The organism is Escherichia sp. MOD1-EC6819 (genome assembly GCF_002965765.1).
In the GTDB taxonomy this organism is placed as follows: Bacteria; Pseudomonadota; Gammaproteobacteria; order Enterobacterales; family Enterobacteriaceae; genus Escherichia; species Escherichia ruysiae.
Genome location: NZ_PTRG01000005.1, coordinates 1 through 113,723 on the forward strand (window position 1 = coordinate 1; position 113,723 = coordinate 113,723).

The following is a 113,723-nucleotide window of genomic DNA, read 5'->3' on the forward strand; positions in this document are numbered from 1 at the left end:
CTATAATTTTGTGTATAAAAATATAAATGCACATCATCCTGATTATGATTGTGTATTTAATTGGTTGTTATTTGACTACTATCAACTTGTTTTAATTTTATGATAGGTGCAAGATGGATTATGTTTGCTCCGTAGTTTTCATCTGTCAATCATTTGATTTAATTATAAACAGGAGAGTTATCTCGTTCAAAAAAAATTCATTGTTTATTGTAAGCGACAAAATTAGAAGAGAGTTACCAGTATGCCCCTCTAAACTAAGAATTGTTGATATAGATAAGAAAACATGTTTATCCTTTTTTATCGACGTGAATAATGAGTTGCCTGGCAAATTTACTCTTGATAAGAATGGCTATATTGCTGAAGAGGAACCTCCATTATCGCTTGTTTTTTCTCTGTTTGAAGGGATTAAAATAGCAGACTCACACTCCCTTTGGTTAAAAGAAAGACTATGTATATCCTTACTTGCCATGTTCAAAAAACGCGAAAGTGTAAATTCATTTATACTAACAAATATAAATACATTTACCTGTAAAATTACTGGAATAATCAGTTTTAATATTGAGCGGCAATGGCATTTAAAAGATATTGCGGAATTGATTTATACGAGTGAAAGTTTAATAAAAAAAAGATTAAGGGATGAAGGAACGTCATTTACTGAAATATTGAGAGATACTAGGATGAGGTATGCAAAAAAACTCATAACTTCAAACTCTTATTCTATCAATGTCGTAGCCCAGAAATGTGGCTATAACAGTACTTCATATTTCATATGTGCATTTAAAGATTATTATGGTGTCACGCCATCTCATTATTTTGAGAAAATAATCGGCGTCACAGATGGAATAAACAAAACAATTGACTGATAATATTTATTACAAGTTGTCTACATGTTAATTATAATATTATACAGCGTGTTTTTTGATGTGATATTCTGGAACCATTAATTTGTAATTGGGTTGCTGTCGCCTATTTTATACACACTATAATTGATGGTTTTCTATGTGATTTAGTTAATAACCTTCTGGGTTTATTTTAAGGGTTAATTGTTACATTGAAATGGCTAGTTATTCCCCGGGGCGATTTTCACCTCGGGGAAATTTTAGTTGGCGTTCTTAAAATGTGTACTTAAGACCAGCAGTAGTGATGAAGTTATAGTTTTCTATGCCTGCTCCATTTTTGCTGTAGTCTGAAGTGTTATTATTGTGATCATAAAGTGAAGTATTACCTTTTTTATTCGTAACCCGATTCCATGCGCCTTCAACATAAACTTTTGCGTTAGGTGTGACGTAATAACCTGCATTGACTGCAACAGAATAGTAATTTTGGTCTTTGACCTTACTGCGATAAGTGATTCTTTTTCCCGGGTCATAGTGTTCATCGTTATCAGATGATTCCACCCAGCCGCTGTATTTAAATGTGCCACCTAGCTCAAAATCTTCATAACGATAACTTCCAGTCAAGCCAATGTAGGGCATTTTAAAACGTTGTTTGTAGCCGATTGCTCTTTCTCCATTCGGGAAGGAGCCGATATCATCTCTGAATCCCTCCTCAGAACTGTAGATATAGGAACCACCTCTGGCTGTAAAGCTATAACGGCTTTCCTGATATCCGGCCATGAGTCCCAGGCGGTAATTGGGTTCGTTGAGGAGCCAGCCTTTGATATTCAGATCAAATTCGTTGGCATAATTGAGTTGTGTATCAGGATGTCTACTTTCATCCGTCCAGGTTCCGGGGTTACTGGAATCCATCCAGTCCTGATCGACCATATTGCCACCTCGGCTGCCGAGTGTTGTCCAACCAGCAGCCCCGATAGATATCTGAGGCATCAAATCCCAATTAATTGCACCTTTAATAATTGCAGCGTTATTGAATTTCCAGTCAAGTTGACTGACTTTTCGGCTTCCTTCTTCGGCTAGATAAACACGCTCTTTTGTTTTTCCGCTCAGAGTTCCAAGACTAATGTCCGCATTTATGTTGTCAGGAGTAAACGATAAAGTCTCGGTAGAAGCAAAAGAGTTGATCGCAATAGGGGTTGTCAGGACTATTCCCAGAAGTTTCGCCCGCATAAAAGTTCTCCATTCAATCGTTTTAATGATTGAATATGTATTTTTTATATCTAACTTAATGAGTCAATTACATATTGCTCCACTGTTTATATTTTGTTTAGTATTGAATGATTATCACAATGCGCTATCTGTTTTTGGTTTAATTATCTGTTATTGTTTCATATTGCGGTTTTACTGTGTGGTTTTTTTATGATTTTGTGGTGCTTTTATCTATTTAAGTGCCATGCCTTTAGAGGCATATAAGCGAAAATAGCATGAGGTTTATCCTCAATTACTATGTTTTTTAGTACAAAAAAGAGGGACAAAACTGAGACACATAAGGCCTCACAAAGGTCTGCAAGGCCTCACATGTATTGAGATGTTAATAAAATGTAGGCTTGTAATTTTGATATAAATGGTAGATAAAACCTTTCCCCAAAATAAAAACGAACGTCAATGAAATCAAACGGTTGAATAAAGTTGATTTTGGCTAATAAAAAGACAATAAAATAATTTTTATCATTAAATATCAATGAATTGAACTTAATGTTTTTATATACTGCTGCGTCACATGGGTTGGACCGAAGCGGCTGACCTGATTGTTAAAGGTATGGAAGGCGCGATTAACGCGAAAACCGTAACCTATGACTTCGAACGTCTGATGGACGGAGCTAAGCTGCTGAAATGTTCAGAGTTTGGTGACGCGATCATCGAAAACATGTAATTTCTGCATGTGTTAAAAACTGTAACGGGCGTATAACACGCCCGTTGTTTTTTGTTAGCTTGCTAAGGGTTATCAAAACCCCCTGATAGTTTGGTGGGGCAGATAGCAGTTCTACTCATTGTAGCGATGCTTTTTTCTCCGGCTGAACCGTGGCTGATGCCATGTAGCTCAAGTACCTGACTGCGTAATACAGCACATCTGCCGTCTGGTTTTCCTCCAGTATTTGTAGCTACTGCGATGAACCCCGAACACGTGGCAGAGAGCGCCCTGAGTTTCCCGATTATCGAGAACTGTTCAAGGGAGCCGCATCAAGAGCACTGTAGCCTTTTTAAATATTTCGTTTTCCATTTCAATTCGTTGTCGCTTTTTCTTTAGCTCACTTTTTCCCGTATCTGTGATAAGTTAAGCGCAATGATAGACTTTTTATGTCTGTGTTAGGATTTTAATACAAACCCGCAGATATACAGTTTTTTGCATCGTTAATTCACAGATAAACCCGAAAAAGATCTTTGCCAGCGGACTGTCGGAGATGAAATGTTCAGCCTTGATTTATGTTCAACAATTTCGGAAAACTGATTTGTTGATAAATATATATGTGGTCTGTAAATACATTGATTGTGAACGTCAATATCTTGTCAGGGTCTCACTACATAGTCGCAATGCATCATTCAGAACCTTATAACTCTCCTGTGTTGCATCTTTTATACCAGCCTCCCTTATTGGTCTTCCTTCTGTTGAATATTCGATCCAGAATGAACCGGAGAAGTTTGACATTTTGTATGTTGCGAATTCTTTTGCATTAATAGGCAGCCTGGTGCCGTTTAGATCCATTATATAACCACTTTCCTGGATGGAGCGGGAAAGACAATTGATTATTTCGTTTGTTGGTATCCTACTGTCTAAGTGAGGATGATCCACAACGGCTCCTGTACAGAGAATACTTAAAAATATTATAAAAACATTTTTTTTCATAGTTAAGATATTTTGTAATGTTTTTGATATGTGGTCTATCGTGGTGATAGATATATCTGTTGAATCCTTTTGTTTCAAAATATGATGAAATTTTTGTTTTGATAATGGTTAAAGCCTTACTTGTTTTTATAAGGTGATATAAATCATCAAAATATACAATGAGATTAATAACTGTAATAGATAAGAAAATATCAATTTTTTGTTTTTTATTAATAATGCGATAATGTAGACTGTATATATGTACTTTTAACGAAGCAAATTTGTTTTTCTGACTCTTTAGCTCAGTGGTGAGTGTGAGCGACCCATAATCGCCAGGTCGCTGGTTCAAATCCAGCAAGCGCCACCAACCATACAGCCATTAGCTCATTGGGGGAGAGAGCGCCAACCTTCGAACTTGGCTGCGCGGGGATATCAACAGGTCACTATTACTCCTTTTGCTTTATTTGAGCAAATTTTGATATTGTGCCGAAATAGTATAAACCTGCCGTTGAGTGGATTTTGTTGTTTCGGATGCAGGAAAATCCGTAATTAACATATTCCGATAACAAATTAATTGTATTTGATAAAATTATGTGTTTTCGAGATTATGGTATTGATGCCATTTTTCTTATTTGTTAAAAAATCACCTGCATGGTGAATCCCCCTGTGCGGAGGGGCATATCAGCAAGGTTGCAAATATCCTTCGGCTTTAGCGGCAATATTGCGGGTTCGGATGCTGATGCCGGACTCACCGGGAGGCACCCGGCACCATGCAAATGATGGAACATTGCGCATACAAAAACCTGCCCTTCATCTCCGGAAGGGCTTTTTTATGGGCAAGTATCATGATTTATATATCGGATATTTTTATTGCCTTTCGATATTAATTACATGGTACAGGACTGTGCAATACCTGAACCCATATGTAATGTGTTGAATTCATAAGATTGCCAGTAGGCGCCCTTTTTATTTTCTGACGTTAGCCTGATTGCTCACTACAATCTGATTTATTCAACAGTCCCTCTTCGGGGGTGATATCGATAATCAGACGGTACAAGAAGCTGAGGACGTTTCCTTTACTAATATGCAGTTGCGCCAGTGCGATGTTGCTGCACTCGATGCAAAATACTCAAAGGAGTTAGCCGATGCGAAAGCAGAATGCTGTGTGGATATATCCACATACTTGTGGAGATCCCGTCGAAAATGAGCGTATCGAGGTTTATGGCTATCTGAAGGGTAAACGCAGTCAGATGCTCTATGAGCAATTTAGAGATCTCAAGTTCAAATACAGGAACAGGGAATTTTGATGTGGAAGTTATTATTTAGATACGGTGGGTAAGAACACAGCAAGAATACAAGAATATATAAAGCACCAGCTCGAAGAAGATAAAATTGGCGAACAATTATTGAACCCATATCCAGGCAGCTTATTTGCGGGTCGTAAGTAACGAAGTTGAATGCAAATGTTAGATCATATGCACCAGTTAGGGCGCGGCTGGAAACAGAGCCTTATAGGTGCATCTGAAAAACCTCCGGCATAGCCGGAGGATATTTATAATTAGAGATTAGCAACGTTATGATATACTTTTTGGACATCATCGTCATCTTCAAGGGCATCAACAAGCCCTTCAAAGATTTCTAAATCTTCTGGTGAAAGTTCTACTTCTGATTGAGCAATCAATTCTAATTCTGTTGTTGAAAACTCAGTAATTCCAGCGGCTTTTAGAGCTGCAATTCCTTTGTGAAGATCTGTAGGTTCAGTATAAATAACGATGCTTCCTTCTTCTTCAGTCACATCACGAACATCTACTTCAGCATCAAGCAAAATTTCAAAAATATGGTCAGGATTTGTTCCTTTAAATACAATCACACCAGTATTGTCAAACATATAGCTGACAGAACCTGCTGCTCCAATATTCCCGCCTTTTTTATTGAAAATTGTGCGAATATTAGCAATTGTACGATTAACATTTGAAGTCAACGTTTCAGCGATAATCATTGAACCATTTGGTCCAAAGCCTTCATAACGCCCTTGTACGAACGTTTCATCTCCGCCACCTTTGGCTTTATCAATGGCTTTATCAATAACGTGTTTTGGAACTTGTGCCTGCTTCGCACGTTCAATAACGAATTTTAAAGATGTGTTTAATTCTGGGTCTGGTTCACCTTGTTTAGCGGCAGCATAGATTTCCACACCGAATTTTGCATATACTTTAGACGTTGCACCGTCTTTAGCCGTTTTTTTAGCAACAATATTGGCCCATTTACGTCCCACTGGAATGATCTCCTCGAAATTTATTTACATTACTGACAAGTTGATAACCTGTGTTTATTCGCCATATTATAACATAACACGAAAAAACTCGTCTATGAAAAATAAAATATGATAATGCTACAGACGTGCTTTAATTTTATCAATGGTCTTAATTATTGATGGGGTGTTATATGATTTATTTTGGTTTTTTCTGTATTTATTATTAATGGATTAACCGCGACAGTAATGTCGCGGCATAGTTAGTTTCGCTACCTGGATATATTGTTGAGGATGGCGATCGTATGGAGCTAATTAAACTTGAAAAAGTTTTTAAATTGGAGGTAGTCCATATTTAGCTCGAGCGCGATTACATGCCTCATTAATTTCTCCATGCTCGCCTGACATGGCGAATTCTCTACATGTGGAAGAGCGGTTTTTATATATTGTGCAGCAGGCGTTTTTTCCAGGCGTTCCTGCCAGGGCAATACAGCGTGGGTTCTTCTGGTTAGTTCCGCGCATACATCGGTGGTAAGGGGATATCTGCTCAGTAAGATGAGCCGGTATGGTTCCGCCTGCATCATCAGCTTCGGCCCAGTAAAAAGAGACGCGGAAAAATGCACAACAGGCACCACACGCCATGCATGGATTCAGATTGCTCATAATTCACCAGTACTTCTATATAAATATCACAACAAAACCGCAGACACGTCGTATAAAGGCGCGTGCCTGCGGCAGGCTGGCGAACTTTCTATAGTGCGAGTATTGAATGATTACCAGCCGTTATCAATTTTACATATCTATTTAGATATGACCAGACAAGTTGAATACAAACAGGAAGAGTTAATCTTTACAATTTGTAACATTGAGTTAGTGAAAAGAAAATGCCTTACGTAACCAGAATTCGCATTATATGTTTTCTATAGCCTGACTTGCTAAATAAGAATATATCGCTCTCTTTCTTATTCTAACTGGTTATAGATGTTATCAGAAAAAGTTATTTCTCTGGTTTTTAAGAGTATAAAAAATCCACGTTTGACTTGTACAACTTATATTACTGCTATCGATTCTTCACATTCATTCCAGTGATATTGCTGTATGTAATGGATCTGATTTTGGATGCCGCTATTGATGGATACCGTTTGTTATGAGCAGGTGTCGTGTGCTGTTGAAGAAAAAGCTGGGTCGCGTAGAGTAACAATTTACACGGCCTTACCTCGGTATAACCTTTACTGTCCCCATCGACGTTGTACCAGTTCAGCATATCCTTACTCATTGATACAGTTAAGTATTAAAGGATGAGTACACAGAGAACGTTGCCTACCCAATATTCTTGTTCTGGTTTGTTGCTCAATACGTCTTCTCTGCCTTAGGGTCAGTCAATTAACACTCACTTGAGATCTTTATCCAACATTGAAGGTATTACGGCATAGTGGGGTAAAATTTCATCAAGAACGTGGATATTTCTGATTCTCTCTACCATGCTCTCTGTAGACGCCAGATTGAGCGAATGAACAGAGAATAATGGTCCTGGGACACGCGAATGCGCAATACACTTATCCCCATCCTCGTTGCGGTGTGCCTGTTTATTACTGGCGTCTCTATTTTGAATATTCAGCTCTGGTATTCCGCAAAAGCAGAGAGCCTGGCGGGGGCGAAGTACGCCGCCAACAACATTAATCATATTCTTGAGGAAGCGTCACAGGCGACTCAAACGGCGATGGAAATTGCAGGGAAAAGGTGCGATCTGGATGAACAATATCAGCTAGGTACAGAGGCCGCGCTGAAACCCCATCTGCGGACGATCATCATTCTCAAACAAGGTGCTGTCTGGTGTACATCGCTGCCGGGTAATCGGGTACTGCTATCCCGTATTCCTGAGATACCAGACAGTAATTTGCTGTTGGCTCCGGCGCTCGACACTGTAAATAGATTACCCATTCTGCTCTATCAGATTCAGTTCGCTGATACGCGTATCCTGGTGACTATTAGCGACCAGCATATCCGTGGGGCGCTCCATGTGCCGTTGAAGGGGGTGAAATATAGTTTGCGCGTGGGGGATAATATTATTGGGCCGTCGGGAGATGTGACAACTCTCAATGGCAGACATCAACTTTCTGGACGGGTTAACTCCACTGAATATCATTTCAGTATTATCTATAACCAGCCGCCGCTATTTAGCTTTACCAGAATGATCGACAAAGGCTTGGGTATTTTGATATTCAGCCTTTTAATATCCTGTTCCGCTGCCTTTTTACTTGATAAATATTTCAATAAGACAGACACACCTGAACAGATTCTGCGTAGGGCGATAAGCAATGGTGAGATTGTGCCTTTTTACCAACCGGTAGTTAATGGTCGGGAAGGGACGTTACGCGGCGTAGAAGTTCTTGCCCGATGGAAACATCCTCGTGGAGGATATATTTCACCTGTAGCATTTATTCCACTTGCTGAAAAATCAGGGTTGATAGTTCCGCTCACCCAAAGTTTGATGAGTCAGGTCGCCACACAAATGAACGCGATCGCCAGTAAACTGCCGGAAGGATTTCATGTTGGGATCAATTTTAGCGCCTCGCATATTATTTCGCCGACATTTGTTGAAGAATGTCTGAAATACCGCGACAGCTTCACTCGCCATGATTTGAATCTCGTTCTTGAAGTTACTGAGCGTGAAGCGTTACATGTTGATGAAAATTTGGTTCAGCGATTGAACATTCTGCATGAAAATGGTTTTGTTATCGCGCTGGATGATTTTGGTACGGGCTACTCAGGGCTTTCTTATCTCCATGATCTGCACATCGATTATATTAAGATTGATCACAGTTTCGTCGGTCGGGTCAATGCAGATCCTGATTCCACCAGAATTCTGGACTGTGTGCTGGATCTGGCGCGCAAACTTTCTATCAGTATTGTCGCCGAAGGCGTCGAGACGAAGGAGCAGCTCGACTATTTGAACCAGAATAATATTACGTTCCAGCAAGGGTACTATTTCTATAAACCGGTGACGTATATTGAACTCGTCAAAATTATTCTCTCAAAACCGAAGGTGAAAGTGGTTGTTGAGTGAATATTGCACTAATTGATATAGCATGATGATATTTGGCTGAAAATTGATCAGCAAGGCGATGAAATGGTGCAATTGTAGACAGGTAATTAGCTCGTTGCTTCTTGTTACTATTGTTCATTATTTTGTTTGCTATAATTGTCTGAAGATTTTGTCAGGATCACCGTAAGTAGCATGAACAAAAGTAATAGCCTGGATTATTTCACTTTGTATATCATCTTTTCCATTGCGTTTATGCTGATCTCCATCCTGATTATCCTGATCGCCAAACCCAGCATCTGGCTAGGAGAAGTGCTTGTTACCATAAATTTAATCAATGCACTGGTTTGGCTGGTAATCAATTTGCTTAACCGGTTAAGAGGGAAGCTGGTAAGCCAAAGGGATCAGCATTAACCCTTCTTTTAAATACGTTTTGACAATTTGGGCTGACAGGATATTTGATCAGAAATGCTTATAAATCCAATCAGTAGATGATTAATCTTTGAAACTGGAAAAACTGGTCAGGTTTAGTTTTGGGAAAATTACTCTGCGGTGAGGCGGGGGTATACGGATATGATTGCAGTAAAATAGTTTTTGATACAGTGAAAACTGACGGAATAAACTAAAGCCAAATACTAACACTTCATTTTTGTTTATAAGCACATCCATCCGCTAAAAATATACCGCGTCGAATAAATCGACGCGGTACTACATTAACTATTATTTTTTGCCGATGGCACGCATGGTGTCATCAATTGCGGTAATTAACAGCATTTGCGGATCTTTAGCACAAACCTGATTCAGTTTTTCTACCACTTTGGCACTCAGTTCTGGAGATTGCTCAATTTTTAAATCACGGCTAGTAACGCTGGCATTACCCATTACAGCGACGATATCTGCAACCTGTGCGCTGTCAGTTTTTGCCATTTCGTTGGCTTCTGCGCAAGTAATGTAGGTTTCTGCCGGCAGGCCGTTCTTAATATTATAATCCTGCGCCCAGGTCATTGGTGCGAAAACAAACAGTCCAGCCAGTAAAGCAAATTTTTTCATCATCATACCTTATTTCATTTTACCCAGAATGGCACCACCTGTACCACCAATCACAGCACCTTTAATCGCGCCTTCCAGACCATTGCCGGTCAGGACGCCAGTGACTGCGCCAACGGCCGCACCTACTTTTGCGCCTTTACGGGCATTTTTACCATCGCGACCTTTTTCAGTGACTGCGCCAACACCTGCACCTACAGCAGCGCCTTTCAGTACGCCATTTACACCATTGCCAGTCAGTAAGCCTACGCCTGCGCCTAACAATGCGCCTTTAGTGGTGCGATTCATATCCGCCATGGCTGGCGTGGAGCAGAGTAATATTGAGATGAGCCCGAAGGCGAGTGTTTTTTTCTTCAACTTAGATGTCCGGTATTAAGTAAGTTGCACACACAATAATTTCGTCTTCAATTAAGAGCAGCTTAACTAAAGAACGCTCGATATTATTCAGATCATTCAAAATGAGCGCGGTTTGTATAATAAGAGTTATGTTTTTCGCTTGAATGGGAATAATCTTAAATAATAATTAACTCATTGATTTTGAATATTTTATTCAAGAAATGTCATCAAGTGTTAACATTGCATTGCAAAGGTAAGGCAATCTGAAATATCAATGTTATTGTGTAATTTATATGTGAACAATATTTATCAGAAAACGTAATGTCAGTGATTTTATTCTGGTGGCGATAATGTGAATTAGTTGCGACTTAATTTGACGCTGGAGCTTGAATGGGGAGTGTTACCGTTTATACAAAACAGGAGGTAATTCCCATTTCCTGTACTAACAACGCAGCAACCAAATGAGCGAACTCAACGGAGGGAAGGGGGCTGTGCCTGGACGCCGATGACAACATTACTTAATAGCGAACCGGGGAAGAGAAAAATTTAACCAGGGTGTAATCTGACAGATACCTGTATAAATAACCGGTAACTGTCAGATCGGACCTGAGCTAATACAGCTTATTTCAGCTCTTCTGCTTCCGGCAGGGTCACGTTCAACTCAAGAATGGAAATATCACCATCTTTTTGCTCAAGCTGTACGGTCACCATCTCGGGATCGATTTGTACGTATTTACAAATGACCTCAAGAATATCTTTACGCAACTGGGGCAGATAGTGTGGTTCTGCATCGCTGCGACGGCGTTCAGCAACAATAATTTGCAACCGCTCTTTTGCAATGTTGGCCGTGTTTTTCTTCCGTGAGAGAAAGAAATCGAGTAATGCCATAACTTATCCTCCGAACAAGCGTTTGAGGAAGCCTTTCTTCTCTTCTTCAATGAAGCGGAAAGGACGTTCTTCTCCCAACAGACGTTCTACGGTATCAGCGTAGGCTTTACCCGCATCGGCGTTGATATCGAGAATAACCGGTTCTCCCTGGTTAGAGGCGCGCAATACTGATTGATCCTCTGGGATCACGCCGACGAGCTTGATGCGCAGGATCTCCAGCACGTCTTCCATGCTCAACATGTCTCCTTTGTGCACGCGACCAGGGTTATAGCGCGTTAACAGCAGGTGCTCTTTTATGGGTTCTTCGCCGTTTTCTGCGCGACGTGATTTCGACGCCAGAATACCTAAAATACGGTCAGAGTCACGAACTGAGGAAACTTCCGGGTTGGTGGTAATAATGGCCTCATCAGCGAAATAAAGAGCCATTAATGCACCGGTTTCAATACCCGCCGGTGAGTCACAAACGATAAACTCAAAGTCCATCGCTTTCAGGTCATCAAGAACTTTGGCCACCCCTTCGCGGGTGAGGGCATCTTTATCGCGAGTTTGCGAAGCTGGGAGAATATAGAGGTTATCAGTACGCTTATCCTTAATTAACGCCTGATTTAGCGTTGCATCGCCCTGAATGACGTTGACGAAATCGTAAACGACCCGGCGCTCGCAACCCATAATCAGGTCGAGATTACGCAAGCCGATATCAAAATCGATCACGACAGTTTTCTTTCCCTTCTGGGCCAAACCAGTGGCGATGGCCGCGCTGGAGGTTGTCTTTCCAACGCCCCCTTTCCCCGAAGTAACAACAATAATGCGTGCCATAAAAATTCCTTGTTAAAAAGGGATCAATTTAACGATTGAACGGTCAAAGCGTTTTCGACTAATTGCAGTCGTGCCGCTTTGCCATAAAATTCTGCTGGGATTTTATCACTCAGCCAGTATTCACCGGCGATAGAGACCAGTTCTGCCATCAGACTCGTACAAAATATTTGTGCTTCCCGGTCACCACTTGCCCCGGCTAGCGCACGACCGCGCATCATGCCATAGACATGAATGTTACCATCTGCGATCAATTCTGCCCCTGCACTAACATGGCTTGTAACAATCAGATCACATTGTGGCGCATAAATGCGCTGACCGGAACGTACAGGGGTATCTATTAAGCGCGTTTTTGTGTCCGGTGTTGTATTTTTCGCAGGAACCTGGGGAGCCGGTGCTGGACGTGGCGCTTTTTCCTTTCCTTCAGTCAGGATTGGCAACCCCATCTTTTCGATTTCAGCTTTCAGCTTCGCATTTTTGCAGCCACTGACACCAATGATCCGCAAGCCTGTTGCTGAGATAGCTTTGTGCATTGCTGGCCAGTTGACCTGTTCTTCGAGGCCACTGACATTGAGTACGATGGGAGCATGATTTAAAAATGCCGGAGCCTGAGCGATTTTGTCTTCCAGCGCCTGATGAATAACCTTAGGTTCTGCCTCATGCAGATGAACCACAGATAAGGTGAAGCTGCTACCTTTAAGCTCGATTGGCGTGTTTGACATCCTGGCCTTACTCAATTAGCTAATTACCATCATCATCAGCGTGCGATGATATTACGAAGACTATAAGGCATGTTATAGTCTGGATTATATTGAGGCAAGTCACCCCCCCATTTATTCAGAGTAAAATTATGTTTTGTGTGATCTATCGAAGTAGTAAACGTGACCAGACCTATTTATATGTTGAAAAAAAAGACGACTTTTCACGTGTTCCAGAGGAGCTGATGAAAGGTTTTGGTCAACCGCAACTTGCGATGATTCTTCCATTGGACGGGAGAAAAAAACTGGTAAATGCCGATATTGAGAAAGTTAAACAGGCCTTAGCTGAGCATGGCTATTATCTTCAATTGCCACCTCCTCCTGAGGATTTGCTGAAGCAACATCTTTCTGTGATGGCGAAAAATACAGACAGCACTAAAAAATAACCAATATCCGGCGGTGGCATCATATTTGTCGGAGCGGGTTTTAAGATCCACGATGAAGTGAGAGGAACGTTATGTATCAACATCACAACTGGCAAGGTGCACTGCTGGATTATCCGGTGAGTAAAGTAGTTTGTGTTGGCAGTAATTATGCCAGACATATTAAAGAGATGGGGAGTGAAGTACCTGAAGAGCCCGTGTTGTTCATTAAACCTGAAACGGCACTGTGCGATCTGCGCCAGCCATTGGCTATTCCCTCAGATTTCGGCGCGGTTCATCATGAAGTAGAACTGGCTGTGTTGATTGGCGCGACGCTACGTCAGGCTACGGAAGAGCATGTGCGCAAAGCCATTGCAGGTTACGGCGTGGCGCTCGATCTGACATTACGTGATATTCAGGCAAAAATGAAGAAAGCCGGGCAGCCGTGGGAAAAGGCCAAAGCGTTTGATAACTCTTGTCCTCTTTCCGGGTTTATTCCTGCCGCAGAGTTCACTGGCGATCCGCAAAATACATTGCTGGGTCTGAGCGTTAACGGCGAACAACGCCAACAAGGTACGACTGCGGACATGATCCATAAAATCGTTCCGCTGATTGCTTATATGAGCAAGTTTTTTACCCTCAAGGCCGGTGACGTTGTGTTAACAGGCACGCCTGATGGTGTCGGCCCGCTATACAGTGGCGATGAACTGACTGTTACTTTTGATGGTCATTCTTTGACAACTCGCGTTTTGTAATACTTTTTTGCCGCCTGAATGAGGCGGCAAAACTTGCATCGCTGTGCCAGACTGGTTATAAGGTGCGTTTTAACGTAATGGCGGAACACCTGATGAGCGATATACCTTTCTGGCAAAGTAAAACCCTTGATGAAATGAGCGATGCAGAATGGGAGTCGTTGTGTGATGGTTGTGGTCAGTGCTGCCTGCATAAACTGATGGATGAAGACACCGACGAAATCTACTTCACTAACGTCGCTTGCCGTCAGCTTAATATTAAAACCTGTCAATGTCGGAACTACGAACGCCGCTTCGAGTTTGAACCTGACTGCATCAAATTAACCCGCGAAAACCTGCCAACATTCGAATGGCTACCGATGACCTGTGCATATCGATTGCTGGCGGAAGGGAAGGCATTGCCAGAGTGGCATCCGCTGATGACTGGTTCGAAAGCGGCAATGCACGGTGAGCGAATCTCTGTACGTCATATTGCGGTGAAAGAATCAGAAGTGATCGACTGGCAGGATCATATACTCAATAAACCGGACTGGGCGCAGTGAGCATTTGAAACAGAAGGGATTACTTTCTCGTTTTGAACGGGGCACTGTTGGTGCATCAGAACTGAAATTTACATTCAGAATTGCCAGGGGATTGTCATTATTATCTGCCCCCAACGCGAACAGAAAAATGCCCCTCTGTGCAGTAATGAAGATTGGATTTACTCCTGCACTTAATGCCCTGCGAGCAAATGTGCTGCAATTCATACGCTGTACGAACTTATACTGATACTCCTATTTCTCGGTGCTACATTCCTGTATTTATTGCCAGTTTCCAGAGACTGCTTATCTGCTCACTCACGTTTTTTCGAGAGAACGATAATATTTTTCGTGGGGAAATAACTGCAAAGGAGAATTCTTAATATCGTCGTTTAATTTGTCGAATGCGGACATGGATTTTATGCAGACCATATAAACATTCTCTGGTCGCTTGTTCTTAACAGAATGTTTTTTGCTGATACTCGCAATGTGGTGACCTGGTCGATGAAACTGGCACTGTATAGTGCCAGTCGCAACTTAGTTGGCTTGCTTTTTCATCATACTGATAATAAACAACAGCGCCGCACACAGCACCACCGACGGGCCTGCTGGCGTATCGTAAAACGCGGAAAAGGTTAAACCACCAGTTACGGCAATCATCCCCACCAAAACAGCGACACCAGCCATCTGCTCCGGCGTGCGGGCAAAACGACGTGCAGTAGCCGCAGGAATAATCAGCAGCGAGGTAATAATCAACGCGCCGACAAATTTCATTGCCACGCCAATCGTCAATGCCGTCACCAGCATCAACAATAATTTTACGCGCTGTAATTTCACGCCATCGACAAACGCCAGATCCGGGCTAATCGTCATCGACAGTAAATTGCGCCATTGCCAGAACAGAATTGCCACCACGATGACCACGCCAATCGCAATGGAGATAAGATCTTCCGGCGTCACTGCCAGCAAATCACCAAACAGGTATGCCATCAAGTCAACGCGAATGTTAGACATCAGGCTGACGACGACCAGACCCAGCGACAAAGCACTGTGCGCCATAATTCCCAATAATGTATCGATCGCCAGTTGTGGGCGCTTTTCCAGCCATACCAGACCGCCCGCCAGCAGCAGCGTAACCGCAATCACTGCATAGAAAGGATTCACATCCAGTAGCAGGCCAAACGCGACGCCAAGTAAAGATGCATGTGCCAGCGTGTCGCCGAAATAAGACATACGGCGCCAGACAACAAACGAACCCAGCGGACCTGCGGCACAGGCCAGCATGATCCCAGCTAACCAACCAGGAAATAATAATTCAATCATGAGCGATCATTTCCCCGACGCAGAATAATCCGCCCCTGTAAATCATGGCGGTGATTATGATGATGGCGATAGATACCCAGTTGCCCAGCACCGCGAGGTCCAAACATCGAAATAAATTCTGGATGCAGGGAAACGACTTCCGGTGTGCCGGAACAACAGATGTGGTGATTGAGGCAAAGTACTTCATCGGTTTTTGCCATCACCAGATGCAGATCGTGAGAAACCATTAATACGCCACAATCCAGTTCGCGGCGCAGTTGATCAATCAGGTCGTACAACGCAACCTGACCATTTACATCCACGCCTTGAGTGGGTTCATCCAGCACTAATAATTGCGGTTGATTTAACAACGCGCGCGCCAGCAGTACACGCTGCGTTTCGCCGCCAGAGAGCTTTTGCATTGGCGCGTCAATCAGATGCCCGGCCTGAACGCGTTTCAGTGCGGGCAGAATATCTTCTTTATATGTACCGGGGCGTAAGCGTAAAAAACGGTTTACGGTCAGTGGCAACGTGGTGTCGAGATAGAGCTTTTGCGGCACGTAGCCGATACGCAGTTTTCCGTGGCGCTTGATAACACCTTCATCTGGTGTTAACAGCCCGAGCACAACCCGCACCAGCGTCGACTTACCTGCGCCGTTCGGCCCAAGTAAGGTCAAAATTTTTCCAGGTTTAAGTTCCAGCGACACATCAGAGAGGACGCGGCGTTGGCCAAAAGAAACCGAGACATTTTCCAGGGAAACCAGACTTGTCATGTTAATTTTAGTCTTGCAGTAGTCATGAAATGTTATAATATCACACTTCTTGTATTCATTACGATGATTGGTCGCATTATGTTACATAAAAAAACGCTTCTTTTCGCAGCATTATCCGTCGCTCTCTGGGGTGGTGCAACACAGGCGGCAGATGCCGCCGTTGTTGCTTCGCTTAAACCTGTTGGATTCATCGCTTCCGCCATTGCTGATGGGGTAACAGAGACTGAAGTATTACTGCCTGATGGTGCTTCAGAACACGATTATTCACTGCGTCCATCGGATGTAAAACGCTTACAGAACGCGGACTTAGTCGTCTGGGTTGGCCCGGAGATGGAAGCGTTTATGCAAAAGCCGGTGAGCAAATTACCTGAGGCGAAACAGGTAACGATTGCGCAGCTTGAGAATGTAAAACCGATGCTGATGAAAAGTATTCACGGCGATGATGATGATCATAACCACGCGGAAAAAAGTGACGAAGATCACCATCACGGCGATTTCAACATGCATCTTTGGCTCTCCCCAGAGATAGCGCGGGCTACAGCGGTTGCAATCCATGGAAAATTAGTGGAACTTATGCCGCAAAGTCGAGCCAAACTTGACGCCAACCTGAAGGATTTTGAGGCACAATTAGTTGCAACCGATAAACAGGTTGGTAATGAGCTCGCGCCGCTCAAGGGAAAAGGTTATTTCGTTTTTCATGATGCTTACGGCTACTTCGAAAAACAATTCGGACTGACACCGCTTGGTCATTTTACCGTTAACCCAGAGATTCAACCGGGCGCGCAGCGTTTACATGAAATAAGAACACAGTTGGTTGAGCAAAAAGCAACCTGCGTTTTTGCTGAACCACAGTTCAGGCCAGCGGTCGTTGAAAGCGTCGCACGAGGGACATCCGTTCGTATGGGAACGTTGGATCCCCTTGGGACGAATATCAAACTGGGTAAAACAAGCTATTCAGAATTTCTGAATCAATTAGCCAACCAGTACGCGAGCTGCCTGAAAGGAGATTAATGAGGAAGTGATTACGTGCAACAGATAGCCCGCTCTGTCGCCCTGGCGTTTAATAATTTACCGCGACCACACCGCGTTATGTTGGGGTCGCTCACCGTTCTTACTCTGGCCGTCGCTGTCTGGCGGCCCTATGTTTACCACCGCGACGCCACGCCAATTGTTAAAACCATTGAGCTGGAACAAAACGAAATCCGTTCACTCTTACCTGAAGCCAGTGAACCGATTGATCAAGCCGCACAAGAAGATGAAGCCATTCCGCAAGATGAACTGGACGACAAGATCGCCGGAGAAGCGGGTGTGCATGAATATGTTGTTTCCACAGGCGATACGCTAAGTAGCATCCTCAATCAATATGGTATTGATATGGGTGATATCACCCAACTGGCTGCTGCGGATAAAGATCTGCGTAACCTGAAAATTGGTCAACAACTCACCTGGACATTAACCGCAGAGGGCAATTTACAACGTCTGACCTGGGAGGTTTCTCGTCGGGAAACGCGTACCTATGACCGCACTGCAGCAAACGGTTTTAAAATGACCAGCGAAATGCAGCAAGGGGAGTGGGTTAATAATCTACTGAAAGGCACTGTAGGGTCGAGCTTTGTTGCCAGCGCCAGAAGTGCTGGTTTAACCAGTGCTGAAGTGAGCGCAGTGATTAAAGCGTTACAGTGGCAGATGGACTTTCGGAAGGTTAAAAAAGGCGATGAATTTGCGGTATTAATGTCACGTGAAATGCTTGATGGCAAACGTGAGCAAAGCCAGTTACTGGGCGTACGTTTGCGTTCTGAAGGTAAAGATTACTACGCTATCCGTGCCGAAGATGGCAAGTTCTATGATCGTAACGGTACTGGTCTGGCGAAAGGATTCTTGCGATTCCCGACGGCGAAGCAGTTCCGTATCTCGTCTAACTTTAACCCGCGTCGTCTGAACCCGGTCACAGGTCGCGTTGCGCCGCACAGAGGGGTTGATTTCGCGATGCCACAGGGTACGCCGGTACTTTCGGTGGGTGACGGTGAAGTGGTTGTAGCCAAACGCAGTGGCGCCGCAGGTTATTATGTTGCGATCCGTCATGGCCGCACCTATACCACGCGTTATATGCACCTGCGCAAGATTCTGGTGAAACCGGGGCAGAAGGTAAAACGAGGCGATCGTATCGCGCTTTCCGGTAACACCGGGCGTTCAACCGGGCCGCATTTGCACTATGAAGTATGGATCAACCAGCAGGCCGTAAACCCGCTGACGGCGAAACTGCCGCGTACCGAAGGGCTGACTGGCTCCGATCGCAGTGAGTTCCTGGCGCAGGCCAAAGAGATTGTGCCGCAGCTACAGTTTGATTAATTAACACCCATTCGCAGCCGGTACGCAGTCAGTACCGGCTTTTTTATTTGGTGCGGGGCAAGTTGCGCCGCTACACTATCAGCAGATTGATATTTGCCTTATCCGAAACTGGAAAAGCATGGAAACGAAAAAAAATAATAGTGAATACATTCCTGAGTTTGATAAATCCTTTCGCCATCCGCGTTACTGGGGAGCCTGGTTGGGTGTGGCGGCGATGGCCGGCATTGCCTTAACGCCTCCGAAATTCCGCGATCCCATTCTGGCGCGGCTGGGACGTTTTGCCGGACGATTGGGTAAAAGCTCACGTCGTCGTGCGTTAATCAATCTGTCTCTTTGCTTTCCAGAACGTAGCGAAGCTGAACGCGAAGCGATTGTGGATGAGATGTTTGCCACAGCACCGCAGGCGATGGCGATGATGGCAGAACTGGCGATACGCGGGCCGGAAAAAATTCAGCCGCGCGTAGACTGGCAGGGACTGGAAATTATCGAAGAGATGCGGCGTAACGACGAGAAAGTGATCTTTCTGGTGCCGCACGGCTGGGCGGTAGATATCCCCGCTATGCTGATGGCCTCGCAAGGGCAGAAAATGGCGGCGATGTTCCATAATCAGGGCAACCCGGTTTTTGATTATGTCTGGAACACCGTGCGTCGTCGTTTTGGTGGTCGTCTACATGCGAGGAATGACGGCATAAAACCGTTCATCCAGTCGGTTCGTCAGGGGTACTGGGGCTATTATTTGCCCGATCAGGATCATGGCCCGGAGCACAGTGAATTTGTTGATTTCTTTGCAACTTATAAAGCGACGCTGCCCGCGATTGGTCGTCTGATGAAAGTGTGTCGTGCGCGTGTCGTACCGTTGTTTCCGATTTATGACGGCAAGACGCATCGTTTGACGATTCAGGTGCGCCCGCCGATGGATGACTTGTCAGAGGCAGATGACCATACCATTGCGCGGCGGATGAATGAAGAAGTCGAGATTTTTGTTGGTCCGCGACCAGAGCAATACACCTGGATTTTAAAATTGCTCAAGACTCGCAAACCGGGCGAAATTCAGCCTTATAAACGCAAAGATCTTTATCCCATCAAATAGAAAAAGCCTCTCACAAAGAGAGGCTTTCGTCTGATGATAAATTCAAGTTTGCTTCAGAAGATTTGAAATCTGTCGAATTATCATTGAATTGCAGGCCGGATAAGGCGTTTTCACCGCATCCGGCAACGTACTTACTCTACGGTTAAAATACGCGTGGTGTTGGTAGAACCCACGGTACTCATCACATCGCCCTGGGTGACAATTACCAGGTCACCAGACATCAGGTAGCCTTTATCGCGCAGCAGATTTACCGCTTCGTTGGCTGCAACCACGCCATCATTCGCGCTGTCAAAATAGACCGGCGTTACACCACGATAAAGCGCAGTCAGGTTCAGGGTACGCTCATGGCGAGACATTGCGAAAATCGGCAGTCCGGAGCTGATACGGGAAGTCATCAGCGCGGTACGACCTGACTCGGTCATGGTGATGATAGCGGTAACACCTTTCAGGTGGTTAGCCGCATACATCGCGGACATGGCGATAGCTTCTTCCACATTGTCGAACTGAACGTCCAGACGATGTTTAGACACGTTGATGCTTGGGATTTTTTCCGCACCCAGGCAAACACGCGCCATGGCTGCAACGGTTTCTGACGGATACTGACCCGCAGCGGTTTCTGCAGACAACATTACTGCGTCAGTACCATCCAGCACGGCGTTTGCCACGTCCATAACTTCTGCACGAGTCGGCATTGGGTTGGTAATCATTGACTCCATCATCTGGGTCGCAGTGATTACCGCACGGTTCAGCTGACGCGCGCGACGAATCAATGCTTTCTGAATGCCGACCAGTTCAGGATCGCCAATTTCTACGCCGAGGTCACCACGTGCAACCATCACCACGTCAGAGGCGAGAATAATGTCGTCCATCGCATCCTGGCTGCAAACGGCTTCTGCGCGTTCAACCTTGGCGACAATTTTCGCATCACAACCAGCGTCGCGCGCCAGACGGCGTGCATAGTTCAGGTCTTCGCCGCAGCGTGGGAAGGAGACCGCCAGGTAATCCACGCCAATCAGCGCCGCAGTCTGGATATCTGCTTTATCTTTCTCGGTCAGGGCTTCAGCCGACAGGCCGCCGCCGAGTTTGTTGATCCCTTTATTGTTGGAGAGCGGGCCGCCGACGGTCACTTCGGTGAACACTTTCATGCCCTGAACTTCCAGCACTTTTAACTGAACGCGACCGTCGTCCAGCAGCAAGATGTCGCCAGGCACGACGTCAGCAGGCAATCCTTTATAGTCGATGCCGACTTTTTCTTTATCGCCTTCACCTTTCCCCAGGTTGGCGTCCAGCAGGAATTTATCCCCAATATTGAGGAATACCTTACCTTCTTTAAAGGTAGATACACGAATCTTTGGCCCCTGAAGGTCACCCAGAATAGCCACATGACGCCCCAGTTTTGCGGCAATTTCACGAACTTTATCCGCGCGCATTTTGTGATCTTCAGGCGAGCCATGAGAAAAGTTCATACGTACAACGTTCGCGCCGGCAGCGATAACTTTTTCAAGGTTATTATCGCGATCAGTAGCAGGGCCTAACGTGGTAACGATTTTGGTTCTGCGAAGCCTTCTGGACATGTAATACTCCGTTGACTGAAACAACAAGGTGTTGCTTGAACATGAAATCCGAATGAAATAAAGCCATTGTGGCGATAAATTAATCTCATTCGGATGTCGTATAAGATTAGAACAATGGCAATCGTTTTAACGATCGTCACTTAAATTAAGTAACTGCTTATCAAAACGCGATTCCTTAAGAGCTTCCTTGACCCGCTTCAAGTTATCTCTGAATTTTGCGCCGCGTCGCAAAGTAAATCCTGTTGCCAGCACATCTATCACGGTCAACTGGGCAAGTCGAGAGACCATGGGCATATAAATGTCAGTATCTTCCGGTACGTCGAGGGTAATTGCCAGCGTCGCTTCTTGGGCGAGTGGTGTACCAGCAGAGGTGAGGGCGATCACCATTGCGTCGTTTTCCCGCGCCAGTTGCGCCAGTTCAACCAGATTTTTGGTTCTGCCGGTATGGGAAATCAACACAACGACGTCTCCATCGCTACAGTTCATACAACTCATTCGCTGCAGTACGATATCGTCCGAGTAGATCACCGGAACATTGAAGCGAAAAAACTTATTCATTGCATCGTGGGCAACAGCGGCAGAAGAACCTAACCCGAAAAAGGCAATTTTTTTCGCCTGGGTGAGGAGATCAACAGCGCGATTGACGGCGGACTTATCCAGCGAGTGGCGGACGTGATCGAGAGTAGCCATTGCCGACTCAAATATTTTCCCTGTGTATGATTCAACGCTGTCATCTTCACTGACGTTGCGATTAACATAGGGTGTGCCATTAGCCAGACTTTGCGCCAGATGCAGTTTAAAATCAGGAAAACCGCGTGTGTCCATGCTGCGACAGAAACGATTGACCGTCGGTTCGCTAACATTGGCTTCCAGTGCCAGAGCAGCAATACTCGAATGGATCGCGTTGTCGGGCGAGACAAGAATGACCTCGGCAACTTTGCGTTCTGATTTGCTCAGATGTTCCAGTTTAGACTGGATTTTTTCCAGCATATTCATGATGTAAAGAGACTCACGGGTAATGACGATTTCCGCACGGAAAGAAATCGAAATGCAGTTTTGTCAGATATTACGCCTGTGCGCTGTGTTAATGACAAAAGCAGATAAAAAAGTTGTTATTTTTTTTCATAACATGATCAGTGTCAGATTTTTACCCAAAGGAAAACGATGGTTTTTTTATCAGTTTTGCCGCACTTTACGCGCTTTTGCCGTAATCGCACGGGTGGATAAGCGTTTACAGTTTTCGCAAGCTCGTAAAAGCAGTACAGTGCACCGTAAGAAAATTACAAGTATACCCAGGCTTAAGTACCGGGTTAGTTAACTTAAGGAGAATGACATGGCGGTAACGCAAACAGCCCAGGCCTGTGACCTGGTCATTTTCGGCGCGAAAGGCGACCTTGCGCGTCGTAAATTGCTGCCTTCCCTGTATCAACTGGAAAAAGCCGGTCAGCTCAACCCGGACACCCGGATTATCGGCGTAGGGCGTGCTGACTGGGATAAAGCGGCATATACCAAAGTTGTCCGCGAGGCGCTCGAAACTTTCATGAAAGAAACCATTGATGAAGGTTTATGGGACACCCTGAGTGCACGTCTGGATTTTTGTAATCTCGATGTCAATGACACTGCTGCATTCAGCCGTCTCGGCGCGATGCTGGATCAAAAAAATCGTATCACCATTAACTACTTTGCCATGCCGCCCAGCACTTTTGGCGCAATTTGCAAAGGGCTTGGCGAGGCAAAACTGAATGCTAAACCGGCACGCGTAGTCATGGAGAAACCGCTGGGGACGTCGCTGGCGACCTCGCAGGAAATCAACGATCAGGTTGGCGAATACTTCGAGGAGTGCCAGGTTTACCGTATCGACCACTATCTTGGTAAAGAAACGGTGCTGAACCTGTTGGCGCTGCGTTTTGCTAACTCTCTGTTTGTAAACAACTGGGACAATCGCACCATTGATCATGTTGAGATTACGGTGGCAGAAGAAGTGGGGATCGAAGGGCGCTGGGGCTATTTTGATAAAGCCGGTCAGATGCGCGACATGATCCAGAACCACCTGCTACAAATTCTCTGCATGATTGCGATGTCTCCGCCGTCTGACCTGAGCGCAGACAGCATCCGTGATGAAAAAGTCAAAGTACTGAAGTCTCTGCGCCGCATTGATCGCTCTAACGTGCGTGAAAAGACGGTGCGTGGGCAGTACACCGCAGGTTTTGCGCAGGGCAAAAAAGTGCCGGGTTATCTGGAAGAAGAGGGCGCGAACAAAAGCAGTAACACGGAAACCTTCGTGGCGATCCGCGTCGACATCGATAACTGGCGCTGGGCTGGCGTACCGTTCTACCTGCGTACCGGTAAACGTCTGCCGACTAAATGCTCTGAAGTGGTGGTCTATTTCAAAACGCCAGAACTGAATCTGTTTAAAGAGTCGTGGCAGGATCTGCCGCAGAATAAACTGACTATCCGTCTGCAACCTGATGAAGGCGTGGATATCCAGGTACTGAATAAAGTTCCTGGCCTTGACCACAAACATAACCTGCAAATCACCAAGCTGGATCTGAGCTATTCAGAAACCTTTAATCAGACGCATCTGGCGGATGCCTATGAACGTCTGCTGCTGGAAACCATGCGTGGTATTCAGGCATTGTTTGTACGTCGCGATGAAGTGGAAGAAGCCTGGAAATGGGTAGACTCCATTACTGAGGCGTGGGCGATGGACAATGATGCGCCGAAACCGTATCAGGCCGGAACCTGGGGACCTGTTGCCTCGGTGGCGATGATTACTCGTGACGGTCGTTCCTGGAATGAGTTTGAGTAATATCTCGACTTATCCTTACGGGTTATTTTACCGGTAACATGATCTTGCACAGATTGTAGAGTAATTTTTACACTTTTGAGCCTCGTGTGGATTCACCCACGAGGCTTTTTTTATTACACTGACTGAAACGTTTCTGCCCTATGAGCTCCGGTTACAGGCGTTTCAGTCATAATTTTCCTGAATGAAACGCGTTGTGAATCATCCTGCTCTGACAACTCAATTTCAGGAGCCTTTATGAATCCACAATTGTTACGCGTAACAAATCGAATCATTGAACGTTCGCGCGAGACTCGCTCTGCATACCTCGCCCGGATCGAACAAGCGAAAACTTCGACCGTTCATCGTTCGCAGTTGGCATGTGGTAACCTGGCACACGGTTTCGCTGCCTGCCAGCCAGAAGACAAAGCCTCTCTGAAAAGCATGTTGCGTAACAATATCGCTATCATCACCTCCTACAACGACATGCTCTCTGCCCACCAGCCTTATGAACACTACCCGGAGATTATTCGTAAAGCACTGCATGAAGCCAACGCGGTCGGTCAGGTTGCTGGTGGTGTTCCGGCTATGTGCGATGGTGTAACCCAGGGGCAGGACGGCATGGAACTGTCGCTGCTAAGCCGCGAAGTGATTGCAATGTCTGCGGCGGTGGGGCTGTCTCATAATATGTTTGATGGCGCGCTGTTCCTCGGCGTGTGCGACAAGATTGTCCCTGGGCTTACGATGGCTGCTTTGTCGTTCGGTCATCTGCCTGCGGTATTTGTGCCATCAGGTCCAATGGCAAGCGGGTTGCCAAATAAAGAAAAAGTGCGTATTCGCCAGCTTTATGCCGAAGGCAAAGTGGATCGTATGGCACTGCTGGAGTCAGAAGCTGCATCTTATCATGCGCCGGGTACATGTACTTTCTACGGTACTGCCAACACCAACCAGATGGTGGTGGAGTTTATGGGGATGCAGTTGCCGGGCTCTTCTTTTGTTCATCCGGACTCCCCGTTACGTGATGCATTAACTGCAGCCGCAGCGCGCCAGGTTACACGCATGACCGGCAACGGTAATGAATGGATGCCGATCGGTAAGATGATCGACGAAAAAGTGGTGGTGAACGGCATCGTGGCACTGCTGGCGACCGGCGGCTCCACTAACCACACAATGCACCTGGTGGCGATGGCGCGTGCGGCGGGTATTCAGATTAACTGGGATGACTTCTCTGATCTTTCTGATGTCGTACCGCTGATGGCGCGTCTCTACCCGAACGGTCCGGCCGATATTAACCATTTCCAGGCAGCGGGTGGCGTACCAGTGCTGGTGCGTGAACTGCTCAAGGCGGGCCTGCTGCATGAAGATGTCAATACGGTGGCAGGCTTTGGTCTGTCTCGTTATACCCTTGAACCATGGCTGAATAATGGTGAACTGGACTGGCGGGAAGGGGCGGAAAAATCACTCGACAGCAATGTGATCGCTTCCTTCGAGCAACCTTTCTCTCATCATGGCGGGACAAAAGTGTTAAGCGGTAACCTGGGTCGTGCGGTTATGAAGACCTCTGCCGTACCGGTAGAAAACCAGGTGATTGAAGCGCCTGCGGTTGTTTTTGAAAGCCAACATGACGTTATGCCTGCCTTTGAAGCGGGTTTGCTGGATCGCGATTGTGTGGTTGTTGTCCGTCATCAGGGGCCAAAAGCGAACGGAATGCCAGAATTACATAAACTCATGCCGCCACTTGGTGTATTATTGGACCGGTGTTTCAAAATTGCGTTAGTTACTGATGGACGACTCTCCGGTGCTTCAGGTAAAGTGCCGTCAGCTATCCACGTAACACCAGAAGCCTACGATGGCGGGCTGCTGGCAAAAGTGCGCGACGGGGACATCATTCGTGTGAATGGACAGACAGGCGAACTGACGCTGCTGGTAGACGAAGCGGAACTGGCTGCTCGCGAACCGCACATTCCTGACCTGAGCGCGTCACGCGTGGGAACAGGACGTGAATTATTCAGCGCCTTGCGTGAAAAACTGTCCGGTGCCGAACAGGGCGCAACCTGTATCACTTTTTAAGATGACAAATTTGTAATCAGGCGAGAGAAAACTCTGATGAAAAACTGGAAAACAAGTGCAGAATCAATCCTGACCACCGGCCCGGTTGTACCGGTTATCGTGGTAAAAAAACTGGAACACGCGGTGCCGATGGCAAAAGCGTTGGTTGCTGGTGGGGTGCGCGTTCTGGAAGTGACTCTGCGTACCGAGTGTGCAGTTGATGCTATCCGTGCTATCGCCAAAGAAGTGCCTGAAGCGATTGTGGGTGCCGGTACAGTGCTGAATCCACAGCAACTGGCAGAAGTGACCGAAGCGGGTGCACAGTTCGCAATCAGCCCGGGTCTGACTGAGCCACTGCTGAAAGCGGCGACTGAAGGTACAATCCCTCTGATTCCAGGGATCAGCACTGTTTCTGAACTGATGCTGGGTATGGACTACGGCCTGAAAGAGTTCAAATTCTTCCCGGCTGAAGCTAACGGCGGCGTGAAAGCCCTGCAAGCGATCGCAGGTCCGTTCTCCCAGGTGCGTTTCTGCCCGACTGGTGGCATTTCTCCGGCTAACTACCGTGATTACCTGGCGCTGAAAAGCGTACTGTGCATCGGTGGTTCCTGGCTGGTTCCGGCGGATGCGCTGGAAGCGGGCGATTACGACCGTATTACTAAGCTGGCGCGTGAAGCAGTAGAAGGCGCTAAGCTGTAAGAGTCAAAATGCCCGATCGAGAATCGGGCATTTTTGAGGATGATGACAAACGCAACATTGCCTGATGCGCTATGCTTATCAGGCCTACAAGTGAATTGTAATATATTGAATTCATAAGATTTGTAGGTCAGATAAGGCGTTTACGCCGCATCTGACATAAACAAAGCGCACTTTGTCAGCAATCTGAAATGCCCGATTGTGAATCGGGCATTTTTGTAGCTTGTTTTTAACAGATTTAACCTTGCACTTTCACCTGACCGGCGGCGTGCTTCGCGCGTTTAATCGCCTCATCAATACTCTCTGCAGTAGCCAGTGCCACACCCAGACGACGGCTGCCATCAATTTCCGGCTTACCAAATAATCTAATCTGTAGACCTGCGCCTACGGCATTCTGCACATTATCAAACGTGACATTCTGACTGGTCAGTTGCGGCAGGATAACCGCAGAAGCGGCTGGACCATACTGGCGGATCCCACCAACAGGCAGTCCAAGGAACGCGCGTACATGTAGGGCAAATTCTGAGAGATCCTGAGAAATTAACGTCACCATCCCGGTGTCATGCGGGCGAGGGGAGACTTCACTGAAAATCACCTCATCACCACAGACAAACAACTCGACACCAAACAGCCCATAACCTCCCAGCGCCAGCACCACTTTACGGGCAATCTCCTGCGCACGTTCAAGGGCAAGGGGGCTCATTTGCTGCGGTTGCCAGGATTCACGGTAATCTCCATCTTCCTGACGATGGCCGACTGGCGCACAGAAATGGACACCATCCACGGCGCTGACGGTCAGTAGTGTAATTTCGAAGTCAAACTTAACCACGCCTTCAACAATCACACGACCTGCTCCAGCGCGACCACCTTGCTGGGCGTACTCCCACGCCTGAGCAAGCTGTTCGGCAGAGCGAATAAATGTCTGCCCCTTGCCGGAAGAACTCATCACCGGTTTAACAATACAGGGATAGCCAATGGCGGCAACCGCCTCGCGGAAAAGGTTTTCGCTGTCGGCAAAACGATACGTTGAAGTGGGAATTTGAAGCTCTTCTGCCGCCAGACGGCGGATGCCCTCGCGATTCATGGTTAATTTTGTCGCGCGCGCGCAGGGGACAACATTCAGTCCTTCCTCTTCAAGCTGGATCAGCATATCGGTGGCAATAGCTTCAATCTCCGGCACGATATAGTGCGGCTTTTCCAGTTCAACCACGCGGCGCAATGCATCACCATCCAGCATATTAATGACATGGGAGCGGTGTGCGACATGCATGGCTGGCGCGTCGGCATAGCGATCAACCGCAATCACCTCTACGCCGAGGCGCTGGCACTCGATTGCCACTTCTTTACCCAGTTCACCGGAACCTAATAACATCACGCGAGTTGCTGCCGGACGCAGCGCAGTGCCTAATAACGTCATAACGAATATCCCCTGATTAATTCCGCGTGAAGTATAAACGAAAACGTTTGCGTGTGTCTTTATTGCTTGATTGCTTGCGTTGATTTCTCGATTGAAAAGAAATATACTGTATAAAATTACAGTTATGATGAGAGGCTGCAAATGGCGGTTGAAATTAAATACGTAGTCATTCGTGAGGGCGAAGAGAAGATGTCGTTTACCAGCAAAAAGGAAGCCGATGCTTATGACAAAATGCTTGATACGGCGGATCTGCTCGACACCTGGCTGGCAAATTCCCCGGTCAAAATGGAAGACGAGCAACGTGAAGCTCTTTCACTGTGGCTGGCAGAACAGAAAGATGTCCTGAGTACCATCCTGAAAACAGGCAAATTACCGTCTCCGCAGGTGGTCGATAATAGCAACGATGCGGAAGATGAGACCCACGCCGCCTGAAGCAACTTGCGCTCCTGACAATTTGTACCATGCTTTCTCCTGAATCATTGTGCTATGGAGAAAAACATGAAAAAAAGAGGAGCGTTGTTGGGGCTGTTACTGCTTTCTGCCTGCGCATCAGTTTTTGCTGCAAATAACGAAACCAGCAAGTCAGTAACTTTCCCAAAGTGTGAAGGTCTGGATGCAGCCGGAATTGCCGCGAGTGTAAAACGCGATTATCAACAAAACCGCGTAGCGCGCTGGGCAGACGATCAAAAAATCGTTGGTCAGGCAGATCCGGTTGCGTGGGTTAGTTTGCAGGATATTCAGGGTAAAGATGATAAATGGTCAGTTCCGCTGACCGTGCGCGGTAAAAGTGCCGATATTCATTATCAGGTAAGCGTGGACTGTAAAGCGGGAATGGCGGAGTATCAGCGTCGTTAATGGCTATTAGTCATTGCGCATAATTCCTGGCGGATGTGGTGTAATCACCTGTCCGCCTTACAATGCATCAGACCCCGTAGGCATGATAAGGCGCGACAGCATCGCAGCAGGCAATCAGCAGCAGATAATCCCAATCAATCCTTCCTCCACATTCCCACCATAGCCGAGTTCCTTATCTGACGCGAATTTCCGTCGATGACTTCCTTTCGGTCCGTTTATTTGCGCATCTTTTGCCGCGATATACACTTTCTGACATCCTCATCCGCTATGCTACAGGCACTAAAAATGGTTATTGAGGAGCAAATATGGCTAACTGGTTAAATCAGCTGCAATCCCTGCTTGGGCAAAGCAGTTCTTCTACCTCCTCGTCTATGGAGCAGGGATTGGGCAAACTTTTAGTGCCGGGCGCATTAGGCGGGCTGGCAGGGCTGCTGGTCGCAAATAAATCAGCACGTAAACTTCTCACGAAATATGGCACCAATGCGTTGCTGGTTGGCGGCGGAGCGGTAGCGGGTACGGTGCTGTGGAACAAATACAAAGATAAAATTCGTGCGGCGCATCAGGATGAACCGCAATTCGGCACTCAAAGCACGCCGCTGGATGAGCGTACGGAACGTTTGATCCTTGCACTGGTCTTTGCCGCTAAAAGTGATGGTCATATTGATGCCAAAGAACGTGCAGCTATCGACCAGCAATTGCGTGAAGCCGGCGTGGAAGAGCAGGGGCGTGTACTCATTGAGCAGGCAATTGAACAACCGCTGGATCCGCAGCGCCTGGCGAACGGGGTTCGTAATGAAGAAGAGGCGCTGGAAATCTATTTCTTGAGCTGCGCAGCTATTGATATTGATCATTTCATGGAGCGTAGCTACCTGAATGCATTGGGCGACGCGCTGAAAATTCCCCAGGATGTTCGCGAAGGGATCGAACGCGATCTCGAACAGCAAAAGCGCACTTTGGCGGAATAATTCCGCTCTCTGGATAGCCTGACAGTGGACTATTTCGGGCTATCCAGAACCGCACAGCCATTTGAACGGACTGATTTTCTCTGTCAGCATATCATTCGATATCCACGCCATTACCTGTCATCACCTGAGCAATGACTACCCTGTTTCGCTTGCATACCGGGTGAGTTTTGCCACCCTTATAAGATGTTTCAACCAGAAAGAACAATAACATGCTACCAAAAGCCGCCCGCATTCCCCACTCCATGACGCTTCATGGCGATACGCGTATCGATAATTACTACTGGCTGCGGGACGACACGCGCTCACAGCCGGAAGTGCTGGACTATTTGCAACAAGAGAATAGCTACGGTCATCGGGTGATGGCCTCGCAACAAGCCTTGCAGGATCGCATATTAAAGGAAATCATCGACCGCATTCCGCAAAGAGAAGTCTCTGCGCCCTACATCAAAAATGGCTACCGCTACCGGCATATTTATGAACCTGGCTGTGAATATGCCATCTACCAGCGTCAATCGGCGTTCAGTGAAGAGTGGGATGAGTGGGAAACATTGCTCGATGCCAACAAGCGCGCGGCGCACAGTGAGTTTTATTCGATGGGCGGAATGGCAATTACCCCCGATAACACCATTATGGCGCTGGCGGAAGATTTCCTTTCCCGACGCCAGTACGGCATCCGTTTTCGCAATCTTGAAACGGGCAACTGGTATCCCGAATTGCTGGATAATGTCGATCCCAGCTTTGTCTGGGCGAATGATTCGTGGACTTTCTATTATGTGCGCAAGCATCCGGTGACGCTGCTGCCTTATCAGGTCTGGCGACACGCCATCGGGACTCCGGCATCGCACGATAAACTGATCTACGAAGAAAAAGACGATACCTATTACGTCAGTTTGCATAAAACGACATCGAAGCACTATGTAGTCATTCACCTGGCCAGCGCCACCACCAGTGAAGTTCGCTTGCTGGACGCGGAAATGGCCGATGCCGAGCCGTTTGTTTTTCTGCCGCGCCGCAAAGATCACGAATACAGTCTTGATCACTACCAGCATCGGTTTTATCTGCGTTCCAACCGCAACGGCAAAAACTTTGGTTTATACCGTACCCGTATGCGTGATGAACAACAATGGGAGGAGTTAATTCCGCCACGCGATAACATCATGCTGGAAGGGTTTACGCTGTTTACCGACTGGCTGGTGGTTGAAGAGCGTCAGCGCGGGTTAACCAGTTTGCGCCAAATTAACCGCAAGACACGGGAAGTCATCGGCATTGCCTTTGATGATCCGGCCTACGTGACCTGGATTGCCTACAATCCAGAACCTGAAACCGCGCGATTGCGTTACGGTTATTCCTCCATGACCACGCCAGATACTTTGTTTGAACTGGATATGGATACCGGCGAGCGCCGCGTGCTGAAACAAACTGAAGTACCCGGTTTTGATGCGGCGAATTACCGCAGTGAACACTTGTGGGTCACTGCCCGGGATGGCGTCGAAGTTCCGGTTTCGCTGGTCTATCATCGTAAGCACTTCCAGAAAGGCAACAATCCGCTGTTGGTATACGGTTATGGTTCTTACGGAGCAAGCATAGATGCCGATTTCAGTTTCAGCCGCCTGAGTTTGTTGGATCGTGGATTTGTCTACGCCATTGTCCATGTTCGCGGTGGTGGCGAGCTGGGGCATCAATGGTACGAAGACGGTAAATTCCTGAAGAAGAAAAATACGTTTAATGATTATCTTGATGCCTGCGATGCATTGTTAAAACTGGGCTATGGCTCTCCTTCGCTCTGTTATGCAATGGGAGGCAGTGCGGGGGGAATGCTGATGGGGGTCGCTATCAACGAACGCCCCGAGCTGTTCCACGGCGTTATCGCCCAGGTGCCGTTTGTTGATGTCGTAACAACGATGCTTGATGAATCAATTCCTCTGACCACTGGCGAATTTGAAGAGTGGGGGAATCCGCAAGATCCGCAATATTACGAGTACATGAAAAGCTACAGCCCGTATGACAACGTCACCGCACAGCCTTATCCGCATTTGCTGGTAACGACCGGTTTACACGATTCACAGGTGCAATACTGGGAACCGGCAAAATGGGTGGCTAAATTGCGTGAGTTGAAAACCGATGACCATCTGTTATTGCTGTGTACCGACATGGACTCAGGGCATGGCGGTAAATCGGGGCGCTTCAAATCTTACGAAGGTGTGGCGATGGAATATGCTTTTCTGGTCGCGCTGGCGCAGGGGACATTACCCGGTCAGCCAGCGGCTTAAGCATTCTCCAGGTAATGCTTCAACGTTAAACGCAATTCCGGGCTCATACTGTCGAGGTTATTAAACAACCAGCGCAGGTAGCCCGGATCGCGCTCTGCAACTTCTGATACTGCTTTACCGCGATACTTGCCAAACGTGAACGTCGTTAACAATGATGGACGTCCAGTGATATCCGCCATTTGTTCCACCGTCCAGCCGGATGTGTTCATAATATCAATAAGCAAGGCAGCGGTGATGTAACAGTCATACAGCGCACGGTGGTGATGCAAGCCTGGCGGCGTTTGTACACTGAGTTTACGCGTTTTATACAACGCCATATTGCTGTACTTGATTCCTGGCCACAAACGACGAGCCAGTTTCATCGTGCAGATCCACTCGCCAGGCATTTCAGGCAATACGCGGCGGTCAAAGCTGGCATTGTGGGCGACATACCATTCACTACCGTAGTAGTGCGGGATCACCTCTTCAATCCACGGCTTGTCGGCGACCATGGCTTCGGTAATGCGGTGAATTGCCATAGCCTGTGGGCTGATGGGACGGTCGGGGCGCACCAGGTGGCTCATGGGGTTGACGATTTTCCCATCAACAACATCAACTGAGGCAATCTCGACGATCCCTCCCTGTAAACCGCAGGTTTCTGTATCGATAATACGCAGCATGGCAAAACTCCGGGCCGAAAACGCCTAGCGTAATGGAATGATATCGCCTTGCCAACCCTGCGGTGTGCGTTGACCAACTAACAATAACGAACCGCGATCGGCGCGAACAATAAGGCTGCCATGTTCATCCCACAGTGCGCTGTTGCCCCGGGCATTAGCCATCAGTACGGCGATGGAGAACTGATGTGAGAAAAATTGTAAGTGGCGAGTAGAAGCCAATAGTTCGGGCTCACTGATGCACTGACCGGTGGTAAACAGTGAACAGGTTGGGGGCATATCAATGCCTTCAGGTTGTCCATCCACCACAGTGATGGTTTTAGAGTGTCGATCCAGACATGCTCCGTGGCTTTGATGATAAATTCCGGGCGCGTTCATCCCTGGCGCGAATACGGCAATACCACGAATAAAACGTTCATTATGTTCAACGGGGAGGCCGGTAATAATGGTCATTCTCCATGTTGTCGCGGCATAACAAAGCGGGGCTAACAGCGAAAGGTCGGGCGGGGCAGGAAGAGAGCGTCGCTTATAATCACATCCCAGTAGAGAAAGCGAGGGGAAAACTAAAAGTTCGCACTGCTGTCTGGCGGCAGCCCTCACGAACTCCAGATGATGGGCCACCTGCTCAGTGAGTGAGGCATTACGAGGCTCATATTGTGCTGCTGCGACTTTCCTGTATGTCATAATGACTTCCTTTTCACAGTGTCCGCAAATATTGATGCGTATAAGAAAATACTCACAATTTAGCAGGCGCTATGTAAGAAAGTGTAACTTAATATAAGGTTTATTTAAGTTTAGGCTCGTAAGGTAAGCGTGACAGATTTACAGAGGCAAGGCGGTGGGTAATAAGGCGCTCACGAAACCAGCTTCGCAGGTGTTCCGGTTGTTCACGTTCAACCGCCTCAGCAATTACCGGCATATTGTAACGTTCTTTAAATGCCACCCCGGCAGCCGCCAGATCGACATTAACTTTATCCATTTCAGTTTGATCCAGTTTAGCCAGATTCTTCAGCATATTGTGTCTCCTCGTTAATTGCGGGCAAAAGTTACTAAGAGTCAGCCAGGATGGCAAGCCGGAATTGATGATCCTCGACTCTATCATTAGACAAGTTTATGCTCTGTAAAAAAGTTATTACAAAAAGGAATAGATAATATGGTTTCAACTGCACGTTCTCTTCGTTACGCACTCGTATTATTTGCCGCTTCGCTGGCGCCTTCTGTCTGGGCACATGCGCATCTGACGCATCAGTATCCTGCGGCGAATGCGGAGGTTACTGCCGCCCCACAGGCCATTACGTTAAACTTCTCTGAAAGTATTGAACCCGGATTCAGCGGCGCCAAAATCATCGGTTCAAAGAATGAAGATGTTAAAACATTACCCGCGAAGCGTAATGAACAAGACAAAAACCAATTGATTGTTCCGCTTGCCGACGCCCTGAAGCCCGGAAGTTATACCGTCAACTGGCATGTTGTCTCGGTGGACGGGCATAAAACCAAAGGGCATTACACCTTTACAGTGAAATAAAACATGCTGGCGTTTACCTGGGTCGCATTGCGATTTATCCATTTTACCTCCCTGATGCTGGTCTTTGGCTTCGCGATGTATGGCGCATGGCTGGCACCAATAGCAATTCGTCGCTTGCTGACGAAACGTTTTCTGCGTTTACAACAACATGCTGCCGTCTGGAGTTTGAGCAGCGCCGCTGCGATGTTCGCCGTACAGGGCGGGTTGATGGGCGCGGGATGGTCGGATGTGGTTTCGTTGAACATTTGGCAATCAGTGTTACAAACGCAGTTTGGTGGTGTCTGGATTTGGCAAATCGTTCTCGCCCTCGTTACGCTAACCGTCGCTCTGATGCAACCAGGGAACATGCCACGTTTGTTGTTTGTGCTAACTACCGCGCAATTTATCCTGATGGCGGGAGTAGGACATGCGACGTTAAACGAAGGATTAACGGCGAAAATCCATCAGACTAATCACGCTGTACATCTGATTTGCGCGGCGGCATGGTTTGGTGGCTTGCTGCCGGTCGTCTGGTGTATGCGGTTGGTAAAAGGGCGCTGGCGACGTCAGGCCATTCATGCACTGATGCGATTCTCCTGGTGTGGACATTTTGCGGTGATTGGCGTGCTGGCAAGCGGCGTGCTTAATGCATTATTCATCACCGGATTTCCCCCAACACTTGCGACTTACTGGGGGCAGCTTTTATTTCTAAAGGTCATATTGGTGATGATTATGGTAGCCATTGCACTGGCAAATCGTTATGTTCTGGTGCCACGGATGGGGCAAGATGAAGACCGTGCGGCTCCGTGGTTTGTTTGGATGACAAAACTCGAATGGGCGATAGGTGCGGTAGTGCTGGTGATTATCAGCCTGCTTGCAACTCTCGAACCTTTTTGATGGATTACGAAAATGATGAAAAAAAGTATTCTGGCATTTGTATTGCTTACCAGTTCGGCAGCGGCGCTGGCGGCGCCACAAGTGATCACCGTTAGTCGTTTTGAAATGGGTAAAGACAAATGGGCATTTAATCGTGAAGAAGTGATGCTGACATGCCGACCGGGCAACGCGCTGTATGTCATTAACCCCAGCACCCTGGTGCAGTACCCTTTGAACGATGTCGCGCAAAAAGAAGTTACCAGCGGAAAGACCAACGCCCAGCCTATTTCAGTGATCCAGATTGATGATCCTAACAAACCAGGTGAAAAAATGAGTCTGGCACCGTTTATTGAAAGAGCTGAGAAACTCTGTTAATCATCTACAGTAAATGTTTGATTTAAAATAAAAAACCGCCTCAGTTCTTTCACCAGAACGGGCGGTTTTTAACATTTAAGACGATGACAAGCACGCTTTTTATTGACCATTTTGCACGCAAACTGGCAAACCTGGTGTCGTCATCTATTCTTAAAGGGCAAGGCAACTAAGCCTGCATTAATGCCAACTTTTAGCGCACGGCTCTCTCCCAAGAGCCATTTCCCTGGACCGAATACAGGAATCGTATTCGGTCTCTTTTTATCTATAAAGCCAGTTTGATGATTACATCACAGCTTTTACTGCACTGACTTTACCATCAACCATAACACACACTCTACTGCTTCAGTCCAGGCTTTTTTAACATTTTTGTTAAGATAATGTGATCTTTCGCGCGGGAGTAAGGAATTGATGAAACAGGCAAGACACATCTATCAGAAGATTGATGGCAGTCAGTGGCGACATATCTGGCTGGTGGGGGATATTCATGGCTGCCTGGCGCAACTGCGTAAGAAATTGTGGCACTGCCGGTTTGACCCGTGGCAAGACTTGCTGATCTCGGTTGGTGACGTTATCGATCGTGGCCCGGAGAGTTTGCGCTGCCTGCAATTACTGGAACAACGCTGGATCAGAGCGGTAAGAGGCAATCATGAGCAGATGGCGATGGATGCGTTGGATTCGCAGCAGATGTCTTTGTGGTTTATGAATGGCGGCGACTGGTTCGCAGCACTGACAGAGCGCCAATGCGAGCAGGCGAGAATAGTGCTGGAAAAGTGCAGGTCTTTACCGTGGATAATTGAATTAAGCTGTAGTAGCGGACTGCATGTCATCGCCCATGCGGATTACCCCAATGATATTTATGAGTGGCATAAGGAAGTCGATCTGCATCAGGTGTTGTGGAGTCGATCGCGATTGCGTGGGGGGCAAAAAGGGCAGGGAATTACAGGTGCCGATCATTTCTGGTTTGGGCATACGCCCTTACGGCATCGCGTGGATATCGGTAACTTGCATTATATTGATACCGGCGCCGTCTTCGGAGGTGAGTTGACTCTTGTGCAACTGCAATAATTAAAAGTCACTGTACTCCTGTGCAGGTCGCCAGAAACCATCAATAAAATCCTCAATCGGAAAACAGCCTCCGTGACGGATCCGTTGATCGTCCATTGAATAGAGGCACTGCTGTTCCGTATTGTAGACATCAACCACAATATCGTCACAGCCAGCGTCCAGATAGCAAACAAAAAGTACCAGCGCGAACATTTCATCCTCGAAGTGCGGTGCCGTACCGTTAAGTTTAGGGGAGATTTTTCAACGGGGGAAATAACCAGGATAAATAACCCGTCATGCCGACGGGTTCTTTTTGGATCAGGCAAGACGCATAATCCAGGCATCAGACTTTTGATCGTAGCGGGTACGGTAAAGGACAGAGTGTTCGCCGTTTAGCAGGGCTGGGATGCTGGTTTCGGCGTCCCAGGCATCAAGTTGCATACATAAATCCGGGTCAGATTTACAGGGGATGGTTAACGTTCGGTCACCAGGCGATTCGCCGGTTAACTCGCCGTCGTCGATTTCAAAAGCGCCTATGCGTACACTGGTTTTCATCTTCGTGCTCTCCATTTAAGTGCCGATTGTGGTACGACCAGTTCGGTCGTACCATTTTTCAGCCTAGTCAAGGCAGTCAGATTCGCCAGTCAAAAAGTGCGCTTTTTTGTGCGCGGTCAGGCTTTACCGGTAAAAAGTTTCCCGTCGCGCACCAGCTCCCGTGGGTAACTGTTTTTCAGCCGTGAACCAATACGTTTGGCTAAACCGATTGGCTGATGTTGGAAGGTGACCAGCACATCATCCGTAGTTGGCGCGGTTTGTGGGTAGACGTCGCGCCCGCGATACCACTCTTCCGCTTCCTGTGGTGTCAGTTCAAACGCGTTAGCATGGGCGACTGAAGCAAGGGCAATGACAGCTTCATGCTGCCAGCGATAACCTTTGTTATGCGTTTCAGCAAGTTTAATCCCCAGACGGGAAAATCGGACTTTACCTATCAACGCTTCAATGCCCACCGGGAATAACCAGATTTCTTTATCGCGCTGCCAGAGGCGCAGGTTTTCATCCCAGTTTAAGCCGACACTCGCAGCCGCCTGATGAATTTGTCCGGCTTCGCGATCTTTCACTACGGTAAACGGGAAATTGCCCACTTTATATTTCGGCGCAGGCAACGCGGGAATCGCCTGAGTTTTACGCAGACGAGCAACGAAAAAACCTTCGCAATCATAAATTTGTGGGAAGACGTGCAAAAAGCCTTCCTCGGTCAGCGCCTTGTCCGCGCCAGGGAATAGATCGCCCAGCGGTAAAAACTCTACTGCGTCGGGGTAAGTCTCTTTCAGCCACAGGCAAACGGCTTCGTTTTCTTCCCGGTTTAAGGTGCAGGTCGAGTAAACCAGCGTACCGCCAGGACGTAATGCATGAAAGGCACTGTCGATCAGTTCTCGCTGGGTGGCTGCGATCTCCTGATTGCTTTCTGGTGACCAGTTTTTCAGCGCATCGGGATCTTTACGCACCACGCCTTCGCCGGAGCAGGGGGCATCCAGCAAAATAGCATCGAACATTTCTGGCAATGCCGCACCAAACACGCGGCCATCAAAATGCGTGAGCGCAACATTACTGATGCCACAGCGGCTGATATTGGCGTGCAACACTTTAACCCGGCTGGCGGAAAACTCGTTGGCAAGGATCGCCCCTTCGTTATTCATCCGTGCGGCAATTTGCGTAGTTTTTGAACCCGGTGCAGCAGCGACATCCATCACCCGTTTTGGGGCGTTACCATCGGCAAACAATGCAGCAACCGGTAACATTGAACTGGCTTCCTGAATATAAAACAAGCCACTCAAATGTTCAGCGGTACTGCCCAGCGGCAATGCGTCTTCATCGTCACGTTCGATCCAGAAACCGTCTTCACACCACGGGATCGGCGTTAGCGTCCAGCCATAAGGAGCGGTTAATTGCCGGAAATCTGCAACGGAGATTTTCAGCGTATTAACGCGAATGCTACGGCGCAACGGGCGCTGACAGGCGGCGAGAAAATCATCAAAAGAGAGCGTCGAAGGCATTGCTTCACGCATTTGCGTCAGAAAGGCGTCCGGGAAATAAACGGTATGTTGGGCCACGAGCATGTACCACTGGCAAAAAAACAGGCGCGCAGTTTAGCATAAACGCTCCGGCGCAGGTACGCCGGAGCAGTGCGCATTATTTGGGTAGCGCGGTTCCCCACTCACGCCACTCTTTCGGTTCGCTTTCCAGCAACAAGAAGTGTTTGCCTTCCTGGGCTTTCGGTGCCAGCGGAGTACCAGGCGGAGTGGCAAAGGCGATCCCGCCACGGATAAACTGGTTAAATGTACCGGTTTTCACTACGCCGCCCGTAAGACCAAAGTCCAGACTGTAGCCCGATGCCAACCAGAAGACGGAATTGTTCCGCACCAGGTGCTGGTAGCGTTTACTGATGCGCATCGCAATCATCACCCGATCCGATAGTGTACCCAGCGTCATTCCAGTGACCGTACCCACTTCCAGACCACGGAATAGTACCGGTGTACCGATGCCTAACGATCCGGCTTCTGGCGCTTCAACAATAATGCTTAAGCCATCCAGGTAACGAGAGTCGGTAATGGTAGCCTCCTGTAATTCAAAGTCGCGGCGAGGATTTCCACGACCGGGTTCGACATTGATATACGGCTGGAGGATGGTATCAAGGTGCTCAACGCCGGCTGCCGAAATCTGCGGTGTGACCACCGAAAAGCGTGTACCACCGCGAGCGAAAGTCTGGACATATTCCGGATAGAGCACCGCTTTTGCCTGTACTTCATTACGTGCGGTTATCAGATCCAGCGTCTGGATTTGCCCGATATCAATACCGAGGTAGCGAATTGGCATACCGACCGCCAGTTTTCCGGCATCAAAAGCGTGGAGCGTAATCTGTCCGCCGACCGCACGAGCCGCCGTTTCTGATGCATAAAGAATACGCTTATCACCTTTACGCTGGCTGGCGCTGGCGCCGCTGAGGTTATCGAAGCTGATAGCACCCTTTAACGCCCGTGAAAGTGGCGAAGCCTGTACGGTCAGGCCGCTACCATTAAGCTGAACTTTCGCCCCGCCTTCTGCCCAGAACACGCTGTTGTTGGTCAGAAGGTTGCGATATTCCGGCTTAATATGCAGATCGATATCAAAGGCGTTAGCCCGTGGGCGCACGGTGATGACTTCGCCAACCTCAAACTTACGGTACAGCACTACCGATCCCGCCTGCACGTCTGGTAATGTTTCTGCACTCAAACTCACGGTCGTGGTGGGCAAATCGCTAAGGCTGTTTTCCAGGGCTTTTTCCAGATTGGCATACAGCGGATAGCTGGCTTTCATCTCGCCTTTATCGCCCGGCAGAATACGTATCCCTCCGTTGATCCATTCAGAGGCGCTGGCACCGAGAAACTCGACGCCGTCTAGTCCCACTTTTACGTCCACACGGCTGTTGACGACGAATTTGCTGTCGCCTTTTACCAGCTCGCGATGCTGTGGTTCAATGGCGATGGTAAAGGTGACGCCTTTGCTGGTGAGTTTACGTTCAATTACCTGACCGACCTGCACACCATGCAGAATGAGTGGCTGACCGGCATCAATACCGTAACTTTCCGGCGCGGTCAGGGTCAGCGTCAGAACATCAGGTTCATGCAGCAGGGCTTTCTCGCCAGGCACAACGACAAACTCCTTGCGTGGCTCACCATCGCCCGGCACCAGTTCGAAGGTTTTGCCCGTGAGCAGGGCGCTGAGATTCGCATCGCTGAGGGATAATTTCGGGTTGCGTAATTCGATGCGGGTATTTTCCCGTAACAGCGTTACGACGCTGGGATCTACGGTCATTTCTCCGGTGACTTTGCCGCCTGGGTTTAAATCCAGTTTCGTCAGTTGTCCGACTTCCAGACCCTGATACATTAACGGTGTTGAGTCGGCGGTTAATCCGGCACCGCTCGGCAGTTCCAGTTTTATGATTACCCCACGCTGGCTGTGGGCGAGATCTTCATACAAACCAAAGGTATCTTCCGCTTCGGCGGGTTTCGACTCTTCCGGCGAATCGAAGGCAATCGCACCGTTAACCAGCGCAGCCAGACTTTCCAGTTTCACTTTCGCGCCACTGATACTGACATTGGCATCAACGCCAGAAACGTTCCAGAAGCGACTCCCTTTTTTCACCAGATCGGTAAAACGCCGCTCAATCAGGACATCAATCACCACGCCCTGGTTATTGGGATTGATCGCATAGTCGTAGACACGTCCCACCGGGATCTTGCGAAAATAGACCAGCGAACCACTATTCAGAGAACCAAGATCGGGAGCCTGTAGGTGGATCATTAGATCACCATTATCCAGCCGATATTTCGGTTGGGTATCGAGGGCGACAAAGTGATCCTGCTCTTTGCCTTTGCCTGGCATCATGCCGATATAGTTACCCCCAACCAGTGCATCCAGTCCGGAAACACCTGCTAGAGAGGCTTTTGGCGTCACCAGCCAGAACTGCGTCTCTTCGCGCAGCGCATCTTTCATATCGGACTTGATGCTGACCCTGACTTCAATCTTACGAAGATCATCGCTAAGGCTGACATCCTGAACGGTTCCGACTTCAACACCCTGATAACGAACAGGTGTGCGGCCAGGGACAATGCCATCCGCCGACATAAAGTCGATGGTGACGGTGTTCCCCCGATCCTGATAACTGTCCCAAATCAGCCAACCGGCAATCATTAGCGCGATGAACGGCAGCAGCCAGAAAGGTGAGATACGGCGTTTAGTTTTAATCTGCGCTTCAGTCGTCGAAGCGGGCGTTTCCTGACTCATGTGCATCCCAAAGTAAGCGGCTGTCCAGCCATTCCACTGCAAGAATAGTTAAAATAACCGCTGCGCCGAAATAAAACGCAGCCGGTCCCATAGTAAAAGCGAGGATCTGATCGCGATTGATCAGCGACATAGTTAAAGAAATGACAAACAGATCGAGCATCGACCAGCGACCAATCCAGGTCACCATTCGCAGTAACAGTATTCGCGTGCGTAATCCTTGTTGGCATTTAAAATGAATGCTCAATAATAAAGTGAACATCACAATCACTTTGGTAAACGGCACCAGAATACTGGCGATAAACACAATTCCGGCGACCGCAATGTTGCTGTTTGCCAGCGACATGATGCCGGAAAGAATCGTATCTTCTTGTCGTCCACCGTTCAGATAAATGATCGAGATAGGCAACAGGTTAGCTGGTAACAACAAGACGACTGAAGCCAACAACGCCGCCCAACATTTTTGAAGACTATGATGACGACGCAGGCGAAGCGGGATATGGCAGCGGGGGCAGCGACCGCGCGGATCAGGATAGCCGGTAAAGTGACACCCCAGGCAAACACGTAGTTTCGCGTCCCTGCGCGTGGCAGGGCGTTCAGGATAAAATCGCTCCCACAGCTGTTCAACATTAAGATGTGACAACGTCACCGTCGTTAAAATCACCAACGCTACAAAAGAGAATAAGCCGACACCCGCCTGGATATGGGCATAATCCTGTACCTTTATAGAAGCAACACCAATGCCGACCAGGTAGATATCCAGCATCACCCACTCTTTCAGTCGCTCAAGCATCAGCAGTACCGGGCGTAAGTTCATCCCCAGTCGGTTGCCAAACCACAAATAAGCAATAGATGTGACGAGGATAAGTGGGGCGCCGATAACGCAGAAAAAGACCATCGCCCCCGTTATCGCATCGCCCTGTTTGGTCATTTGCCAGATGCCTTGCATGACGTTGGCGTCAATACGAATACCTAACAGCCAGATATGCAACAGTGGTTCGCCCCAGGCAAATGGCATCAGCAATAGCATGGTGAACGCCATTGCCGCCAGGCGCGTTAGCGACCAGTCACGCCCGTCACGAATTTTGGCCTGACAGCGCGGACAATAGGCACTTTGATGAGAATTTATCTCGGGCAGGCTAAACAGCATGTCACATTGCGGGCAACGTTGATAATCACCACGCGGCAGTTCCTTGCCGATTGAGCTCACTGTTATCTTTTTTGTTGGCGTAATTTGCGGGGTGTTAAGTGCCATGACGTGCCAAATGTAATAAGAATTAACATTAATCTTAACCCATGATGGGAATGATCTTGAGCATTAACGCATTTAATGCTTATTTTAATAGGCTGGCAGTTCCAGGTAAGACAACCAAGTGATTATATAATGAACAAAACAGAATTTTACGCGGATTTAAATCGCGACTTTAACGCGCTGATGGCGGGAGAGACCAGTTTTCTGGCAACGCTGGCAAACACCAGCGCGTTGTTATACGAACGTCTGGCAGACGTAAACTGGGCCGGTTTTTATTTGCTTGAGGACGATACGCTGGTGCTCGGACCATTTCAGGGCAAAATTGCCTGTGTACGGATCCCCGTCGGGCGCGGCGTGTGCGGCACTGCGGTTGCCCGCAATCAAGTACAACGAATCGAGGATGTTCACGCCTTTGATGGGCATATTGCCTGTGATGCGGCGAGTAATTCTGAAATTGTCCTGCCGCTGGTGGTGAAAAATCAGATTATTGGTGTTCTCGACATCGACAGTACCGTCTTCGGTCGCTTTACAGACGAGGACGAGCAAGGCTTACGTCAGCTTGTGGCACAGCTTGAAAAGGTGCTTGCAATGACGGATTACAAAAAATTCTTTGCGAGCGTCGCAGGATAATCAACGGATAACGTAGCATTTACTGATGGCGTCATTATAATGACGCCTGTTCATGCCTGCGCTTGTTGGCTACGTCCGTTGTAATCAGGAAATTTCATGGAAAATCAACCTAAGTTGAATAGCAGTAAAGAAGTAATCGCGTTTCTGGCCGAACGTTTTCCCCACTGTTTCAGTGCGGAAGGTGAAGCGCGTCCGCTGAAAATCGGTATTTTTCAGGATTTGGTCGATCGTGTTGCCGGGGAAATGAATCTGAGCAAAACGCAACTGCGATCCGCTTTACGTCTCTACACTTCGAGCTGGCGTTACCTTTACGGTGTTAAACCCGGCGCAACGCGTGTCGATCTTGACGGCAACCCATGCGGTGAGCTGGACGAGCAGCATGTAGAACATGCTCGCAAACAGCTTGAAGAAGCGAAAGCACGCGTTCAGGCTCAGCGCGCTGAACAGCAAGCGAAAAAACGCGAAGCTGCCGCAGCTGCTGGTGAGAAAGAAGATGCACCACGCCGCGAACGTAAACCACGTCCTGCCGCGCAACGCCGTAAAGAAGGCGCCGAGCGCAAACCTCGCGCGCAAAAACCGGCTGAGAAAGCGCCAAAAACAGTAAAAGCACCTCGCGAAGAACAGCATACCCCGGTTTCTGACATTTCAGCTCTGACTGTCGGACAAGCCCTGAAGGTGAAAGCTGGTCAAAACGCGATGGATGCCACCGTATTAGAAATCACCAAAGACGGCGTCCGCGTCCAACTGAATTCGGGTATGTCTTTGATTGTGCGCGCAGAACACCTGGTGTTCTGAAACGGAGGCCGGGCCAGGCATGAACATGTTTTTTAGGCTTACCGCGTTAGCTGGCCTGCTTGCAATAGCAGGCCAGACCTTCGCAGTAGAAGATATTACGCGTGCTGATCAAATTCCGGTATTAAAGGAAGAGACGCAGCATGCGACTGTGAGTGAGCGCGTAACGTCGCGCTTCACCCGTTCCCATTATCGTCAGTTCGATCTCGATCAGGCGTTCTCGGCCAAAATCTTTGACCGCTACCTGAACTTGCTTGATTACAGCCACAATGTGCTGCTGGCAAGCGATGTCGAACAATTTGCGAAAAAGAAAACCGAGTTGGGCGATGAACTTCGCACCGGCAAACTTGACGTTTTCTACGATCTCTACAATCTGGCGCAAAAACGCCGCTTCGAACGTTACCAGTATGCGTTGTCTGTACTGGAAAAGCCGATGGATTTTACCGGCAACGATTCCTATAACCTGGATCGCAGCAAAGCACCCTGGCCGAAAAACGAGGCCGAGTTAAACGCGCTGTGGGACAGTAAAGTTAAATTCGACGAGTTAAGCCTGAAGCTGGCAGGAAAAACGGATAAAGAAATTCGTGAAACCCTGACTCGCCGCTACAAATTTGCTATTCGTCGTCTGGCGCAAACCAACAGCGAAGATGTTTTCTCGCTGGCAATGACGGCGTTTGCACGCGAAATCGACCCACATACCAACTACCTTTCTCCGCGCAATACCGAACAGTTCAATACTGAAATGAGTTTGTCGCTGGAAGGTATTGGCGCAGTACTGCAAATGGATGATGACTACACCGTTATCAATTCAATGGTGGCGGGTGGGCCAGCAGCGAAGAGTAAAGCTATCAGCGTTGGTGACAAAATTGTCGGTGTCGGACAAACCGGTAAACCGATGGTTGACGTGATCGGCTGGCGTCTTGATGATGTCGTTGCCTTAATCAAAGGGCCGAAAGGCAGTAAGGTTCGTCTGGAAATTCTGCCTGCGGGTAAAGGGACCAAGACCCGGACAGTAACGCTGACGCGTGAACGTATTCGTCTGGAAGACCGTGCAGTTAAAATGTCTGTGAAGACTGTCGGTAAAGAAAAAGTCGGTGTGCTGGATATTCCGGGCTTCTATGTTGGCTTGACGGACGATGTCAAAGTTCAACTGCAGAAACTGGAAAAACAAAATGTCAGCAGTGTCATTATCGACCTACGTAGCAACGGCGGGGGGGCGCTGACTGAAGCGGTATCGCTCTCTGGGCTGTTTATTCCATCAGGTCCGATTGTGCAGGTTCGTGATAACAACGGCAAGGTTCGCGAAGATAGCGATAACGACGGTCAGGTTTTCTATAAAGGCCCGTTAGTGGTGCTGGTTGACCGTTTCAGTGCTTCGGCTTCGGAAATCTTTGCTGCTGCCATGCAGGATTACGGTCGTGCGCTGGTTGTGGGTGAACCGACATTTGGTAAAGGCACAGTCCAGCAGTATCGTTCTCTGAACCGTATCTACGATCAGATGTTACGTCCTGAATGGCCGGCGTTGGGTTCAGTACAGTACACAATCCAGAAATTCTATCGCGTTAACGGCGGCAGTACGCAACGTAAAGGCGTAACGCCAGATATCATCATGCCTACGGGCAATGAAGAGACGGAAACCGGTGAGAAATTCGAAGATAACGCGCTACCATGGGATAGCATTGACGCTGCAACCTATGTGAAATCTGGAGACTTAACGGCGTTTGAACCGGAGTTGCTGAAGGAACATAATGCGCGTATCGCGAAGGATCCTGAGTTCCAGAACATCATGAAGGATATCGCTCGCTTCAACGCCATGAAGGACAAACGCAACATCGTTTCTCTGAATTACGCTGTGCGTGAAAAAGAGAATAACGAAGATGATGCGACGCGTCTGGCGCGGTTGAACGATCGCTTTAAACGCGAAGGAAAACCGGAGTTGAAGAAACTGGACGATCTGCCAAAAGATTACAAGGAGCCAGATCCGTATCTGGATGAAACAGTGAACATCGCGCTTGATTTGGCGCGTCTGGAAAAAGCCAGACCTGCGGAACAGCCCGCCCCCGTCAAGTAACATCAATCAGGCACAAGAAATTGTGCCTGATTTTTTAACAGTGGCAAGATGCCGTAAATCAGATGCTACAAAATGTAAAGTTGTGTCTTTCTGGTGACTTACGTGCTATCCGGACTTGAAAATAGTCACGTAGCCCATACGATGTGGGTATCGCATATTGCGTTTTGTTAAACTGAGGTAAAAAGAAAATTATGATGCGAATCGCGCTCTTCCTGCTAACGAACCTGGCCGTGATGGTCGTTTTCGGGCTGGTACTGAGCCTGACAGGGATACAGTCGAGCAGCGTTCAGGGGCTGATGATTATGGCCTTGCTGTTCGGTTTTGGTGGTTCCTTCGTTTCGCTTCTGATGTCCAAATGGATGGCATTACGATCTGTTGGCGGGGAAGTGATCGAGCAACCGCGTAACGAAAGGGAACGTTGGCTGATCAATACTGTTGCAACCCAGGCGCGTCAGGCTGGAATTGCTATGCCGCAAGTGGCTATCTACCATGCGCCGGATATCAACGCCTTTGCAACCGGTGCGCGCCGTGATGCCTCTCTGGTTGCTGTCAGCACCGGTTTGTTGCAAAACATGAGCCCGGATGAAGCCGAGGCAGTAATCGCTCACGAAATTAGCCACATTGCCAATGGTGATATGGTTACGATGACGCTGATTCAGGGTGTGGTGAACACCTTCGTTATCTTTATTTCTCGTATTCTCGCGCAACTGGCCGCTGGCTTCATGGGCGGTAACCGTGACGAAGGTGAAGAGAGCAACGGTAACCCGCTGATCTACTTTGCAGTCGCGACGGTGCTGGAACTGGTATTTGGTATTCTGGCGAGCATTATTACCATGTGGTTCTCGCGTCATCGTGAATTCCACGCCGATGCGGGTTCAGCGAAACTGGTTGGCCGTGAAAAAATGATTGCCGCGCTGCAGCGTCTTAAAACCAGCTATGAGCCGCAAGAAGCAACGAGCATGATGGCTTTCTGCATTAACGGTAAGTCAAAATCGCTCAGTGAGCTGTTCATGACTCACCCGCCGCTGGATAAACGTATTGAAGCTCTGCGCACCGGTGAATACCTGAAGTAATATGAAGTAAATGCTAAAAAGCGCGTCCTGGTCGACGCGCTTTTTTTATGCCTGGGATCGTGGCTGGGTAATCCGTAACCCACTGACGCAGGCAGCAATCACAGCCAGAATAGCCGCAGTCATCAGCGAGACGTGCGTACCATTATCGCCAAACTGATTTAACATCAGAGCCACCAGAGCCGCGCCGCTACTCTGACCAAGCAGACGAGCTGTACCTAACATGCCACTGGCACCACCGCTACGTTCGCGAGGGGCGGAGGTAATAATGGTGTGGTTATTGGGGGACTGAAATAAGCCAAATCCAGCGCCGCATAAGATCATTGGCCAGATAATGTTGATATCCGCAGGAGAAGCGGGCAGCAGAACCAGTGAAAACAGACCCGCTGCCATAATGAACAAACCTAAAGCACCAAGTAATCCTGCATGTACGCGCTCTATCAGATAGCCTGCCAGCGGTGCCATCACCATGGTAGCTAACGGCCACGGCGTCAGGAGTAAACCCGTTTCTACTTCACTGCGCCCAAGCACGGTTTGCAGGTAAAAGGGCAGAGAAACCATTGCCAACATCTGTGCGCAGAAAGAGCAAATAGACGTGCAAATAGAAAGTGAAAACAGCGGAATGCGCAGTAAATCCACCGGTAGCAGCGGTACGGGAAGAGAAAGCTGGCGGCGAATAAAGAATATACCCACGACAACCATTACCGCCAGTTCTGCTGCAATCAACGTCAGCGATTGCCCCTGAGCGAAACCACTCAACGCAGTAATAAGCAGGCCGAAGGTTAACGCATTCATCACGGCGCTGGGCAGGTCGAAACGGGGTTTACTGGTGCGAGAACCATTAGGTGGCAGAAAACGCATCGCCAGAAGCAGGGCGATAATACCTAACGGTACGTTGATTAAAAATAACCATTTCCAGGATGCGATGGAGAGGATTGCTGCAGCAATTGTCGGCCCGGCAGCAGAAGAAACGGCAACAATAAACGAGTTTATGCCCATCCCTCTACCCAGAAAACGTTGTGGATAGATCAGGCGGATAAGTGCGGTATTAACGCTCATCAACGCTGCACCGCCGAAACCTTGTATTACACGCGCCAGGGTGAGCATTTGCAGCGAATCAGAAAGGGCGCAGAACAGCGAAGACAACAGAAAAACGACCAGTCCGCATTTATAAATACGTCGATAGCCAAACATATCTCCCAGAAACGAGAATGAGAGCAGAGAGACGACAATGGCAATTTGATAGGCGTTCACTACCCAGATGGAGCTGGCTGGCGTGGCATGAAGGTCTGTGGCGATTGTTGGCAAGGCGACGTTAGCGATAGCGCCGTCGAGGACCGCCATCGAAATACCAATAATAATGGTTAAAATCGCGCCGTATCGCTGAGGCAACGGCAGACCATCGGCCTGAACTTTTGGCATAGGAATTTTATATCTTTTGGTAATAATCAACAGGGGTATGATTCTAGCACTGATATTCACGGCGAATGTCGCAGAATTGTAACTAACCGGCAAAAGATGGATTGCGACCACCCTGGCACGAAATTATAATAAAAAACAGTTCTGATTTTTATAAAACACTCGCAATGAGGTGATAAATGGCTAACGCAGATCTGGATAAACAGCCTGATTCTGTATCTTCTGTACTGAAAGTTTTTGGCATTTTGCAGGCGCTGGGCGAAGAGCGTGAAATAGGGATAACCGAGCTGTCACAGCGCGTCATGATGTCAAAAAGCACCGTTTATCGCTTTTTACAGACCATGAAAACCCTGGGCTACGTGGCGCAGGAAGGGGAGTCAGAGAAATATTCGCTGACCCTGAAATTGTTTGAACTGGGCGCCCGCGCGTTACAAAATGTTGATCTTATTCGTAGCGCAGATATCCAGATGCGTGAGCTTTCCCGCCTGACCAAAGAGACCATCCACCTTGGCGCGCTGGATGAAGACAGCATTGTTTACATCCACAAAATTGACTCTATGTACAATTTGCGCATGTATTCTCGGGTTGGTCGTCGTAATCCGCTTTACAGTACTGCGATTGGTAAAGTATTGCTGGCCTGGCGCGATCGTGATGAAGTGAAGCAAATCCTTGAGGGCGTTGAGTATAAACGCAGTACCGATCGTACCATTACCAGCACAGAAGCGTTATTACCGGTGTTGGATCTGGTGCGTGAGCAAGGTTATGGCGAAGATAACGAAGAGCAGGAGGAGGGGCTGCGCTGTATCGCAGTTCCGGTATTTGACCGCTTTGGCGTGGTTATTGCTGGTTTGAGTATTTCCTTCCCGACCCTGCGTTTTTCTGAGGAGCGTTTGCAGGAGTATGTGACTATGCTGCATACGGCGGCGCGTAAAATTTCCTCTCAAATGGGGTATCACGACTATCCGTTCTGATTAGAGGAAGAACCTGTCTGTATAATATTCAGACAGGTTCTGTATTTCGCGTGGGTTAAATAAAGTTACAAATGGCGTAACATAGTACGCTATGGCGATGAATGTACTTTTTATCTTCGGTTTAAGTAGTTATTTATGCCTTTAACCATTATCCACAACGTTATTGCTTTTACGTAACAGCGGGCAATCTGTTATTCCGAAAAGCCCACTTTTAGTGTGTAGGTATTGTACCGTGCTGGTGCCTCTGGCGGTCAGATAGGAACATTGTAAACCTAACCCAGCGGCATTTTCCTTGCTTCCAATCAGAACGCCATATCCGCTTAGTAATAATCCTGTCCATACCAGTGCTATCAACATAATTGTGCGAATAATGAATCGCATTATGACCTCATCTCTTTTTTGTTCGCCTAATCGTAGCGGTAATATGGGCTGAAGCAAGCGTATAGTTCCAAAAGCACGAATATCGACATAGTTAGGCGCTGTTTAACTAACGCATGATAGTTTAATGACATAAGGTAGTTTAAACGGAGACTGGAGTGAAAAAGTTTCGATGGGGCGTTCTGGTTGTCGCTGTGCTGGCTTGCTTGCTGCTATGGGCGCAGGTGTTCAATATGATGTGCGATCAGGACGTACAATTTTTCAACGGAATTTGTACCATCAATCAATTTATCCCGTGGTGATATCATTTTTTCAACGGTAGATTTCCTTCCTGTGTGGCAGTGGTAGAATGGCGCCTCTACTTAGAGGTGGTGAAATGAACGAAGTTGTAAATTCAGGCGTGATGAACATTGCGTCTTTGGTTGTATCGGTGGTAGTTCTCGCTATTGGGCTCATCTTGTGGTTTTTCATCAACCGTGCCAGTTCACGGACTAACGAACAGATTGAACTTCTTGAGGCATTGCTGGATCAGCAAAAACGGCAAAATGCGCTGTTACGTCGTTTGTGCGAAGCAAGCGAACCTGAAAAAACAGATACCAGTGCTGCAGAGAACCAAAAAGCGGCTGAAGATGACGATATCATCCGCCTGGTAGCTGAACGGTAATCCGTCCTCAAATTTGAGTAACCCTGGTGTTAACGGGTTACTCATCTTATCATTCATATATGCACTATAGTGGTGCAATTGATTTAAATTAATACTCTGGTCTGACTTCAATTATTTATCGTGTTATTTATTTCATAACATCGATATCGGAAAAAGATATTTACCCCGCTAAGTTATTGGGATGTTTACATCGGAATTGTGATCAATCACGGTATTGTTTATTAGCGAAACGTTTCTCTTCTCACTTTTTAGTATTTCATCAATTTTTCTTATTTTAAAATAATAATATGGCTTAAGTATAGTTTCTTTATTGTACTCGAGTTTGTTGTTAACTGACTGTTTTATGGAGTGAATTTATATAATATTTTATTCGTTATATATCATAAAAAGTGATATCGCTCGCATTGCGTAATAAGTTGTAGTGCTGCTCTGGAAGAACTGAACTTATTGAACTATGTTAGAAACTACATCAGATCAAGTATCTGTTTGTAATGGTATGGTTAAGTGCATCGATATATCGACATGTATTCCGTTGCATAAATGTGCAAAAAAGTGGAAGGCGTATCGAGATTTGTGCGGCTGATCGAGACATGTTTAAAAATGGCTTGCCATAATTAACGTTGTATGTGATAACAGTTTCGGGTTAAACGAGGTACAGTTCTGTTTATGTGTGGCATTTTCAGTAAAGAAGTCCTGAGTAAACACGTTGTCGTTGAATACCGCTTCTCTGCCGAGCCTTATATTAGTGCCTCATGCAGTAATGTGTCAGTTTTATCTCTGTAATGCCTGCGGGCGAAGAAAACAATCTAAGGAATTTTTCAAATGGCAAAGATTAAAGGTCAGGTTAAGTGGTTCAACGAGTCTAAAGGTTTTGGCTTCATTACTCCGGCTGATGGCAGCAAAGATGTATTCGTACACTTTTCCGCTATCCAGGGTAATGGCTTCAAAACTCTGGCCGAAGGCCAGAACGTTGAGTTCGAAATTCAGGACGGCCAGAAAGGTCCGGCAGCTGTTAACGTAACAGCAATCTGATCGAAACCACTGATCTGAAGTGTAAACGCGCTTCAATCTCGCTATCAAGCCTCGTCCAAATGCGAGGCTTTTTACTTTGTTTTATTCATGCTCTTGCCTGCGGATATTTGCCCGACGCGCAATTCGCGTTACACTTGCGGCCTTTAGTATCCTGCCGGAGTTGTCATGTCGTTTTCCTGTCCACTTTGTCATCAGCCGCTATCGCTTGAAAAAAACAGCTATATCTGTCCCAAACGGCATCAATTTGATATGGCGAAAGAGGGATATGTTAATTTGCTGCCCGTTCAGCATAAACGATCCCGCGATCCGGGTGATAGTGCGGAAATGATGCAAGCGCGGCGCACATTTTTAGATGCCGGGCATTATCAGCCGCTTCGTGATGCGATAGTCGCTCAATTGTGTGATTGTCTTGATGAGCACGCAACGGCAATACTGGATATTGGCTGTGGGGAAGGGTACTACACTCATGCTTTTGCCGATGCATTGCCAGGTGTGACTACTTTTGGTCTGGATGTCTCTAAGGTTGCGATTAAAGCTGCGGCGAAACGCTATCATCAGGTTACCTTTTGTGTCGCTTCCAGCCATCGTCTGCCGTTTTCTGAGACCAGTATGGATGCCATTGTCCGTATCTACGCGCCGTGCAAAGCAGAAGAATTAGCGCGCGTGGTCAAACCGGGAGGATGGGTCATTACCGCTACCCCGGGACCACGACATTTAATGGAGCTGAAGGGGCTGATTTACGACGAAGTACATCTACATGCGCTCCATACGGAACAACTGGAAGGTTTTACATTACAGCAGAGCGATGAATTGTGTTATCCGATGCGCCTGCGCGGAGATGAGGCCGTTGCGTTGTTACAGATGACACCGTTTGCCTGGCGCGCCAAGCCAGAAGTCTGGCAAACGCTGGCGGCAAAAGAAGAATTTGATTGCCAGACGGACTTTAATATTCACGTCTGGCAACGAACAAATTAGCCGTGGTAGTGCGTCCAGAGGATCTGGACGCCAATGCCAATAAGCACCAGCCCGCCAAGAATTTCCGCTTTTTTGCCAATAATTGAACCGATAAAGCGACCCACCATCATACCTAATGTTGACATGATCAAGGTGGCGCAGCCAATCGCCAGTGCAGTAGCAATAATATTAACTTGCAGGAAGGCCAGACCAACACCAACCGCCATGGCATCCAGACTGGTGGCAATTGCGGTAGTTACCAGCAACCAGAAACCGTGACGACGACGCGGTTCTTCATCCTCATCGTCTCCACCACGAAAACCCTCAATAATCATTCGCCCGCCGAGAAATATCAGCAGTACAAACGCAATCCAGTGGTTCCACTCGAGAACAAAGCGGCTGGCTAACATGCCCATACCCCAGCCAATCAGCGGCGTCAGCGTTTCAACTGCACCAAAAATAAGGCCAGTGCGCAGGGCTTCAGAAAATTTCGGTTTATGGAGGGTGGCACCTTTACCGATTGATGCAGCAAAGGCATCCATCGACATACCAAAAGCAAGAAGAACAGTAGCAGTGATATTCATGACAACGTCCTGACCGGGGTATCCATAAAACACATCACCGCCCCCAGCAAACATGCACACATGAACGACAAGAAGCGCCCATGCAGGCATAGCGATTGATGTGCATATGGTCTCGCCTGACTGAAGGTGTTCAGTCCGTACGTGCCACGTTTTGCAACGAGTATGTTGACACGTACATTTCCGGAATCTGGAAATCGGCTACTCCCCAAATGAGGGCGCAACCTTAACATATTTTGAGAATATAAAACAACTGTTGGGATATATTATTGTATTGTATCGTTGATAACGATTTTCATTTAGATTTATATATCAATAAAACGTTAAAATAAATAACAAATAAGAGAAGGAATAATATAGCCTAAGCTATGTTTGGTTATTAAAAATACACTAAACATAGCTTCGGCTAAATCTATAACTTATTGAGTTGACACGAGAAGTTTATAAATTTTTTCCAGATCGTCGATATTTCGAACGCGGATTAATAAACGGCGCTGTTCTAATTGCATCACCAGTACGCCATCTTCCGATAAGTTCATCGCTTTAATTCGGCGATATTCAATCCAGACATTGGCGAAGAAAAAACCTTGCTGTTTAAAAATGATTTTCGGAACCCGGATCCAGAAAATATAAAAGCCCATTAGCGCCAGTGCACTTAATAACCAGGTGGTTATTTGTGCGCCATGGTTGGTCACATTGTTATAGATAAGAATGACAATCAGCCCGACGAAGATAACGCTATCGATGCGACCGCGCCGGAGCAAAGGAATTGCCAGCAGGGTGGGGCCGTTGCGTCGGGGCATGATGAACTGATCGTATATCGCAAAGGCCAGGAGTGCGGCGATGAACAGAATCAGTACCAGATCCGTGATTGTCATTAATCCTCCAGATAAAAAAACGGGGCCAATAGGCCCCGGTAGTGTACAACAATATTACAGTCCCAGCAGGCCGCAAGCGTAACCAGCGATACCGATGACGAAGAAGCCAACGATGATCCACAGAGGGTTAACTTTTTTGCGCAGCAGCCACATACAGGCGAAAGTCAGCAACAGCGGCACCAGGCCTGGCATTAACTGGTCAAGAATGGTCTGGACAGTGGTAACGTGCTCTTTACCCGTCTGGTCGGTGATGCGAGAGACTACCAGCGGGATGTTGACATGTGTCCACTTGTTAACCAATGCCCCCATGACAAACAGGCCGAGAATAGACGCCCCTTCCGTCAGTTTTTGCAGGAAGCCGCCACCCATATCTTTAACGATATCGATACCTTTGGAGTAACCATACGCTACGCCGTAGTAACGGGTTGCCAGGCGTACCAGGTTAAACAGAATAAAGAACAGCAGCGGACCTAACAGGCTGCCGCTCATTGCGATCCCGGCACCCAGCGCCGCGAATACCGGACGTACCGTACCCCAGAAGATCGGGTCGCCCACGCCTGCCAGCGGCCCCATCAGACCTACTTTGATACCGTTGATAGCACCGTCGTCGATCTCTGCGCCGTTAGCGCGCTGTTCTTCCAGCGCCAGGGTTACGCCGAGGATTGGCGCCGCCACAAACGGTTGGGTGTTAAAGAATTCGAGGTGACGTTTAATCGCCTGTTTACGGGCATCGTTGTTCTCAGGATAGAGGCGACGAATCGCCGGAACCATAGAGAAGCAGAAACCCAGTGCCTGCATACGTTCGAAGTTCCATGAACCCTGGAAGAGGTTAGAACGCAGGAAGACGCCACGAATATCACTCGGAGTGAGTTTTTTCTCGGTGGTAGTTTGAGTTGTATCAACCATTTCGCTCACCTGTTAGTCCAGTTCGTTATCGAGATCGTTGTTACCAGCAGCCTGAACAGGCGCACCGGCTACGCGGTTATATTTCGGGCTAAGTTGGATGTAGAGCACTGCCATAACAGTACCAATCACACCCAGAGCAACCAGGTTAAAGTTGGTGAATGCTGCGGTTACGAAGCCGAGGTAGAAGAACGGCATCAGGTATCCAGCACGCATCATGTTGATAACCATCGCATAACCAACCACCACGATCATGCCACCGGCGATATTCAGACCATTAGTCACCACTTCCGGAATGGCGTTCAGCATGTTCTGAACTTCACTGGTGCCTACAGACAGCGCAACAATCACGGCCGGGATAGCCACACGCATCGCTTGCAGGAACAGAGAAGAAACGTGGATCCAGGAAATTGCCGTCAGGTTGCCATTATCAGCCGCCTTATCCGCAGCGTGCTGGAAAGCAACGGTGATGGTACGAACGATGATGGTCAGCACCTGACCCGCAGCGGCCAGCGGGATTGCCAGCGCGATACCGGCACCGATGCTCTGATGACCAGCGATAACCAGAATGGTAGAAATGATGGAAGCCAGAGCGGCATCAGGCGCAACTGCGGCACCGATGTTCATCCAGCCAAGTGCGATCATTTCCAGAGTCCCACCGATAATAATACCGGTTTTCATATCGCCAAGAACGATACCCACCAGGGTACAGGCGATTAGCGGACGGTGAAACTGAAATTCATCGAGGATTGATCCCATACCTGCGATACAGGCTACGATAAATACCAGCACAATTTGAAGAGTGGTAATCTCCATTGTACTTCTCCTGTTTACGTAAGACTTAAGTGTGAAAACTGAGTGATAATCAACACAATACGTTACTTATCGATTTTGCTGATCAGATCCATCATTTTCAGTTTCGGATCGGTGGAAACCTTACGGACTTCCAGTTCGATACCACGCGCATTCAGTTTTTTGAACGCTTCGATATCTTTTTCATCAACCGAAACCGCGTTATTCACCTGGGTTTTACCCTGACGGAATGCCATACCGCCAACGTTAACAGAGGTAATTTTCACGCCGCCTTCAACGAGGCGCTCAACATCTGTCGGGTTGGTGAATAACAGCATTACACGTTCGCCAGCATATTTCGGGTTGTTGTAGACACGGATCATCTTGGCAACATCAACCACGTGTGCTGTTACGCCCGGAGGTGCAACCTGGGTGAGCAGTGTCTTACGAACGGTATCCGCAGCCACTTCATCACTAACAACGATAATACGGGAGACATTGGTTTCTTTGGTCCAGCGGGTAGCGACCTGACCGTGAATCAGACGATCGTCGATACGCGCAAGGCCAATAACCATGTAGTCATTTGGTCCCATTGGTTTTGCCGGAGTTGGAGCCGCTTTTGGTGCGGCGGCGGCGGGTGCTGGCGCTGCTTTTTCAACCGGTTTGGCTTTCAGTGCTTTCACGCCTTCACGGCCTGTTTCTACTGCCAGCGCCACCAGTTCATCAAAGCCAGGGTCATCATCACGAGCCATTAACGTTTCCACCAGCATTGGAATGTTAACGCCTGCGATCACTTCATAATGCTCTTTGTCGACGACAATACGGCTGGCAGCATTGAACGGGCTGCCGCCCCATGTATCAACGAGAAACAGCACGCCTTTAGTGGTGTCGAGTTTTGCCAACTGAGCGTTGTACTTTTCAATCAGCGTTTCGGCATTTTCACCTGGAACGAAATCGATCCAGCCGACGTTTTCCTGCTCGCCTAACAGCATCTCTGCCGTTTTAAGCAACTGCTCTGCAGCCCAACCATGTGTGCCTATAACAATAGCAATGGTCACTTGCTACCTCCTTTATTATTGTTAACACCTCAACGTGCCAGATGTATTTTTTGAATCGTCGTCCACAATCGAATCGATTCAGATAAGGGTTACAACCAAAAACCCCCTGCGTTTCGCGATTTATTTTAGATAGCGAAAAAAATATTTTATGTGATGAGGATCCGTAATTTAACTTTGGATTAGCAAAATTCCGAAAGGTAAAATACCCTCGTTACATTCGTTTGCAAAGGAAGGTAAATCTTTGCCAAATCAGAGTTCTCTCTGATATGTTTAACTCCCGTTTAACAATCAAGGAGTATGGGGCAGCAGCCCGCAGTATGGATCGTCACCGACGTCATTTCAGCATCAGGCCTTTCAGCGCCTGCCTTTCTGGCATTTTTTGCCGCACCTTTTGTTTGCATTTTGTCGTTACGCCTGCATTATTTCTGGCGCCGAATAGCTATTCCTTAAGCAGGAGCTTGTCATGGAATTCTTAATGGACCCCTCGATTTGGGCGGGGCTACTCACGCTTGTCGTTCTTGAAATCGTGCTGGGTATCGATAACCTGGTTTTTATCGCCATTCTTGCCGATAAACTGCCGCCAAAACAACGTGATAAAGCACGTTTGTTGGGGCTGTCGCTGGCGCTGATCATGCGTCTGGGACTGTTATCGCTGATTTCATGGATGGTCACCCTGACCAAACCGCTATTTACCGTGATGGATTTTTCCTTCTCCGGCCGCGATCTGATTATGTTGCTTGGGGGGATATTCTTGCTGTTTAAAGCGACAACGGAGCTACATGAACGGCTGGAAAACCGCGATCATGATTCTGGTCATGGCAAAGGCTATGCCAGTTTCTGGGTGGTCGTAACACAGATTGTCATCCTTGATGCCGTCTTCTCGCTGGATGCGGTGATTACTGCAGTAGGGATGGTCAACCATCTGCCGGTGATGATGGCAGCGGTGGTGATTGCGATGGCAGTCATGTTGCTGGCATCGAAACCGCTGACGCGATTCGTTAACCAGCATCCAACGGTAGTGGTGCTCTGTCTGAGCTTCCTGTTAATGATTGGTCTGAGTCTGGTAGCAGAAGGCTTTGGTTTCCACATTCCGAAAGGTTACCTGTATGCCGCGATTGGCTTCTCGATCATTATCGAAGTATTTAACCAAATTGCGCGCCGTAACTTTATTCGTCACCAGTCGACTTTACCGCTGCGTGCACGTACTGCTGATGCCATCCTGCGTTTGATGGGCGGTAAACGTCAGGCGAATGTGCAGCATGATGCGGATAACCCGATGCCGATCCCGGTGCCGGAAGGTGCGTTTGCCGAAGAAGAGCGATACATGATTAACGGTGTACTGACTCTGGCGTCGCGCTCTCTGCGCGGGATTATGACGCCGCGCGGCGAAATCAGCTGGGTTGACGCTAACCTTAGTGTCGATGAAATCCGTGAGCAGTTGCTTTCTTCGCCACATAGCCTGTTCCCGGTATGTCGCGGAGAACTGGATGAAATCATCGGTATCGTGCGTGCGAAAGAACTGCTGGTGGCACTGGAAGAGGGCGTTGATGTAGCGGCGATTGCTTCGGCGTCTCCGGCGATTATCGTTCCGGAAACCCTCGATCCGATCAATCTGCTGGGCGTGCTGCGTCGCGCTCGCGGTAGTTTTGTGATCGTGACCAACGAGTTTGGTGTGGTGCAAGGTCTGGTTACGCCTCTGGATGTGCTGGAAGCCATTGCCGGTGAGTTCCCGGATGCTGATGAAACGCCGGAAATCATTACCGACGGCGACGGCTGGTTGGTAAAAGGTGGTACAGACCTCCACGCCTTACAGCAGGCGCTTGATGTTGAGCACCTTGCTGATGACGATGATATCGCGACGGTCGCAGGTCTGGTGATTTCTGCAAATGGTCACATCCCGCGTGCGGGCGATGTGATTAACGTAGGGCCGTTGCATATTACCATTGTTGAAGCTAACGATTATCGTGTTGACCTGGTTCGTATTGTTAAAGAGCAACTGGCGCACGACGAAGACGAATAATCATTAACGAAATGGCATAACGGGCGTGATATGCCCATTATGCCGGGCGGGCGGCGGTTGGCTGCCCGCCAGCCATTTTGGGAAATCACGCAGCGGCATTGGTTGCGCGTACAAATATCCTTGTAAAATATGCACCCCATGACGGCGTAAATATTTTGCCTGTTCTTGCGTTTCTACGCCCTCCGCCACCAGTTCAATATTCAGTCTTTGCCCCAACGCAATGATGATATCGGTTATCGTCGAGTTAACCGCGTCTGAACCAATTGCAGCGGTGAATGACTTATCAATTTTCAGGACGTCAGGGCGTAACGTTTCCAGCCAGGAAAACGAACTGTTGCCGGTGCCGAAATCATCAATCGCCAGTTTGACGTTTTTACGATGCAGTTCGCGGGCAATCCGATAATCAACATCCAGTAAGGCATCGCGCTCGGTTATTTCAAGGATGAGTTGCTGAATCGGGTGAGCACTGAACCAGTACTGATTAAGATCTTTCAACAGCACGCCACGGCGAAAATGGCTGGGGGCGACGTTAATCCCAATGTGAAACTGGTTGCTTATTGGAAAAACGTGGATTTGACGGATGGTTTCCATCATCACATAACGGGTAAGCGGCACTATCAGGTGATGTTCTTCCGCAATAGGGATAAACACATCCGGCGAGATCCAACCCTGACGTGGGTTATTCCAGCGCAGCAATATCTCTACGCCAATACATTGCTGACTACGTGCGTTTAGTAAAGGTTGACAGAATAGCTCGAACTCATGTTGCGCAAGGCCAAGATTAATTTCGCGCGAAAAACTCATTCTGTGTGCGGTTGCAAGCCATGCAACATAACCCACCAGTAAACTCAACAGTACAGCCAGCGGGAGCTGGCTGGGAAGATGATGCAACGCCAGTTGCGTCGCACCAGGTCCGCTGACGCTAATGGTAAAAGGAAAATTTTGCGATGAAACCTGGTAACGTTCATTGCCATTAAGCGGAGGTAAAGAATCAACCAGACCGTCATCATAGAGTAAATGGCGATCGGCCACCGTCAGGCTGGCGTTTCTAATTTGCGGCAACTGCGGCTCCAGTAACATCGTCGTCAATAACCCAATGTTGATCATCTCCAGAACGCCATCACCGCTATGTGATGACAAGGGATACCACTGGATCAGCACTGGGCTACCTTTAATCAACACGCGATCGGTGGAAAGACGCAGAAGAGGCCGTGGGGCAGGCAAATCGGCTTGAATATCATAAACAGGGACATTTCGATAGCCAAAAATACTGGAGCAATAGAGCGTACCGTTTTGAACCAGACCAATAGAACGCACGGTTTGCAGTTTTGCGGCCTGCTTGCGTAGAGGCAAATGAGCGACTGAGCAGGGGAGGCCAATCAACGGAAGTAAAAGCTCGCGTCCTTCCTGAAGGGGCTGCAAGACTTTATCCAGCTCTTCAACAGCGTGATTGGCGAAGAGGATCACCCGCTGTTGATTTAAGTTACGCTGTGAAATAAACCGCACGCTTAGTGTCGCTACAAGCGTAAAAAGTGCGCAAATTGTACAAACAATCATTCGATTACGGCGATAGGTTTTAATGATCCTTTGTGCTTTTTGCATGCGGGCCGCCCTGTAAGCGCATGGCAACAAACGCCTGACGCAACAGTGGAAGTGTAGTGGGGAAATTTACAGCAGACGAGAAAGCGAGAGAAATTCGCCCATCCGTTGCAGATGGGCGAAAGAAAAGTATTAGTCACACTGGACTTTAATTGCCAGACCGCCGCGAGAGGTTTCACGGTATTTGGCGTTCATGTCCTTACCTGTTTCGTACATTGTCTCGATGACCTTATCCAGCGAGACGCGCGGTGCACTGGTACGGCGTAAGGCCATGCGTGCGGCATTGATCGCTTTCACAGAGGCAATGGCGTTACGTTCAATGCACGGCACCTGAACCTGACCTGCAACCGGGTCACAAGTTAGACCAAGGTTGTGTTCCATGCCAATTTCCGCCGCCACACAAACCTGTTCCGGGCTACCGCCCAACAGTTCTGCAAGACCCGCAGCAGCCATTGAACAGGCAACACCCACTTCGCCCTGACAACCCACTTCAGCACCGGAAATAGAGGCATTCATTTTATACAATGCGCCAATTGCCCCGGCCGCCATAAAGTAACGGGTATAGATGTCCGGGCTGACCGATTCAATAAAGTGGTCATAGTAAGCCAGCACTGCCGGAACGATGCCGCAGGCTCCGTTGGTTGGTGCAGTTACCACGCGACCACCGGCGGCGTTTTCTTCGTTTACCGCCAGCGCAAACATATTTACCCAGTCGATGACATTCATCGGATCGTTAGACAGTTTATCGCTGGAAACCAGCATCCGGCGCAGGGCAGACGCACGGCGTGGAACACGCAGCGGGCCAGGCAATACGCCTTCGGTATTCATTCCGCGATCGATACATGCCTGCATGGTTTGCCAGACATGAGCAAAATATTCATCGATCTCTTTTTTGCTGTGCAGCGCCAGTTCGTTTTGCATTGCCAGACCGGAAAGGGAATAGCCAGTTTCATTACAGTACGCCAGCAGCTCAGTGGCGGATTTGAACGGATACGGCACGCTCACGTCGTTTGCGGCATCCTGACCAAAATGTTCTTCATCGACGATAAAGCCGCCGCCGATGGAATAATAAGTTTTGCTGTAGACGACTTCATCACCGTTATAAGCATGGATTTGCATACCGTTTTCATGCAACGGCAGGTTGCCGTTATGAAAACGCATACCGTTGTCACGCGGAAAATCCACTTCATGCCGTCCCTGCGCCAGCAGCAGGCGTTCGCGCTCTTCTACGTCGCGAATAAAACCGGGAATACTGTCGATATCCACGGTGGCAGGTTCGTTACCTGCAAGACCCATAATAATGGCGATATCGGTATGGTGGCCTTTACCCGTCAGCGAAAGTGAACCATAAACGTCCACGGCAACGCGGGTAACGCTATCCAGTAAGCCTTTTTCGACCAGATCATCGACGAACTGTTTACCTGCCTTCATAGGCCCTACGGTATGGGAAGATGAGGGACCAATCCCCACCTTAAACATGTCGAATAGACTAATCACGATAATACTCCTGACAAGGTGACTGGACATCCAGTAACGAACTAATAACAACGCATAGTGTAAGAGGGAACGCGGCGACAGGCTTAACTATTCACATGAATTAAACTAATCAAAAACCGCGATTTAACTAATATTGCGATGATTGTCTCAAGTAGTGTTTTGTAGATGTAAAGATAAGTATAGTCAGGATTTCACACCAATTTGCAGCGCCAGCTCACGAATTATGCCTGCGGTCATTCCCCATACAAAATACTGTTCGTACCAGGAAAGCCATACCCGATGTGAATCACCACGGCGGTAGATATCTAACGGGTGATAACGACCCAGATGTAATGCCTGGGCGAGCGGCATTTCAAACACTGCGGAAACTTCATCTTCACTGGCACGATAAGGTAAATCAGGCGGGATAATGCCAACCACTGGCGTTACCTGGTAGCCCGTTACGCTATCGACGGGCGGCAGCACGCCGATAACTTCGACGGCGGAAGGGGGGATAGCAACCTCTTCTTCGGCTTCGCGCAACGCAGCGGCAATAACTGACGCATCAGTGTCATCTACTGCACCACCAGGAAACGCCACCTGTCCGGCGTGTTTGCGCAGATGAATAGAACGCTGTGTGAGCAATAACCCCGGCTGCGATCGGCGAACGATAGGGATTAACACGGCAGCCTGACGATGATTTAAGGTTTCCCGGTTTATCTGCGGGCGTAAAAGTTGAAAGCGCGATAAAAAATCATCAAGCGTCAGGCTACGGTAGTCCACGTCTTACTTCTCCAGTTGGCGTAATATCCTATTAACTTTATCAAAAGTTTCCTGATATTCCGCTTCTTCCTGACTATCGGCGACAATACCGCCGCCCGCAGAACAGTAAATTTGACCGTTAATGGCAGTCAGCGTGCGGATAGTGATGCTGGTATCCATATTGCCACAGAAGCTCAAATAGCCAATGCTTCCGCACCAGGCGTTGCGTCGCTGCGGTTCCAGTTCATCGATAATTTCCATTGCCCGAACTTTCGGTGCCCCGGTGATTGAGCCACCAGGAAAAGCCGCGCGCAGCAGATCGCTGGCATGAAGTTGTTCGGGTAGTTGAGCTGTAATGGTACTCACCAGGTGGTGCACAGCGGGAAAAGGTTCCACCACAAACAGTTCCGGCACTTTTACTGAACCAGGCACCGCAACGCGACCAATATCATTACGCATTAAATCAACAATCATCAGGTTTTCAGCGCGATCTTTTGGCGAGTTCGCCAGTTTTTCTGCCTGTTTGCTATCTTCCAGAGGAGCGGGCAGACGTGGCAGTGTGCCTTTAATTGGACGGGTCTGGATCTCACCGTCATCACAAAGAATAAAACGCTCTGGCGAGAGGCTTAAAATTGTGCCTTGTTCCAGACGCAGGAATGCACTAAACGGTGCGTGATTGGCCTGATTAAGCTGAACGAATGCCTGCCATTCATCACCGCAATAGGTAGCCTGAAAACGCTGGGCGAGATTTACCTGGTAACAGTCGCCACTGTGCAAATATTCCTGCACCTGACGAAATTTTTCGCCATACTGTTCGCGGCTCATATTAGATTGCCAGGCTGAGGTTAGCGCAAAATCACCCTGCGGTGTGATTTGCTGGTTTTCCAGCCAGGCCAGACGGGCATTGACATCATCATGACTCAGCAAAGAAACAGTCTGGCGCTGGTGGTCGACAATCAGTGCCCAGTCGTAAATACCTACCGCCATATCAGGCAGGTCGATATCTCTCTGCGCCACTTCTGGCAGTGACTCAAAACGGCGACCCAGATCGTAACCAAATAAACCCAGCGCGCCACCCTGAAATGGCAAATCATCGTTATGCGACGGGTGAATGTTTGCACGCTCCAGCGCCTGCTGGAGTACTGTTAACGGATCGTCAGCGGTTGTTGTGCGGGTTTCGCCTTTACACAAAACAGTTTCACTGCCGTAAGTTGTTAAGGTGCAAATCGGGTCTGCCACCACAATATCAAAGCGGCTATACGGATGCTCGGCATAGCCAGAGTGCAAAAGCATCGCCCATGGCAGGTGGCTTAAGCGGGAAAAATAAAATTCAGCGGCGTCCTGACGCCAGGGTAAAGTAATCACAGCGGGAGATAACGTCTTCATCAGTCCTGACTCTACTGGCTATGTGCCGGGTAGCATGAAATAATTAGCGCCAACAATTTAGCAGGAGTTAACAATGTTTGCAGGTTTACCTTCACTCACCCATGAACAGCAGCAAAAAGCCGTTGAGCGTATTCAGGAACTGATGGCACAGGGGATGAGCAGCGGTCAGGCAATCGCACTGGTAGCTGAAGAGTTACGCGCCAACCATTCCGGCGAGCGGATTGTGGCGCGTTTTGAGGATGAAGACGAGTAATACAATGTTAGTTTCAACAGGGCGCATTATGACAAGCGAACCCTTTGGCCCGTAGCGTTTGAACCAGAAAATTGAGGGGCTGTACTGGTTGAATGAATTAAGTAGTGTTTTTGATGGTTAGAAAAAAAGGACGCTTTTATGTGATAAAAAAGCGTCCTGGCTCATTTGGGCTGGTAGAGATTTAACTTATACCAGTGCTTTAAGCTCTTCCTGCATATAGGACGAGAAGTATTCTGGATTTTTAATCACCACGCGTTCGCCAGATTCCATTTTTTTTGCCCATCCCACCATTTTTTCCGTGAATCCAGGATTCCAGCCTTCCTGTTCGGCTCGCGCAGTAATATCGGCGGTACTCGCGGGTACTCCCAGTTCTTTCAAATATTTAAATATTCCCTTCGCCGTACTTTCATTCATAGAGCTGGGGGTTGGTGTTGATATATCCATGGCACCAATAAAATCCAGGGCTTTATCTATTACAGCAGGCATATTCTTGTCCTTAAATTAACCACGTGATCGATAAGGCTATATATGACATTAAATTGCGCCTAATATCAAAAGGATTATAACGATATCTCATTAGTTAACCTGTTGACATTCAGGTATTTTAAAGGTAGCAGGTCATGGCGGGTTATCTAGTGATGTGCCGAAAATTAACAGCAAATCGTAGTACCGCAGCCAAGTTGTTCAGGCAAGGAAGGGCAAGAAAGAAAAGCAGCGTAAGTTAATCAAGTGATTAACATAATGGTTTGATTTTTGCGATTAATATCATTTTTGTATTAATGCAGCAGGAATCATAAAAATAAATTATCATCCAGGGTACTACCCATTTAAAGTAAGACCTTAAGCACTGGCCGATTTGTTCACGATCGACCAGTTTTTCGATAAATTATCGTGTGATTTTTGCCTTGATATAATTATCTTCCGGAATTAAACCGCCGCAATAATTTTAATTTCAACTTTATACTTCGGGTTCATCAAACCCGCTTGTACCGTGCAGCGCACCGGCGCATGACCCGCGACAACCCAGGCGTCCCAGGCTTTATTCATTGCAGCGAAGTCGTTTTTATCGGCCAGGAAAATCGTGGCATCCAGAATACTCGACTTATTGCTGCCCTGTTTTTCCAGCACGGCGTCAATCTGCGCCAGCGTGTTGGCGGTTTGCTCAAAGGCATCGGCGTCGAGGTTTTCCGGTACACCGGTGTAGTAGAGCGTGTTGTTGTGGATCACCACATCAGACCAGCGGGCTTCGGCGTCAATACGAACGATAGTCATCATTTTGTCCTCATCATCATTCCATTTTTGTGCTGCAAAGACTGCCACAATGTAAGGTCGCCGTCACCACTTCAGCTGGCGAAAAGCAACCTGGCCTGACATAATCCCTGTTCAAATCAACAGGGGGTAGTGTGACGGACGATTTTGCACCAGACGGTCAACTGGCGAAAGCGATACCTGGCTTTAAGCCGCGTGAACCACAGCGACAGATGGCGGTAGCCGTCACCCAGGCGATAGAAAAAAGCCAGCCGCTGGTGGTGGAAGCGGGAACCGGTACAGGCAAAACCTACGCTTACCTTGCCCCTGCGCTGCGGGCGAAAAAGAAAGTCATTATCTCGACCGGCTCAAAAGCGTTGCAGGATCAGCTCTACAGCCGCGATTTGCCAACGGTCTCAAAGGCATTGAAATACACGGGCAACGTGGCGCTGCTGAAAGGGCGCTCAAACTATCTCTGCCTCGAACGTCTCGAACAGCAGGCGCTGGCGGGCGGCGATCTGCCGGTACAAATTTTAAGCGATGTGATCCTGCTGCGCTCCTGGTCCAATCAAACAGTCGATGGCGATATCAGCACCTGCGTCAGTGTCGCGGAAGATTCGCAGGCATGGCCGTTGGTCACCAGCACCAACGACAACTGCCTAGGCAGTGACTGCCCGATGTATAAAGATTGCTTTGTGGTCAAAGCACGCAAAAAAGCGATGGATGCCGATGTGGTGGTGGTAAACCATCATCTTTTTCTGGCGGATATGGTGGTGAAAGAGAGTGGTTTTGGCGAACTGATCCCGGAAGCAGACGTCATGATCTTCGACGAAGCCCACCAGTTGCCGGACATTGCCAGCCAGTATTTTGGGCAATCACTCTCCAGTCGACAACTGCTCGACCTGGCAAAAGACATCACTATCGCCTACCGCACCGAATTAAAAGACACCCAGCAGTTACAAAAGTGCGCTGACCGTCTTGCCCAGAGTGCGCAGGATTTTCGTCTGCAATTAGGCGAGCCAGGTTATCGCGGAAACCTGCGCGAACTGTTGGCCAATCCGCAAATTCAACGGGCGTTTTTACTGCTCGATGACACCCTTGAACTCTGTTACGACGTGGCGAAATTGTCGCTGGGGCGTTCCGCGTTGTTGGATGCGGCATTTGAGCGCGCCACGTTATATCGCACACGACTGAAACGGCTAAAAGAGATCAATCAGCCGGGCTACAGCTACTGGTACGAATGCACATCGCGCCATTTTACTCTGGCACTGACGCCGTTAAGCGTGGCGGATAAATTCAAAGAGTTAATGGCGCAAAAGCCCGGTAGCTGGATCTTTACCTCGGCAACATTGTCGGTGAATGATGATCTCCATCATTTCACCTCGCGGCTTGGGATAGAACAGGCGGAGTCGTTGTTGTTACCCAGCCCGTTTGATTACAGCCGCCAGGCGTTACTCTGTGTACCGCGCAACCTGCCGCAAACCAATCAACCGGGTTGTGCACGGCAACTGGCGGCAATGCTGCGACCGATCATCGAAGCCAATAACGGTCGTTGTTTTATGCTTTGTACCTCGCACGCCATGATGCGCGAGCTGGCCGAGCAGTTCCGCGCTACCATGACGCTTCCCGTTTTGTTGCAGGGGGAAACCAGCAAAGGACAACTGTTGCAGCAATTTGTCAGCGCCGGTAACGCGCTTCTTGTGGCGACCAGCAGTTTCTGGGAAGGGGTGGACGTGCGCGGCGATACGCTGTCGCTGGTGATTATCGACAAGTTGCCGTTTACCTCGCCAGATGACCCGCTGTTAAAAGCGCGCATGGAAGATTGCCGTTTGCGTGGCGGAGACCCGTTCGATGAAGTGCAGCTACCGGATGCGGTGATTACTCTTAAACAGGGCGTAGGGCGACTGATTCGCGACGCCGACGATCGCGGTGTGCTGGTGATTTGTGACAATCGGCTGGTGATGCGCCCTTACGGTGCGACGTTCCTCGCCAGCCTCCCGCCCGCACCGCGTACCCGTGACATTGCCCGTGCGGTTCGTTTCCTTGCGATACCATCCTCCAGGTAATTTGTTATTGAGTATGGTATGATGCGCGCCTTTTTATTGATCTAAGCACGAAGACCCATGCGAATTCTGGCTATCGATACCGCGACAGAGGCCTGCTCTGTCGCCCTGTGGAACGACGGTACTGTCAACGCTCATTTTGAGCTTTGCCCTCGTGAACATACTCAACGAATCTTACCGATGGTGCAGGATATCCTGACCACCAGCGGAACTTCCCTGACTGACATAAACGCTCTGGCTTACGGACGTGGCCCTGGTAGCTTTACCGGCGTGCGCATCGGTATTGGCATTGCGCAAGGGCTGGCGCTTGGCGCGGAGCTGCCGATGATTGGCGTCTCCACGCTAATGACGATGGCGCAAGGGGCGTGGCGCAAAAACGGCGCAACCCGCGTGCTGGCAGCCATTGACGCGCGAATGGGCGAAGTTTACTGGGCCGAATATCAGCGTGATGAAAACGGTGTCTGGCACGGTGAAGAAACCGAAGCCGTACTCAAACCAGAACTCGTTCATGAGCGGATGCAGCAGCTTTCCGGAGAATGGGTGACGGTGGGAACGGGCTGGCAAGCCTGGCCGGATCTCGGTAAAGATAGCGGGCTGGTTTTGCGCGATGGCGAAGTGTTACTGCCCGCCGCAGAAGATATGCTGCCGATTGCCTGCCAGATGTTTACCGAGGGTAAAACGGTAGCGGTGGAACATGCCGAGCCGGTTTATTTACGTAACAACGTCGCCTGGAAGAAACTTCCGGGCAAAGAATGAATCTTAAGAGTATGCCCTGAGAAAAAAAGGAGTCGCATCATGGCGGTTCAAAAGAATGTTATCAAAGGCATACTGGCAGGTACGTTTGCGCTAATGCTGAGCGGTTGTGTCACTGTGCCGGACGCCATTAAAGGCAGCAGTCCCACGCCGCAACAAGATTTAGTTCGGGTGATGAGTGCGCCGCAGCTGTACGTTGGTCAGGAGGCGCGTTTTGGTGGCAAAGTGGTCGCGGTACAAAACCAGCAAGGGAAAACCCGCCTGGAAATTGCTACCGTACCGCTGGACAGCGGAGCCAGGCCGACGCTGGGAGAACCTTCTCGCGGTCGCATTTATGCAGATGTGAACGGTTTTCTGGACCCGGTGGATTTCCGTGGACAACTGGTCACAGTTGTTGGGCCAATCACCGGTACGGTTGACGGCAAAATCGGCAACACGCCCTATAAATTTATGGTGATGCAGGTAACGGGTTATAAACGTTGGCATTTAACCCAGCAGGTGATTATGCCGCCTCAGCCGATTGATCCGTGGTTTTATGGCGGTCGTGGCTGGCCCTATGGCTACGGTGGATGGGGCTGGTATAATCCTGGCCCCGCGAGAGTACAAACAGTTGTAACTGAATAATTGCTTGTTTTTAAAGAAAAAGAAACAGCGGCTGGTCCGCTGTTTCTGCATTCTTACAGTAACGATAAAAATAAATAGTGACGCGCCTCGCAACCTTTTCGTTGGGTAATTATCAAGCTGGTATGATGAGTTAATATTATGTTAACGGCATGTATATCACTTGGGGTTGCGATGACGACGAACACGCATTTTAGAGGTGAAGAATTGAAGAAGGTTTGGCTTAACCGTTATCCCGCCGATGTTCCGACGGAGATCAACCCTGACCGTTATCAATCTCTGGTGGATATGTTTGAGCAGTCGGTCGCGCGCTACGCCGACAAGCCAGCGTTTGTGAATATGGGGGAGGTGATGACCTTCCGCAAACTGGAAGAACGCAGTCGCGCGTTTGCCGCTTATTTGCAACAAGGGCTGGGGCTGAAGAAGGGCGATCGCGTTGCGCTGATGATGCCTAACTTATTGCAATATCCGGTGGCGCTGTTTGGTATTTTGCGTGCCGGGATGATCGTCGTAAACGTTAACCCGTTGTATACCCCACGCGAACTTGAGCATCAGCTCAACGACAGCGGTGCATCGGCGATTGTCATTGTGTCTAACTTTGCCCATACCCTGGAAAAAGTGGTCGATAAAACCGCCGTCCAGCACGTTATTCTGACTCGTATGGGCGATCAGCTTTCCACGGCAAAAGGCACGGTAGTTAACTTCGTTGTTAAATACATCAAACGTCTGGTGCCGAAATACCATCTGCCAGATGCCATTTCATTTCGTAGCGCCCTGCACAACGGCTACCGGATGCAGTACGTCAAACCCGAACTGGTGCCGGAAGATTTAGCTTTCCTGCAATACACCGGCGGCACCACAGGTGTGGCGAAAGGCGCGATGCTGACTCACCGCAATATGCTGGCGAACCTGGAACAGGTCAACGCCACCTATGGGCCGTTGCTGCATCCAGGTAAAGAACTGGTAGTAACGGCACTGCCGCTCTATCACATTTTTGCACTGACCATTAACTGCCTGCTGTTTATCGAACTCGGCGGGCAGAACCTGCTTATCACTAACCCACGTGATATTCCGGGGCTGGTGAAAGAGCTGGCGAAATATCCGTTTACCGCTATCACCGGCGTAAACACCTTGTTCAATGCGTTGCTGAACAATAAAGAGTTCCAGCAGCTGGATTTCTCCAGTCTGCACCTTTCCGCAGGCGGTGGGATGCCCGTTCAGCAAGTGGTGGCAGAACGCTGGGTAAAACTGACCGGACAATATCTGCTGGAAGGTTATGGCTTAACCGAGTGTGCGCCACTGGTGAGCGTTAACCCGTATGATATTGATTATCACAGCGGTAGCATTGGATTACCGGTGCCCTCGACGGAGGCCAAACTGGTGGATGATGACGATAACGAAGTACCACCGGGGCAACCGGGCGAACTTTGTGTCAGAGGTCCTCAGGTGATGTTGGGCTACTGGCAGCGTCCGGATGCCACCGATGAAATCATCAAAAACGGTTGGTTACACACTGGCGATATTGCGGTAATGGATGAAGAAGGATTCCTGCGCATTGTCGATCGTAAAAAAGACATGATTCTGGTTTCCGGTTTTAACGTCTATCCCAACGAGATTGAAGATGTGGTCATGCAGCACCCTGGCGTACAGGAAGTGGCGGCTGTTGGCGTACCTTCTGGCTCCAGTGGTGAAGCGGTGAAAATCTTTGTGGTGAAAAAAGACGCGTCGCTCACTGAAGAGTCACTGGTGACCTTTTGCCGCCGTCAGCTCACGGGCTACAAAGTACCGAAGCTGGTGGAATTTCGTGATGAGTTACCGAAATCTAATGTCGGAAAAATTTTGCGACGAGAATTACGTGACGAAGCGCGCGGCAAAGTGGACAATAAAGCCTGAGCGTTAAGTCAGTCGTCAGACGCCGGTTAATCCGGCGTTTTTTTTGACGCCCACTAAAGAGAATACAATTTGAATTACCAAATGATTACCACGGACGATGCGCTGGCTTCTTTGTGTGAAGCCGTCCGTGCCTTTCCGGCGATAGCCCTGGATACTGAATTTGTACGTACGCGCACCTATTACCCTCAACTGGGGTTGATTCAACTTTTTGATGGCGAGCATCTGGCGCTAATCGATCCTCTTGGGATCAGCGACTGGTCACCGCTAAAGGCAATCTTGCGCGATCCTTCCATCACCAAATTTCTCCATGCGGGCAGTGAAGATCTGGAAGTATTCCTCAATGTCTTTGGCGAATTACCTCAACCCCTGATTGACACGCAAATCCTCGCCGCATTCTGCGGACGCCCGATGTCATGGGGTTTTGCCTCCATGGTGGAAGAGTATTCCGGTGTTACGCTGGACAAGAGCGAATCGCGCACCGACTGGCTCGCCAGACCGTTAACCGAACGTCAGTGCGAATACGCGGCGGCGGATGTCTGGTATCTGTTACCGATCACCGCAAAGCTGATGGTTGAAACCGAAGCCTCTGGCTGGCTACCTGCGGCGCTGGATGAATGTCGCCTGATGCAAACACGTCGTCAGGAAGTCGTTGCGCCGGAAGATGCCTGGCGTGATATCACCAATGCCTGGCAATTACGGACGCGCCAGTTGGCTTGTTTGCAACTGTTAGCCGACTGGCGATTGCGCAAGGCGCGGGAGCGCGATCTGGCGGTGAACTTTGTCGTGCGTGAAGAACACTTGTGGTCGGTAGCGCGTTATATGCCAGGGAGTCTGGGCGAGCTGGACAGTCTGGGCTTATCCGGTAGTGAAATTCGCTTCCACGGTAAAACGCTGCTGGCGCTGGTAGAGAAAGCGCAGGCATTGCCGGAAGAGGCCTTACCGCAGCCAATGCTTAACCTGATGGATATGCCCGGTTATCGCAAAGCGTTTAAAGCGATTAAGTCGCTGATTACTGACGTGAGCGAAACGCACAAGATCAGCGTCGAATTGCTGGCATCGCGTCGGCAAATCAACCAACTGCTGAACTGGCACTGGAAATTAAAACCGCAGAACAATTTGCCTGAGCTGATTTCCGGCTGGCGTGGTGAGTTAATGGCGGAAGCATTACATAATTTATTGCAGGAATATCCGCAGTAAAACGTTCGTAAGCCGGACAAGGCGCAACCAGCGCCGCATCCGGCTTCGGATAAACTACAGATCCAACACCAGTCGTTTACCCTTCGCGCGCGAACAACAGATCAACATACTCTGCTGGCTGGCGCGCTCTTCATCGCTAAAATACTGGTCCCGATGATCGGCTTCACCTTCCAGAATTGCTGTTTCACAGGTTCCGCATACCCCTTCACGACATAAACATTCCACTTTTGCCGCTTTGTTATTTTCAATGACCTGCAAAATGGTCATCTCTTCTGGTACTACAAACTCTTTTCCGGAACGGGCAAGCACCAGGGTAAAGGCATCGCCGGTTTTGTCTTCAATAGCAAACTGCTCAAAGTGCAGCGTATCGGCGGAGATGCCCAGACGCGCTGCTTCACTTCTTACCGCATCATTCAGAGCTTCGGGGCCACAGGTATAAATGTGTGTGCCAGGGGCGACATCCGCCAATAATCGCACTAATTCGAGTCGCGTTCCGATCGATGAGTGATGAAAATGAATCTTATCAGTCTGCGGATGTTGGTTTAATTCATCACGAAATGCGCAACTTACTGGACTCCGCGAACAATAATGTAACTGCCAGTCGACGTCCGTGTGTTGCAACTCTGCCAGATGCGACAGGAAAGGGGTGATACCAATGCCGCCTGCGATAAACAGATGCTTTCGAGCCGTGGGAACCAGAGCAAACAGATTATTAGGCGTCGAAATGGTCAACCGATCGCCTGCTTTCACCTGCTGATGCAAAAAGCGCGAACCGCCGCGCGAGCTCTCTTCCAGCCGAACGGCAATCTGATAACAAGAGGTGTCGAGTGGCGAACTTAGTAGTGAATAAGCATTGCTGTACTGGTTATCACCATCACTCATCTGCACAATGACGTGACTTCCGCCGGTGAACGCAGGCAGCGGTTTGCCATCGGTTGACACCAGCGTGAAGCGTTTCACCTGTTCGGTAAGCGGTTCAATCTGGCTCACCTGTACTTCAAACATTTGATAGTCTGACATTGCTGTACTCCATCAAAAATCAGCCCGGCGGCGGAAAATACCGCCGCCGATGTCATTAGTCCTTAAACACCTGCGCCAGCAGATTATGGAAATGGGCGATACCGTGTTCGGAAATACCGCTACCGCTACTGTCGGCCATGATGCGCCCCTGCCCACGATAGCCACGCGATTTCAGCCCTTTCTGTACGCTTTCAACCAGACGTAAATCTTCCGGACGGAACACATCGCGATACCACTCAATCAGCGATTTTTGCTCATCGGTTAGCTCTTCATTGGTGAAGTAGATATCGTAGTTTTGCAGGGTAGTTTCAGAATCCACCGGGAATTCATAAATGACCGTCATCATCCCTTTGATTGGCGTCACGTTCAGCATAGTGCACGGCCACAGCCAGAAACCGTGGAACGCAGCGTCTGTACCTTCTTCAAATTTAAACGACTGTTCGGACGGTTTGGCGAAACCGTATTGCAGCGTCCAGTTGCCGTGCATGGTGTGCCAGTAACGATCAACCTGAACGGAGTCTGAGAAACCTGGATGCGCCGGACCACAGTGGTAGCACTCAAGATAGTTATCGACAATGTTCTTCCAGTTGGCAGGCGTGCGGGTGGTAAAGCGGGCCGCCAGTTTCAGATCGTGGACTTCCGGGCAGGCTTCCAGCACTTTTGCCGCCAGGCCTGGTAACTGATCTTCTACGCTGGTGGCGTTGGGATCCATATTGATGAAGACGAATCCGGCATATTCTTCCAGACGCACCGGAACCAGTTGCGCTTTGTCACTATCGAAATTGGCGACGTTTTCACAGTTACGCGCATGAGCCAGGTTGCCATCGAGTTTGAATGCCCAGGCGTGATATGGGCAGGTAATCACATTTTTCGCTTTCCCTTCACCGCTCAATAACTGATGACCACGGTGCGGGCAAACGTTATAGAACGCGCGCAAAACCTTATCACGACCGCGTACCAGCACGATGCTTTCGCCAATGATCTCACGCGTCACGTAATCATTGGCATTCGCCAGCTCGCTACTGTGAGCGACGCAAATCCAGCTTTTGGCGAAGACGTTCTCTTTTTCATGTTCAAAGGCGTTCTGATCAGTATAAAAGCGGGCAGGAATGGTCCACGCTTCCTGTGGGTTAGCGCAAAAATTTCCGGGTAGTACAAAGTCAGGGCTCAGATTGCTCATAGGGATACCTTTATCGTTAGGATGATGGCGCTCAGTTGTCGCCTTTGAATACGGTTCCCGCAGGGAGCACTGGCGTTTTTTCCGGGGCTTCAACCGGTGTCTGCGGGAGATAATGTTCAATTTGATGAGCCGGAATATCGGCGTAATCCTGTTTCAGCCAGCGAATAAGTCCGCCCACTTTCACCAGTAAAATGGCGAGAAAGGGAAGGGCTGTAAGTACGACGGTAGTTTTCATGGTTTCCAGCGATGCACCGGTAAACAAGATGGAAAGCGGGATCAGGGTGATTACCACGCACCAGAAAAGACGCAGCCCACGGTCTGGATCATCACCTTCCTGAAGATTCCGCGTACTGGTCGCCGCCATGGTGTAGGCCACCGCATCCATATGCGAGGCGAGGAAAATAATCATCACGCCCAGATAAGCGGCGAGGAACAATTTACCGGCTGGCAACGACATCAGAACTTGTTGAACAGCCGTTTCACCGCCCAACGTTTCCAGCACCTGCGGAACGTTGATTATCCCTTTGATAAACTGATGAATGGCGAAGCTTTCCATCACGCCGAAGAAGAACCAGCAGCCGACGGTGCTACCGAGGATCAGCCCCCAGATAACTTCTTTGATCTTACGACCACGTGATACGCGGGTGACAAACATTGCCACGCCGGGGGTGTAAGAGATCCACCACAGCCAGTAGAAAACGGTCCAGTTGCGGGTAAATGAACCATCGCCAAGTGGATCGGTAAATAAGCTCATCTGTAAGAAGTTTTGTGTGGTCAGGCCGATGGCATTGATGATGCTGTTGGTAATAAACTCGGTTGGACCGACAATCAAAACCAGCAATGGCAGCAGGAACGCGCCCCAGCCGACCATTTTGCTCAGACGTTGTAAACCGTTGTTGATACCTATCCACGAGCTTAGGCAAAAAATGCCGCCGGAAAGCAGGATCACAAATGCCTGCACGGTGAAGTTATCGGGTAAACCGGTCAGCGCGGAAAGCCCACGGGTAAAGGTTGCTGCGGTGACAACAAGGGAAATGGTCAGTGCGCCGACAGTGGCGATCAGGAACATTAAGTCCACCAGTTTTCCCCATGGGCCTTGCGGGCGAACGCCGGTAATAGCAGCAATAATGCCGGAAAGACTCAGCCCTTTATTTTTCCGCACATGAAAGTGGTAAGCCATGATTAATGAGGCCAGCGTATAAGTTGCCCAGGCGCTGATGCCCCAATGGAAAAAGGAGTAGGGAACGCTAAATTCCAGTGCCTGCTGTGAACGCGGCACGATATTTAAACCCGGCGTTTGATAATAATAGGCCCACTCCGCTACGCCCCAATAAAGCGTGGAGGAACCTAATCCGGCGCAAATAAACATAAACAGCCAGGAGAGCGTACTGTATTCCGGTTTACCTTCGCCAAGACGAATATTGCCGTATTTGCTGGTGGCTAAATAAATTACCAGCCCCATTGCCAGCAAAACTAATACCTGTACGGCGGAACCCAGCGTGCGGGTAACTAAACTGTATATTGCGTTGGCCGCGTCGGCCGACTGTTGCGGAAAAAGGCTTAATGTGGCTGCGATGAAAAGAATGGCCACCAGGCTGATGCTAATCAGCGGCAAATCTTTTTTCTTAACATTGCTCATCATGAGTCATCTCCTGGGCATAAAAGCCCGTCGCTGGCTTTTGCCAGTTGTAATTATTTGCAGGGTAATGAACTTTTGTCGTGTTTAACAAATTGATTATTTGCATGTTACATAAATTAAACAATTAAGAATACGGAAAGCCATAAAACACGAAACGGAAACAATAAAAGGTGAAATGACGCAGGTTATTTACTGTAAAGAACGAATAAAAAAACCGCGTCAGTGACGCGGTTCAAATAAACTGGTTTGACCTTAACGCAAAATAATTTTGCAAATCGCGTCGGCAACCTGTGGCGTGGTGGCATTACCTTTCATATCGGGTGTTTTCGGCCCGTGAGCAATCACTTCTTCAATCGCTGCCAGAATGCCGTTGTGCGCTTGCTGGAAACGCTCATCGCCATTGCCAAGGAAATCCAGCATCATTGCCCCGGCCCAAATCGTGGCGATAGGGTTGGCAATATTTTTACCGTAGATATCTGGCGCGGAACCGTGGACTGGCTCGAAGAGCGACGGGAAAGTGCGCTCCGGATTCAGGTTGGCTGAAGGCGCAATACCAATCGTACCGGTGCAGGCTGGGCCAAGATCGGAAAGAATGTCGCCAAATAAATTAGATGCTACCACCACATCAAAGCGTTCCGGCTGCATCACAAAGCGCGCGCAGAGAATATCAATATGCTGCTTGTCCCAGTGGATTTCCGGGTAATTTTCTGCCATTGCTTCTACTCGCTCATCCCAGTACGGCATACTAATGGCTAAACCGTTAGATTTCGTGGCAGAAGTCAGGGTTTTGCGCGGGCGGCTTTGTGCCAGCTCAAAAGCATATTGCAAAATGCGATCGACGCCACGGCGGGTAAATACCGATTCCTGGATGACAACCTCATGTTCCGTTCCTTCATTCAGTCGACCGCCCAGAGACGAGTATTCGCCTTCCGTATTTTCGCGCACCACGTAAAAATCGATGTCGCCAGGCTGTTTACCCGCCAGTGGGCAGGGAACGCCGGGAAAGAGGCGTACCGGGCGCAGGTTAACGTACTGATCAAACTCGCGGCGAAATTTCAGCAGCGACCCCCATAACGAAATATGATCCGGAACGGTGTCCGGCCAGCCGACGGCACCAAAGTAGATAGCGTCGAAACCGCTGAGTTGTTCATGCCAGTCGTCCGGCATCATTTTGCCGTGATGGCTGTAATACTCGCAACTTGCCCACTCCATCTGCTCAAAACTTAAGGCAAAGCCCCAGCGTTCAGCAGCAGCTTGTAACACACGAATCCCTTCAGGAAGGACTTCTTTGCCAATCCCGTCTCCAGGGATCGCAGCAATACGCATTGTTTTCATCATTAGGTTCTCACTTCCTGATCAGCAAAATTGACAACTCCACCATCCTATAATTGACTGATCAGGAATTAATCCCCGCAACTGGTGAAACATAAAACACGAATCATGAATAATTTACCGCTGCTGAACGATTTGCGCGTCTTTATGCTGGTGGCTCGCCGGGCCGGTTTTGCTGCCGTGGCGGAAGAATTAGGCGTTTCACCGGCTTTCGTCAGCAAGCGCATCGCCTTGCTGGAGCAAACCTTGAACGTGGTGCTATTACACCGCACCACCCGTCGCGTCACCATTACCGAGGAAGGCGAGCGGATTTATGAATGGGCGCAGCGGATTTTGCAGGATGTCGGGCAGATGATGGATGAGCTTTCCGACGTGCGCCAGGTGCCGCAGGGAATGCTGCGTATTATCAGCAGTTTTGGGTTTGGACGGCAGGTGGTAGCTCCGGCACTGTCAGCACTGGCGAAGGCGTATCCGCAACTGGAGTTACGTTTTGATGTGGAAGACCGGTTGGTCGATTTGGTCAATGAAGGGGTCGATCTGGATATTCGTATTGGCGACGACATTGCACCTAACTTAATTGCCCGCAAACTGGCGACCAATTACCGTATTCTCTGCGCATCGCCGGGGTTTATTGCGCGATATGGTGCACCGAAACATTTAACGGATCTTTCTGCGTTACCCTGCCTGGTCATAAAAGAGCGCGATCATCCGTTTGGTGTCTGGCAATTGCGCAATAAAGAAGGTCACCATGCCATTAAAGTCACCGGATCGATGTCGTCTAATCATGGTGAAATTGTCCATCAGTGGTGTCTCGATGGGCAGGGAATTGCGTTGCGCTCCTGGTGGGACGTTAGTGAAAATATTGCCAGTGGGCATCTGGTACAGGTTTTACCTGAATATTATCAGCCAGCAAATGTCTGGGCTGTTTATGTCTCAAGGCTGGCGACATCCGCAAAAGTACGGATTACGGTAGAGTTTTTGCGCCAGTATTTTGCAAATCATTACCCGAATTTTTCACTGGAATGAGTGCAATTTTTTACTCTATTCTCAGGTTGTTGTCAGGTTAAAACCTGATTTTCTCCTTTCTAAGCCGTTGCGGATTGGTTAGCATATTCACCTTTAATCGCGCATGATCCAAAGAGAATTAAAGAGGTTAATGTGTTCGCAGAATATGGGGTTCTGAATTACTGGACCTATCTGGTTGGGGCCATTTTTATCGTGCTGGTGCCAGGGCCGAATACCCTGTTTGTGCTTAAAAATAGCGTTAGTAGTGGAGTGAAAGGCGGTTATCTTGCGGCCTGTGGTGTATTTATTGGCGATGCAGTATTGATGTTTCTGGCGTGGGCCGGTGTAGCAACCTTAATTAAGACCACACCGATATTATTCAATATTGTACGTTATCTTGGCGCGTTTTATTTGCTCTATCTGGGGAGTAAAATTCTTTACGCAACTCTGAAGGGTAAAAATAGCGAGGCCAAATCAGATGAACCTCAATATGGCGCTATTTTCAAGCGTGCGTTAATTTTGAGTCTGACCAATCCAAAAGCCATTTTGTTCTATGTGTCGTTTTTCGTACAGTTTATCGATGTTAATGCGCCACATACGGGGATTTCATTCTTTATTCTGGCGACAACGCTGGAACTGGTAAGCTTCTGTTATTTGAGCTTCCTGATTATTTCAGGTGCTTTTGTCACGCAGTACATTCGTACCAAAAAGAAACTGGCTAAAGTGGGCAACTCACTGATTGGTCTGATGTTCGTGGGTTTCGCTGCCCGACTGGCGACGCTGCAATCCTGATGCTTTCAGCCCGCGTTGTCGCGGGCTTCCCATCTGTAATCCTCCCTGATTCTTCTCTGATATGGTGCTATAAAGTAACCAATAAATGGTATTTAAAATGCAAATTATCAGGCGTACCCTGAAACGGCTGGAATAAATGGTTTTCAGCACATTTACCGAAGGAGGGAAAAGGATGCTGCAAATCCCACAAAATTACATTCATACGCGCTCAACACCTTTCTGGAATAAACAAACTGCGCCTGCCGGAATATTCGAACGTCATCTTGATAAAGGAACGCGTCCGGGTGTTTATCCACGCCTGTCCGTTATGCATGGGGCGGTCAAATATCTCGGCTATGCTGATGAACACAGCGCAGAACCTGATCAGGTGATCCTCATCGAAGCAGGTCAATTCGCAGTGTTCCCGCCGGAAAAGTGGCACAATATTGAAGCCATGACTGACGATACTTATTTTAACATCGACTTCTTCGTTGCTCCTGAAGTCCTGATGGAAGGTGCAAAACAGCGGAAAGTCATTCATAGCGGGAAATGAATTATGGGCAAAGCAACGTATACCGTAACCGTCACCAATAACAGTAATGGCGTTTCTGTCGATTACGAAACAGAGACGCCGATGACATTACTGGTGCCAGAAGTGGCGGCTGAAGTGATCAAAGATCTCGTCAATACCGTGCGCTCTTATGACACGGAAAATGAGCATGATGTTTGTGGTTGGTAATTATTGCTAATGTAGATGGCGCTAATTCTGCGCCATTGTAAAAAAAATGCTCTGTGACACATATCACAATTCTTGCCTCTCTTATGTTGTGCTATGCTTTTTATCAGCGACTAACCCGCTAATGCAAAACAGATAAGTGAGGAAACAATGGGCATTCTGTCATGGATTATTTTTGGACTTATTGCCGGTATTCTGGCGAAGTGGATCATGCCTGGTAAAGATGGTGGTGGATTCTTTATGACCATCCTGCTGGGAATTATCGGTGCCGTAGTTGGTGGATGGATCAGTACACTGTTTGGTTTTGGCAAAGTCGATGGCTTCAACTTTGGTAGTTTTGTGGTTGCCGTGATTGGTGCGCTTGTCGTGCTGTTTATCTACAGAAAAGTCAAAAGTTAATACTGAAAAGTACAAAGGCTGCCTACAGGCAGCCTTTGCTATTTTATCGACGCGGAATTACCACCATCCCAGCTCGGTGCCAAGAACGGCAATAATCGCCACGCCCATCATAATAATCGTTGTTTTTTTCATCTTTATGCCCCTGGGGCCGCATAGCCACCAATAAAAAACCACGCTAAAAATACGACTGCCGTAATAAAGATCACGACGGGAAAAACAATACCGATTCGCATGTTACCACCAAAGAAAAGGATGTGAATACGCCTCAGGAGTGCCTGTCTGAATGCGCGACAAAAGGGGTTTTCAGTTTGTGTTTTTTCTCCTGATACATCGCGATATCGGCAGCATGTAGGGCACTGTCGGCATCGGTGGTTTCAGGATCCACTTCTACTACGCCAAGACTGGCGCCAGGATAAAACAGATCAATATCACCCAAGTGATATTCTCCACGTATTTGCTGTTGGATACGCTCACGCAGTGACTGGATATCGGCGTTTTCATTAGCCAGGGAAACGACCAAAAATTCATCACCGCCAAGACGACCAATAATCTCGCCATTCTGATGTAGCCTGGTGAGGCGCTCGCCAACCTGAATAAGAAACAGATCGCCACTATTGTGGCCAAATCGGTCGTTGATTAATTTGAAGTTATCCAGGTCGATAAAAGCAATAATTGCCTTACGCTTCAGATGCCGAGCGAGGGAAAACAGCGTCGTCAGATTATCAAAAATCGCCCGCCGATTCGGCAGGCCGGTCAAAGAGTCGGTGTAAGATTGCGCAATCAGAGCGGCATTGGCTTCACGTAATTGCTCAACCAGCGCCTCTTTTTGAATATATTGTGCAATCAGTCCGGCGAATAGCTGCAAAACCTGCTCTGCGCGTTCACTCCACGGGCGCTTTTCACTGCTGGCGGCGCAAAGCGTGCCATAGAACGAACCATCCGGTAAGTGAACCGGCGTGCTCAGGAATGTGGTAATACCGAGATTGCGCGCCGCAATGCAGTCACCCCAACGGTCGGGAACTTCATCGCTGAAAAAACAGTTTTCATCAATGGCGCGTTTGCACAACGAGTAATCCCACGAGACGGTAAAATTCTCCGGGATGTGCATTTTCTGGCTGTTACGGGCAAACAGGATATGTTGCAGACGTGCGTCAATATCCACCTTTGTCAAATAGGTCGATTCCATGTCGGTGACCATTTCCAGCATCTCCAGAAGTTGCCGAACCAGACTTTCCAGAGAATGTTCTGAGGCGAGTGACTGCGAGACGCGGGCAATAATCTGATCTGACACGAAAGAACTCCAGGATACGGCGGGTAAAATGCTGATTATTTAATCTTTGCAGGCATGATAAAACATCATCAAAGAAGATGAAACTAGCCGTAATATATTTTAAGTGAATGTAAAATAAATAGTGCTGCAAAACAAAACGATACCGCGATACTCTAAGGCGTAGATAAACGTGTGAGATCAACGAATGAAAATTATCAGTTTTACTCTGCCTTGCCTGTTAATTCTTGCGGGATGTTCAACCACTTCTCAGCCCGATGCACCAAAACCGCCGCATGTTGGGATGGCGAATCCGGCGTCGGTCTACTGCCAACAGAAAGGCGGTACGCTCATTCCCGTGCAGACATCGCAAGGGGTCAGCAACAATTGCAAATTACCGGGCGGTGAAACCATTGATGAATGGGCATTATGGCGACGGGATCATCCGGCGGGTGAAAAATAACCGCCGGATGCCAGGCTAAAATCACAAGCTTCGCAGCCAGTCGGCCAGCACCAGCGCATGGTTTTGCGTGGTATTTTTTGCTGAGTAGAGCAGGGTCAGCGGCTGTTTTTGGGCGATTTCCGCCAGCCGCTTCCCTTCTGGCTCGTGTTGCGCCAGTTCTGCAATATATTGTTCGCGAAAGGTTTTAAAATCGATCGCTTCGCCGTGAAAGGCTTTGCGCAGTTCCGTTGACGGCGTGATCTCTTTGTCCCACTCATCAAGTGCTAAGTCTGTTTTCTTGATACCACGCGGCCAGAGACGGTCGACCAGTACGCGATAACCATCGCTCTGTTCAGCCGGATCATAAACGCGTTTACACTGAATATTCATCGTGTTTGTTCTCCCTTTCACGCATGATTTGCCACGTCACTATAGCACCGGACATCAATGAATTTCTTTGTCTCTTCCGGCGCAAAGTCCAAAAATCGCCATCAGCAGTGAAAGAATTGCGACAACAATCAGTGGCGTGGACCAGTCACCGTTAGCATCGTGTATTTTACCCATTAGCGGCGGCCCACAAGCTGCCAGCAGATACCCGACGGATTGTGCCATACCCGAAAGAGCAGCAGCCTGATGCGCAGAGCTTGCTCGCAGTCCGATAAACGTTAGTCCAAGTATCATTGTTGCCCCGGAACCAAAACCGAAAAGCAGAGTCCAGGTGACAGCGTGTGCTGGCATAAAGCAGAGCCCAACCGCACCCACTGCGCACATTAAGGCGACCAGAGCGGCAATACCGCGCTGATCTTTCACATGATGTAAGAAAAGTGGGATCAGCAAACCGGGAGCTGCAGTAGCTAATTGCAACAAACCATGCAGCGAACCTGCCTGTGCCTCGCTGTAGCCGTGGCTGATGAGGATCGCCGGAAGCCAGCCGATAATCACGTAATAGACCAGTGAGTTGATACCGAGAAACAACGTCACTTGCCAGGCAAGCGGCGAACGCCAGATACGCCGGGTATGTAAGGCGCGTGAGGTACTCAAATTCACATGTTGTTGATTACGCCATTGCGGCAGCCATATAAATAGAGCCAGCAGAGGAAAACACATCAGCATAAGCAACGCGCCCTGCCAGCCAAAACCGTTCAAAGCCAGCGGCACCACCAGAGCTGACCCCAGCGCCGCTGCAGCGCCCATCGTCAGGGAATATGCGCCGGTAAGTCTGGCGACGGAATGGGGAAAATCGCGTTTAATGAGACCAGGTAGCAAGACATTCCCTAATGCAATCCCACAGCCAATGATAATCGTACCGCCAAATAATAAGTAAGCCGAAGGAAGAGAGCGAATTGCTATGCCAGCACAAATCAAAAGTAATGCAGCCACCAGACTGCGCTCTATACCAAAACGACGAGCCACCGACGCGGCAAGAGGGGATATCAGGGCAAAGGCTAGTAAAGGTAAGGTCGTCAGTAACCCTGTTTGCGCTGTCGTCAGTGAGTAAGCGGAACGAATGGTATCCAGTAACGGTGCTACGCCGGTGAAGGTAACACGGAGTGTGGTGGCAATCATTAGAACGCCGGCTATCAGGACAATCCTGTTTTTGCCGCTTAATGAAGTTGAACGGATCATAGATATCTCATTGTTACAAGCGAGGCTGTACCTTAGCGTTTTTATTGCTATGTTGAATCAAGCTAAAATGACAAATTATCGCTAAATTCGGACAAAATGATGCACAGGTTAAATCTCAATGGTTATGAACCCGATCTTCACCATGAAACGGCGGTCGCATTTTGTATTCATGCCGGAAAGGATGAATTGACCAGTCCTGTACATCAGCACCGCAAAGGACAACTGATACTGGCGCTGCGTGGAGCCATTACCTGTACGGTGGAAAATGCGCTGTGGATGGTGCCGCCACAATATGCAGTATGGATTCCCGGTGGTGTGGAGCATAGTAATCAGGTAACAGCGAATGCCGAGCTTTGTTTTTTATTTATTGAGTCCAGTGCGGTGATAATGCCGGGCAAATGTTGCACGCTGAAAATTGCGCCTTTATGTCGTGAATTAATTTTAACGCTGGCAAAAAGAACAGCAGCTCAACGTGCTGAACCAATGACGCGCAGATTAATTCAGGTGCTGTTTGATGAACTTCCTCAGCAACCGCAACAACAGTTGCAGTTACCCGTTTCTTCACACCCCAAAATCCGCGTGATGGTGGATACGATGGCAAAAGAGCCCGTTGAATGGGGGACATTAGGGCAATGGGCAAATTTTTTTGCGATGAGTGAACGCAATCTCGCCAGGTTGATAGTTAAAGAGACGGGATTGAGCTTTCGTCAGTGGCGTCATCAGTTGCAGCTCATTCTGGCACTTCAGAGGTTAGTGAAAGGCGATAGTGTTCAGAAAGTGGCGCATATGCTGGGGTATGATTCAACAACGGCTTTTATTACCATGTTTAAGAAAGGCCTGGGGCAAACCCCAGGCCGATATATTGCGGGATTAACTACTGTTTCCCGATGATCAGGGAGACCAGACCTGCGGCAATAAGCGGACCGACCGGCACACCGCGAAACAGCGCCACGCCTAAAATCGTGCCCACCAGCAGCCCGGCAACCAGTTGCGGCTGACTGCCCATCAAGGTCACGCCGCGTCCGCCAAGCCAGGAGACAATAACGCCTACTGCAATTGCCACCAGCGATTTCCAGTTCAGAAACGAGTGAATAAGTGTCGAGGGTGGCAGTGTCCCGCTGGCTACAGGAGCCATTACGCCGATAGTCAGAATGATTATCCCGATACTCAGTCCTTGTTTTTCGATCCACGGGAAAAAGGTGCTTAACGGTGTGACGCGGACAATGATCAACACCAGAATTGAAACAGCGACAGTGGTGTTGTGGCTGATAAAGCCCAGCGCAGCTAACCCGAGCAGGATCAGCAAAGTGACATCAAACATCGTGGTTTCCTTGCCAAAAAATAATAAACCTGCCTACTTTACGCCTGCTGATGAGAGGAAGCAGAGAACAATTACGTGCTATGCATAAAAAATCAGGCAAATTGTCATCAAATTGCCATTTGTGCGCGCTAACAATAACGTGAAAACAGGTATCTCCTGGGATAAGACCATGAACGATCAAATGCTCGTTGAGACACTGATTATCACGTCATCGTTTTTTGCCATTGCAGTTGTGCTGGTGCTGTCTGTTCTGCTTATTGAACGGAGCAGCTAATTACGTAGTACGACGGAATTTGACCAGCTCTGGTTGTGCAATGCGTAAATAATCTGTGGTGTTCAGGATAACGGATTTATCCAGCATACCCGCATTGAAGGCGATCTCATCGAATCGCTCAAAAAGTAGCGGGTCGGCGACCAGTTTGAGTTTTGGATGGAAGCTGAATGGAGGGATAGCACCGAAGACACAGCCTGTCAGTTCATCGACTTCAGCCGGGCTGGCCAGCGAAGCACGCAACCCACCGATATGGCTGGCGAGTTGGCTAAGGTCGGCCTGTTGATCGGCAGCGAGGATCGCCAGAACATGCTGATTTACGCCATTACCTTTGACTTTACACACCAGTGCCTTAGCACCCTGACCCAAAGCGGTGCCACGAATTTCTGACACCGCTTCGCATTTACCCACCGCGTCGTGGGTAACGATGCGGAAGTTAGCGCCTTCTTGTGATAATAAAGCGATTAACCGCTGATGCGTCACGCTTCCTTTAGCCATTTCAGTCATTTCACGCTCCTGGGATTACAAGCAAACAACCACAGAAGATTATCATGAACGGCTGTTTTTGTTCTGCTTATTGACATATAAACGCTCATCGGAAGCTTTATATGCATCATGCAGCGTATCGTTTTCTTTCATCGCGTAAATACCGGAAGAGAAGCCGATCTCTTTCTGCGGCGCGATATGTTGCAGACGTTTTTCGATACGTTCAGGCAGTTGTGCTGCAATTTGCGGCGTCGAATCGACAAGAATGATACAGAATTCATCGCCACCGAGACGGATAGCATAATCGCTTTTACGAATCGACTGTTTAATCGCCTGAGCTAATAACGTAATGGCTAAATCCCCCTCCTGATGACCGAGGGTGTCATTTATTTGCTTTAACTTGTCCATGTCAATTGCAATAAACATCACCGAAGAACCGGACTGCACCAGTTTCTGCAAACGCTGCTCAAGTTCAGGCGTTAATATTTTGCGATTATACAGCCCGGTCATCGCATCACTGATATTTTCACGAGTCACGTTTTGGTACAGGCGGAAGTGCATCCGTACCATGTTGAGTAATATCAATGCTGTCAGCAGCCAGAATACAACGCTTTTCCATGATGATGTAATAAAGTAAAGAATATCAATGGATAACGAAACACGAATGCCGCCAGGTAAGTCATGGACGTAACTGACATACTGAAACAGATTATCTTCGCTCTGATTGATAATAATGTCGCGTCCCGAATCTGTATCGGTTAGCGTAACATTGAGAAAACGCCAGAGGAGAGGGCGGTCATGAGTGTAAAAAATATTGCGCAGATTGTTTTTACTAATATCCAGCAACACAATACCTTTTAATTGTCCGGCAACATAGACGGGCGTCAGCAAACTCATCACGTTCTGTTTAGTACGCTGATCCTGGTAAATGCTTGATAATACGGTGCGACCGGTAAACACTTTTTCAATATCTTTACGATCAATACCAATGCTTCCTGATTGCAGGAAGGACCAGTTATTCATCGCGAAGTATTCAACATTTACCGGCTCATAAAAATAGACATAGCGATCATTGAGATCGAGATAATAGTGAAATTTCTCTTCGGCCATCCCAAGGCCGGAACCGTAATCATCCTGGTGGCGGTTACCTTCCACCGCCTGATCAAATGCCGGTAATAGCGCCGCTGCTTCGACAATTGTGTCGCAGTCAGTGGATGCAGTCTGCAATGTTCCGTGTAAATCTGCATAAGTATGGGCAGTCAGGTTTAAGCCATGGGTATTGTTGGCAGACTCAAAAGCCTCACAGATGGCCCGTCGCTGTTCTGGCGACACCTCAGACTGTTTAGCAGCAAGCGCGCGCATCACATGTGCGGCAATACTCTGATTTTGATACTTGTCGTAGAGAAAGGAGGAGTCTGCTTTCTGGACGATATAGCGCAAATAAGCACTCATTGCCCTGTCGCTGGCGACAAGTTCAAAAATAAGGAAGGAAGATGTCAGCACAATGACACTTGCGGCGATAAAATGCCGGAGCATTCTATGGTGCAATTTCATGATAAATGGCACTCCTTCGGTTAGTGAAACGAGAAAACCAGATAAAGTTCGATTGCGGCCTGGTACAGGGGCGCTAATTATACTCATCTCTGCGCCGCTGGGGAGGGGAAATTTAGGGGTATTGGTAATAAATTGTATGCCAAAGCCACGCAAAATGCATGGCTGTGAATAATTTTGCACTCAAATATGATGAATAATCACTTTGTTACCGCCATCGGTTTTCGCCTCACGTAACGCTTTATCTGCTTCTGTCATGACAAGCGAGATATTACGCGTATCACCCGTGGAAAAAACACAGCCAATGCTGATGGTCATTTGTTCAGGGACATTATATCTATTACTAAAACCGGTCAGGAGCTCGACATTTTTACGCACCCGATCGGCGATAATTTTTGCCTGGGCGGTATTCAATTCGGTAAATATCAAGCCAAACACTTCACCATCCAGACGTGCGAAGATGTCATCGGGGCGGATACTTTGCTGGATAATATCGACAATTGAAACCAGAACTTTATCGCCCACATGATGACCCCATTGAGCATTTATGCGTTTGAACTGGTTAATATCTACCAGCATAATACAAAAATCCTTCACAACAGGGCGAGAGAGTAATGACTCTACACTGTTGAAAAAGTGACGACGGTTATAAATATTGGTTAGTGCATCATGAACCGCCAGTTTGCTGGAAAGTTGTAGTTCCTGAAATATGTTATATATCAAGAAGGTGACAACAAACAGTTTACTCGAAACCTCAATGCCACGACTGATATACCAGATGGTATAATTATATTCATCCAGAGTCAGTAGTAACAAGTTACAGCAGAGCGATGCCAGACATAATAATGCAATTGACGGCCACATCTCGCTTGCTAATTGTGTACGCATGATAATAAAAAACAGTAAACACGCCCACAGACAAACCAAAATCTTGGTGTAGTTAATTCCCCAGCTCGCCGTATGACTATCCGGACAGTAATCTACGACATATAAAGAGTAGTCAGGATTATAGCTGCTCAGGTTATGTGCCAGAAAAGGGAAAAATATAAAAGGTATCAGCGCCAGCAACAAGATACAGGTTTTTTTCTTGTTGTTCGTCAGGATGCTATTTCGTCCATAACAGTAGAGAGCCAGTGCGGTTAAGAAAATAAAACTTAGCTGGCGAAATAGATATAATATGGAAACATCATTCGCCTTCGTCTGAATAAGGATGTTATCATTGATAGGTTTATGAATAATGAAAATGGTTTCAGTTAAATAGAAAAGACCACTTAAAAAAGCAAGGCTTAAAATGAGTGTTGGAAAAATATCACGATTAGTGAAATATTTCATTAGCATGAAAAGAAAGATGATGGAGTTGAGGAAAAATAAAGCCACAACAACCATCAGGTAATTCATCTGTGGGATGAGTTTTACATTGGTGTTTTCATTATATAAGGTGGTGATGCAAAATAAAATTAATGTCAGTAACAAGCTGAAAATAAAAAAGCTTTGTGCTTTTAATTTTTGTGTACCCATAGGAACCATAAAAAGGAGAGCAATGTGAGTGCTGGATTTTATTGATGGCAGAGATATATGGTTTTGACCAGGATCAAATTTCTTTGCCGATAAAAAAATAATTAAAGAATACCCCTGAAAAAAAGCGTGTTAACAGAATCATTTTTTCCGAATGATTTTTTTATGGAACTAAATTCTGTAAAGCTGATGCTGACATATTTAAAACAATTGTAAGGTAATGTATGTAATAAATGAATTAATTTACAGTGAGCTAAAAATCAGCCAGGTAACAATGACCCGGCTGACTATTTTAGTCTTTAGTCGTTGCATTTTGTTTATGGAATAGCTCGCGGAACACGGGATAAATATCATCCTGATCGCGTATATGCTGCATCGCAAAGTTTTCGAAAGTAGATTGCAGATGCTCATATTCCCGCCACAATGTTTGATGAGCGCGGCGGGTAATTTCGATATAGCTGTAATAACGAACAACGGGCAACAATTTTTTCGCCAGAATCTCATGGCAAAGCGGAGAGTCATCAGCCCAGTTATCGCCGTCTGACGCTTGTGCAGCATAGATATTCCACTGCGCCGGGTTATAACGCTCTTTCACCACCTCATCCATCAGTTTCAGGGCACTGGAAACAATGGTGCCGCCAGTTTCCTGTGAGTAGAAAAACTCATGTTCATCAACTTCTTTCGCCTGGGTATGGTGGCGGATGTAAACGACTTCGACGTTCTTGTATGTTCTGCTGAGAAACAGATACAGCAATATATAAAAACGTTTGGCCATATCTTTGGTGGATTGATCCATCGAACCGGAAACGTCCATCAGGCAAAACATTACGGCCTGACTGGAGGGATCGGGGCGTTTCTCATAATTCTTGTAACGTAAATCGAAGGTGTCGATGAATGGAACGCGTTCAATTTTGGCGCGTAATTCGGCAATCTCTTTGCGCAGCCGTTCCTCCTCCAGTAATTGCGCAGGTTCACTGTTGCTGATGATGGCCAGATTTTCTTCCAGAGCATGAAGTTCCCGTCGCTTGCCTGCGGTCATCGCGGTACGCCGCGCCAGTGAGTTCTGCAATGAACGCACCACGCTGATATTGGCAGGAACGCCGTTAGCGGTGTAGCCTGCCCGATGCGTTTTATATTCGGTCAACTGGCGTTGCTGGTTTTGTTTCAGATTTGGTAAGGCTAAATCTTCAAACAGCAGGTCGAGATATTCGTCTTTCGAAATCTGGAAGACAAATTCGTCCTGACCTTCACCGTCCTGGCTGGCTTGACCCTGACCACTGCCGGAGCCACCTCCGCCGCCCTGGGGACGTTCAATTCTGTCATTCTGTACAAAATGGTCATTGCCCGGATGAACGCGATGGCGCAGGCCGCCACGCCCCTGATGAAACATCGGTTCGCTAATATCTTCCGTTGGGATAGAAACGGACTCGCCGCTGTCGACGTCGGTCACCGAACGCTTATTGATGGCCTCGGAGATCGACTGTTTAATTTGCGCTTTATAACGGCGTAAAAAACGCTGGCGATTCACCATGCTTTTGTTTTTGCCGTTCAGACGCCGGTCAATAAACCAGGTCATATGCCCCCCGTACTGCATTTGCCAACAGTATGTTGCACCTGTATTGCCGGATGCGCTTTGCTTTTCCGGCCTACGGTTCGCTGTCATTGTCGGCCCGGTAACATGTGCACCGGGCCATTGTGTTAAGACGATTTACGTACGCGCAAATACCATTCGCACAGTAAACGCACCTGTTTACGGGTGTAGCCTTTTTCCATCATACGGTCGACAAAATCGTCGTGTTTCTTCTGCTCGTCGGTTGAGGTTTTGGCGTTAAACGAAATGACCGGCAACAACTCTTCGGTATTGGAGAACATTTTTTTCTCGATAACCGTGCGCAGTTTTTCGTAGCTGGTCCAGTTCGGATTGCGTCCGCTGTTATTCGCTCTGGCGCGCAGCACAAAGTTGACAATCTCGTTGCGGAAATCTTTCGGATTGCTGATCCCCGCCGGTTTTTCGATTTTCTCCAGCTCGGCGTTAAGAGATTCGCGGTCAAACAACTGACCGGTATCCGGATCGCGATACTCCTGATCCTGAATCCAGAAATCCGCGTAGGTAACATAACGGTCGAAAATGTTTTGCCCATATTCGGAATAGGATTCAAGGTAGGCCGTCTGGATCTCTTTGCCGATAAACTCGGCATATTTCGGGATCAGATAACCTTTCAGGAACTCCAGATAGCGTTCTGCCTGCTCTTGCGGGAACTGCTCGCGCTCGATCTGCTGTTCCAGGACGTAGAACAGATGGACCGGGTTTGCCGCCACTTCTACATGATCGAAGTTGAACACGCGGGAGAGGATCTTAAACGCAAAACGCGTCGACAGACCGTTCATCCCTTCATCGACACCGGCGTAGTCACGATATTCCTGATACGACTTGGCTTTGGGATCTGTGTCTTTCAGACTTTCGCCATCATAAACCCGCATCTTTGAATAAATGCTGGAGTTTTCTGGCTCTTTAAGGCGCGAAAGAATGGAAAAACGTGACAGCGTTTCCAGCGTGCCAGGGGCGCAGGGGGCGTGAGTCAATTCACTGTGATTAAGCAATTTCTCGTAGATTTTGATCTCTTCGGAAATGCGCAAGCAATACGGCACCTTCACGATGTAAACACGATCGAGGAAGGCTTCGTTGTTTTTGTTATTACGGAAAGTGACCCATTCGGATTCGTTCGAGTGGGCGAGAATAATCCCGTTGAACGGCAGGGCGGAGATACCTTCCGTCCCGTTGTAGTTACCTTCCTGAGTGGCGGTTAGCAAGGGATGCAGCACTTTAATCGGTGCTTTAAACATCTCAACGAATTCCATGATACCCTGATTGGCGCGGCACAGCGCACCGGAATAGCCGTAGGCGTCCGGGTCATTCTGCGCGTAGTGTTCGAGTTTACGAATATCGACTTTCCCAACCAGCGCGGAGATGTCCTGGTTGTTCTCATCACCGGGTTCCGTTTTGGCGATAGCAATTTGTTGCAGAATTGACGGCCAGACCTTCACTACCCGGAACTTAGTGATATCGCCACCAAATTCATGCAGGCGTTTTGCCGCCCACGGCGACATGATGGTGCCGAGATAACGGCGAGGAATGCCATACTCTTTTTCCAGAATCTGAGCATCTTCCTGCGGATTGAAAAGACAGAACGGATGATCGTTGACCGGGCTACGCTCACCGTTGGCGCTCAATACATAAATCGGTACGAGCTGCATCAATGATTTCAGTCGCTCAGCAAGCGATGATTTACCCCCACCCACAGGCCCCAGCAGATACAGGATTTGTTTCTTCTCTTCCAGCCCCTGAGCCGCGTGTTTCAGATAAGAGACAATCTGTTCAATCGCGTCTTCCATGCCGTAAAACTCTTCAAATGCCGGATAACGTGCTATGACCCGGTTAGAAAAGAGTCGAGAAAGTCTGGGTTCCTGGGCTGTATCGACCATGACAGGCTCACCGATAGCCATCAATAGCCGCTCAGCCGCGTTGGCATAAGCACTGCGATCTTGCCGACAAGTGGTAAGAAACTCCTGCAGTGTGAACTCTTCGTCCTTGGCAGCTTCATATCGCTGGCGATAGTGATCGAATATATTCATGGTATGCCGTCCTTTCGTTTTTTAGCACAGGTTAAGAGCCGTTCATATGAATAGTAGAGGCTCCCGGAAGAGGTAAACTGAACGACGTCGCTTGCTAAAACACAGCAACTCTCATGCCATCTTACCGACTGTGAGAACAACGTGCCCGGTGATACACCTTCAAAATTAAGCGTAGATGGCAATTGGAAAACTTGCCTGCATGGCTTTCTGGATTTCAATGGCATATCAACAACTCATCCATAAAAATTGCATAATTAATGTAAAGAATATTGCCGCCAGTAACGCAAAATTCATTCAGGTGTAAGCCCGATGTCATCAGCGTCAGGAAAATTAAACAGTTACCTTTAGAAATGAAAATGTAAAAAGGTTGGGTTTCGATGTATTGACGGGTAAACTTTGTCGCCCGCTAAACATTTGTTTAAGGAATGATTAATTGTGACCAAACTCAAACTTCTGGCACTTGGAGTGCTTATCGCAACGTCTGCAGGCGTAGCGCACGCTGAAGGTAATTTTTCCCTGGGCGCAGGCGTAGGTGTCGTTGAACACCCCTATAAAGATTACGATACCGATGTTTACCCAGTACCAGTAATCAACTATGAAGGCGATAACTTCTGGTTCCGTGGCTTAGGTGGTGGTTACTACCTGTGGAATGACGCAACGGATAAACTTTCAATTACCGCTTACTGGTCGCCGCTCTACTTCAAAGCCAAAGACAGTGGTGATCACCAAATGCGCCACCTGGATGACCGTAAGAGCACTATGATGGCTGGTCTGTCCTACGCACACTTTACCCAGTACGGTTATCTGCGTACCACCCTGGCAGGAGACACACTGGATAACAGCAACGGTATCGTGTGGGATATGGCCTGGTTGTACCGTTACACCAACGGCGGCCTGACCGTGACTCCGGGTATCGGTGTGCAGTGGAACAGCGAAAACCAGAACGAATACTATTATGGCGTATCGCGCAAAGAGTCCGCTCGCAGCGGTCTGCGTGGCTATAACCCGAATGACAGCTGGAGTCCTTACCTGGAGCTGAGTGCCAGCTACAACTTCCTCGGCGACTGGAGTGTTTACGGCACCGCACGCTACACCCGCCTGTCTGACGAAGTTACTGACAGCCCGATGGTGGATAAATCCTGGACTGGTCTGATTTCTACCGGGATCACCTACAAATTCTGATAATGCATCTTTCCAGGGCATTTTGTGCATAAAAACAGGGCGTCACGCCCTGTTTTGCATTACGGTGGTGCAAAAACCGGGAGGAAACAATGCAACAAAAAATGATTCAGTTCAGTGGCGATGTCTCACTGCCAGCCGTAGGGCAGGGAACATGGTATATGGGCGAAAACGCCAGCCAGCGCAAAACCGAAGTGGCTGCACTACGCGCGGGCATTGACCTCGGTTTAACCCTCATTGATACCGCCGAAATGTATGCCGATGGCGGTGCCGAGAAGGTGGTCGGTGAAGCATTAACCGGTCTGCGTGATAGAGTCTTTCTCGTCTCTAAAGTCTATCCGTGGAATGCTGGCGGACAAAAAGCGATTAACGCATGTGAAGCCAGTTTACGCCGCCTCAATACTGATTATCTCGATCTTTACTTATTACACTGGTCTGGCAGTTTCGCTTTTGAAGAGACTGTCGCAGCAATGGAAAAATTGATCGCCCAGGGAAAAATCCGCCGCTGGGGCGTTTCTAACCTTGATTATTCTGACATGCAGGAGCTCTGGCAGGTGCCGGGTGGAAATCAGTGTGCCACTAATCAAGTGCTTTATCATCTCGGCTCGCGAGGGATTGAGTATGATCTACTCCCCTGGTGCCAACAACAGCAAATGCCAGTGATGGCTTACAGTCCGTTGGCGCAGGCCGGGCGCTTACGTAATGGTTTGCTAAAAAACGCAGTGGTCAACGAAATAGCTCATGTTCATAATGCCACTGCCGCGCAAGTGTTGCTGGCGTGGGTAATCAGCCATCAGGGCGTGATGGCGATTCCAAAAGCGGCAACTATCGCCCATGTTCAACAAAATGCAGCTGTGCTTGAGATTGTGCTTTCGTCAGAGGAATTAGCCATGCTGGACAACGCGTATCCAGCACCAAAAGGCAAAACTTCGCTGGATATGGTGTGATGTTGAGATGTGCCGGATGCATCGCACCCGGCACATAAAACTAGCACAAATTAACGTTTGGCAACGCGAATGGATTGTGCCAGATGGGAAGGTTGCTCTTTAGTCACTTTTTGAGTTTCTGAAGCGTAAGCTGTTTCTACACAAACAAAAGTCTTGTAGCCATCATCCGGCATATCGCCCATGCTAACTGAAAGTGCCGGGCCAGGGTTCCAGCCGACGACGTTCAGATGATGCTGGTGACCAACGGTAATAGTACGATTCAACGCTTCGTCATTAATCACACTGCAATCTTGCGGATTCAGATACACGCGATCGGTACGATCAGGGAAGGTCTGAATACCGTCGGTCAGTACATCTTCTTTCGCATCGTTCACTTTATCAATGAAGCGATCGCCCAGACCACTGACGCTTACCTTAGCAATATCACCCACGTTAAAGTAAGTATGCAGAGCAGAGGTGGTTTCAAATTCGCCGTGCGCTTCAAGATCGATTTCACAGGTTTCACCCACGCGGAAATGCGCTAACAGCGTAAAGTCGTGCGGCCAGTATTTTTTTGTCTCGTCGCTTTGCGTCAGTTCGAAAGTCAGTGTCACGCTATCGGCATCTTCACTATGCGATTTCAGCGTCCACGGCAGAATACGGGCAAAACCGTGCGCAGGCAGACCTTGTTGTGCTGCCGGACCAAACCACGGCCAGCAAACCGGCACGCCACCGCGAATGGCGACGCCATTTTTGAACGGAGTGTTATTGCTCAACCACAGGACGTCTTCTTCACCCGCAGGTTTCCACGAGAGAAGGTGTGCGCCCTGTAATGTAAAAGAGGCTTTTACCTGGGGATGTTCGACCACAATAAGGTCCAGTTCATCCAGTTTACGACGGGAGAGGACAGGGGAAATTTGTTCGATGACCGGAAGGGCGAAAATTTTCTTAATCATGACGCAGTCCTTTAACTTCATTTCATCAGGTAAAAAAAAGAGCGACCGAAGTCGCTCTTTTTAGATCACAAAGTCATCTCAACTTATTTGGAGATGTGAGCGATCAGATCCAGAACTTTGTTGGAGTAACCGGTTTCGTTGTCGTACCAGGATACCAGTTTCACGAAGTTGTCGTTCAGAGCGATACCCGCTTTAGCATCGAACACGGAAGTGCAAACTTCGCCGTTGAAATCGGTAGATACTACGTCATCTTCGGTGTAGCCCAGAACGCCTTTCATTTCGCCTTCAGCAGCAGCTTTAACGGCAGCTTTGATCTGCTCGTAAGTTGCAGCTTTTTCCAGACGAACGGTCAGGTCAACTACGGATACGTTCGGGGTCGGAACGCGGAACGCCATACCAGTCAGTTTGCCATTCAGTTCTGGCAGTACTTTACCTACAGCTTTAGCAGCACCGGTAGAGGACGGGATGATGTTCTGGGAAGCGCCACGGCCGCCGCGCCAGTCTTTGTGAGACGGACCATCAACGGTTTTCTGAGTAGCGGTAGTAGCGTGAACGGTGGTCATCAGACCTTCGATGATGCCGAAGTTATCGTTGATAACTTTAGCCAGCGGAGCCAGGCAGTTGGTGGTGCAGGAAGCGTTGGAAACGATGTCCTGGCCAGCATATTTGTCGAAGTTAGCGCCTTTAACGAACATCGGAGTGTTGTCTTTAGACGGACCAGTCATAACCACTTTTTTCGCACCAGCGGTGATGTGTTTACGAGCAGTTTCGTCAGTCAGGAACAGACCAGTTGCTTCAGCGACAACGTCAACACCAACTTCGTCCCATTTCAGGTTAGCCGGATCACGTTCAGCGGTAACACGGATTTTTTTACCGTTAACGATCAGATGACCGTCTTTCACTTCAACGGTGCCGTCGAAACGACCGTGAGTGGAGTCATATTTCAGCATGTATGCCATGTAATCAGCGTCTAACAGGTCGTTGATTGCAACGATCTCGATGTCAGAACGTTTCTGAGCAGCACGGAAAACAATGCGACCGATACGGCCAAAACCGTTGATACCTACTTTGATAGTCATATATTCCACCAGCTATTTGTTAGTGAATAAAAGGTTGCCTGTAAAATTACAAAAACCTTACGCAGCGTCAAGCGGAATCGTGTCAATCATTGCGACAAATCAATCCTGTGCCTAAGCATTACGCGACTGACTCGCCTCACTCTTCCTTTGGGCTTGAGACCACATGGGGTCGGCGCCCCGAATTTTAAAGGGCAATTACGATAAAAATGTGATTTTTATCACGTTTTAAGTGCTGCCATTTCGTTGAGATCAAGTTTAGAACAAAATTTTGTGAGTTGGTGTTAATGTTTTGTTAGAATAAGTCACGTAATGTGAGCGTGATTAAAGTGAGATGTGAGCAAATGGCTAACAAACCTTCGGCAGAAGAACTGAAAAAAAATTTGTCCGAGATGCAGTTTTACGTGACACAGAATCACGGGACGGAGCCGCCATTTACTGGACGTTTATTGCATAATAAGCGCGACGGCATTTACCACTGTTTGATCTGCGACGCCCCTCTGTTTCATTCTCAAACCAAGTATGATTCAGGCTGTGGCTGGCCCAGTTTTTATGAGCCGGTGAGTGAAGATTCAATCCGTTATATCAAAGACTTGTCACATGGAATGCAGCGGATAGAAATTCGTTGCGGAAACTGTGATGCTCATCTGGGGCATGTTTTTCCCGACGGCCCACAACCCACAGGCGAACGCTATTGTGTTAACTCGGCATCATTGCGTTTTACTGATGGCGAAAATGGCGAAGAAATCAACGGTTGAAAAAACGATTCAGCAACTTATTCCACAGGAGCGGGAAAATTATGAATCTTGATGAAATAATCAACAGCATGACGCCTGAGGTTTACCAGCGTTTATCGACAGCCGTTGAACTGGGTAAATGGCCAGACGGTGTTGCCTTGACGGAAGAACAAAAAGAGAACTGTCTGCAACTGGTGATGCTGTGGCAAGCCCGTAACAATACCGATGCGCAGCATATGACTATTGATACGAACGGCCAGATGGTCATGAAGAGCAAACAACAGTTGAAAGAAGATTTTGGTATCACGGCAAAACCAATTGCCATGTTTAAGTGAATGAATTGTCCCCTTTGTAGCGCGTTTACGAAGGGAGGGGATAATCTTTACTGTCACGTGTTGGTTGTTTGATTTAACAACCAACATGCCAGAGGCACCGCTGCCGCACTTTATTTGGCCTACAACGACAGTACAGAATTGTAGGCCTGCGTAAAATTACCCCTGCGTCTCTTCCCAGTCTGCCAGCGTATATAGCGTTGCCCCAGCTGCTGACATCTCCATAAACGCGTGCGCACTGTCCTGGGGCTGGATATTCACGCCACGACAACCATCGGTAATCACGTTTACCTTATAACCTAACTGTAACGCGTCCAGCACGGTAAACTTCACGCAATAGTCAGTAGCCAGGCCCATAACGATCAATTCATCGATTTCATGATCGCGTAACCAGTCATCAAGCGAGGTTTTCTGCCGACGGCCGTTATCAAAAAAGGCACTGTAACTGTCAACTAAAGGATTTTCGCCTTTATGGAACACCGCTGCGATCGCTTTTTGATTCAGTAACGGATGTAATTGTGCGCCTTCACTGTTCTGCACACAGTGTTCAGGCCAGAATGTTTGCGCCAGGCCGTCGAGTTGTCCCTGCGTATAAGGCTCTACACCGTGCTGGCGGGCAAAGCTGCCATGATCAGCCGGGTGCCAGTCCTGACTGGCAATAACCGCTTCTCCGCGCGACTGGCACCAGTCAATCAGGCGGTTAGCAACATCCACTGTGCTGTCACCTTCCGGTACGGCGAGCGCGCCACCAGCACAGAAATCATTTTGTAAATCGACCAGTAACAGGGCTCGATGGGGCATTGCAGTCTCCTTAATCATCCGGCGTCAGTTCGCCGCGCAGGTTTTGGCTCATGGCCTTGCGAATGGTTTCGGTATCCAGTCCCTGGCTAAGCAGGTAGTGCAGTTTGGTTAATGTGGCTTCTACAGTCATATCCGCGCCGCCAATAACGCCGGCATGGGCGAGGGCATTACCGGTAGCATAACCGCCCATGTTCACTTTACCGGACATACATTGTGTCAGGTTGACCACCACAATACCGCGATCGCTGGCCTCTTGTAATTCTTGCAGGAAGGCTTTGTTTTGGGGCGCATTGCCCACGCCATATGAGCGCAAAATCAACGCTTTCACCGGTTGACGGAGGAAATTGCGCACAACGTCAGCAGAAATCCCCGGATAAATGGTTACCACGCCGATCGGTTGTGGCGTGATTGGATGAACGATCAGTTCACCTTCGCCGTGCGGTGCTGGTGGCGTATTTAAACGACGGATGTGAATACCCGCTTCCAGCAATGGAGGAAGATTCGGGGAAGCGAAGGCATCAAAACCATCGGCATGGGCTTTGGTGGTGCGGTTACCGCGATACAGACGGTTATTAAAAAAGAGTGTTACTTCGTTGATCGGGTAATTCGCCGCAACGTATAACGCATTCAACAGATTGATTTGTCCGTCAGAGCGTAACTCGGCTAATGGAATTTGTGACCCTGTCACAATGACCGGTTTGCCGAGATTCTCGAGCATGAACGACAGCGCAGAAGCGGTATAGGCCATCGTATCGGTGCCGTGCAGAATGACAAAACCATCATAGTCGTCATAGTGCGCTTTAATATCTTCAGCAATATGCTGCCAGTCTTCCGGCGTCATATCAGAAGAATCCATCAGCGGCGTATATTCATGAATAGTGAAATCTGGCATCTCCGGGCGATGGAACTCCGGCATCAGCGCCAGCTGGCGTTGTAGATGACCTGACACCGGAATATAACCCTGCTCGGAACGCTGCATCCCGATGGTCCCGCCCGTGTAGGCAACGTAAATTGATTTCTTTTGCATGATATTGATATGAATGATATCGAAAGAGCAAAAGTATATACGTGAGGCAGGGGGAGCGCACCTGATACTATGCGGATAAGGAAATATGGGGCGAAACAGCGGGAAGGGGGATTCGTAGACGTAAAAAATAAGTGGCCGACGATCTGTCGACCACTCAGTACAAGACTTAACGCACGTTGGCGCAGGTCAGGCAAAACGCATAACGGTTTTGCGGATCGTTAAACGCTGCCAGCTTGTCGCTTTCGCTTTTCACGGTAGAGGCCACCGAGGCCAGCGGGGCAGGTAACATGGCCTGGAGCGCATCTGGCAACATCGCCCGGACAGAACCTGACATGTTGTCCATCACTTTGTCGAAGAAGGTCGGTTCATCGACGTAATATTCCAGATGCCACTGCTTCAGTTTTGCCAGTTCTGCCGCTTTTGCGACCGCATCATCGAAATCACCGAGGCTATCGACCAGGCCGTTAGCTTTCGCATCCTGACCCGTCCAGACGTGCCCCTGAGCGATTTTATCAATCTGTTCCGGCGTCGATTTGCGCGCATCGGCAACCAGCGTGATAAAGCGTTTGTAGCCATTCTCAATGCTTAGCTGCATCATCTGCTGCGCTTCCGGCGGCAGTGCTTTAGTGATGGAAACATCCGCCAGCGGTGAAGTTGAGACGCCATCGGTATGAACACCAATCGAATCCAGACTGTTTTCTACGGTGGTGATCACGCCGAAAATACCAATAGAGCCGGTCAGGGTACTGGGGTTAGCCACAATGTAATTAGCCGGAGTGGAGATCCAGTAGCCACCGGATGCCGCCATGCCGCCCATTGACACAACCACAGGTTTGCCCGCTGCTCTGGCTGCTGCCAGTTCAGAGCGGATCACCTCAGAAGCCGTAACGCTGCCACCAGGGCTATTAACGCGCAGAACAATCGCTTTCACTTTTGGATCAAGACGAGCATCGCGGATTTGTGCCGCAGTGGTATCACCGCCTACATTCCCCTGAGTTTCCTCGCCATCCATAATTGCACCATTGGCAAACACTACACCAATGCCGTCACCGTTATCTGCCGGCGTTTTCAATGCGTAATCGTAATAGCTAATGGCGCGATAATTTTTATCAGCCTTACTCCAGCCAAACTCTTTGGTCAGGGCTTTTTCGATTTCGGCACTTGACGCCAGCGCATCCACCAGTTTGTTATCCAGCGCATATTTCGCGGTATCGCCGCCAGTTTTGGTTAAACCATCAAGCAAACCTTGCGCCCCAGGGAATACCTGCTGGGCAGGGATCTGGCGGTTAGCGGCAACGGTATTAAGATAGTTTTGCCACAGCTCACCAATCCAGCGGCTGTCAGCTTCGCGGGCCGCCGGTGACATATCATCACGAATAAACGGTTCAACGGCAGATTTATACGTACCTACGCGAAACACATGAGTGGAAACTTTTAACTTATCCAACAACGATTTGTAGTACAGACCGTTGGTGGCAAGGCCATGCAGATCGACCACACCCTGCGGGGAAAGCCAGATTTTATTGGCGAAACTGGCAAGATAATACTGCCCCTGACTGTAGTTCTCGCCAATGGCATAAACCGGTTTACCGCTGTCACGAAACTCTTTCAGAGCTTTGCCGATGTACTGCATGGAAGGCTGATCGCCGCCCGCGAAGTTTTTCAGATCCATCACGATACCGGTGATATTGCGGTCGTCCTTCGCCTGGCGAATGGTGTTGACGATATCAAACAGCGAGTTTTCCTGCAGACGATCGGAACTGGCACCAAGCAACTGACGACTTAACTTACTAAACCGCTGCGAACTGTCGGGCTTATCGACGATCACACCAGAAATATCAAGCAGCAGCGCGCCACGGCTGGCGGTTTCTTTCGAATCACCACCGCTGACTTGCATCCAGATCCCCACGCCAACCAGCACGAGAAAAATAAAGAACAGGTTAAGTACCATTTCACGGACGAAATTCAGCAGACGCCACGTCCATTTAAAAAATCCGGCAATAAATCGCCAAAGGGTTCGCATGTATTCTCCCAGACTAAAAGTTACACCTGTTACAGGTGCAAGTGATGTGGTTATCGTAATGACCCAACCGGCACTTGTCAGCAGGAATCATGGACTGTGCTGTAACAAAATCCACTCTCGTGTTAATTTTGTGAATAAACATCATGACAGGAGTTAATCAAATGGATGCACTCGAACTATTGATCAACCGCCGTAGCGCCTCCCGTCTGGCTGAGCCAGCGCCAACGGGTGAGCAACTGCAAAATATCCTGCGCGCGGGTATGCGTGCGCCAGACCATAAATCCATGCAACCGTGGCATTTCTTTGTGATTGAAGGGGAAGGGCGTGAGCGTTTCAGTGCCGTTCTGGAGCAGGGGGCGATTGCTGCCGGTAACGATGAAAAAGCAATCGACAAAGCGCGTAATGCGCCGTTCCGGGCGCCGCTCATCATAACGGTGGTGGCGAAATGCGAAGAAAATCATAAAGTCCCGCGCTGGGAGCAGGAAATGTCGGCGGGTTGCGCGGTTATGGCAATGCAAATGGCGGCGGTTGCCCAGGGCTTTGGCGGCATCTGGCGCAGTGGCGCATTAACTGAAAGCCCGGTGGTGCGTGACGCATTCGGCTGTCGCGAGCAGGATAAAATTGTCGGATTTCTCTATCTCGGTACGCCACAACTGAAAGCGTCAACATCGATAAGCATTCCGGACCCGACACCGTTTGTGACTTATTTTTGATAAAAACGGCAAAACTGTGTGGATTGTGAGCAAAGGAGCAGTAATTCAGACACTCTCACTTATCACTTCACGGAATGAGGGTTACCATACCCGAATTGCATTGACAGGAGATGTCCATGAGCGAGAACTCGATTCGTTTGACCCAATACAGCCACGGAGCCGGTTGCGGCTGTAAAATTTCCCCAAAAGTGCTGGAAACCATCCTGCACAGCGAACAGGCGAAGTTTGTTGATCCGAATTTGCTTGTGGGTAACGAAACCCGCGACGATGCGGCGGTATACGATCTGGGCAATGGCACCAGCGTTATCAGCACCACCGACTTCTTTATGCCGATCGTTGATAATCCTTTCGATTTTGGCCGCATTGCCGCGACTAACGCCATCAGCGATATCTTCGCGATGGGCGGAAAACCGATTATGGCAATTGCGATCCTCGGCTGGCCGATTAACAAACTGTCCCCGGAAATTGCCCGCGAAGTCACCGAAGGTGGTCGCTACGCATGTCGTCAGGCGGGTATTGCGCTGGCTGGCGGTCACTCCATCGACGCGCCGGAACCGATTTTCGGTCTGGCGGTCACGGGGATCGTTCCAACTGAGCGGGTGAAGAAAAACAGTACCGCACAAGCCGGATGTAAACTGTTCCTGACGAAACCGTTGGGGATTGGCGTTCTTACCACTGCGGAGAAAAAATCACTGCTGAAACCGGAACATCAGGGGCTGGCGACGGAAGTGATGTGCCGGATGAACATCGCAGGCGCGTCCTTTGCCAACATCGAAGGCGTAAAAGCGATGACTGACGTGACTGGTTTTGGTCTGCTGGGGCATTTGAGCGAAATGTGTCAGGGCGCAGGAGTACAGGCACGTGTCGACTATGACGCGATCCCGAAACTGCCTGGCGTGGAAGAGTACATTAAGCTGGGTGCAGTACCTGGCGGCACCGAACGCAACTTTGCCAGCTATGGTCATCTGATGGGTGAAATGCCGCGTGAAGTGCGCGATCTGCTGTGCGATCCGCAAACCTCCGGCGGTCTGCTGCTGGCGGTGATGCCAGAGGCTGAAAACGAAGTAAAAGCTACCGCTGCTGAATTTGGTATCGAACTGACGGCGATTGGCGAACTGGTGCCTGCGCGCGCTGGTCGTGCCATGGTTGAGATCCGTTAATTCAATGCGGTTATTTATTGCCGAAAAACCGAGTCTGGCGCGCGCTATTGCTGATGTCCTGCCCAAACCGCACCGGAAAGGCGATGGCTTTATCGAGTGCGGTAACGGTCAGGTGGTGACCTGGTGTATTGGTCACCTGCTTGAGCAGGCGCAGCCAGACGCCTACGACAGTCGCTATGCGCGCTGGAACCTAGCCGATCTCCCCATTGTCCCGGAAAAGTGGCAATTACAGCCACGACCCTCCGTGACCAAACAGCTTAACGTCATCAAACGCTTTCTGCATGAAGCCAGCGAAATTATTCATGCCGGAGACCCGGATCGCGAAGGGCAATTGCTGGTGGATGAAGTGCTGGACTACCTGCAACTGGCACCGGAAAAGCGTCAGCAGGTGCAGCGTTGCTTGATCAACGACCTGAACCCGCAGGCGGTTGAACGGGCGATCGATCGTCTTCGTTCCAATAGCGAGTTTGTACCGCTATGCGTTTCTGCGCTGGCGCGAGCGCGTGCCGACTGGCTGTATGGCATCAATATGACCCGCGCGTACACTATTCTCGGTCGCAATGCGGGTTATCAGGGCGTCCTTTCCGTTGGACGCGTGCAGACGCCAGTGCTCGGGCTGGTGGTGCGCCGCGACGAAGAAATTGAAAACTTCGTGGCGAAAGATTTCTTTGAGGTCAAAGCGCATATCGTGACGCCTGCCGATGAGCGATTTACCGCTATCTGGCAACCGAGCGAAGCGTGTGAGCCGTACCAGGATGAAGAAGGGCGCTTGCTGCATCGTCCACTGGCGGAGCATGTGGTTAACCGCATCAGCGGTCAACCGGCGATTGTCACCAGTTATAACGATAAACGGGAATCAGAATCCGCGCCGTTGCCGTTTTCACTTTCGGCGTTGCAGATTGAAGCAGCAAAACGCTTTGGTCTGAGTGCGCAGAACGTACTTGATATCTGCCAGAAGCTGTACGAAACGCACAAACTGATCACTTATCCGCGTTCCGATTGTCGTTATTTGCCGGAAGAACATTTTGCCGGACGTCAGGCGGTAATGAGTGCCATCAGCGTTCATGCGCCGGGCTTGTTACCGCAGCCGGTGGTTGATCCAGATTTACGTAATCGCTGCTGGGATGACAAAAAGGTCGATGCGCACCACGCCATCATCCCGACCGCGCGGAGTTCTGCCATCAACCTGACGGAGAACGAAGCGAAGGTCTATAACCTGATTGCCCGTCAGTATTTGATGCAGTTCTGTCCGGATGCGGTGTTCCGCAAATGTGTTATCGAACTGGACATTGCCAAAGGCAAATTTGTCGCTAAAGCCCGTTTTCTTGCTGAAGCAGGCTGGCGCACGCTGTTAGGCAGCAAAGAGCGTGATGAAGAAAACGATGGTACACCGCTGCCGGTGGTAGCGAAAGGCGATGAGTTATTGTGTGAAAAAGGTGAAGTGGTAGAGCGGCAAACTCAGCCACCACGTCATTTCACCGATGCAACGCTGCTTTCAGCGATGACCGGGATCGCGCGCTTTGTGCAGGACAAAGATCTGAAAAAGATCCTTCGTGCGACCGATGGACTGGGGACGGAAGCAACTCGTGCCGGGATTATTGAACTGCTGTTCAAGCGTGGTTTCCTGACCAAAAAAGGGCGCTATATCCACTCCACCGACGCCGGAAAAGCGTTATTCCATTCGCTGCCAGAGATGGCAACGCGACCGGACATGACGGCACACTGGGAATCGGTGCTGACGCAAATCAGCGAAAAGCAGTGTCGCTACCAGGACTTTATGCAGCCGCTGGTGGGGACGCTTTACCAATTGATTGATCAGGCAAAACGTACGCCGGTGCGGCAGTTTCGCGGCATAGTGGCACCGGGTAGTGGAGAAGAGAAGAAAAAGGCTTCACCACGCAAGCGAGCGGTGAAAAAAAGCCCGCCATCAGAAGACGCGGGCAGTGGAGCGATAACATAAAGGTTTGATGCAGTAGATTTTTGTAGGCCGGATGAGGCGTCCACGCCGCATCCGGCGCAAACGCCTGATGACTTAAATTACGCCCTGCGCCAGCATCGCATCGGCAACCTTCACAAAGCCTGCAATATTCGCGCCCTGCACGTAGTTGGTTTGCTCACCTTCACCACCGTGTTCAACACAGGCATGGTGGATATCCAGCATAATATGGTGCAAACGCGCATCAACTTTCTCGGCTTTCCAGCCCAGACGTGCAGCGTTTTGCGCCATTTCCAGCCCCGATGTCGCGACGCCGCCAGCATTAGCCGCTTTGCCCGGTGCAAACAGTACGCCTGCCTGCTGGAACAGTTCAGTCGCTTCGATGGTAGTTGGCATATTTGCCCCTTCCGCCACCGCTTTAACACCATTAGCGATAAGCTGGTGCGCGGCATCTACATCCAGTTCGTTCTGGGTCGCGCAAGGCAGGGCGATATCAACCGGAACAGACCACGGCTGTTGGCCTTCGAGATAGACCAGACCAAATTCTTTGGCGTAATCTGCAACGCGACCATCGCGGCTGGCTTTGATTTCGATAAGACGCGCCAGTTTCTCTTTCGTGAATCCGCTTTCATCAACCACGGTGCCGCTGGAGTCTGATGCTGTAACCACGCGAGCGCCAAATTCCATCGCTTTTTCGATAGCGTACTGGGCGACGTTGCCGGAGCCAGAAACGGAAACACGCATTCCTTCAAAACCCATACCGTGGCGTTTCAGCATCGCTTCAGTGAAATAAACCAGACCGTAACCGGTCGCTTCCGGGCGAATCAGACTGCCGCCAAAAGATAGCCCCTTGCCGGTGAAGACGCAGGCGGTATTGTTGGAGAGCTTTTTCATCATCCCCGCCATAAAGCCGACTTCACGACCACCAACGCCGATATCGCCCGCCGGAACGTCGGTATCTGCACCCAGATGACGGTACAGTTCGGTCATCAGCGCCTGGCAAAAACGCATCACTTCGCCTTCACTTTTCCCTTTTGGATCAAAATCACTGCCGCCTTTACCTCCACCCATCGGCAGGGTAGTCAGGGCATTTTTAAAGGTTTGTTCGAAGCCGAGGAATTTAAGAATGGAGAGATTTACGGACGGATGGAAACGCATACCGCCTTTATACGGGCCAATGGCGGAGCTGAACTGGACACGCCAGGCACGGTTAACTTGTACCTGATTGCGATCATCAACCCACACCACGCGAAACTGGATCACGCGCTCCGGTTCAACCAGGCGCTCCAGTAACGACATCTGGCGATATTTTGGATTTTGTTCAAGAAAAGGCCAGAGAGTGGTCATTACTTCACGAACGGCTTGCGCGAACTCGGTTTGATTCGGGTCGCGCTTTTGGACATGGTTGAGGAATGACTCCAGAGAATATGTCTGATCCATAGATATAAAACCCTTATATATTAATACGATTGTGCTTATGTTGTTTATGTCATGTGCTTTTGCAGTTTTTGACTATACCATCAAGAATGTGACGGTAAGCAAGAAAAAAATGACACCGGAAAGCAAATTAATAATGTGTGGTAGTTATAAAAGTCACCTAATGTCAGGTGCGTTTTATCAGACCTGAAAAAACGGGCGCATTTTCAAGAGTGGAGCGTAGGCGGATAAGGCGTTCACGCCGCATCCGGCTACCAGATGCTAAAGTTTTTCCGCCTGGTAACCGTTATCAGTACCAGAGGCAACGAAAAATAAGGAGTTTCCTGTGAGTCGAACATTACTCGCCGTAGCGTTGGTATTTCCATTATTTGCGCTGGCTAACCCGCAATACCGTCCGGATGTGGAAGTGAATGTGCCGTCGGAGGTGTTTAGTTCTGGCGGGAAATCGGCGCAGCCCTGTAACCAGTGCTGCGTTTATCAGGATCAAAATTATTCGGAGGGCGCAGTGATTAAAGCGGAGGGGATACTGCTGCAATGCCAGCGGGATGACAAAACCATTAGCACCAATCCGCTGGTCTGGCGGCGCGTAAAGCCATAAACGCATGAAGTAGTGGAATATCAGCAGGAGCCAGCGGATATTGCAATGCTTCCTCTGGCAGACACCAGACCAGCGCCTGATGTTCGTGTGCCTGTAACGTACCGTGGAAGTCCGGTACGTGCCAGGCATGAAGATGGATAATCCGGCCAGACACTTCCCGCTGATGGCTGGCAACATATTCACCAACCGTTGCGTCAATGCCCAGTTCTTCGCGCAATTCCCGTACCAGCGCCTGTGGCTGACTTTCATCCGCCTCGACTTTGCCACCGGCAAACTCCCATAACCCCGCCTGATCGCTATGGGCGGGGCGTTGTGCGAGTAAAATTTTGCCATCCCTTTCGATAATGGCAGCAACAACTTCAATCATTTTCATAAATTACCCACGGTCGAATACCGGAAAAATGTCATAATATCCGCAGTGTTGCCCGATCAGAAGGGCTTTATATGTAAGGAGTACCTGTGTTAGACCGCCATCTTCATCCGCGAATTAAACCGTTGTTGCATCAGTGTGTGCGGGTTCTTGATAGACCCGGTATAACGCCAGATGGTTTAACGTTAGTGGGGTTTGCCATCGGCGTACTGGCACTGCCGTTTCTGGCGCTGGGATGGTATCTGGCGGCGCTGATTGCCATTTTGCTCAACAGGTTGCTTGATGGTCTGGACGGCGCGCTGGCGAGGCGCAGAGGGTTAACTGACGCAGGCGGTTTTCTTGATATTTCTCTCGATTTTCTCTTTTACGCGCTGGTGCCGTTCGGGTTTATTCTCGCCGCACCGGAACAAAATGCGCTGGCGGGCGGCTGGCTGCTGTTTGCGTTTATTGGCACGGGCAGCAGTTTTCTCGCATTTGCTGCGCTGGCGGCGAAACATCAGATTGATAACCCCGGTTATGCGCACAAATCGTTTTACTATCTGGGCGGGTTGACTGAAGGCAGCGAGACGATTTTGCTGTTTGTTTTAAGTTGTCTCTTTCCGGCCTATTTCCCGTGGTTGGCGTGGGTATTTGGCGCGCTGTGCTGGATGACAACATTTACGCGAGTGTGGAGTGGGTATCTGACGCTGAAGTCGCTTCAGCGTCAGTAATTGCCGTGTTATTTGCTACTGTCCGGGGCGCGTTCACCGGTTGCTACCGGATTTTTCGGATCGCTGCTCCATTCATACCAGCCGCCGTCGTAAACGGAGACATTTTTCCAGCCCATTGCGCGCGCATACATAAAGGTTTCTGAGGCGCGCCAGCCGGTGCCGCAATAGAACGAGACTTGTTGATCTGGCCGGATATTCCATTCTTTCCACATTGCCGCGACGTCATCCGCAGTACGCATGGTGCCGTCCGGATTATGGAAATCTTCCATATGCGTTGAGTCGCTGCCTGCATGACCCCAACGAGCACCTGGGATATCTCCTTTTGGCTTGATGTAGTCATAGCCGCTGGTGGTGCCAATAAATTCAGCCCATGAACGAACGCTTACCAGTGAAGCATCCTGACGATGCAGCAGTCCACGTGCCTGCTCCATATCGAGCATCAGTTGCGGTTGCGCCGGGATCTTCACGCCGAAGTCAGGTTCCGGCTTCACTTTCGGTGGCGTACCGCGCTCAACGGGCAGCCCCGCATCGGACCAGGTTTGCCAGCCGCCGTCCAGAAGGCGTACATCTTTCACGCCTGCGTACAGCATAATCTGCGCCACACGTGCTGCTGCGTAAACGTCTCGCCCGTACAGAATGACCGTGGTGTCATGGCGAATGCCGTGTTTTGCCAGCATCGCTTTCAGTTGCTCATCGGAAACTTTGTTCCACAGCGGTTCGCTTTCAACTTCGTTGGTATCGATGTAGTCAGCGCCGGGAATATGGCTGATAAGGTAAAACTTTGGTGCGCCCCAGGCTGCTTCAATGACTTTCCAGTCACCGGCAGGTTTTGCCGTAACCTCTTTACCTTGTTGCAGGTCATGCAGCCATTGCGGGTAAACCAGTTGCTCAAAGTGCGGCAATTTTTGCAGGCGGGAAGGTTCGCTTAGCGCGTCACTCAGGATGGAGATATGCGTAAAGCCTGCTTTTTGCAGTCGCGTTTTGACGGCTTCGACGTCTTTAGTATTACCGTATAACGCCACTGGCGTATCGGTTTTCAGGTTATGCTGCTTGATCCACTCGTTGAGCTGTTCGGCGCTCATTTTGTCGAGCCAGCTAGCAGAAAGGTTTAAGGCGGCAGGTTCATGACCGGAAGGGCCATTTAAAGTTTGTGGCCAGCCGTTATAAAACGCGCTGGGGCGAGTATCTATCGCTTTGCCATTTTGTTGTTGAAGCTGGTCAAGAGTAAGAGGCTTCGCCAGTTCAGCGGCCCACGAAGAAGCGCAAGCCAGCCCTAAAGCCATTGCCAGCGCGGTCATTTGAGAAACACGTTTCATCGAAAATCCCGACATTGTAGTTTTGAGTGCGCCATTCTGAACTGACGTATTGAGAAAAACTTTGCGTTATCGCAGTTTGTTGTAATTTTCTGACCACTGCGCCATATCCAGAACAGAACTATCAGGAGGAACATCCTGGAGATCGTGAGTTACCTGAACGACGGGGATCGCCAGGGCGCGAACTTCGCTGAACACCCACTGGCGAAAATTATCGCGCAGAGCCACATCAAGACGGCTGAACGGTTCATCGAGTAATAATGCTTTGGGTTGGGCGAGAAGGGCGCGTAGCAGAGCTACCCGTGCCCGCTGACCACCAGACAGAGTTGTCGGATCCTGATGGAAAGTATCACCAAGTCCCGCACGCTCAAGCGCATCATTCACGGCATTGCGCCTTGCAACACCTTTTAGTGTCGCCGGTAGCGCCAGCAGCAAATTTTGCCCGACGCTGAACTGGTCAAATAGCAGCGCATCCTGGAAAAGGATACCAATCTGGCGCTGTGCAGTCGGCAGGCTATCGAGGCGTTGCTCATTGAGCCAAAGCTCACCTGTACAAGAAAACTGCCCGGACAGCGCGCCAATCATCCAGGAAAACAGCGTAGATTTCCCACAGCCAGACGGTCCCATTAACGTGACAATGTCACCTTTAGCGACCGTAAAGTTGACGTCCTTTAGCAAGCAGGTTTCTGGCAAACGTAGCGAAACATCTTTCACGCAGAGCATTAGCGGAGTCCTTGTCTGACATAACCTACCCATTTTGCAAGCAGGGCGGTCAGGGCAAAAATAATAAGCGGCAACAGCAGTTGCCATAAAGCCTGGGCGGCGAGAATACTGTTGCTGCCGCCGCTGCTTAACGCCACCGCTTCTGTCGTCAGCGTCGGGAAACGTCCCGCACCGAGCCACTGCGTCGGCATATATTGCGCAATACTCACTGAAAATCCGACAGCGAATGCAATTAGCGCAGGGCGTAGCATAAGAGGACATTTCACGTAAAAGAAGATTTTGGCACGCGACCAGCCTAGCGTCTGCGCAATTAAAATTAACCGTGAGTCAATACGCCGCCAGGCAGGTTGCAGGATAAACAGCATCCACGGCATTACCCACAGCAGATGCCCCCAGACCACCGCAATCCAGCTACCATCCAGATTCAACCATAATGCCAGCGTGTACTGGCCTGCCACTAATGGCAGTGCCGGTAATAAAATGGGCAACAATAACCACAACTGGCGACGCTGTGGCCCCCATTCCAGCCATAGCAGTAACAGGATCAAAGCGATGAACGTCGCTACCAGTCCCATCGTCAGGCTATTGAGCAGCGCCACGTGATTGTTAGTCGACTGATCTGCGAGGATCGCCAGCAGAACCACACAGAGCACACCGGTTAAGGGTAAAAACCACGCCAGCGTATAGCCGGGCAGTAAAGGCGCAGCCGGCTTGCGAACGCCATCTTCACGGGGAATGGTGTGCCGCCAGGTGCGCCATAACAGATAGCCCAGCAAAACACAGGCGGCGAGTAACAGCATCAGCAGCAGGCTGGCGAGCGCGCCTTTCATTTGTTGATCGGTGTCGCCCTGGGTTAACCACTGCCAGCTTATTACTGCCAGCGTCGGTGGATTACCTGGCCCGAGGATAATTGCCACATCCACGACCGACAGCGTCCATGCGACAATTGCCAGCATCGCCATTGCCAGCGCAGGAGCGGCGGAGGGCAACAGCAGCCAGTTCAGGGATTGCCAGCGGCTGTAGCCCAGTGAATCCATCACTATAACCTGCTGTAGCAGCCGTTTTTCACTTAGCGCGGCTGACAAGATCCATAGCAGAAATGCGCTTTCTTTCACCGCCAGAGTGAAACCCAGCCCAATACCCAATTTGTCCATTGGTGGAGTGAAATACGGGAAATAGTCGTAAAGCAGGCCGCCGTCAGCAAAGAGCAGAAGGGCGCTGGTGGCAAAAGCCACGTGGGGAATGGCGAGCAGCCACGGCAGACGGGCGCACATACGCAGCCATTTTGCGCCAGGCCACAGCGCCACAATCACCAGCAGGGCAATCAACAGCGCCCCGACCGCCGCGATAGTCGTCGAAACCAGCGTCGCCAGTAATGCCTGCGGTAACTGCGGGTCGGCAAATAACGCCTGCCAGTGCGTCAGCGACAAGGCTGGCGCTATCAGCGTGAAAGCAGCCGGGATCAGCGGTGCATAAATCACCGCCACCATCGCCCACAGCAGAAAGATTAATGCGTACCGTAACGGCGTAGCCATTCTTGTTCCAGCGCATTTACCCAACCCGCGTGCGGTTCAGCCAGTACCGGTGGCAGCTCCTGCGGCATTCTTGATTGCAATGTTTCACGCTGCGTGTCAGGCAGTTTTTGTGGATCGAGAACCGAAGGATCGCCCCAGATAGCAGGATCTGCTTTACGCAGTTGCGCATCGGGTGAGAGCAGGAAGTTGGCGACAACTTTCGCCGCAGCACTGGCATTCGCGTTGGCAGGAATGGTGACGAAATGCACGTTGCCAATCATCCCCTCGCTAAAGCCGAAGCTATAACTGCTTGCTGGCAAATCGTCGCTGGCTATTTTTTGTTGGGCATGAGCGGGGTTAAAGGTTAGCGACAGGCGCAATGTACCGGCTTTTAGCAGGGCATCCATCCGTGCAGGCGAGGGCGGAAAATCCTTTCCTTCGCGCCACAAATACGGATGCAGTGCATCAAGATATTGCCACAAGGGCGCAGTGATCCGGGCGAAAGTCGCATCGTTCGGCGCTGCTTTTAATGCGTCGGGGTCTGGCGTCAGCATAATCAGCAACTGTTCCAGAAACGCCGTGCCTGTGAAGTCTGGTGGGCGCGGATAAGTAACCGTGCCGGGATTGGCTTTGGCAAACTCCAGCAATGCTTGCGGCGTTTGTGGTGGCTGTGGCGTAACATCGCGGCGGGCGATAAACGTCAGTTGTGCGCCACCCCACGGAGATTCTGCACCTTCGACAGGTACAGAAAAATCTTCCCGTACCGGCAGTTGCGTATCGACGTAATGCCAGTTGGGTAGAGTCTCCGCCCAGCCCGTTTGTAATAAATTGGCCTCTTTTAAGGTGCGGAAGTTTTCGCCGTTCACCCAGAGCAGATCCACCGAACCGCCTGTTTTGCGCCCGGCTGCGGCTTCGGTCTGAATGCGTTTTACTGCGTCTGCGGCATCCGCCAGACGGACAATCTTCAGGTTTATAGCGTAATGGGTTTTCATCTCGCCGCTAACCCAGTCGAGATAGCGGTTAATTGCGGTATCGCCGCCCCAGGCGTTAAACCAGACGGTTTGCCCTTTGGCGTCGTTTTTGATTTCCTGCCAGTCACTGGCATGTGTTGCCAAAGAAAACAGCGATAACAATCCCAGCAACCACACACAATGGCGCATCATCTCTCCTTAAGAACGTTTTTCAGGAATACGGCACAGCCCCTGAGCGGGAATGTCCATGGCAGAGTTAAAACGGGCTGACATATTTTGCAGGCCGATCAATGCTGTCAGCTCGGTGAGCGCCTGAGCGTCAAAATGGGCAGCCAGTCGGGTACGCAGGGCATCATCGACCGTTGGCGGTGTAACGCTCGCGGCTTCGGCGTATTCCAGCGCCAGCCGCTCCTCATCGCTGA

Annotated in this window: 118 protein-coding genes, 1 tRNA gene and 3 pseudogenes (1 of these 122 running past the window's edge); 58 read left to right on the plus strand and 64 right to left on the minus strand. The window is 49.0% G+C overall.

The genetic code is table 11. The features are described 5' to 3' along the window. The first annotated feature begins 113 nt into the window (after positions 1–113). Positions 114–863 carry a DNA-binding transcriptional activator AppY gene (appY, locus tag A7Z06_RS07900; protein ID WP_000386784.1) on the plus strand — a complete coding sequence of 250 codons (750 nt, stop codon included), beginning with the start codon at positions 114–116 and terminating at the stop codon, positions 861–863. 249 nt (positions 864–1,112) lie between these two features. Here the strand turns inward: appY and ompT are convergent, their stop codons facing one another. Beyond that, a complete protein-coding gene (gene ompT / locus A7Z06_RS07905) occupies positions 1,113–2,066 on the minus strand; it encodes an omptin family outer membrane protease OmpT (protein WP_001201818.1) in 954 nt (317 codons plus the stop codon). A 535-nt stretch (positions 2,067–2,601) separates the two neighbouring features. Here ompT and A7Z06_RS07910 point away from each other — a divergent pair. Then, positions 2,602–2,769: pseudogene (locus A7Z06_RS07910) on the plus strand (isocitrate/isopropylmalate family dehydrogenase); the annotation flags it as partial. A gap of 113 nt (positions 2,770–2,882) precedes the next feature. Here the strand turns inward: A7Z06_RS07910 and A7Z06_RS07915 are convergent. Both A7Z06_RS07915 and A7Z06_RS07920 read right to left on the minus strand, forming a co-directional pair. Then, positions 2,883–3,147: pseudogene (locus tag A7Z06_RS07915) on the minus strand (IS3 family transposase); the annotation flags it as partial. Positions 3,148–3,393: 246 nt separating this feature from the next. Next, positions 3,394–3,687, minus strand: coding sequence for a hypothetical protein (locus tag A7Z06_RS07920; protein WP_024165126.1), 294 nt, complete (start codon positions 3,685–3,687; stop codon positions 3,394–3,396). 324 nt (positions 3,688–4,011) lie between these two features. On the opposite strand from A7Z06_RS07920, the gene A7Z06_RS07925 reads away from it, so the two are divergent. Together A7Z06_RS07925 and tnpA are read left to right on the plus strand one after the other, a co-directional pair. Continuing rightward, positions 4,012–4,087, plus strand: a tRNA-Met gene (locus A7Z06_RS07925). A gap of 711 nt (positions 4,088–4,798) precedes the next feature. After that, positions 4,799–5,168: pseudogene (tnpA, locus tag A7Z06_RS07940) on the plus strand (IS200/IS605 family transposase); the annotation flags it as partial. Positions 5,169–5,278: 110 nt separating this feature from the next. Here the strand turns inward: tnpA and A7Z06_RS07945 are convergent. Then, complete coding sequence (locus tag A7Z06_RS07945; protein WP_000532931.1) at positions 5,279–5,995, minus strand: YebC/PmpR family DNA-binding transcriptional regulator; 717 nt, start codon at positions 5,993–5,995, stop codon at positions 5,279–5,281. A gap of 309 nt (positions 5,996–6,304) precedes the next feature. Further along, positions 6,305–6,634: a YkgJ family cysteine cluster protein gene (locus tag A7Z06_RS07950; protein ID WP_010345776.1), complete on the minus strand. Its 330-nt coding sequence runs from the start codon at positions 6,632–6,634 to the stop codon at positions 6,305–6,307. Between the two features lie 880 nt (positions 6,635–7,514). On the opposite strand from A7Z06_RS07950, the gene A7Z06_RS07955 reads away from it, so the two are divergent. Both A7Z06_RS07955 and ymgF read left to right on the plus strand, forming a co-directional pair. Further along, positions 7,515–9,038 carry an EAL domain-containing protein gene (locus tag A7Z06_RS07955; RefSeq protein WP_001246515.1) on the plus strand — a complete coding sequence of 508 codons (1,524 nt, stop codon included), beginning with the start codon at positions 7,515–7,517 and terminating at the stop codon, positions 9,036–9,038. 171 nt (positions 9,039–9,209) lie between these two features. Next, positions 9,210–9,428: a cell division-associated protein YmgF gene (gene ymgF / locus A7Z06_RS07960; protein ID WP_001043536.1), complete on the plus strand. Its 219-nt coding sequence runs from the start codon at positions 9,210–9,212 to the stop codon at positions 9,426–9,428. A gap of 306 nt (positions 9,429–9,734) precedes the next feature. On the opposite strand, the gene A7Z06_RS07965 is transcribed toward ymgF, so the two are convergent. From A7Z06_RS07965 to minC, 6 genes are all read right to left on the minus strand, one after another. Continuing rightward, the gene (locus A7Z06_RS07965; RefSeq protein WP_000979974.1) at positions 9,735–10,070 is read right to left on the minus strand and encodes a YmgD family protein; all 336 of its coding nucleotides are present in this window, start codon (positions 10,068–10,070) and stop codon (positions 9,735–9,737) included. 3 nt (positions 10,071–10,073) lie between these two features. Beyond that, on the minus strand, positions 10,074–10,418 hold the full coding sequence (locus tag A7Z06_RS07970) for a YMGG-like glycine zipper-containing protein (protein WP_000730702.1): 345 nt from the start codon (positions 10,416–10,418) through the stop codon (positions 10,074–10,076). Position 10,419: 1 nt separating this feature from the next. After that, entirely contained in the window at positions 10,420–10,572 is a 153-nt protein-coding gene (locus A7Z06_RS22415; RefSeq protein WP_370906317.1) for a hypothetical protein, read from the minus strand. A 446-nt stretch (positions 10,573–11,018) separates the two neighbouring features. Next, complete coding sequence (gene minE / locus A7Z06_RS07975; RefSeq protein ID WP_001185665.1) at positions 11,019–11,285, minus strand: cell division topological specificity factor MinE; 267 nt, start codon at positions 11,283–11,285, stop codon at positions 11,019–11,021. Positions 11,286–11,288: 3 nt separating this feature from the next. Further along, positions 11,289–12,101 (minus strand): septum site-determining protein MinD, encoded by an 813-nt coding sequence (gene minD / locus A7Z06_RS07980; RefSeq protein ID WP_000101043.1) that lies wholly within the window; start codon positions 12,099–12,101, stop codon positions 11,289–11,291. A 23-nt stretch (positions 12,102–12,124) separates the two neighbouring features. Next, the gene (minC, locus tag A7Z06_RS07985) at positions 12,125–12,820 is read right to left on the minus strand and encodes a septum site-determining protein MinC (RefSeq protein ID WP_010345785.1); all 696 of its coding nucleotides are present in this window, start codon (positions 12,818–12,820) and stop codon (positions 12,125–12,127) included. Positions 12,821–12,948: 128 nt separating this feature from the next. On the opposite strand from minC, the gene A7Z06_RS07990 reads away from it, so the two are divergent. The 3 genes from A7Z06_RS07990 (at position 12,949) to A7Z06_RS08000 (ending at position 14,512) form a co-directional block, all read left to right on the plus strand. Next, a complete protein-coding gene (locus A7Z06_RS07990) occupies positions 12,949–13,242 on the plus strand; it encodes a YcgL domain-containing protein (protein WP_001516252.1) in 294 nt (97 codons plus the stop codon). A gap of 71 nt (positions 13,243–13,313) precedes the next feature. After that, on the plus strand, positions 13,314–13,973 hold the full coding sequence (locus A7Z06_RS07995) for a fumarylacetoacetate hydrolase family protein (RefSeq protein ID WP_000284292.1): 660 nt from the start codon (positions 13,314–13,316) through the stop codon (positions 13,971–13,973). Between the two features lie 92 nt (positions 13,974–14,065). Then, complete coding sequence (locus A7Z06_RS08000; RefSeq protein WP_024165127.1) at positions 14,066–14,512, plus strand: YcgN family cysteine cluster protein; 447 nt, start codon at positions 14,066–14,068, stop codon at positions 14,510–14,512. Between the two features lie 513 nt (positions 14,513–15,025). Here A7Z06_RS08000 and znuB read toward each other — a convergent pair. Further along, a complete protein-coding gene (gene znuB / locus A7Z06_RS08005) occupies positions 15,026–15,811 on the minus strand; it encodes a zinc ABC transporter permease subunit ZnuB (protein WP_000571472.1) in 786 nt (261 codons plus the stop codon). Continuing rightward, entirely contained in the window at positions 15,808–16,563 is a 756-nt protein-coding gene (znuC, locus tag A7Z06_RS08010; RefSeq protein ID WP_105279390.1) for a zinc ABC transporter ATP-binding protein ZnuC, read from the minus strand. The genes znuB and znuC overlap by 4 nt, the downstream gene beginning before the upstream one ends. A 78-nt stretch (positions 16,564–16,641) precedes the next feature. Here znuC and znuA point away from each other — a divergent pair, with 78 nt between their 5' ends. The 3 genes from znuA (at position 16,642) to lpxM (ending at position 20,002) form a co-directional block, all read left to right on the plus strand. After that, positions 16,642–17,574: a zinc ABC transporter substrate-binding protein ZnuA gene (gene znuA / locus A7Z06_RS08015; RefSeq protein ID WP_024165128.1), complete on the plus strand. Its 933-nt coding sequence runs from the start codon at positions 16,642–16,644 to the stop codon at positions 17,572–17,574. A 15-nt stretch (positions 17,575–17,589) separates the two neighbouring features. Beyond that, positions 17,590–18,912, plus strand: coding sequence for a murein DD-endopeptidase MepM (gene mepM / locus A7Z06_RS08020; RefSeq protein WP_001184036.1), 1,323 nt, complete (start codon positions 17,590–17,592; stop codon positions 18,910–18,912). Between the two features lie 118 nt (positions 18,913–19,030). Then, positions 19,031–20,002 (plus strand): lauroyl-Kdo(2)-lipid IV(A) myristoyltransferase, encoded by a 972-nt coding sequence (lpxM, locus tag A7Z06_RS08025; protein ID WP_010357026.1) that lies wholly within the window; start codon positions 19,031–19,033, stop codon positions 20,000–20,002. A gap of 131 nt (positions 20,003–20,133) precedes the next feature. Here the strand turns inward: lpxM and pyk are convergent, their stop codons facing one another. Together pyk and hexR are read right to left on the minus strand one after the other, a co-directional pair. Continuing rightward, positions 20,134–21,576: a pyruvate kinase gene (gene pyk / locus A7Z06_RS08030; RefSeq protein ID WP_000091159.1), complete on the minus strand. Its 1,443-nt coding sequence runs from the start codon at positions 21,574–21,576 to the stop codon at positions 20,134–20,136. A 126-nt stretch (positions 21,577–21,702) separates the two neighbouring features. Beyond that, on the minus strand, positions 21,703–22,572 hold the full coding sequence (gene hexR, locus A7Z06_RS08035) for a DNA-binding transcriptional regulator HexR (RefSeq protein WP_001056684.1): 870 nt from the start codon (positions 22,570–22,572) through the stop codon (positions 21,703–21,705). 337 nt (positions 22,573–22,909) lie between these two features. Here hexR and zwf point away from each other — a divergent pair, with 337 nt between their 5' ends. The 3 genes from zwf (at position 22,910) to kdgA (ending at position 27,109) form a co-directional block, all read left to right on the plus strand. Next, complete coding sequence (zwf, locus tag A7Z06_RS08045; protein ID WP_000301727.1) at positions 22,910–24,385, plus strand: glucose-6-phosphate dehydrogenase; 1,476 nt, start codon at positions 22,910–22,912, stop codon at positions 24,383–24,385. 234 nt (positions 24,386–24,619) lie between these two features. Beyond that, the gene (gene edd / locus A7Z06_RS08050; RefSeq protein WP_001069467.1) at positions 24,620–26,431 is read left to right on the plus strand and encodes a phosphogluconate dehydratase; all 1,812 of its coding nucleotides are present in this window, start codon (positions 24,620–24,622) and stop codon (positions 26,429–26,431) included. 36 nt (positions 26,432–26,467) lie between these two features. After that, the gene (gene kdgA, locus A7Z06_RS08055) at positions 26,468–27,109 is read left to right on the plus strand and encodes a bifunctional 4-hydroxy-2-oxoglutarate aldolase/2-dehydro-3-deoxy-phosphogluconate aldolase (RefSeq protein WP_000800512.1); all 642 of its coding nucleotides are present in this window, start codon (positions 26,468–26,470) and stop codon (positions 27,107–27,109) included. Positions 27,110–27,344: 235 nt separating this feature from the next. Here the strand turns inward: kdgA and purT are convergent, their stop codons facing one another. After that, positions 27,345–28,523, minus strand: coding sequence for a formate-dependent phosphoribosylglycinamide formyltransferase (gene purT / locus A7Z06_RS08060; RefSeq protein WP_000173457.1), 1,179 nt, complete (start codon positions 28,521–28,523; stop codon positions 27,345–27,347). Between the two features lie 141 nt (positions 28,524–28,664). Here purT and yebG point away from each other — a divergent pair, with 141 nt between their 5' ends. The 4 genes from yebG (at position 28,665) to ptrB (ending at position 32,613) form a co-directional block, all read left to right on the plus strand. Further along, entirely contained in the window at positions 28,665–28,955 is a 291-nt protein-coding gene (yebG, locus tag A7Z06_RS08065; RefSeq protein ID WP_000257576.1) for a DNA damage-inducible protein YebG, read from the plus strand. Between the two features lie 66 nt (positions 28,956–29,021). Then, positions 29,022–29,378, plus strand: a complete 357-nt coding sequence (gene yebF / locus A7Z06_RS08070; RefSeq protein WP_010345796.1) for a protein YebF — start codon at positions 29,022–29,024, stop codon at positions 29,376–29,378. A 305-nt stretch (positions 29,379–29,683) separates the two neighbouring features. Then, positions 29,684–30,343, plus strand: a complete 660-nt coding sequence (locus A7Z06_RS08075; RefSeq protein ID WP_000024758.1) for a tellurite resistance TerB family protein — start codon at positions 29,684–29,686, stop codon at positions 30,341–30,343. A 209-nt stretch (positions 30,344–30,552) separates the two neighbouring features. Further along, complete coding sequence (gene ptrB / locus A7Z06_RS08080) at positions 30,553–32,613, plus strand: oligopeptidase B (RefSeq protein ID WP_000936983.1); 2,061 nt, start codon at positions 30,553–30,555, stop codon at positions 32,611–32,613. Here ptrB and exoX read toward each other — a convergent pair. From exoX to holE, 3 genes are all read right to left on the minus strand, one after another. After that, positions 32,610–33,272, minus strand: a complete 663-nt coding sequence (exoX, locus tag A7Z06_RS08085; RefSeq protein WP_000944292.1) for an exodeoxyribonuclease X — start codon at positions 33,270–33,272, stop codon at positions 32,610–32,612. The genes ptrB and exoX overlap by 4 nt on opposite strands. Before the next feature lie 24 nt (positions 33,273–33,296). Beyond that, a complete protein-coding gene (yobB, locus tag A7Z06_RS08090; protein WP_000222246.1) occupies positions 33,297–33,953 on the minus strand; it encodes a carbon-nitrogen hydrolase family protein YobB in 657 nt (218 codons plus the stop codon). Between the two features lie 100 nt (positions 33,954–34,053). Next, positions 34,054–34,284, minus strand: a complete 231-nt coding sequence (holE, locus tag A7Z06_RS08095) for a DNA polymerase III subunit theta (protein WP_000916765.1) — start codon at positions 34,282–34,284, stop codon at positions 34,054–34,056. Positions 34,285–34,422: 138 nt separating this feature from the next. Here holE and yobA point away from each other — a divergent pair, with 138 nt between their 5' ends. The 4 genes from yobA to pphA all read left to right on the plus strand — a co-directional run bounded on the left by yobA (position 34,423) and on the right by pphA (position 37,089). Beyond that, on the plus strand, positions 34,423–34,794 hold the full coding sequence (gene yobA / locus A7Z06_RS08100) for a CopC domain-containing protein YobA (protein WP_000255068.1): 372 nt from the start codon (positions 34,423–34,425) through the stop codon (positions 34,792–34,794). 3 nt (positions 34,795–34,797) lie between these two features. Further along, a complete protein-coding gene (gene copD / locus A7Z06_RS08105; protein ID WP_000879337.1) occupies positions 34,798–35,670 on the plus strand; it encodes a copper homeostasis membrane protein CopD in 873 nt (290 codons plus the stop codon). A gap of 12 nt (positions 35,671–35,682) precedes the next feature. After that, the gene (locus A7Z06_RS08110; RefSeq protein WP_000976489.1) at positions 35,683–36,024 is read left to right on the plus strand and encodes a YebY family protein; all 342 of its coding nucleotides are present in this window, start codon (positions 35,683–35,685) and stop codon (positions 36,022–36,024) included. Positions 36,025–36,432: 408 nt separating this feature from the next. After that, complete coding sequence (pphA, locus tag A7Z06_RS08115) at positions 36,433–37,089, plus strand: protein-serine/threonine phosphatase (RefSeq protein ID WP_000806431.1); 657 nt, start codon at positions 36,433–36,435, stop codon at positions 37,087–37,089. Here the strand turns inward: pphA and A7Z06_RS08120 are convergent, their stop codons facing one another. The 5 genes from A7Z06_RS08120 to yebS form a co-directional block, all read right to left on the minus strand. Then, the gene (locus A7Z06_RS08120) at positions 37,090–37,281 is read right to left on the minus strand and encodes a YebW family protein (protein ID WP_000457831.1); all 192 of its coding nucleotides are present in this window, start codon (positions 37,279–37,281) and stop codon (positions 37,090–37,092) included. A 105-nt stretch (positions 37,282–37,386) separates the two neighbouring features. Beyond that, positions 37,387–37,623: a DUF1480 family protein gene (locus tag A7Z06_RS08125; protein WP_010345804.1), complete on the minus strand. Its 237-nt coding sequence runs from the start codon at positions 37,621–37,623 to the stop codon at positions 37,387–37,389. A 116-nt stretch (positions 37,624–37,739) separates the two neighbouring features. Beyond that, positions 37,740–39,179, minus strand: a complete 1,440-nt coding sequence (gene rsmF, locus A7Z06_RS08130) for a 16S rRNA (cytosine(1407)-C(5))-methyltransferase RsmF (protein ID WP_024212375.1) — start codon at positions 39,177–39,179, stop codon at positions 37,740–37,742. Between the two features lie 79 nt (positions 39,180–39,258). After that, positions 39,259–41,892, minus strand: a complete 2,634-nt coding sequence (gene yebT, locus A7Z06_RS08135) for a lipid-binding membrane homeostasis protein YebT (protein ID WP_000076945.1) — start codon at positions 41,890–41,892, stop codon at positions 39,259–39,261. Continuing rightward, entirely contained in the window at positions 41,861–43,144 is a 1,284-nt protein-coding gene (gene yebS, locus A7Z06_RS08140; protein ID WP_001207287.1) for a membrane integrity lipid transport subunit YebS, read from the minus strand. The genes yebT and yebS overlap by 32 nt, the downstream gene beginning before the upstream one ends. A gap of 129 nt (positions 43,145–43,273) precedes the next feature. Between yebS and msrC the strand changes: the two genes are divergently transcribed. The 4 genes from msrC to htpX all read left to right on the plus strand — a co-directional run bounded on the left by msrC (position 43,274) and on the right by htpX (position 47,707). Beyond that, complete coding sequence (gene msrC, locus A7Z06_RS08145; protein WP_001043872.1) at positions 43,274–43,771, plus strand: L-methionine (R)-S-oxide reductase; 498 nt, start codon at positions 43,274–43,276, stop codon at positions 43,769–43,771. A 96-nt stretch (positions 43,772–43,867) separates the two neighbouring features. After that, positions 43,868–44,566, plus strand: a complete 699-nt coding sequence (gene proQ / locus A7Z06_RS08150; RefSeq protein WP_000431365.1) for an RNA chaperone ProQ — start codon at positions 43,868–43,870, stop codon at positions 44,564–44,566. A 19-nt stretch (positions 44,567–44,585) separates the two neighbouring features. After that, the gene (gene prc, locus A7Z06_RS08155; RefSeq protein ID WP_032225363.1) at positions 44,586–46,634 is read left to right on the plus strand and encodes a carboxy terminal-processing peptidase; all 2,049 of its coding nucleotides are present in this window, start codon (positions 44,586–44,588) and stop codon (positions 46,632–46,634) included. Positions 46,635–46,825: 191 nt separating this feature from the next. Continuing rightward, the gene (gene htpX, locus A7Z06_RS08160; protein WP_000984500.1) at positions 46,826–47,707 is read left to right on the plus strand and encodes a protease HtpX; all 882 of its coding nucleotides are present in this window, start codon (positions 46,826–46,828) and stop codon (positions 47,705–47,707) included. A gap of 45 nt (positions 47,708–47,752) precedes the next feature. Here the strand turns inward: htpX and A7Z06_RS08165 are convergent, their stop codons facing one another. Further along, positions 47,753–49,126, minus strand: a complete 1,374-nt coding sequence (locus tag A7Z06_RS08165) for an MFS transporter (RefSeq protein WP_105279391.1) — start codon at positions 49,124–49,126, stop codon at positions 47,753–47,755. Positions 49,127–49,302: 176 nt separating this feature from the next. Here A7Z06_RS08165 and kdgR point away from each other — a divergent pair, with 176 nt between their 5' ends. Next, complete coding sequence (kdgR, locus tag A7Z06_RS08170; RefSeq protein WP_001262205.1) at positions 49,303–50,094, plus strand: DNA-binding transcriptional regulator KdgR; 792 nt, start codon at positions 49,303–49,305, stop codon at positions 50,092–50,094. Between the two features lie 141 nt (positions 50,095–50,235). On the opposite strand, the gene A7Z06_RS08175 is transcribed toward kdgR, so the two are convergent. After that, entirely contained in the window at positions 50,236–50,475 is a 240-nt protein-coding gene (locus A7Z06_RS08175; protein WP_001211004.1) for a YobH family protein, read from the minus strand. Between the two features lie 155 nt (positions 50,476–50,630). On the opposite strand from A7Z06_RS08175, the gene mgrB reads away from it, so the two are divergent. The 5 genes from mgrB to rlmA all read left to right on the plus strand — a co-directional run bounded on the left by mgrB (position 50,631) and on the right by rlmA (position 53,143). Then, a complete protein-coding gene (mgrB, locus tag A7Z06_RS08180) occupies positions 50,631–50,774 on the plus strand; it encodes a PhoP/PhoQ regulator MgrB (RefSeq protein WP_000714530.1) in 144 nt (47 codons plus the stop codon). 74 nt (positions 50,775–50,848) lie between these two features. After that, complete coding sequence (locus A7Z06_RS08185) at positions 50,849–51,136, plus strand: YebO family protein (RefSeq protein WP_001006853.1); 288 nt, start codon at positions 50,849–50,851, stop codon at positions 51,134–51,136. 666 nt (positions 51,137–51,802) lie between these two features. Further along, complete coding sequence (locus tag A7Z06_RS08195; RefSeq protein WP_032141266.1) at positions 51,803–51,919, plus strand: DUF2627 domain-containing protein; 117 nt, start codon at positions 51,803–51,805, stop codon at positions 51,917–51,919. A gap of 39 nt (positions 51,920–51,958) precedes the next feature. Beyond that, the gene (gene cspE / locus A7Z06_RS08200) at positions 51,959–52,168 is read left to right on the plus strand and encodes a transcription antiterminator/RNA stability regulator CspE (protein WP_001062678.1); all 210 of its coding nucleotides are present in this window, start codon (positions 51,959–51,961) and stop codon (positions 52,166–52,168) included. A 165-nt stretch (positions 52,169–52,333) separates the two neighbouring features. Next, complete coding sequence (rlmA, locus tag A7Z06_RS08205) at positions 52,334–53,143, plus strand: 23S rRNA (guanine(745)-N(1))-methyltransferase (RefSeq protein ID WP_000010099.1); 810 nt, start codon at positions 52,334–52,336, stop codon at positions 53,141–53,143. On the opposite strand, the gene mntP is transcribed toward rlmA, so the two are convergent. The 5 genes from mntP to manX form a co-directional block, all read right to left on the minus strand. Continuing rightward, positions 53,140–53,706 (minus strand): manganese efflux pump MntP, encoded by a 567-nt coding sequence (gene mntP / locus A7Z06_RS08210; protein WP_024165129.1) that lies wholly within the window; start codon positions 53,704–53,706, stop codon positions 53,140–53,142. The genes rlmA and mntP overlap by 4 nt on opposite strands. Before the next feature lie 416 nt (positions 53,707–54,122). Beyond that, the gene (locus A7Z06_RS08220; protein ID WP_000156263.1) at positions 54,123–54,581 is read right to left on the minus strand and encodes a DUF986 family protein; all 459 of its coding nucleotides are present in this window, start codon (positions 54,579–54,581) and stop codon (positions 54,123–54,125) included. Between the two features lie 54 nt (positions 54,582–54,635). Beyond that, on the minus strand, positions 54,636–55,487 hold the full coding sequence (manZ, locus tag A7Z06_RS08225) for a PTS mannose transporter subunit IID (protein WP_024165130.1): 852 nt from the start codon (positions 55,485–55,487) through the stop codon (positions 54,636–54,638). Between the two features lie 12 nt (positions 55,488–55,499). Continuing rightward, the gene (gene manY / locus A7Z06_RS08230; RefSeq protein ID WP_000406930.1) at positions 55,500–56,300 is read right to left on the minus strand and encodes a PTS mannose transporter subunit IIC; all 801 of its coding nucleotides are present in this window, start codon (positions 56,298–56,300) and stop codon (positions 55,500–55,502) included. 62 nt (positions 56,301–56,362) lie between these two features. Further along, positions 56,363–57,334, minus strand: a complete 972-nt coding sequence (gene manX / locus A7Z06_RS08235; RefSeq protein WP_000150530.1) for a PTS mannose transporter subunit IIAB — start codon at positions 57,332–57,334, stop codon at positions 56,363–56,365. A 317-nt stretch (positions 57,335–57,651) separates the two neighbouring features. Here manX and A7Z06_RS22240 point away from each other — a divergent pair, with 317 nt between their 5' ends. Both A7Z06_RS22240 and yoaE read left to right on the plus strand, forming a co-directional pair. Further along, the gene (locus A7Z06_RS22240; protein WP_272941839.1) at positions 57,652–57,810 is read left to right on the plus strand and encodes a protein YoaL; all 159 of its coding nucleotides are present in this window, start codon (positions 57,652–57,654) and stop codon (positions 57,808–57,810) included. Then, positions 57,798–59,354: a CNNM family cation transport protein YoaE gene (gene yoaE, locus A7Z06_RS08250; RefSeq protein ID WP_000394999.1), complete on the plus strand. Its 1,557-nt coding sequence runs from the start codon at positions 57,798–57,800 to the stop codon at positions 59,352–59,354. Before A7Z06_RS22240 ends, yoaE begins: the two co-directional genes overlap by 13 nt. 3 nt (positions 59,355–59,357) lie before the next feature. Here the strand turns inward: yoaE and A7Z06_RS08255 are convergent, their stop codons facing one another. The 4 genes from A7Z06_RS08255 to pabB form a co-directional block, all read right to left on the minus strand. Next, positions 59,358–60,956, minus strand: a complete 1,599-nt coding sequence (locus A7Z06_RS08255) for an EAL domain-containing protein (RefSeq protein ID WP_010345817.1) — start codon at positions 60,954–60,956, stop codon at positions 59,358–59,360. Between the two features lie 129 nt (positions 60,957–61,085). Continuing rightward, complete coding sequence (gene sdaA / locus A7Z06_RS08260) at positions 61,086–62,450, minus strand: L-serine ammonia-lyase (RefSeq protein ID WP_000624293.1); 1,365 nt, start codon at positions 62,448–62,450, stop codon at positions 61,086–61,088. A 183-nt stretch (positions 62,451–62,633) separates the two neighbouring features. Continuing rightward, on the minus strand, positions 62,634–63,212 hold the full coding sequence (locus A7Z06_RS08265) for a CoA pyrophosphatase (protein WP_000386574.1): 579 nt from the start codon (positions 63,210–63,212) through the stop codon (positions 62,634–62,636). Between the two features lie 3 nt (positions 63,213–63,215). Further along, the gene (gene pabB / locus A7Z06_RS08270; protein ID WP_085460645.1) at positions 63,216–64,577 is read right to left on the minus strand and encodes an aminodeoxychorismate synthase component 1; all 1,362 of its coding nucleotides are present in this window, start codon (positions 64,575–64,577) and stop codon (positions 63,216–63,218) included. 73 nt (positions 64,578–64,650) lie between these two features. Between pabB and A7Z06_RS08275 the strand changes: the two genes are divergently transcribed. Continuing rightward, complete coding sequence (locus tag A7Z06_RS08275) at positions 64,651–64,830, plus strand: YoaH family protein (protein WP_000457334.1); 180 nt, start codon at positions 64,651–64,653, stop codon at positions 64,828–64,830. Positions 64,831–65,016: 186 nt separating this feature from the next. Here A7Z06_RS08275 and A7Z06_RS08280 read toward each other — a convergent pair whose 3' ends face one another. Together A7Z06_RS08280 and A7Z06_RS08285 are read right to left on the minus strand one after the other, a co-directional pair. After that, positions 65,017–65,316 carry a DUF1889 family protein gene (locus A7Z06_RS08280; protein ID WP_001111983.1) on the minus strand — a complete coding sequence of 100 codons (300 nt, stop codon included), beginning with the start codon at positions 65,314–65,316 and terminating at the stop codon, positions 65,017–65,019. A gap of 441 nt (positions 65,317–65,757) precedes the next feature. Then, complete coding sequence (locus tag A7Z06_RS08285; protein WP_024165131.1) at positions 65,758–66,102, minus strand: RidA family protein; 345 nt, start codon at positions 66,100–66,102, stop codon at positions 65,758–65,760. 131 nt (positions 66,103–66,233) lie between these two features. Here A7Z06_RS08285 and A7Z06_RS08290 point away from each other — a divergent pair, with 131 nt between their 5' ends. The 5 genes from A7Z06_RS08290 to rnd all read left to right on the plus strand — a co-directional run bounded on the left by A7Z06_RS08290 (position 66,234) and on the right by rnd (position 72,605). Next, positions 66,234–68,144: an ATP-dependent DNA helicase gene (locus A7Z06_RS08290; protein WP_000128868.1), complete on the plus strand. Its 1,911-nt coding sequence runs from the start codon at positions 66,234–66,236 to the stop codon at positions 68,142–68,144. Positions 68,145–68,201: 57 nt separating this feature from the next. Beyond that, a complete protein-coding gene (gene tsaB, locus A7Z06_RS08295; protein ID WP_001220989.1) occupies positions 68,202–68,897 on the plus strand; it encodes a tRNA (adenosine(37)-N6)-threonylcarbamoyltransferase complex dimerization subunit type 1 TsaB in 696 nt (231 codons plus the stop codon). 39 nt (positions 68,898–68,936) lie between these two features. Then, positions 68,937–69,518, plus strand: coding sequence for a Slp family lipoprotein YeaY (gene yeaY / locus A7Z06_RS08300; protein WP_000290579.1), 582 nt, complete (start codon positions 68,937–68,939; stop codon positions 69,516–69,518). 204 nt (positions 69,519–69,722) lie between these two features. Then, the gene (gene fadD / locus A7Z06_RS08305; RefSeq protein ID WP_010345823.1) at positions 69,723–71,408 is read left to right on the plus strand and encodes a long-chain-fatty-acid--CoA ligase FadD; all 1,686 of its coding nucleotides are present in this window, start codon (positions 69,723–69,725) and stop codon (positions 71,406–71,408) included. 81 nt (positions 71,409–71,489) lie between these two features. After that, positions 71,490–72,605, plus strand: coding sequence for a ribonuclease D (gene rnd, locus A7Z06_RS08310; protein WP_024165132.1), 1,116 nt, complete (start codon positions 71,490–71,492; stop codon positions 72,603–72,605). A 54-nt stretch (positions 72,606–72,659) separates the two neighbouring features. Here the strand turns inward: rnd and yeaX are convergent, their stop codons facing one another. From yeaX to dmlA, 4 genes are all read right to left on the minus strand, one after another. Then, the gene (gene yeaX / locus A7Z06_RS08315; protein ID WP_105279392.1) at positions 72,660–73,625 is read right to left on the minus strand and encodes a carnitine monooxygenase reductase subunit YeaX; all 966 of its coding nucleotides are present in this window, start codon (positions 73,623–73,625) and stop codon (positions 72,660–72,662) included. A 55-nt stretch (positions 73,626–73,680) separates the two neighbouring features. Beyond that, positions 73,681–74,805: a carnitine monooxygenase, oxygenase subunit YeaW gene (gene yeaW / locus A7Z06_RS08320; protein ID WP_000067839.1), complete on the minus strand. Its 1,125-nt coding sequence runs from the start codon at positions 74,803–74,805 to the stop codon at positions 73,681–73,683. 31 nt (positions 74,806–74,836) lie between these two features. Continuing rightward, the gene (yeaV, locus tag A7Z06_RS08325) at positions 74,837–76,447 is read right to left on the minus strand and encodes a BCCT family transporter YeaV (protein WP_105279393.1); all 1,611 of its coding nucleotides are present in this window, start codon (positions 76,445–76,447) and stop codon (positions 74,837–74,839) included. Between the two features lie 249 nt (positions 76,448–76,696). After that, positions 76,697–77,782 carry a multifunctional D-malate/3-isopropylmalate/tartarate dehydrogenase gene (dmlA, locus tag A7Z06_RS08330; RefSeq protein ID WP_000978478.1) on the minus strand — a complete coding sequence of 362 codons (1,086 nt, stop codon included), beginning with the start codon at positions 77,780–77,782 and terminating at the stop codon, positions 76,697–76,699. Between the two features lie 102 nt (positions 77,783–77,884). On the opposite strand from dmlA, the gene dmlR reads away from it, so the two are divergent. The 5 genes from dmlR to A7Z06_RS08355 all read left to right on the plus strand — a co-directional run bounded on the left by dmlR (position 77,885) and on the right by A7Z06_RS08355 (position 80,687). After that, a complete protein-coding gene (gene dmlR, locus A7Z06_RS08335) occupies positions 77,885–78,802 on the plus strand; it encodes a DNA-binding transcriptional regulator DmlR (protein WP_024165134.1) in 918 nt (305 codons plus the stop codon). Between the two features lie 132 nt (positions 78,803–78,934). Further along, on the plus strand, positions 78,935–79,573 hold the full coding sequence (leuE, locus tag A7Z06_RS08340) for a leucine efflux protein LeuE (RefSeq protein WP_000457214.1): 639 nt from the start codon (positions 78,935–78,937) through the stop codon (positions 79,571–79,573). A gap of 172 nt (positions 79,574–79,745) precedes the next feature. Next, a complete protein-coding gene (yeaR, locus tag A7Z06_RS08345; protein WP_000939314.1) occupies positions 79,746–80,105 on the plus strand; it encodes a DUF1971 domain-containing protein YeaR in 360 nt (119 codons plus the stop codon). 3 nt (positions 80,106–80,108) lie between these two features. After that, the gene (locus A7Z06_RS08350) at positions 80,109–80,291 is read left to right on the plus strand and encodes a DUF1869 domain-containing protein (RefSeq protein ID WP_000513737.1); all 183 of its coding nucleotides are present in this window, start codon (positions 80,109–80,111) and stop codon (positions 80,289–80,291) included. Between the two features lie 147 nt (positions 80,292–80,438). Continuing rightward, positions 80,439–80,687, plus strand: a complete 249-nt coding sequence (locus tag A7Z06_RS08355) for a GlsB/YeaQ/YmgE family stress response membrane protein (RefSeq protein WP_000512152.1) — start codon at positions 80,439–80,441, stop codon at positions 80,685–80,687. A 57-nt stretch (positions 80,688–80,744) separates the two neighbouring features. Here A7Z06_RS08355 and yoaJ read toward each other — a convergent pair whose 3' ends face one another. The 3 genes from yoaJ to A7Z06_RS08370 are packed head-to-tail and all read right to left on the minus strand — an operon-like array spanning position 80,745 to position 81,978. Further along, positions 80,745–80,819: a protein YoaJ gene (yoaJ, locus tag A7Z06_RS08360; protein ID WP_094185027.1), complete on the minus strand. Its 75-nt coding sequence runs from the start codon at positions 80,817–80,819 to the stop codon at positions 80,745–80,747. Between the two features lie 2 nt (positions 80,820–80,821). Next, positions 80,822–80,920, minus strand: coding sequence for a YoaK family small membrane protein (locus tag A7Z06_RS08365; RefSeq protein WP_032225340.1), 99 nt, complete (start codon positions 80,918–80,920; stop codon positions 80,822–80,824). 32 nt (positions 80,921–80,952) lie between these two features. Beyond that, positions 80,953–81,978: a sensor domain-containing diguanylate cyclase gene (locus tag A7Z06_RS08370; protein ID WP_010345834.1), complete on the minus strand. Its 1,026-nt coding sequence runs from the start codon at positions 81,976–81,978 to the stop codon at positions 80,953–80,955. A gap of 184 nt (positions 81,979–82,162) precedes the next feature. Here A7Z06_RS08370 and A7Z06_RS08375 point away from each other — a divergent pair, with 184 nt between their 5' ends. Then, entirely contained in the window at positions 82,163–82,417 is a 255-nt protein-coding gene (locus A7Z06_RS08375) for a putative hemolysin (protein WP_000691925.1), read from the plus strand. A gap of 21 nt (positions 82,418–82,438) precedes the next feature. On the opposite strand, the gene A7Z06_RS08380 is transcribed toward A7Z06_RS08375, so the two are convergent. Next, positions 82,439–82,786 (minus strand): DUF488 domain-containing protein, encoded by a 348-nt coding sequence (locus tag A7Z06_RS08380; protein ID WP_010345838.1) that lies wholly within the window; start codon positions 82,784–82,786, stop codon positions 82,439–82,441. 54 nt (positions 82,787–82,840) lie between these two features. Then, on the minus strand, positions 82,841–84,022 hold the full coding sequence (gene nimT / locus A7Z06_RS08385) for a 2-nitroimidazole transporter (RefSeq protein WP_000621407.1): 1,182 nt from the start codon (positions 84,020–84,022) through the stop codon (positions 82,841–82,843). Between the two features lie 96 nt (positions 84,023–84,118). Between nimT and A7Z06_RS08390 the strand changes: the two genes are divergently transcribed. Then, a complete protein-coding gene (locus A7Z06_RS08390) occupies positions 84,119–84,913 on the plus strand; it encodes an AraC family transcriptional regulator (protein WP_000972229.1) in 795 nt (264 codons plus the stop codon). On the opposite strand, the gene A7Z06_RS08395 is transcribed toward A7Z06_RS08390, so the two are convergent. Beyond that, positions 84,897–85,343 (minus strand): DUF441 domain-containing protein, encoded by a 447-nt coding sequence (locus tag A7Z06_RS08395; protein ID WP_000460713.1) that lies wholly within the window; start codon positions 85,341–85,343, stop codon positions 84,897–84,899. The two genes, A7Z06_RS08390 and A7Z06_RS08395, sit on opposite strands and share 17 nt — an antisense overlap. Before the next feature lie 169 nt (positions 85,344–85,512). Between A7Z06_RS08395 and yoaI the strand changes: the two genes are divergently transcribed. Further along, on the plus strand, positions 85,513–85,617 hold the full coding sequence (gene yoaI / locus A7Z06_RS08405) for a small membrane protein YoaI (RefSeq protein ID WP_077629632.1): 105 nt from the start codon (positions 85,513–85,515) through the stop codon (positions 85,615–85,617). On the opposite strand, the gene yeaK is transcribed toward yoaI, so the two are convergent. The 5 genes from yeaK to yeaG all read right to left on the minus strand — a co-directional run bounded on the left by yeaK (position 85,618) and on the right by yeaG (position 92,799). Beyond that, positions 85,618–86,121, minus strand: a complete 504-nt coding sequence (gene yeaK, locus A7Z06_RS08410; protein WP_000138048.1) for a mischarged aminoacyl-tRNA deacylase — start codon at positions 86,119–86,121, stop codon at positions 85,618–85,620. A 42-nt stretch (positions 86,122–86,163) separates the two neighbouring features. Next, positions 86,164–87,654 carry a diguanylate cyclase DgcJ gene (gene dgcJ, locus A7Z06_RS08415; protein ID WP_010345844.1) on the minus strand — a complete coding sequence of 497 codons (1,491 nt, stop codon included), beginning with the start codon at positions 87,652–87,654 and terminating at the stop codon, positions 86,164–86,166. Between the two features lie 180 nt (positions 87,655–87,834). After that, positions 87,835–89,178, minus strand: coding sequence for a sensor domain-containing diguanylate cyclase (locus A7Z06_RS08420; protein WP_094184963.1), 1,344 nt, complete (start codon positions 89,176–89,178; stop codon positions 87,835–87,837). 280 nt (positions 89,179–89,458) lie between these two features. Continuing rightward, on the minus strand, positions 89,459–90,742 hold the full coding sequence (locus tag A7Z06_RS08425) for a YeaH/YhbH family protein (protein WP_000219690.1): 1,284 nt from the start codon (positions 90,740–90,742) through the stop codon (positions 89,459–89,461). 122 nt (positions 90,743–90,864) lie between these two features. Continuing rightward, positions 90,865–92,799: a protein kinase YeaG gene (gene yeaG, locus A7Z06_RS08430; RefSeq protein ID WP_001019882.1), complete on the minus strand. Its 1,935-nt coding sequence runs from the start codon at positions 92,797–92,799 to the stop codon at positions 90,865–90,867. 435 nt (positions 92,800–93,234) lie between these two features. On the opposite strand from yeaG, the gene mipA reads away from it, so the two are divergent. Together mipA and yeaE are read left to right on the plus strand one after the other, a co-directional pair. Beyond that, on the plus strand, positions 93,235–93,981 hold the full coding sequence (gene mipA, locus A7Z06_RS08435; RefSeq protein ID WP_000163784.1) for a scaffolding protein MipA: 747 nt from the start codon (positions 93,235–93,237) through the stop codon (positions 93,979–93,981). Positions 93,982–94,070: 89 nt separating this feature from the next. After that, a complete protein-coding gene (yeaE, locus tag A7Z06_RS08440; RefSeq protein ID WP_001186372.1) occupies positions 94,071–94,925 on the plus strand; it encodes a methylglyoxal reductase YeaE in 855 nt (284 codons plus the stop codon). A 50-nt stretch (positions 94,926–94,975) separates the two neighbouring features. Here yeaE and A7Z06_RS08445 read toward each other — a convergent pair whose 3' ends face one another. Continuing rightward, positions 94,976–95,860, minus strand: coding sequence for a D-hexose-6-phosphate mutarotase (locus tag A7Z06_RS08445; protein WP_010345855.1), 885 nt, complete (start codon positions 95,858–95,860; stop codon positions 94,976–94,978). An 83-nt stretch (positions 95,861–95,943) separates the two neighbouring features. After that, complete coding sequence (gene gapA / locus A7Z06_RS08450; RefSeq protein ID WP_000153502.1) at positions 95,944–96,939, minus strand: glyceraldehyde-3-phosphate dehydrogenase; 996 nt, start codon at positions 96,937–96,939, stop codon at positions 95,944–95,946. Between the two features lie 341 nt (positions 96,940–97,280). Here gapA and msrB point away from each other — a divergent pair, with 341 nt between their 5' ends. After that, positions 97,281–97,694, plus strand: a complete 414-nt coding sequence (gene msrB, locus A7Z06_RS08455) for a peptide-methionine (R)-S-oxide reductase MsrB (protein WP_001284610.1) — start codon at positions 97,281–97,283, stop codon at positions 97,692–97,694. A 41-nt stretch (positions 97,695–97,735) separates the two neighbouring features. After that, a complete protein-coding gene (locus A7Z06_RS08460; RefSeq protein ID WP_010345857.1) occupies positions 97,736–98,008 on the plus strand; it encodes a YeaC family protein in 273 nt (90 codons plus the stop codon). 156 nt (positions 98,009–98,164) lie between these two features. Here A7Z06_RS08460 and pncA read toward each other — a convergent pair whose 3' ends face one another. The 3 genes from pncA to sppA form a co-directional block, all read right to left on the minus strand. Further along, the gene (gene pncA, locus A7Z06_RS08465; protein ID WP_001120526.1) at positions 98,165–98,806 is read right to left on the minus strand and encodes a bifunctional nicotinamidase/pyrazinamidase; all 642 of its coding nucleotides are present in this window, start codon (positions 98,804–98,806) and stop codon (positions 98,165–98,167) included. Between the two features lie 10 nt (positions 98,807–98,816). Beyond that, positions 98,817–99,833, minus strand: coding sequence for an asparaginase (gene ansA, locus A7Z06_RS08470; protein ID WP_001170164.1), 1,017 nt, complete (start codon positions 99,831–99,833; stop codon positions 98,817–98,819). Positions 99,834–99,999: 166 nt separating this feature from the next. Next, the gene (gene sppA / locus A7Z06_RS08475) at positions 100,000–101,856 is read right to left on the minus strand and encodes a signal peptide peptidase SppA (RefSeq protein WP_001259798.1); all 1,857 of its coding nucleotides are present in this window, start codon (positions 101,854–101,856) and stop codon (positions 100,000–100,002) included. 161 nt (positions 101,857–102,017) lie between these two features. On the opposite strand from sppA, the gene A7Z06_RS08485 reads away from it, so the two are divergent. The 3 genes from A7Z06_RS08485 (at position 102,018) to topB (ending at position 105,689) form a co-directional block, all read left to right on the plus strand. After that, positions 102,018–102,569, plus strand: a complete 552-nt coding sequence (locus tag A7Z06_RS08485; RefSeq protein WP_032225327.1) for an NAD(P)H nitroreductase — start codon at positions 102,018–102,020, stop codon at positions 102,567–102,569. A 116-nt stretch (positions 102,570–102,685) separates the two neighbouring features. After that, positions 102,686–103,729, plus strand: coding sequence for a selenide, water dikinase SelD (selD, locus tag A7Z06_RS08495; RefSeq protein WP_010345861.1), 1,044 nt, complete (start codon positions 102,686–102,688; stop codon positions 103,727–103,729). Positions 103,730–103,733: 4 nt separating this feature from the next. Beyond that, on the plus strand, positions 103,734–105,689 hold the full coding sequence (gene topB / locus A7Z06_RS08500) for a DNA topoisomerase III (RefSeq protein WP_001235783.1): 1,956 nt from the start codon (positions 103,734–103,736) through the stop codon (positions 105,687–105,689). Between the two features lie 72 nt (positions 105,690–105,761). On the opposite strand, the gene gdhA is transcribed toward topB, so the two are convergent. Further along, a complete protein-coding gene (gene gdhA / locus A7Z06_RS08505; RefSeq protein ID WP_000373051.1) occupies positions 105,762–107,105 on the minus strand; it encodes an NADP-specific glutamate dehydrogenase in 1,344 nt (447 codons plus the stop codon). A gap of 322 nt (positions 107,106–107,427) precedes the next feature. Here gdhA and A7Z06_RS08510 point away from each other — a divergent pair, with 322 nt between their 5' ends. Then, entirely contained in the window at positions 107,428–107,700 is a 273-nt protein-coding gene (locus A7Z06_RS08510) for a YnjH family protein (protein WP_000091758.1), read from the plus strand. On the opposite strand, the gene nudG is transcribed toward A7Z06_RS08510, so the two are convergent. Beyond that, positions 107,660–108,073 carry a CTP pyrophosphohydrolase gene (gene nudG, locus A7Z06_RS08515; protein WP_000781860.1) on the minus strand — a complete coding sequence of 138 codons (414 nt, stop codon included), beginning with the start codon at positions 108,071–108,073 and terminating at the stop codon, positions 107,660–107,662. The two genes, A7Z06_RS08510 and nudG, sit on opposite strands and share 41 nt — an antisense overlap. 86 nt (positions 108,074–108,159) lie before the next feature. Between nudG and A7Z06_RS08520 the strand changes: the two genes are divergently transcribed. Continuing rightward, the gene (locus A7Z06_RS08520) at positions 108,160–108,780 is read left to right on the plus strand and encodes a CDP-alcohol phosphatidyltransferase family protein (RefSeq protein ID WP_000886996.1); all 621 of its coding nucleotides are present in this window, start codon (positions 108,160–108,162) and stop codon (positions 108,778–108,780) included. An 8-nt stretch (positions 108,781–108,788) separates the two neighbouring features. Here the strand turns inward: A7Z06_RS08520 and ynjE are convergent, their stop codons facing one another. The 5 genes from ynjE to A7Z06_RS08545 all read right to left on the minus strand — a co-directional run. Next, positions 108,789–110,096: a thiosulfate sulfurtransferase YnjE gene (ynjE, locus tag A7Z06_RS08525; protein ID WP_010345866.1), complete on the minus strand. Its 1,308-nt coding sequence runs from the start codon at positions 110,094–110,096 to the stop codon at positions 108,789–108,791. Between the two features lie 66 nt (positions 110,097–110,162). Beyond that, complete coding sequence (locus A7Z06_RS08530; RefSeq protein ID WP_010345868.1) at positions 110,163–110,816, minus strand: ATP-binding cassette domain-containing protein; 654 nt, start codon at positions 110,814–110,816, stop codon at positions 110,163–110,165. Next, entirely contained in the window at positions 110,816–112,351 is a 1,536-nt protein-coding gene (locus A7Z06_RS08535; protein ID WP_000224948.1) for a thiamine ABC transporter permease, read from the minus strand. The genes A7Z06_RS08530 and A7Z06_RS08535 overlap by 1 nt, the downstream gene beginning before the upstream one ends. Further along, on the minus strand, positions 112,324–113,490 hold the full coding sequence (locus A7Z06_RS08540) for an ABC transporter substrate-binding protein (RefSeq protein WP_085460654.1): 1,167 nt from the start codon (positions 113,488–113,490) through the stop codon (positions 112,324–112,326). Before A7Z06_RS08540 ends, A7Z06_RS08535 begins: the two co-directional genes overlap by 28 nt. A gap of 9 nt (positions 113,491–113,499) precedes the next feature. Then, a protein-coding gene (locus A7Z06_RS08545) for a carboxymuconolactone decarboxylase family protein (protein WP_000524101.1) crosses the window boundary here: on the minus strand, positions 113,500–113,723 show its 3' portion. It continues 325 nt past the right edge of the window; 224 of the gene's 549 nt are visible here — the last part of the coding sequence; its start codon lies beyond the right edge, outside the window; it ends in the stop codon at positions 113,500–113,502.

What these genes read in the sequence shown, in the direction of transcription:
- appY (WP_000386784.1), top strand. Translation starts at nt 114, where the DNA reads ATGGATTATGTTTGCTCCGTAGTTTTCATCTGTCAATCATTTGATTTA.
- ompT (WP_001201818.1), bottom strand. Translation starts at nt 2,066, where the DNA reads ATGCGGGCGAAACTTCTGGGAATAGTCCTGACAACCCCTATTGCGATC.
- A7Z06_RS07950 (WP_010345776.1), bottom strand. Translation starts at nt 6,634, where the DNA reads ATGAGCAATCTGAATCCATGCATGGCGTGTGGTGCCTGTTGTGCATTT.
- A7Z06_RS07955 (WP_001246515.1), top strand. Translation starts at nt 7,515, where the DNA reads ATGCGCAATACACTTATCCCCATCCTCGTTGCGGTGTGCCTGTTTATT.
- ymgF (WP_001043536.1), top strand. Translation starts at nt 9,210, where the DNA reads ATGAACAAAAGTAATAGCCTGGATTATTTCACTTTGTATATCATCTTT.
- A7Z06_RS07965 (WP_000979974.1), bottom strand. Translation starts at nt 10,070, where the DNA reads ATGATGATGAAAAAATTTGCTTTACTGGCTGGACTGTTTGTTTTCGCA.
- minE (WP_001185665.1), bottom strand. Translation starts at nt 11,285, where the DNA reads ATGGCATTACTCGATTTCTTTCTCTCACGGAAGAAAAACACGGCCAAC.
- minD (WP_000101043.1), bottom strand. Translation starts at nt 12,101, where the DNA reads ATGGCACGCATTATTGTTGTTACTTCGGGGAAAGGGGGCGTTGGAAAG.
- minC (WP_010345785.1), bottom strand. Translation starts at nt 12,820, where the DNA reads ATGTCAAACACGCCAATCGAGCTTAAAGGTAGCAGCTTCACCTTATCT.
- A7Z06_RS07990 (WP_001516252.1), top strand. Translation starts at nt 12,949, where the DNA reads ATGTTTTGTGTGATCTATCGAAGTAGTAAACGTGACCAGACCTATTTA.
- A7Z06_RS07995 (WP_000284292.1), top strand. Translation starts at nt 13,314, where the DNA reads ATGTATCAACATCACAACTGGCAAGGTGCACTGCTGGATTATCCGGTG.
- A7Z06_RS08000 (WP_024165127.1), top strand. Translation starts at nt 14,066, where the DNA reads ATGAGCGATATACCTTTCTGGCAAAGTAAAACCCTTGATGAAATGAGC.
- znuB (WP_000571472.1), bottom strand. Translation starts at nt 15,811, where the DNA reads ATGATTGAATTATTATTTCCTGGTTGGTTAGCTGGGATCATGCTGGCC.
- znuC (WP_105279390.1), bottom strand. Translation starts at nt 16,563, where the DNA reads ATGACAAGTCTGGTTTCCCTGGAAAATGTCTCGGTTTCTTTTGGCCAA.
- znuA (WP_024165128.1), top strand. Translation starts at nt 16,642, where the DNA reads ATGTTACATAAAAAAACGCTTCTTTTCGCAGCATTATCCGTCGCTCTC.
- lpxM (WP_010357026.1), top strand. Translation starts at nt 19,031, where the DNA reads ATGGAAACGAAAAAAAATAATAGTGAATACATTCCTGAGTTTGATAAA.
- pyk (WP_000091159.1), bottom strand. Translation starts at nt 21,576, where the DNA reads ATGTCCAGAAGGCTTCGCAGAACCAAAATCGTTACCACGTTAGGCCCT.
- hexR (WP_001056684.1), bottom strand. Translation starts at nt 22,572, where the DNA reads ATGAATATGCTGGAAAAAATCCAGTCTAAACTGGAACATCTGAGCAAA.
- zwf (WP_000301727.1), top strand. Translation starts at nt 22,910, where the DNA reads ATGGCGGTAACGCAAACAGCCCAGGCCTGTGACCTGGTCATTTTCGGC.
- edd (WP_001069467.1), top strand. Translation starts at nt 24,620, where the DNA reads ATGAATCCACAATTGTTACGCGTAACAAATCGAATCATTGAACGTTCG.
- kdgA (WP_000800512.1), top strand. Translation starts at nt 26,468, where the DNA reads ATGAAAAACTGGAAAACAAGTGCAGAATCAATCCTGACCACCGGCCCG.
- purT (WP_000173457.1), bottom strand. Translation starts at nt 28,523, where the DNA reads ATGACGTTATTAGGCACTGCGCTGCGTCCGGCAGCAACTCGCGTGATG.
- yebG (WP_000257576.1), top strand. Translation starts at nt 28,665, where the DNA reads ATGGCGGTTGAAATTAAATACGTAGTCATTCGTGAGGGCGAAGAGAAG.
- yebF (WP_010345796.1), top strand. Translation starts at nt 29,022, where the DNA reads ATGAAAAAAAGAGGAGCGTTGTTGGGGCTGTTACTGCTTTCTGCCTGC.
- A7Z06_RS08075 (WP_000024758.1), top strand. Translation starts at nt 29,684, where the DNA reads ATGGCTAACTGGTTAAATCAGCTGCAATCCCTGCTTGGGCAAAGCAGT.
- ptrB (WP_000936983.1), top strand. Translation starts at nt 30,553, where the DNA reads ATGCTACCAAAAGCCGCCCGCATTCCCCACTCCATGACGCTTCATGGC.
- exoX (WP_000944292.1), bottom strand. Translation starts at nt 33,272, where the DNA reads ATGCTGCGTATTATCGATACAGAAACCTGCGGTTTACAGGGAGGGATC.
- yobB (WP_000222246.1), bottom strand. Translation starts at nt 33,953, where the DNA reads ATGACATACAGGAAAGTCGCAGCAGCACAATATGAGCCTCGTAATGCC.
- holE (WP_000916765.1), bottom strand. Translation starts at nt 34,284, where the DNA reads ATGCTGAAGAATCTGGCTAAACTGGATCAAACTGAAATGGATAAAGTT.
- yobA (WP_000255068.1), top strand. Translation starts at nt 34,423, where the DNA reads ATGGTTTCAACTGCACGTTCTCTTCGTTACGCACTCGTATTATTTGCC.
- copD (WP_000879337.1), top strand. Translation starts at nt 34,798, where the DNA reads ATGCTGGCGTTTACCTGGGTCGCATTGCGATTTATCCATTTTACCTCC.
- A7Z06_RS08110 (WP_000976489.1), top strand. Translation starts at nt 35,683, where the DNA reads ATGATGAAAAAAAGTATTCTGGCATTTGTATTGCTTACCAGTTCGGCA.
- pphA (WP_000806431.1), top strand. Translation starts at nt 36,433, where the DNA reads ATGAAACAGGCAAGACACATCTATCAGAAGATTGATGGCAGTCAGTGG.
- A7Z06_RS08120 (WP_000457831.1), bottom strand. Translation starts at nt 37,281, where the DNA reads ATGTTCGCGCTGGTACTTTTTGTTTGCTATCTGGACGCTGGCTGTGAC.
- A7Z06_RS08125 (WP_010345804.1), bottom strand. Translation starts at nt 37,623, where the DNA reads ATGAAAACCAGTGTACGCATAGGCGCTTTTGAAATCGACGACGGCGAG.
- yebT (WP_000076945.1), bottom strand. Translation starts at nt 41,892, where the DNA reads ATGAGTCAGGAAACGCCCGCTTCGACGACTGAAGCGCAGATTAAAACT.
- yebS (WP_001207287.1), bottom strand. Translation starts at nt 43,144, where the DNA reads ATGGCACTTAACACCCCGCAAATTACGCCAACAAAAAAGATAACAGTG.
- msrC (WP_001043872.1), top strand. Translation starts at nt 43,274, where the DNA reads ATGAACAAAACAGAATTTTACGCGGATTTAAATCGCGACTTTAACGCG.
- proQ (WP_000431365.1), top strand. Translation starts at nt 43,868, where the DNA reads ATGGAAAATCAACCTAAGTTGAATAGCAGTAAAGAAGTAATCGCGTTT.
- prc (WP_032225363.1), top strand. Translation starts at nt 44,586, where the DNA reads ATGAACATGTTTTTTAGGCTTACCGCGTTAGCTGGCCTGCTTGCAATA.
- htpX (WP_000984500.1), top strand. Translation starts at nt 46,826, where the DNA reads ATGATGCGAATCGCGCTCTTCCTGCTAACGAACCTGGCCGTGATGGTC.
- A7Z06_RS08165 (WP_105279391.1), bottom strand. Translation starts at nt 49,126, where the DNA reads ATGCCAAAAGTTCAGGCCGATGGTCTGCCGTTGCCTCAGCGATACGGC.
- kdgR (WP_001262205.1), top strand. Translation starts at nt 49,303, where the DNA reads ATGGCTAACGCAGATCTGGATAAACAGCCTGATTCTGTATCTTCTGTA.
- A7Z06_RS08175 (WP_001211004.1), bottom strand. Translation starts at nt 50,475, where the DNA reads ATGCGATTCATTATTCGCACAATTATGTTGATAGCACTGGTATGGACA.
- A7Z06_RS08185 (WP_001006853.1), top strand. Translation starts at nt 50,849, where the DNA reads ATGAACGAAGTTGTAAATTCAGGCGTGATGAACATTGCGTCTTTGGTT.
- A7Z06_RS08195 (WP_032141266.1), top strand. Translation starts at nt 51,803, where the DNA reads ATGTGTGGCATTTTCAGTAAAGAAGTCCTGAGTAAACACGTTGTCGTT.
- cspE (WP_001062678.1), top strand. Translation starts at nt 51,959, where the DNA reads ATGGCAAAGATTAAAGGTCAGGTTAAGTGGTTCAACGAGTCTAAAGGT.
- rlmA (WP_000010099.1), top strand. Translation starts at nt 52,334, where the DNA reads ATGTCGTTTTCCTGTCCACTTTGTCATCAGCCGCTATCGCTTGAAAAA.
- mntP (WP_024165129.1), bottom strand. Translation starts at nt 53,706, where the DNA reads ATGAATATCACTGCTACTGTTCTTCTTGCTTTTGGTATGTCGATGGAT.
- A7Z06_RS08220 (WP_000156263.1), bottom strand. Translation starts at nt 54,581, where the DNA reads ATGACAATCACGGATCTGGTACTGATTCTGTTCATCGCCGCACTCCTG.
- manZ (WP_024165130.1), bottom strand. Translation starts at nt 55,487, where the DNA reads ATGGTTGATACAACTCAAACTACCACCGAGAAAAAACTCACTCCGAGT.
- manY (WP_000406930.1), bottom strand. Translation starts at nt 56,300, where the DNA reads ATGGAGATTACCACTCTTCAAATTGTGCTGGTATTTATCGTAGCCTGT.
- A7Z06_RS22240 (WP_272941839.1), top strand. Translation starts at nt 57,652, where the DNA reads ATGGATCGTCACCGACGTCATTTCAGCATCAGGCCTTTCAGCGCCTGC.
- yoaE (WP_000394999.1), top strand. Translation starts at nt 57,798, where the DNA reads ATGGAATTCTTAATGGACCCCTCGATTTGGGCGGGGCTACTCACGCTT.
- A7Z06_RS08255 (WP_010345817.1), bottom strand. Translation starts at nt 60,956, where the DNA reads ATGCAAAAAGCACAAAGGATCATTAAAACCTATCGCCGTAATCGAATG.
- pabB (WP_085460645.1), bottom strand. Translation starts at nt 64,577, where the DNA reads ATGAAGACGTTATCTCCCGCTGTGATTACTTTACCCTGGCGTCAGGAC.
- A7Z06_RS08275 (WP_000457334.1), top strand. Translation starts at nt 64,651, where the DNA reads ATGTTTGCAGGTTTACCTTCACTCACCCATGAACAGCAGCAAAAAGCC.
- A7Z06_RS08280 (WP_001111983.1), bottom strand. Translation starts at nt 65,316, where the DNA reads ATGCCTGCTGTAATAGATAAAGCCCTGGATTTTATTGGTGCCATGGAT.
- A7Z06_RS08285 (WP_024165131.1), bottom strand. Translation starts at nt 66,102, where the DNA reads ATGACTATCGTTCGTATTGACGCCGAAGCCCGCTGGTCTGATGTGGTG.
- tsaB (WP_001220989.1), top strand. Translation starts at nt 68,202, where the DNA reads ATGCGAATTCTGGCTATCGATACCGCGACAGAGGCCTGCTCTGTCGCC.
- yeaY (WP_000290579.1), top strand. Translation starts at nt 68,937, where the DNA reads ATGGCGGTTCAAAAGAATGTTATCAAAGGCATACTGGCAGGTACGTTT.
- rnd (WP_024165132.1), top strand. Translation starts at nt 71,490, where the DNA reads ATGATTACCACGGACGATGCGCTGGCTTCTTTGTGTGAAGCCGTCCGT.
- yeaX (WP_105279392.1), bottom strand. Translation starts at nt 73,625, where the DNA reads ATGTCAGACTATCAAATGTTTGAAGTACAGGTGAGCCAGATTGAACCG.
- yeaW (WP_000067839.1), bottom strand. Translation starts at nt 74,805, where the DNA reads ATGAGCAATCTGAGCCCTGACTTTGTACTACCCGGAAATTTTTGCGCT.
- yeaV (WP_105279393.1), bottom strand. Translation starts at nt 76,447, where the DNA reads ATGATGAGCAATGTTAAGAAAAAAGATTTGCCGCTGATTAGCATCAGC.
- dmlA (WP_000978478.1), bottom strand. Translation starts at nt 77,782, where the DNA reads ATGATGAAAACAATGCGTATTGCTGCGATCCCTGGAGACGGGATTGGC.
- dmlR (WP_024165134.1), top strand. Translation starts at nt 77,885, where the DNA reads ATGAATAATTTACCGCTGCTGAACGATTTGCGCGTCTTTATGCTGGTG.
- yeaR (WP_000939314.1), top strand. Translation starts at nt 79,746, where the DNA reads ATGCTGCAAATCCCACAAAATTACATTCATACGCGCTCAACACCTTTC.
- A7Z06_RS08350 (WP_000513737.1), top strand. Translation starts at nt 80,109, where the DNA reads ATGGGCAAAGCAACGTATACCGTAACCGTCACCAATAACAGTAATGGC.
- A7Z06_RS08355 (WP_000512152.1), top strand. Translation starts at nt 80,439, where the DNA reads ATGGGCATTCTGTCATGGATTATTTTTGGACTTATTGCCGGTATTCTG.
- A7Z06_RS08365 (WP_032225340.1), bottom strand. Translation starts at nt 80,920, where the DNA reads ATGCGAATCGGTATTGTTTTTCCCGTCGTGATCTTTATTACGGCAGTC.
- A7Z06_RS08375 (WP_000691925.1), top strand. Translation starts at nt 82,163, where the DNA reads ATGAAAATTATCAGTTTTACTCTGCCTTGCCTGTTAATTCTTGCGGGA.
- A7Z06_RS08380 (WP_010345838.1), bottom strand. Translation starts at nt 82,786, where the DNA reads ATGAATATTCAGTGTAAACGCGTTTATGATCCGGCTGAACAGAGCGAT.
- nimT (WP_000621407.1), bottom strand. Translation starts at nt 84,022, where the DNA reads ATGATCCGTTCAACTTCATTAAGCGGCAAAAACAGGATTGTCCTGATA.
- A7Z06_RS08390 (WP_000972229.1), top strand. Translation starts at nt 84,119, where the DNA reads ATGATGCACAGGTTAAATCTCAATGGTTATGAACCCGATCTTCACCAT.
- A7Z06_RS08395 (WP_000460713.1), bottom strand. Translation starts at nt 85,343, where the DNA reads ATGTTTGATGTCACTTTGCTGATCCTGCTCGGGTTAGCTGCGCTGGGC.
- yoaI (WP_077629632.1), top strand. Translation starts at nt 85,513, where the DNA reads ATGAACGATCAAATGCTCGTTGAGACACTGATTATCACGTCATCGTTT.
- yeaK (WP_000138048.1), bottom strand. Translation starts at nt 86,121, where the DNA reads ATGACTGAAATGGCTAAAGGAAGCGTGACGCATCAGCGGTTAATCGCT.
- dgcJ (WP_010345844.1), bottom strand. Translation starts at nt 87,654, where the DNA reads ATGAAATTGCACCATAGAATGCTCCGGCATTTTATCGCCGCAAGTGTC.
- A7Z06_RS08420 (WP_094184963.1), bottom strand. Translation starts at nt 89,178, where the DNA reads ATGGTTCCTATGGGTACACAAAAATTAAAAGCACAAAGCTTTTTTATT.
- A7Z06_RS08425 (WP_000219690.1), bottom strand. Translation starts at nt 90,742, where the DNA reads ATGACCTGGTTTATTGACCGGCGTCTGAACGGCAAAAACAAAAGCATG.
- yeaG (WP_001019882.1), bottom strand. Translation starts at nt 92,799, where the DNA reads ATGAATATATTCGATCACTATCGCCAGCGATATGAAGCTGCCAAGGAC.
- yeaE (WP_001186372.1), top strand. Translation starts at nt 94,071, where the DNA reads ATGCAACAAAAAATGATTCAGTTCAGTGGCGATGTCTCACTGCCAGCC.
- A7Z06_RS08445 (WP_010345855.1), bottom strand. Translation starts at nt 95,860, where the DNA reads ATGATTAAGAAAATTTTCGCCCTTCCGGTCATCGAACAAATTTCCCCT.
- gapA (WP_000153502.1), bottom strand. Translation starts at nt 96,939, where the DNA reads ATGACTATCAAAGTAGGTATCAACGGTTTTGGCCGTATCGGTCGCATT.
- msrB (WP_001284610.1), top strand. Translation starts at nt 97,281, where the DNA reads ATGGCTAACAAACCTTCGGCAGAAGAACTGAAAAAAAATTTGTCCGAG.
- A7Z06_RS08460 (WP_010345857.1), top strand. Translation starts at nt 97,736, where the DNA reads ATGAATCTTGATGAAATAATCAACAGCATGACGCCTGAGGTTTACCAG.
- pncA (WP_001120526.1), bottom strand. Translation starts at nt 98,806, where the DNA reads ATGCCCCATCGAGCCCTGTTACTGGTCGATTTACAAAATGATTTCTGT.
- ansA (WP_001170164.1), bottom strand. Translation starts at nt 99,833, where the DNA reads ATGCAAAAGAAATCAATTTACGTTGCCTACACGGGCGGGACCATCGGG.
- sppA (WP_001259798.1), bottom strand. Translation starts at nt 101,856, where the DNA reads ATGCGAACCCTTTGGCGATTTATTGCCGGATTTTTTAAATGGACGTGG.
- A7Z06_RS08485 (WP_032225327.1), top strand. Translation starts at nt 102,018, where the DNA reads ATGGATGCACTCGAACTATTGATCAACCGCCGTAGCGCCTCCCGTCTG.
- selD (WP_010345861.1), top strand. Translation starts at nt 102,686, where the DNA reads ATGAGCGAGAACTCGATTCGTTTGACCCAATACAGCCACGGAGCCGGT.
- topB (WP_001235783.1), top strand. Translation starts at nt 103,734, where the DNA reads ATGCGGTTATTTATTGCCGAAAAACCGAGTCTGGCGCGCGCTATTGCT.
- gdhA (WP_000373051.1), bottom strand. Translation starts at nt 107,105, where the DNA reads ATGGATCAGACATATTCTCTGGAGTCATTCCTCAACCATGTCCAAAAG.
- nudG (WP_000781860.1), bottom strand. Translation starts at nt 108,073, where the DNA reads ATGAAAATGATTGAAGTTGTTGCTGCCATTATCGAAAGGGATGGCAAA.
- ynjE (WP_010345866.1), bottom strand. Translation starts at nt 110,096, where the DNA reads ATGAAACGTGTTTCTCAAATGACCGCGCTGGCAATGGCTTTAGGGCTG.
- A7Z06_RS08530 (WP_010345868.1), bottom strand. Translation starts at nt 110,816, where the DNA reads ATGCTCTGCGTGAAAGATGTTTCGCTACGTTTGCCAGAAACCTGCTTG.
- A7Z06_RS08535 (WP_000224948.1), bottom strand. Translation starts at nt 112,351, where the DNA reads ATGGCTACGCCGTTACGGTACGCATTAATCTTTCTGCTGTGGGCGATG.
- A7Z06_RS08540 (WP_085460654.1), bottom strand. Translation starts at nt 113,490, where the DNA reads ATGCGCCATTGTGTGTGGTTGCTGGGATTGTTATCGCTGTTTTCTTTG.